General features: G+C 71.7%; 113 protein-coding genes and 1 pseudogene (1 of these 114 only partly in view). 73 read left to right on the top strand and 41 right to left on the bottom strand.

Annotation, left to right across the window (positions count from 1 at the left end):
- Window positions 1–410 carry the 3' portion of a DNA-directed RNA polymerase subunit beta gene (gene rpoB / locus ACWDR0_RS08870; RefSeq protein WP_456350944.1) on the top strand. 3,073 nt of this gene lie to the left of the window's left edge, so the window shows 410 of its 3,483 coding nt (coding positions 3,074–3,483); the start codon falls outside the window, past its left edge; it ends in the stop codon at window positions 408–410.
- A 96-nt stretch (window positions 411–506) separates the two neighbouring features.
- Window positions 507–4,415, top strand: coding sequence for a DNA-directed RNA polymerase subunit beta' (locus tag ACWDR0_RS08865; RefSeq protein WP_456350943.1), 3,909 nt, complete (start codon window positions 507–509; stop codon window positions 4,413–4,415).
- 142 nt (window positions 4,416–4,557) lie between these two features.
- Here the strand turns inward: ACWDR0_RS08865 and ACWDR0_RS08860 are convergent, their stop codons facing one another.
- From ACWDR0_RS08860 to ACWDR0_RS08780, 17 genes are all read right to left on the bottom strand, one after another.
- Window positions 4,558–4,833 carry a hypothetical protein gene (locus tag ACWDR0_RS08860; protein ID WP_456350942.1) on the bottom strand — a complete coding sequence of 92 codons (276 nt, stop codon included), beginning with the start codon at window positions 4,831–4,833 and terminating at the stop codon, window positions 4,558–4,560.
- Window positions 4,820–5,071 (bottom strand): hypothetical protein, encoded by a 252-nt coding sequence (locus tag ACWDR0_RS08855; protein ID WP_456350941.1) that lies wholly within the window; start codon window positions 5,069–5,071, stop codon window positions 4,820–4,822. The genes ACWDR0_RS08860 and ACWDR0_RS08855 overlap by 14 nt, the downstream gene beginning before the upstream one ends.
- A 143-nt stretch (window positions 5,072–5,214) precedes the next feature.
- On the bottom strand, window positions 5,215–6,141 hold the full coding sequence (locus tag ACWDR0_RS08850; protein WP_456350940.1) for a peptidoglycan-binding protein: 927 nt from the start codon (window positions 6,139–6,141) through the stop codon (window positions 5,215–5,217).
- A 70-nt stretch (window positions 6,142–6,211) separates the two neighbouring features.
- Window positions 6,212–6,724, bottom strand: a complete 513-nt coding sequence (locus tag ACWDR0_RS08845; RefSeq protein WP_456350939.1) for a hypothetical protein — start codon at window positions 6,722–6,724, stop codon at window positions 6,212–6,214.
- Complete coding sequence (locus ACWDR0_RS08840) at window positions 6,724–7,833, bottom strand: hypothetical protein (protein ID WP_456350938.1); 1,110 nt, start codon at window positions 7,831–7,833, stop codon at window positions 6,724–6,726. The genes ACWDR0_RS08845 and ACWDR0_RS08840 overlap by 1 nt, the downstream gene beginning before the upstream one ends.
- Entirely contained in the window at window positions 7,830–8,903 is a 1,074-nt protein-coding gene (locus tag ACWDR0_RS08835) for a hypothetical protein (RefSeq protein WP_456350937.1), read from the bottom strand. Before ACWDR0_RS08835 ends, ACWDR0_RS08840 begins: the two co-directional genes overlap by 4 nt.
- Before the next feature lie 49 nt (window positions 8,904–8,952).
- Complete coding sequence (locus ACWDR0_RS08830; RefSeq protein ID WP_456350936.1) at window positions 8,953–9,876, bottom strand: phage distal tail protein; 924 nt, start codon at window positions 9,874–9,876, stop codon at window positions 8,953–8,955.
- A 186-nt stretch (window positions 9,877–10,062) separates the two neighbouring features.
- Complete coding sequence (locus tag ACWDR0_RS08825; RefSeq protein WP_456350935.1) at window positions 10,063–11,325, bottom strand: hypothetical protein; 1,263 nt, start codon at window positions 11,323–11,325, stop codon at window positions 10,063–10,065.
- Entirely contained in the window at window positions 11,322–12,500 is a 1,179-nt protein-coding gene (locus tag ACWDR0_RS08820) for a phage tail protein (RefSeq protein WP_456350934.1), read from the bottom strand. Before ACWDR0_RS08820 ends, ACWDR0_RS08825 begins: the two co-directional genes overlap by 4 nt.
- A 40-nt stretch (window positions 12,501–12,540) precedes the next feature.
- Window positions 12,541–13,233 (bottom strand): hypothetical protein, encoded by a 693-nt coding sequence (locus ACWDR0_RS08815; protein WP_456350933.1) that lies wholly within the window; start codon window positions 13,231–13,233, stop codon window positions 12,541–12,543.
- A 15-nt stretch (window positions 13,234–13,248) separates the two neighbouring features.
- Window positions 13,249–13,605, bottom strand: coding sequence for a hypothetical protein (locus ACWDR0_RS08810; protein WP_456350956.1), 357 nt, complete (start codon window positions 13,603–13,605; stop codon window positions 13,249–13,251).
- A gap of 65 nt (window positions 13,606–13,670) precedes the next feature.
- Window positions 13,671–13,961 (bottom strand): hypothetical protein, encoded by a 291-nt coding sequence (locus tag ACWDR0_RS08805; RefSeq protein ID WP_456350932.1) that lies wholly within the window; start codon window positions 13,959–13,961, stop codon window positions 13,671–13,673.
- 87 nt (window positions 13,962–14,048) lie between these two features.
- A complete protein-coding gene (locus ACWDR0_RS08800) occupies window positions 14,049–14,654 on the bottom strand; it encodes a phage tail tube protein (protein ID WP_456350931.1) in 606 nt (201 codons plus the stop codon).
- Window positions 14,655–14,777: 123 nt separating this feature from the next.
- Window positions 14,778–15,188: a hypothetical protein gene (locus ACWDR0_RS08795; protein ID WP_456350930.1), complete on the bottom strand. Its 411-nt coding sequence runs from the start codon at window positions 15,186–15,188 to the stop codon at window positions 14,778–14,780.
- A gap of 379 nt (window positions 15,189–15,567) precedes the next feature.
- Window positions 15,568–15,783: a hypothetical protein gene (locus tag ACWDR0_RS08790; RefSeq protein WP_456350929.1), complete on the bottom strand. Its 216-nt coding sequence runs from the start codon at window positions 15,781–15,783 to the stop codon at window positions 15,568–15,570.
- Window positions 15,780–16,424, bottom strand: coding sequence for a hypothetical protein (locus tag ACWDR0_RS08785; protein WP_456350928.1), 645 nt, complete (start codon window positions 16,422–16,424; stop codon window positions 15,780–15,782). The genes ACWDR0_RS08790 and ACWDR0_RS08785 overlap by 4 nt, the downstream gene beginning before the upstream one ends.
- 133 nt (window positions 16,425–16,557) lie before the next feature.
- Complete coding sequence (locus tag ACWDR0_RS08780) at window positions 16,558–16,866, bottom strand: WhiB family transcriptional regulator (RefSeq protein WP_456350927.1); 309 nt, start codon at window positions 16,864–16,866, stop codon at window positions 16,558–16,560.
- 194 nt (window positions 16,867–17,060) lie between these two features.
- Between ACWDR0_RS08780 and ACWDR0_RS08775 the strand changes: the two genes are divergently transcribed.
- The 6 genes from ACWDR0_RS08775 (at window position 17,061) to tuf (ending at window position 23,840) form a co-directional block, all read left to right on the top strand.
- Entirely contained in the window at window positions 17,061–17,504 is a 444-nt protein-coding gene (locus ACWDR0_RS08775) for a helix-turn-helix domain-containing protein (RefSeq protein WP_456350926.1), read from the top strand.
- Between the two features lie 821 nt (window positions 17,505–18,325).
- Entirely contained in the window at window positions 18,326–19,009 is a 684-nt protein-coding gene (locus tag ACWDR0_RS08770) for a hypothetical protein (RefSeq protein ID WP_456350925.1), read from the top strand.
- A gap of 475 nt (window positions 19,010–19,484) precedes the next feature.
- Window positions 19,485–19,856 carry a 30S ribosomal protein S12 gene (gene rpsL / locus ACWDR0_RS08765; protein ID WP_003948652.1) on the top strand — a complete coding sequence of 124 codons (372 nt, stop codon included), beginning with the start codon at window positions 19,485–19,487 and terminating at the stop codon, window positions 19,854–19,856.
- 2 nt (window positions 19,857–19,858) lie between these two features.
- Window positions 19,859–20,329, top strand: coding sequence for a 30S ribosomal protein S7 (gene rpsG, locus ACWDR0_RS08760; RefSeq protein WP_006347241.1), 471 nt, complete (start codon window positions 19,859–19,861; stop codon window positions 20,327–20,329).
- Window positions 20,330–20,367: 38 nt separating this feature from the next.
- A complete protein-coding gene (gene fusA / locus ACWDR0_RS08755; protein WP_456350924.1) occupies window positions 20,368–22,494 on the top strand; it encodes an elongation factor G in 2,127 nt (708 codons plus the stop codon).
- A 152-nt stretch (window positions 22,495–22,646) separates the two neighbouring features.
- Window positions 22,647–23,840, top strand: coding sequence for an elongation factor Tu (tuf, locus tag ACWDR0_RS08750; RefSeq protein WP_456350923.1), 1,194 nt, complete (start codon window positions 22,647–22,649; stop codon window positions 23,838–23,840).
- Window positions 23,841–23,976: 136 nt separating this feature from the next.
- Here tuf and ACWDR0_RS08745 read toward each other — a convergent pair whose 3' ends face one another.
- The 5 genes from ACWDR0_RS08745 to ACWDR0_RS08725 form a co-directional block, all read right to left on the bottom strand.
- Entirely contained in the window at window positions 23,977–26,196 is a 2,220-nt protein-coding gene (locus tag ACWDR0_RS08745) for a PIG-L family deacetylase (protein WP_456350922.1), read from the bottom strand.
- Window positions 26,197–26,481: 285 nt separating this feature from the next.
- Window positions 26,482–26,745, bottom strand: a complete 264-nt coding sequence (locus ACWDR0_RS08740) for a hypothetical protein (RefSeq protein WP_456350921.1) — start codon at window positions 26,743–26,745, stop codon at window positions 26,482–26,484.
- 9 nt (window positions 26,746–26,754) lie between these two features.
- A complete protein-coding gene (locus ACWDR0_RS08735) occupies window positions 26,755–27,390 on the bottom strand; it encodes a hypothetical protein (RefSeq protein WP_456350920.1) in 636 nt (211 codons plus the stop codon).
- 53 nt (window positions 27,391–27,443) lie between these two features.
- Window positions 27,444–28,583: an RNA repair domain-containing protein gene (locus tag ACWDR0_RS08730; RefSeq protein ID WP_456350919.1), complete on the bottom strand. Its 1,140-nt coding sequence runs from the start codon at window positions 28,581–28,583 to the stop codon at window positions 27,444–27,446.
- Entirely contained in the window at window positions 28,570–30,342 is a 1,773-nt protein-coding gene (locus tag ACWDR0_RS08725; RefSeq protein WP_456350918.1) for an RNA ligase family protein, read from the bottom strand. The genes ACWDR0_RS08730 and ACWDR0_RS08725 overlap by 14 nt, the downstream gene beginning before the upstream one ends.
- 583 nt (window positions 30,343–30,925) lie before the next feature.
- On the opposite strand from ACWDR0_RS08725, the gene rpsJ reads away from it, so the two are divergent.
- The 31 genes from rpsJ (at window position 30,926) to truA (ending at window position 48,467) form a co-directional block, all read left to right on the top strand.
- Window positions 30,926–31,234, top strand: coding sequence for a 30S ribosomal protein S10 (rpsJ, locus tag ACWDR0_RS08720; RefSeq protein ID WP_003948644.1), 309 nt, complete (start codon window positions 30,926–30,928; stop codon window positions 31,232–31,234).
- A 14-nt stretch (window positions 31,235–31,248) separates the two neighbouring features.
- Window positions 31,249–31,893, top strand: a complete 645-nt coding sequence (rplC, locus tag ACWDR0_RS08715; protein ID WP_006347233.1) for a 50S ribosomal protein L3 — start codon at window positions 31,249–31,251, stop codon at window positions 31,891–31,893.
- A 6-nt stretch (window positions 31,894–31,899) separates the two neighbouring features.
- On the top strand, window positions 31,900–32,553 hold the full coding sequence (rplD, locus tag ACWDR0_RS08710; RefSeq protein WP_146481837.1) for a 50S ribosomal protein L4: 654 nt from the start codon (window positions 31,900–31,902) through the stop codon (window positions 32,551–32,553).
- The gene (gene rplW, locus ACWDR0_RS08705) at window positions 32,553–32,885 is read left to right on the top strand and encodes a 50S ribosomal protein L23 (RefSeq protein WP_006347231.1); all 333 of its coding nucleotides are present in this window, start codon (window positions 32,553–32,555) and stop codon (window positions 32,883–32,885) included. The genes rplD and rplW overlap by 1 nt, the downstream gene beginning before the upstream one ends.
- 51 nt (window positions 32,886–32,936) lie before the next feature.
- Window positions 32,937–33,773, top strand: a complete 837-nt coding sequence (rplB, locus tag ACWDR0_RS08700; RefSeq protein WP_456350917.1) for a 50S ribosomal protein L2 — start codon at window positions 32,937–32,939, stop codon at window positions 33,771–33,773.
- A gap of 12 nt (window positions 33,774–33,785) precedes the next feature.
- Window positions 33,786–34,067: a 30S ribosomal protein S19 gene (gene rpsS, locus ACWDR0_RS08695; protein ID WP_003948639.1), complete on the top strand. Its 282-nt coding sequence runs from the start codon at window positions 33,786–33,788 to the stop codon at window positions 34,065–34,067.
- Between the two features lie 52 nt (window positions 34,068–34,119).
- On the top strand, window positions 34,120–34,467 hold the full coding sequence (gene rplV / locus ACWDR0_RS08690; RefSeq protein ID WP_006347229.1) for a 50S ribosomal protein L22: 348 nt from the start codon (window positions 34,120–34,122) through the stop codon (window positions 34,465–34,467).
- Window positions 34,467–35,297: a 30S ribosomal protein S3 gene (rpsC, locus tag ACWDR0_RS08685; RefSeq protein ID WP_402584503.1), complete on the top strand. Its 831-nt coding sequence runs from the start codon at window positions 34,467–34,469 to the stop codon at window positions 35,295–35,297. Before rplV ends, rpsC begins: the two co-directional genes overlap by 1 nt.
- 5 nt (window positions 35,298–35,302) lie before the next feature.
- On the top strand, window positions 35,303–35,722 hold the full coding sequence (gene rplP, locus ACWDR0_RS08680) for a 50S ribosomal protein L16 (protein WP_146481841.1): 420 nt from the start codon (window positions 35,303–35,305) through the stop codon (window positions 35,720–35,722).
- On the top strand, window positions 35,722–35,946 hold the full coding sequence (gene rpmC / locus ACWDR0_RS08675; RefSeq protein WP_351565954.1) for a 50S ribosomal protein L29: 225 nt from the start codon (window positions 35,722–35,724) through the stop codon (window positions 35,944–35,946). The genes rplP and rpmC overlap by 1 nt, the downstream gene beginning before the upstream one ends.
- Entirely contained in the window at window positions 35,946–36,224 is a 279-nt protein-coding gene (rpsQ, locus tag ACWDR0_RS08670) for a 30S ribosomal protein S17 (RefSeq protein WP_456350916.1), read from the top strand. The genes rpmC and rpsQ overlap by 1 nt, the downstream gene beginning before the upstream one ends.
- Before the next feature lie 98 nt (window positions 36,225–36,322).
- Window positions 36,323–36,691, top strand: coding sequence for a 50S ribosomal protein L14 (rplN, locus tag ACWDR0_RS08665; protein WP_003956455.1), 369 nt, complete (start codon window positions 36,323–36,325; stop codon window positions 36,689–36,691).
- Between the two features lie 2 nt (window positions 36,692–36,693).
- Entirely contained in the window at window positions 36,694–37,017 is a 324-nt protein-coding gene (gene rplX, locus ACWDR0_RS08660) for a 50S ribosomal protein L24 (protein ID WP_006347224.1), read from the top strand.
- A complete protein-coding gene (rplE, locus tag ACWDR0_RS08655) occupies window positions 37,017–37,574 on the top strand; it encodes a 50S ribosomal protein L5 (protein ID WP_456350915.1) in 558 nt (185 codons plus the stop codon). The genes rplX and rplE overlap by 1 nt, the downstream gene beginning before the upstream one ends.
- A gap of 5 nt (window positions 37,575–37,579) precedes the next feature.
- Window positions 37,580–37,765 carry a type Z 30S ribosomal protein S14 gene (locus ACWDR0_RS08650; protein WP_003956452.1) on the top strand — a complete coding sequence of 62 codons (186 nt, stop codon included), beginning with the start codon at window positions 37,580–37,582 and terminating at the stop codon, window positions 37,763–37,765.
- A gap of 211 nt (window positions 37,766–37,976) precedes the next feature.
- Complete coding sequence (rpsH, locus tag ACWDR0_RS08645; protein WP_456350914.1) at window positions 37,977–38,375, top strand: 30S ribosomal protein S8; 399 nt, start codon at window positions 37,977–37,979, stop codon at window positions 38,373–38,375.
- 21 nt (window positions 38,376–38,396) lie between these two features.
- Window positions 38,397–38,936, top strand: a complete 540-nt coding sequence (rplF, locus tag ACWDR0_RS08640) for a 50S ribosomal protein L6 (protein ID WP_366256966.1) — start codon at window positions 38,397–38,399, stop codon at window positions 38,934–38,936.
- 3 nt (window positions 38,937–38,939) lie between these two features.
- Window positions 38,940–39,323 carry a 50S ribosomal protein L18 gene (gene rplR, locus ACWDR0_RS08635; RefSeq protein ID WP_456350913.1) on the top strand — a complete coding sequence of 128 codons (384 nt, stop codon included), beginning with the start codon at window positions 38,940–38,942 and terminating at the stop codon, window positions 39,321–39,323.
- A 45-nt stretch (window positions 39,324–39,368) separates the two neighbouring features.
- Complete coding sequence (rpsE, locus tag ACWDR0_RS08630) at window positions 39,369–39,974, top strand: 30S ribosomal protein S5 (protein WP_030201551.1); 606 nt, start codon at window positions 39,369–39,371, stop codon at window positions 39,972–39,974.
- Entirely contained in the window at window positions 39,974–40,156 is a 183-nt protein-coding gene (rpmD, locus tag ACWDR0_RS08625) for a 50S ribosomal protein L30 (RefSeq protein WP_005313525.1), read from the top strand. The genes rpsE and rpmD overlap by 1 nt, the downstream gene beginning before the upstream one ends.
- A gap of 1 nt (window position 40,157) precedes the next feature.
- The gene (gene rplO, locus ACWDR0_RS08620; RefSeq protein ID WP_456350912.1) at window positions 40,158–40,613 is read left to right on the top strand and encodes a 50S ribosomal protein L15; all 456 of its coding nucleotides are present in this window, start codon (window positions 40,158–40,160) and stop codon (window positions 40,611–40,613) included.
- A gap of 256 nt (window positions 40,614–40,869) precedes the next feature.
- Window positions 40,870–42,189 (top strand): preprotein translocase subunit SecY, encoded by a 1,320-nt coding sequence (gene secY, locus ACWDR0_RS08615; RefSeq protein ID WP_456350911.1) that lies wholly within the window; start codon window positions 40,870–40,872, stop codon window positions 42,187–42,189.
- Window positions 42,189–42,842 carry an adenylate kinase gene (locus ACWDR0_RS08610; protein ID WP_456350910.1) on the top strand — a complete coding sequence of 218 codons (654 nt, stop codon included), beginning with the start codon at window positions 42,189–42,191 and terminating at the stop codon, window positions 42,840–42,842. The genes secY and ACWDR0_RS08610 overlap by 1 nt, the downstream gene beginning before the upstream one ends.
- Window positions 42,843–42,960: 118 nt before the next feature.
- A complete protein-coding gene (gene map / locus ACWDR0_RS08605) occupies window positions 42,961–43,800 on the top strand; it encodes a type I methionyl aminopeptidase (RefSeq protein WP_456350909.1) in 840 nt (279 codons plus the stop codon).
- Window positions 43,801–44,067: 267 nt separating this feature from the next.
- A complete protein-coding gene (gene infA / locus ACWDR0_RS08600; RefSeq protein WP_003956442.1) occupies window positions 44,068–44,289 on the top strand; it encodes a translation initiation factor IF-1 in 222 nt (73 codons plus the stop codon).
- Between the two features lie 62 nt (window positions 44,290–44,351).
- Window positions 44,352–44,465 carry a 50S ribosomal protein L36 gene (gene rpmJ / locus ACWDR0_RS08595; RefSeq protein WP_003956441.1) on the top strand — a complete coding sequence of 38 codons (114 nt, stop codon included), beginning with the start codon at window positions 44,352–44,354 and terminating at the stop codon, window positions 44,463–44,465.
- Between the two features lie 197 nt (window positions 44,466–44,662).
- Entirely contained in the window at window positions 44,663–45,043 is a 381-nt protein-coding gene (gene rpsM / locus ACWDR0_RS08590; protein ID WP_146481856.1) for a 30S ribosomal protein S13, read from the top strand.
- A 64-nt stretch (window positions 45,044–45,107) separates the two neighbouring features.
- A complete protein-coding gene (gene rpsK, locus ACWDR0_RS08585; RefSeq protein WP_003956432.1) occupies window positions 45,108–45,512 on the top strand; it encodes a 30S ribosomal protein S11 in 405 nt (134 codons plus the stop codon).
- A gap of 130 nt (window positions 45,513–45,642) precedes the next feature.
- Window positions 45,643–46,665 carry a DNA-directed RNA polymerase subunit alpha gene (locus ACWDR0_RS08580; RefSeq protein WP_003956430.1) on the top strand — a complete coding sequence of 341 codons (1,023 nt, stop codon included), beginning with the start codon at window positions 45,643–45,645 and terminating at the stop codon, window positions 46,663–46,665.
- 288 nt (window positions 46,666–46,953) lie between these two features.
- Window positions 46,954–47,469, top strand: a complete 516-nt coding sequence (gene rplQ / locus ACWDR0_RS08575; RefSeq protein ID WP_006347213.1) for a 50S ribosomal protein L17 — start codon at window positions 46,954–46,956, stop codon at window positions 47,467–47,469.
- A gap of 113 nt (window positions 47,470–47,582) precedes the next feature.
- Window positions 47,583–48,467, top strand: a complete 885-nt coding sequence (gene truA / locus ACWDR0_RS08570; RefSeq protein ID WP_456350908.1) for a tRNA pseudouridine(38-40) synthase TruA — start codon at window positions 47,583–47,585, stop codon at window positions 48,465–48,467.
- Here truA and ACWDR0_RS08565 read toward each other — a convergent pair.
- Entirely contained in the window at window positions 48,438–49,397 is a 960-nt protein-coding gene (locus ACWDR0_RS08565) for a hypothetical protein (protein ID WP_456350907.1), read from the bottom strand. The genes truA and ACWDR0_RS08565 overlap by 30 nt on opposite strands.
- A gap of 55 nt (window positions 49,398–49,452) precedes the next feature.
- Here ACWDR0_RS08565 and ACWDR0_RS08560 point away from each other — a divergent pair, with 55 nt between their 5' ends.
- From ACWDR0_RS08560 to glmM, 4 genes are all read left to right on the top strand, one after another.
- A complete protein-coding gene (locus ACWDR0_RS08560; RefSeq protein WP_456350906.1) occupies window positions 49,453–51,075 on the top strand; it encodes an ABC-F family ATP-binding cassette domain-containing protein in 1,623 nt (540 codons plus the stop codon).
- A gap of 387 nt (window positions 51,076–51,462) precedes the next feature.
- Entirely contained in the window at window positions 51,463–51,906 is a 444-nt protein-coding gene (rplM, locus tag ACWDR0_RS08555; RefSeq protein ID WP_456350905.1) for a 50S ribosomal protein L13, read from the top strand.
- A gap of 41 nt (window positions 51,907–51,947) precedes the next feature.
- Window positions 51,948–52,466, top strand: a complete 519-nt coding sequence (rpsI, locus tag ACWDR0_RS08550) for a 30S ribosomal protein S9 (protein WP_456350904.1) — start codon at window positions 51,948–51,950, stop codon at window positions 52,464–52,466.
- A 270-nt stretch (window positions 52,467–52,736) separates the two neighbouring features.
- On the top strand, window positions 52,737–54,095 hold the full coding sequence (gene glmM / locus ACWDR0_RS08545; protein ID WP_456350903.1) for a phosphoglucosamine mutase: 1,359 nt from the start codon (window positions 52,737–52,739) through the stop codon (window positions 54,093–54,095).
- A gap of 103 nt (window positions 54,096–54,198) precedes the next feature.
- On the opposite strand, the gene ACWDR0_RS08540 is transcribed toward glmM, so the two are convergent.
- Window positions 54,199–55,293: a protein kinase family protein gene (locus tag ACWDR0_RS08540; protein ID WP_456350902.1), complete on the bottom strand. Its 1,095-nt coding sequence runs from the start codon at window positions 55,291–55,293 to the stop codon at window positions 54,199–54,201.
- Between the two features lie 160 nt (window positions 55,294–55,453).
- Window positions 55,454–56,380: an alpha/beta fold hydrolase gene (locus ACWDR0_RS08535; RefSeq protein ID WP_456350901.1), complete on the bottom strand. Its 927-nt coding sequence runs from the start codon at window positions 56,378–56,380 to the stop codon at window positions 55,454–55,456.
- A 147-nt stretch (window positions 56,381–56,527) separates the two neighbouring features.
- Between ACWDR0_RS08535 and ACWDR0_RS08530 the strand changes: the two genes are divergently transcribed.
- On the top strand, window positions 56,528–56,845 hold the full coding sequence (locus tag ACWDR0_RS08530) for an ArsR/SmtB family transcription factor (protein WP_456350900.1): 318 nt from the start codon (window positions 56,528–56,530) through the stop codon (window positions 56,843–56,845).
- Between the two features lie 97 nt (window positions 56,846–56,942).
- Here the strand turns inward: ACWDR0_RS08530 and ACWDR0_RS08525 are convergent, their stop codons facing one another.
- The 5 genes from ACWDR0_RS08525 to ACWDR0_RS08505 all read right to left on the bottom strand — a co-directional run bounded on the left by ACWDR0_RS08525 (window position 56,943) and on the right by ACWDR0_RS08505 (window position 62,426).
- Window positions 56,943–60,230 carry a S8 family peptidase gene (locus ACWDR0_RS08525; protein ID WP_456350899.1) on the bottom strand — a complete coding sequence of 1,096 codons (3,288 nt, stop codon included), beginning with the start codon at window positions 60,228–60,230 and terminating at the stop codon, window positions 56,943–56,945.
- Window positions 60,231–60,438: 208 nt separating this feature from the next.
- Window positions 60,439–60,966: a DUF6584 family protein gene (locus ACWDR0_RS08520; protein WP_456350898.1), complete on the bottom strand. Its 528-nt coding sequence runs from the start codon at window positions 60,964–60,966 to the stop codon at window positions 60,439–60,441.
- Window positions 60,967–61,101: 135 nt separating this feature from the next.
- Window positions 61,102–61,314: a DUF397 domain-containing protein gene (locus ACWDR0_RS08515; protein WP_456350897.1), complete on the bottom strand. Its 213-nt coding sequence runs from the start codon at window positions 61,312–61,314 to the stop codon at window positions 61,102–61,104.
- Window positions 61,315–61,386: 72 nt separating this feature from the next.
- Window positions 61,387–61,602 carry a DUF397 domain-containing protein gene (locus ACWDR0_RS08510; protein WP_456350896.1) on the bottom strand — a complete coding sequence of 72 codons (216 nt, stop codon included), beginning with the start codon at window positions 61,600–61,602 and terminating at the stop codon, window positions 61,387–61,389.
- Window positions 61,599–62,426, bottom strand: a complete 828-nt coding sequence (locus tag ACWDR0_RS08505; RefSeq protein ID WP_456350895.1) for a helix-turn-helix domain-containing protein — start codon at window positions 62,424–62,426, stop codon at window positions 61,599–61,601. The genes ACWDR0_RS08510 and ACWDR0_RS08505 overlap by 4 nt, the downstream gene beginning before the upstream one ends.
- A gap of 122 nt (window positions 62,427–62,548) precedes the next feature.
- Between ACWDR0_RS08505 and ACWDR0_RS08500 the strand changes: the two genes are divergently transcribed.
- Genes ACWDR0_RS08500 through fxlM form a run of 3 tightly spaced genes read left to right on the top strand, consistent with a single transcriptional unit; the run spans window position 62,549 to window position 64,310 of the window.
- Entirely contained in the window at window positions 62,549–62,866 is a 318-nt protein-coding gene (locus tag ACWDR0_RS08500) for a hypothetical protein (protein WP_456350894.1), read from the top strand.
- Entirely contained in the window at window positions 62,863–63,066 is a 204-nt protein-coding gene (locus ACWDR0_RS08495) for a hypothetical protein (RefSeq protein WP_456350893.1), read from the top strand. Before ACWDR0_RS08500 ends, ACWDR0_RS08495 begins: the two co-directional genes overlap by 4 nt.
- 44 nt (window positions 63,067–63,110) lie before the next feature.
- Window positions 63,111–64,310, top strand: a complete 1,200-nt coding sequence (gene fxlM / locus ACWDR0_RS08490; protein WP_456350892.1) for a methyltransferase, FxLD system — start codon at window positions 63,111–63,113, stop codon at window positions 64,308–64,310.
- Window positions 64,311–64,352: 42 nt separating this feature from the next.
- On the opposite strand, the gene ACWDR0_RS08485 is transcribed toward fxlM, so the two are convergent.
- Together ACWDR0_RS08485 and coaA are read right to left on the bottom strand one after the other, a co-directional pair.
- Window positions 64,353–65,288: a DUF389 domain-containing protein gene (locus tag ACWDR0_RS08485; protein WP_456350891.1), complete on the bottom strand. Its 936-nt coding sequence runs from the start codon at window positions 65,286–65,288 to the stop codon at window positions 64,353–64,355.
- Window positions 65,289–65,343: 55 nt separating this feature from the next.
- On the bottom strand, window positions 65,344–66,351 hold the full coding sequence (coaA, locus tag ACWDR0_RS08480; RefSeq protein ID WP_456350890.1) for a type I pantothenate kinase: 1,008 nt from the start codon (window positions 66,349–66,351) through the stop codon (window positions 65,344–65,346).
- 229 nt (window positions 66,352–66,580) lie between these two features.
- On the opposite strand from coaA, the gene glmS reads away from it, so the two are divergent.
- Both glmS and ACWDR0_RS08470 read left to right on the top strand, forming a co-directional pair.
- Entirely contained in the window at window positions 66,581–68,428 is a 1,848-nt protein-coding gene (gene glmS, locus ACWDR0_RS08475; protein WP_456350889.1) for a glutamine--fructose-6-phosphate transaminase (isomerizing), read from the top strand.
- A 35-nt stretch (window positions 68,429–68,463) separates the two neighbouring features.
- Window positions 68,464–68,832, top strand: coding sequence for a holo-ACP synthase (locus ACWDR0_RS08470; protein WP_456350888.1), 369 nt, complete (start codon window positions 68,464–68,466; stop codon window positions 68,830–68,832).
- A 139-nt stretch (window positions 68,833–68,971) separates the two neighbouring features.
- Here the strand turns inward: ACWDR0_RS08470 and ACWDR0_RS08465 are convergent, their stop codons facing one another.
- A complete protein-coding gene (locus ACWDR0_RS08465; RefSeq protein WP_456350887.1) occupies window positions 68,972–71,152 on the bottom strand; it encodes an endoglucanase in 2,181 nt (726 codons plus the stop codon).
- Between the two features lie 3 nt (window positions 71,153–71,155).
- Complete coding sequence (locus tag ACWDR0_RS08460) at window positions 71,156–71,749, bottom strand: hypothetical protein (RefSeq protein WP_456350886.1); 594 nt, start codon at window positions 71,747–71,749, stop codon at window positions 71,156–71,158.
- A 420-nt stretch (window positions 71,750–72,169) separates the two neighbouring features.
- Here ACWDR0_RS08460 and ACWDR0_RS08455 point away from each other — a divergent pair, with 420 nt between their 5' ends.
- The 4 genes from ACWDR0_RS08455 (at window position 72,170) to tsaE (ending at window position 77,429) form a co-directional block, all read left to right on the top strand.
- Complete coding sequence (locus tag ACWDR0_RS08455; protein ID WP_456350885.1) at window positions 72,170–73,639, top strand: NAD(P)H-hydrate dehydratase; 1,470 nt, start codon at window positions 72,170–72,172, stop codon at window positions 73,637–73,639.
- Window positions 73,640–73,955: 316 nt separating this feature from the next.
- Window positions 73,956–75,221, top strand: a complete 1,266-nt coding sequence (gene alr / locus ACWDR0_RS08450) for an alanine racemase (protein ID WP_456350884.1) — start codon at window positions 73,956–73,958, stop codon at window positions 75,219–75,221.
- 362 nt (window positions 75,222–75,583) lie between these two features.
- Window positions 75,584–76,837 carry an alpha/beta fold hydrolase gene (locus ACWDR0_RS08445; protein WP_456350883.1) on the top strand — a complete coding sequence of 418 codons (1,254 nt, stop codon included), beginning with the start codon at window positions 75,584–75,586 and terminating at the stop codon, window positions 76,835–76,837.
- Window positions 76,812–77,429 carry a tRNA (adenosine(37)-N6)-threonylcarbamoyltransferase complex ATPase subunit type 1 TsaE gene (tsaE, locus tag ACWDR0_RS08440; protein ID WP_456350882.1) on the top strand — a complete coding sequence of 206 codons (618 nt, stop codon included), beginning with the start codon at window positions 76,812–76,814 and terminating at the stop codon, window positions 77,427–77,429. Before ACWDR0_RS08445 ends, tsaE begins: the two co-directional genes overlap by 26 nt.
- A gap of 567 nt (window positions 77,430–77,996) precedes the next feature.
- Here tsaE and ACWDR0_RS08435 read toward each other — a convergent pair.
- On the bottom strand, window positions 77,997–78,542 hold the full coding sequence (locus ACWDR0_RS08435; RefSeq protein WP_456350881.1) for a hypothetical protein: 546 nt from the start codon (window positions 78,540–78,542) through the stop codon (window positions 77,997–77,999).
- A gap of 155 nt (window positions 78,543–78,697) precedes the next feature.
- On the opposite strand from ACWDR0_RS08435, the gene tsaB reads away from it, so the two are divergent.
- The 7 genes from tsaB (at window position 78,698) to ACWDR0_RS08400 (ending at window position 84,563) form a co-directional block, all read left to right on the top strand.
- Window positions 78,698–79,471 (top strand): tRNA (adenosine(37)-N6)-threonylcarbamoyltransferase complex dimerization subunit type 1 TsaB, encoded by a 774-nt coding sequence (tsaB, locus tag ACWDR0_RS08430; RefSeq protein WP_456350880.1) that lies wholly within the window; start codon window positions 78,698–78,700, stop codon window positions 79,469–79,471.
- Window positions 79,472–79,527: 56 nt separating this feature from the next.
- Window positions 79,528–80,079: a GNAT family N-acetyltransferase gene (locus tag ACWDR0_RS08425; protein ID WP_456350955.1), complete on the top strand. Its 552-nt coding sequence runs from the start codon at window positions 79,528–79,530 to the stop codon at window positions 80,077–80,079.
- A 3-nt stretch (window positions 80,080–80,082) separates the two neighbouring features.
- Window positions 80,083–81,201, top strand: a complete 1,119-nt coding sequence (gene tsaD / locus ACWDR0_RS08420; protein ID WP_456350879.1) for a tRNA (adenosine(37)-N6)-threonylcarbamoyltransferase complex transferase subunit TsaD — start codon at window positions 80,083–80,085, stop codon at window positions 81,199–81,201.
- Window positions 81,202–81,281: 80 nt separating this feature from the next.
- The gene (locus ACWDR0_RS08415) at window positions 81,282–81,530 is read left to right on the top strand and encodes a hypothetical protein (protein WP_456350954.1); all 249 of its coding nucleotides are present in this window, start codon (window positions 81,282–81,284) and stop codon (window positions 81,528–81,530) included.
- Window positions 81,531–81,821: 291 nt separating this feature from the next.
- The gene (locus ACWDR0_RS08410; RefSeq protein ID WP_456350878.1) at window positions 81,822–82,178 is read left to right on the top strand and encodes a YciI family protein; all 357 of its coding nucleotides are present in this window, start codon (window positions 81,822–81,824) and stop codon (window positions 82,176–82,178) included.
- Between the two features lie 228 nt (window positions 82,179–82,406).
- Window positions 82,407–83,744, top strand: coding sequence for an RNA polymerase sigma factor (locus ACWDR0_RS08405; RefSeq protein WP_456350877.1), 1,338 nt, complete (start codon window positions 82,407–82,409; stop codon window positions 83,742–83,744).
- 159 nt (window positions 83,745–83,903) lie between these two features.
- Entirely contained in the window at window positions 83,904–84,563 is a 660-nt protein-coding gene (locus ACWDR0_RS08400; protein ID WP_456350876.1) for a hypothetical protein, read from the top strand.
- Between the two features lie 16 nt (window positions 84,564–84,579).
- Here ACWDR0_RS08400 and ACWDR0_RS08395 read toward each other — a convergent pair whose 3' ends face one another.
- The gene (locus tag ACWDR0_RS08395) at window positions 84,580–85,806 is read right to left on the bottom strand and encodes a THUMP-like domain-containing protein (protein WP_456350875.1); all 1,227 of its coding nucleotides are present in this window, start codon (window positions 85,804–85,806) and stop codon (window positions 84,580–84,582) included.
- Between the two features lie 104 nt (window positions 85,807–85,910).
- Here ACWDR0_RS08395 and ACWDR0_RS08390 point away from each other — a divergent pair, with 104 nt between their 5' ends.
- The 3 genes from ACWDR0_RS08390 to groL all read left to right on the top strand — a co-directional run bounded on the left by ACWDR0_RS08390 (window position 85,911) and on the right by groL (window position 89,828).
- On the top strand, window positions 85,911–86,945 hold the full coding sequence (locus ACWDR0_RS08390) for a polysaccharide deacetylase family protein (RefSeq protein WP_456350874.1): 1,035 nt from the start codon (window positions 85,911–85,913) through the stop codon (window positions 86,943–86,945).
- Window positions 86,946–87,777: 832 nt separating this feature from the next.
- Window positions 87,778–88,086 carry a co-chaperone GroES gene (gene groES / locus ACWDR0_RS08385; RefSeq protein ID WP_006347174.1) on the top strand — a complete coding sequence of 103 codons (309 nt, stop codon included), beginning with the start codon at window positions 87,778–87,780 and terminating at the stop codon, window positions 88,084–88,086.
- 119 nt (window positions 88,087–88,205) lie between these two features.
- Window positions 88,206–89,828 carry a chaperonin GroEL gene (gene groL / locus ACWDR0_RS08380; RefSeq protein WP_456350873.1) on the top strand — a complete coding sequence of 541 codons (1,623 nt, stop codon included), beginning with the start codon at window positions 88,206–88,208 and terminating at the stop codon, window positions 89,826–89,828.
- Between the two features lie 326 nt (window positions 89,829–90,154).
- Here groL and ACWDR0_RS08375 read toward each other — a convergent pair whose 3' ends face one another.
- The 3 genes from ACWDR0_RS08375 to ACWDR0_RS08365 form a co-directional block, all read right to left on the bottom strand.
- On the bottom strand, window positions 90,155–91,129 hold the full coding sequence (locus tag ACWDR0_RS08375) for a hydroxyacid dehydrogenase (protein WP_456350953.1): 975 nt from the start codon (window positions 91,127–91,129) through the stop codon (window positions 90,155–90,157).
- 65 nt (window positions 91,130–91,194) lie between these two features.
- Entirely contained in the window at window positions 91,195–91,968 is a 774-nt protein-coding gene (locus tag ACWDR0_RS08370; RefSeq protein ID WP_456350872.1) for an SDR family NAD(P)-dependent oxidoreductase, read from the bottom strand.
- A 95-nt stretch (window positions 91,969–92,063) separates the two neighbouring features.
- A complete protein-coding gene (locus tag ACWDR0_RS08365; protein WP_456350871.1) occupies window positions 92,064–92,765 on the bottom strand; it encodes an MOSC domain-containing protein in 702 nt (233 codons plus the stop codon).
- A gap of 80 nt (window positions 92,766–92,845) precedes the next feature.
- On the opposite strand from ACWDR0_RS08365, the gene ACWDR0_RS08360 reads away from it, so the two are divergent.
- A complete protein-coding gene (locus tag ACWDR0_RS08360; protein ID WP_456350870.1) occupies window positions 92,846–93,814 on the top strand; it encodes a LysR family transcriptional regulator in 969 nt (322 codons plus the stop codon).
- A 198-nt stretch (window positions 93,815–94,012) separates the two neighbouring features.
- Here ACWDR0_RS08360 and ACWDR0_RS08355 read toward each other — a convergent pair whose 3' ends face one another.
- Window positions 94,013–94,360: a WhiB family transcriptional regulator gene (locus tag ACWDR0_RS08355; RefSeq protein ID WP_456350869.1), complete on the bottom strand. Its 348-nt coding sequence runs from the start codon at window positions 94,358–94,360 to the stop codon at window positions 94,013–94,015.
- A 420-nt stretch (window positions 94,361–94,780) separates the two neighbouring features.
- Here ACWDR0_RS08355 and ACWDR0_RS08350 point away from each other — a divergent pair, with 420 nt between their 5' ends.
- The 4 genes from ACWDR0_RS08350 to ACWDR0_RS08335 all read left to right on the top strand — a co-directional run bounded on the left by ACWDR0_RS08350 (window position 94,781) and on the right by ACWDR0_RS08335 (window position 99,280).
- Complete coding sequence (locus tag ACWDR0_RS08350; RefSeq protein WP_003948568.1) at window positions 94,781–95,392, top strand: response regulator transcription factor; 612 nt, start codon at window positions 94,781–94,783, stop codon at window positions 95,390–95,392.
- 285 nt (window positions 95,393–95,677) lie between these two features.
- A complete protein-coding gene (locus tag ACWDR0_RS08345; protein WP_006347167.1) occupies window positions 95,678–96,253 on the top strand; it encodes a sigma-70 family RNA polymerase sigma factor in 576 nt (191 codons plus the stop codon).
- A gap of 235 nt (window positions 96,254–96,488) precedes the next feature.
- Complete coding sequence (guaB, locus tag ACWDR0_RS08340) at window positions 96,489–97,991, top strand: IMP dehydrogenase (protein WP_456350868.1); 1,503 nt, start codon at window positions 96,489–96,491, stop codon at window positions 97,989–97,991.
- Between the two features lie 164 nt (window positions 97,992–98,155).
- Window positions 98,156–99,280: a GuaB3 family IMP dehydrogenase-related protein gene (locus ACWDR0_RS08335; RefSeq protein WP_456350867.1), complete on the top strand. Its 1,125-nt coding sequence runs from the start codon at window positions 98,156–98,158 to the stop codon at window positions 99,278–99,280.
- A 90-nt stretch (window positions 99,281–99,370) separates the two neighbouring features.
- Here the strand turns inward: ACWDR0_RS08335 and ACWDR0_RS08330 are convergent, their stop codons facing one another.
- Window positions 99,371–100,618: a nucleotide sugar dehydrogenase gene (locus tag ACWDR0_RS08330; protein WP_456350866.1), complete on the bottom strand. Its 1,248-nt coding sequence runs from the start codon at window positions 100,616–100,618 to the stop codon at window positions 99,371–99,373.
- A gap of 451 nt (window positions 100,619–101,069) precedes the next feature.
- Between ACWDR0_RS08330 and ACWDR0_RS08325 the strand changes: the two genes are divergently transcribed.
- The 5 genes and pseudogenes from ACWDR0_RS08325 to ACWDR0_RS08305 form a co-directional block, all read left to right on the top strand.
- The gene (locus ACWDR0_RS08325) at window positions 101,070–102,776 is read left to right on the top strand and encodes a glycerol-3-phosphate dehydrogenase/oxidase (RefSeq protein WP_456350865.1); all 1,707 of its coding nucleotides are present in this window, start codon (window positions 101,070–101,072) and stop codon (window positions 102,774–102,776) included.
- A 430-nt stretch (window positions 102,777–103,206) separates the two neighbouring features.
- Window positions 103,207–105,696, top strand: a complete 2,490-nt coding sequence (locus tag ACWDR0_RS08320) for a protein kinase domain-containing protein (protein WP_456350864.1) — start codon at window positions 103,207–103,209, stop codon at window positions 105,694–105,696.
- Between the two features lie 105 nt (window positions 105,697–105,801).
- On the top strand, window positions 105,802–108,999 hold the full coding sequence (locus tag ACWDR0_RS08315; RefSeq protein ID WP_456350863.1) for a protein kinase: 3,198 nt from the start codon (window positions 105,802–105,804) through the stop codon (window positions 108,997–108,999).
- A gap of 275 nt (window positions 109,000–109,274) precedes the next feature.
- A complete protein-coding gene (locus ACWDR0_RS08310) occupies window positions 109,275–111,278 on the top strand; it encodes a serine/threonine-protein kinase (protein ID WP_456350862.1) in 2,004 nt (667 codons plus the stop codon).
- 118 nt (window positions 111,279–111,396) lie between these two features.
- Window positions 111,397–111,660, top strand: a pseudogene (locus ACWDR0_RS08305) (serine/threonine protein kinase); the annotation flags it as partial.

Genomic DNA, 111,660 nt, shown 5'->3' with positions numbered 1-111,660 from the left:
TGCACGCCCGGTCGACCGGCCCGTACTCGATGATCACCCAGCAGCCGCTGGGTGGTAAGGCCCAGTTCGGTGGCCAGCGCTTCGGTGAGATGGAGGTGTGGGCGCTGGAGGCTTACGGCGCCGCTTACGCCCTCCAGGAGCTGCTGACCATCAAGTCCGACGACGTCACCGGTCGCGTGAAGGTCTACGAGGCCATCGTCAAGGGCGAGAACATCCCCGAGCCCGGCATCCCCGAGTCCTTCAAGGTGCTCATCAAGGAGATGCAGTCCCTGTGCCTCAACGTGGAGGTGCTGTCCTCGGACGGTATGTCCATCGAGATGCGCGACACCGACGAGGACGTCTTCCGTGCCGCGGAAGAGCTCGGCATCGACCTGTCCCGGCGCGAGCCGAGCAGCGTCGAAGAGGTCTGACGGGTCCGGCCGGGGCCCCTCACGGGCCCCGGCCGCTGCCCCCAGGACTCCGTACAGACCACTGAGAGACACAACCCTGAGAGGGATTGACGCATAGTGCTCGACGTCAACTTCTTCGACGAGCTTCGGATCGGCCTGGCCACCGCTGACGACATCCGTCAGTGGTCGCACGGCGAGGTGAAGAAGCCCGAGACCATCAACTACCGCACCCTGAAGCCCGAAAAGGACGGACTCTTCTGCGAGAAGATCTTCGGTCCGACCCGGGACTGGGAGTGCTACTGCGGCAAGTACAAGCGCGTCCGCTTCAAGGGCATCATCTGTGAGCGCTGTGGCGTCGAGGTCACCCGCGCCAAGGTGCGCCGTGAGCGGATGGGCCACATCGAGCTGGCCGCCCCCGTCACCCACATCTGGTACTTCAAGGGCGTTCCCTCGCGCCTGGGCTACCTGCTGGACCTGGCGCCGAAGGACCTCGAGAAGGTCATCTACTTCGCCGCGTACATGATCACGTTCGTGGACGAGGAGCGCCGCACCCGCGACCTGCCCTCGCTGGAGGCGCATGTCTCCGTCGAGCGCCAGCAGATCGAGAACCGCCGCGACGCCGATGTCGAAGCCCGGGCCAAGAAGCTCGAGTCCGACCTGGCCGAGCTGGAGGCCGAGGGCGCCAAGGCCGATGTGCGCCGCAAGGTGCGCGAGGGCGCCGACCGCGAGATGAAGCAGCTCCGCGACCGCGCCCAGCGCGAGATCGACCGCCTCGACGAGGTGTGGAACCGCTTCAAGAACCTCAAGGTCCAGGACCTCGAGGGCGACGAGCTGCTCTACCGCGAGCTGCGCGACCGCTTCGGCACCTACTTCGACGGTTCGATGGGCGCCGCCGCCCTGCAGAAGCGTCTGGAGTCGTTCGACCTGGACGAGGAGGCCGAGCGCCTCCGCGAGATCATCCGGACCGGCAAGGGCCAGAAGAAGACCCGTGCGCTCAAGCGCCTCAAGGTCGTCTCCGCCTTCCTCCAGACCAGCAACAGCCCCAAGGGCATGGTCCTGGACTGCGTCCCGGTCATCCCGCCGGACCTCCGTCCGATGGTGCAGCTCGACGGTGGCCGTTTCGCCACCTCCGACCTGAACGACCTGTACCGCCGGGTCATCAACCGGAACAACCGTCTGAAGCGTCTGCTCGACCTCGGTGCCCCCGAGATCATCGTGAACAACGAGAAGCGGATGCTCCAGGAGGCCGTCGACGCGCTGTTCGACAACGGCCGCCGCGGCCGCCCGGTGACGGGCCCCGGCAACCGTCCGCTGAAGTCCCTGAGCGACATGCTCAAGGGCAAGCAGGGCCGTTTCCGTCAGAACCTCCTCGGCAAGCGCGTGGACTACTCCGCGCGTTCCGTGATCGTCGTCGGCCCCCAGCTCAAGCTGCACCAGTGCGGTCTGCCGAAGGCCATGGCGCTGGAGCTCTTCAAGCCGTTCGTGATGAAGCGCCTGGTCGACCTGAACCACGCGCAGAACATCAAGTCGGCCAAGCGCATGGTCGAGCGCGGCCGCACCGTCGTGTACGACGTCCTCGAAGAGGTCATCGCCGAGCACCCGGTGCTGCTGAACCGTGCGCCCACGCTGCACCGTCTGGGCATCCAGGCCTTCGAGCCGCAGCTGGTCGAGGGCAAGGCCATCCAGATCCACCCGCTCGTCTGCACCGCGTTCAACGCGGACTTCGACGGTGACCAGATGGCCGTCCACCTGCCGCTGTCGGCGGAGGCCCAGGCCGAGGCCCGCATCCTGATGCTGTCCTCGAACAACATCCTCAAGCCGGCCGACGGCCGTCCCGTCACCATGCCCACCCAGGACATGGTGCTCGGCCTCTTCTTCCTCACCACGGACGAGGAGGAGCGGGAGGTCCGCGGCGAGGGCCGTTCCTTCGGCTCGACCGCCGAGGCGATCATGGCGTTCGACGCCCGTGAGCTGTCCCTCCAGGCCAAGGTCGACATCCGCTTCCCGGTGGGCACCATCCCGCCGCGCGGCTGGACGCCTCCGGCCGACGACGACAGCGAGGGCTACGGCACCTCGTGGCAGCAGGGCGACAGCTTCCGGCTGAAGACGACCCTCGGCCGGGCGCTCTTCAACGAGCTGCTCCCCGAGGACTACCCCTTCGTCGACTACTCCGTCGGCAAGAAGCAGCTCTCCGAGATCGTCAACGACCTCGCCGAGCGCTACCCCAAGGTCATCGTGGCGGCGACGCTCGACAACCTGAAGGCGGCGGGCTTCTTCTGGGCCACCCGTTCCGGCGTCACCGTCGCCGTTTCGGACATCGTGGTCCCGGAGGCGAAGAAGGGCATCGTCGCCTCGTACGAGGCCAAGGACGAGCGGATCCAGAAGCAGTACGAGCGCGGCCTGATCACCAAGCAGGAGCGCACGAACGAGCTCATCGACAACTGGACCCGCGCGACCAACGAGGTCGCCGACGCGATGAACGCGAACTTCCCGAAGACCAACCCCATCTTCATGATGGTGGACTCGGGTGCTCGTGGAAACATGATGCAGATGCGTCAGATCGCCGGTATGCGTGGTCTGGTGTCCAACGCCAAGAACGAGACGATTCCGCGTCCCATCAAGGCGTCGTTCCGTGAGGGCCTGTCCGTGCTGGAGTACTTCATCTCCACGCACGGTGCCCGTAAGGGTCTCGCCGACACCGCCCTGCGTACCGCCGACTCGGGTTACCTGACCCGTCGTCTGGTGGACGTCTCGCAGGACGTGATCATCCGCGAGGAGGACTGTGGCACCGAGCGCGGTCTGAAGCTGCGGATCGCCGAGCGCGGCGCCGACGGTGTGCTGCGCAAGGCCGAGAACGTCGAGACGTCTGTCTACGCCCGGATGCTCGCCGAGGACGTCGTCGTCGACGGCCGGGTCATCGCGCCCGCCAATGTCGACCTGGGCGATGTGCTCATCGACGCGCTGGTCGGCGCGGGCGTCGAGGAGGTCAAGACCCGCTCGGTCCTGACCTGTGAGTCCGCGGTCGGCACCTGTGCCTTCTGCTACGGCCGTTCGCTGGCCACCGGCAAGCTGGTCGACATCGGTGAGGCGGTCGGCATCATCGCCGCCCAGTCCATCGGTGAGCCCGGTACCCAGCTCACGATGCGTACCTTCCACACCGGTGGTGTGGCCGGTGACGACATCACGCAGGGTCTGCCGCGAGTCGTCGAGCTCTTCGAGGCCCGTACGCCCAAGGGTGTCGCCCCGATCTCGGAGGCGGCCGGCCGCGTCCGGATCGAGGAGACCGAGAAGACCAAGAAGCTCGTCGTCACCCCGGACGACGGCAGCGACGAGACGGCCTTCCCGATCTCGAAGCGTGCCAAGGTCCTGGTGCACGAGGGCGACCACGTCGAGGTCGGCCAGCCGCTGACCTTCGGTGCGACCAACCCGCACGACGTGCTGCGGATCCTCGGCCAGCGGGCCGTCCAGGTCCACCTGGTCGGCGAGGTCCAGAAGGTCTACAACTCGCAGGGCGTGTCGATCCACGACAAGCACATCGAGATCATCATCCGGCAGATGCTGCGCCGGGTGACGATCATCGAGTCCGGCGACGCGGAGCTGCTGCCCGGCGAGCTGGTGGAGCGGTCGAAGTTCGAGACCGAGAACCGCCGTGTGGTCACCGAGGGCGGTCACCCCGCCTCCGGCCGTCCGCAGCTCATGGGTATCACCAAGGCCTCGCTCGCCACCGAGTCGTGGCTGTCGGCGGCGTCCTTCCAGGAGACGACCCGGGTGCTCACCGACGCGGCGATCAACGCCAAGTCGGACTCCCTGATCGGCCTCAAGGAGAACGTCATCATCGGTAAGCTCATCCCGGCCGGTACGGGCCTCGCCCGCTACCGCAACATCCGGGTCGAGCCGACCGAGGAGGCCAAGGCCGCGATGTACTCGGCCGTCGGCTACGACGACATCGACTACTCGCCGTTCGGCACCGGCTCCGGCCAGGCCGTTCCGCTGGAGGACTACGACTACGGTCCGTACAACCAGTGAGGCGTGGCGGCGGCCCGGGCCGGGCCGCCGCGCGATGAACGAGACGAAGGGCGGTCACCCCGTGCGGGGTGACCGCCCTTCGGGCTGTCCGGGGGGTATCCCTCTCACCAGGACCGCAGCGTCGTGGTGAGAACCGTGCCGGTCAGCGACCGGCGAGCTGCCAGAGGGTCAGGGCCAGACCGCCGGTCGCCGTGAGCGCGGCGAGACTGGCGAGGGGCCAGCGGGCGCGCTCCAGGGAGTCCAGCCGGGACTCCATGTCGGCCAGTTGTTTGTCGGTCTGGTCGCTGCGCTGGACCAGCAGGGCGAGGGAGCCGTCGACCCGGGCGAAACCGGCTTCCAGGGTGCCGCGGAGCCGTTCCAGCTCCACCGCGACGCCGAGCCCGGCGCCGGGCGGGATCCGGGGGTCAGTTCCGGCCATCGGCGGCGCCTTCCGGAGCGGTCCGGGAGCGGTGGCCGCGGAGCCCGGCCGGCAGCAGCCGTTCTACGGATTCGAGCGCCATGATCCTGGTCAGCGCGCCCGAGACGGCCAGGGCGGCCGCCACCCAGGGCAGGGTGGCGGGCAGCCCGGACGCATCGACGACCGCGGGCAGGGCCACGGCGATACCGGCCGCGGTCTGGAGGACCGTACGGACGGTCCGCCGGTTGGCTTCGGACATGCCGCCTCCTTGAGGTGCGGGGCCATGGAGTGGCCGGAGTGGCGGGCCGTACCGGCAGCGGAGGGCCGTCCGCCCGGCAGTTCGGCGGTCCGGTCGCCGGACCGGTCGCCGGTCCGGGCCGACGGCCCTCCGCGGGGTACGGCTCACGGGGTGCGGGGGACCTTCAGGGAGTTCCAGGAGGCGGGGCCGGGCCAGCCGTCGGCGTCGGCACCCCGGAATCCGAGCTTCCGTTGCCAGCGGGCGTACGAGCGGCGGTCCGCCTCGCTCCAGCGGGGTCCGGGCCCGACGGCGTACTCCCCGCAGCCCTCTGCCACCAGCCGCCGGCCCATGGCGGTGATCACGGGGGAGCTGGGGGCGGCCTTGAAGAAGGCCGTACCGGGGAACGGGTGGTGGCGGGGGCCGCCGGGTGCCGGAGGCTTCGCGGGACCGCCGGGTTTCGCGGGCCCGGTGGGCTTGGACGCCAGGCGGCGGGCGATCCGGGTGCGCAGTTCCGGCATGGTGAAGCCGCGGGGGTCGATCTTCCGGTCCGACCACTCCAGATGCCCGATCACGCTCTTCGCCGTCCAGCCGTGGGCCCGGCAGAGGGCGGCCGAGGCCCGTTCGACCGCGTCGAGCTGGGCGGCGGGCCAGGGGTCCTTGCCGTCGCCGCGGTTGACGCACTCGAAGCCGTAGAAGTGAACGTTGCCGTCCACGGCGCCCGCGCTGCCCTGGTGCTCGTTGGTGGCCGGCGGGCGGGTGCCGTAGCTCTCGTCCGCCACGGCTTTCCGTACGTCGGGGTCGCCGCCGCCGGCGTGGTTGGCGCGGCCGTTGCCGACCAGATGGACGCTGCCGTCCTTGGCGATCACGGCATGGCAGAGCGGGCCGGGCAGGGTGGAGTGCCCCCGGAAGCACAGGTCGACCGAGGCCTCGGTGCCGGAGGAGACGGTGTGGTGGACCATCACTCCGTACACCGGGCCCCAGGCACCCGCGTGGTTGCGGTGGTTGGTGCGCCAGCCCGGCCGCTCGACGACCGCGAGGCCCTCGGCGCGCAGGGCGGCGACCAGGCGGTCCGCGGTCAGCGGGGTGGCCATGGGGTCTCCTTGCGTACGGTGCGGGTGGGTGCGGGGTCGGGCGGGCCCGCCGGGTTCGCGGGGACGCCGGTCATGACGGGAGGCCCTCCGCGTAGAGCACGCCCACGGCCGCCCCCGCGCCGCCCGCGGTGACCCGCCCCTCGACGCACAGGGTGCTCCGGGCCTCCGTGGCCCCGCCGGGCACGAAGATCACCTCCTGGGTGACGGCGGCCCCGGCGGCGGTGACGACCGGACTCGACGAGACGGTCGTCCCGTCGGCCGCCAGGACCCGGACCAGGGCCTCCACGGTGGTGCCGGGACCGGCCTCCACCCGGAGCCCGACGGCGATCCGCGGGTACGGGAGGTGGACGCTGCTCTGGAGGACCCGGGTCCACCCGGCCGAGGTGACGGGGGCCGGGGCCGGGTGGAGCGGGATCGGGGTGTCCGGGAGGGCCGGGGCACCGCCGGAGGTGCCGGCGGCGGCCGCCGCCGGACCGGTGGCCGCGGTGAGCGCGGGCCGGGTCCCGGCGGCCAGCGACACCCGGTCCAGCCGGCGCCGCAGATCGTGGATCAGGTCGACGAGGTCTTCGGGGAGCATGGGCATCAGCGGCGCTCCAGAAAGAGTTCGGCGGTCTCCGGACGGCCGCGCTGGGGCGGGGTGATCTTGATTCCGACCACGCGGTAGCGGCCCTCGAATCCCTCCGGGTGCCATTCGTCGGTGATCCGCAGCCGGACGAACCGGCCGAGCAGCTGCGGCGGCAGGGGGATGCGCTCGTCGAGCCGGACGGTGACCTCGGGGACGACGACGGTGCCGGCGGCCCTCTGGAGCAGATACCGGGCGTGTCTCAACAGCCGGCCGGGCCAGATGACCTGCGGAAGATCGGCACTGAGGTCGATCTGCGGCCAGCCCTCGGCGATCAGGTCCCGGGCGACGAGAACCGGCGAGACGATCTGACGGGCCTCCACGTTCGGGTTCCGCTCGATGGTGCCGCCCCGCACCCGGGCATGGGTGCCGCCGCGGGTGGCGTCCCGGGGGAAGGAGTAGCCGAGGACCGATCCGGGACGGTCGAGAACGAGGTCCTCGCCGCCGTGCTCCAGCCGGGGGCTGCCCAGCCGGAGCCGCTTGGTCCGCATGCCGGTGACGGGGTCCCGGCTGACCTCGATGTAGTGCTCGAAGCCGTTCTCGGCGTCGGCGATCTCCCGCAGCGCGTCGTCGACGACGGTCTCGTCGGTGGAGCGCCAGGAGACCTCCAGCATCTCCCCGGACCTCTCCTCGCCCACGACGACGCCGATGTCACCGCCCTCGGACTCCTGCATGTAGTTCCACAGGTCCCGGGCGAAGGCGAGTTCGTCCTGCTCGCCGACGGAGACGAAGTCGCGCCGGATCCTCCGCCGGGCGGCGTACGAATCGAAGGTCGCGGCCTGGATGGTGAGGGACATCGACCCCTTGTCGTCCGAGGTGAGGGTCGTGGTCCAGAGGATCCCGCCCCACCACAGGTCCCCGCCGCGCTCCAGATAGACCGCGGTCCGGCCCTCCTGGAGGGCGCGGGCGCGGGCCGCTGTCGCGGCGTCGGGGACGGGGAGCGTGCCGGTGAGGGAGCCCGTACGGCCGATGTAGTCGTCGACCTGGACGTCCCGCAGCGGGAGGGAGTCGAGGACGCGGTCGGTCCGCAGATCGCAGAACAGCACCCGGTAGGGGCTGACGGCGGTCACGCGGGGGCCACCGCTTCGTAGGTGCCGCTGCCGACGATGTAGTCGTTGACCTTCCAGCTGAAGGGGTACGCGGCGTCGACGATGCCGACGGATCCGGTGTTGCCGCCGCGCAGCTTGCCCGAGCTCAGCTCGATCTCGAAGTAGCTGGTGCTGGTGAGCCGGATCCGCCCGACGGCACGGTCGGACACGGTCGGCAGCTGGTCCTCGGCCTGGTGCAGTTCGACGAAGCCGGCACTGTGGGTGGCCCTGGCCGCGGGAACCGGGAGGCTGAAGCGCCAGTTCGGGTTGCCGGTGCGGAAGTTGGTGGTGGTGCCGAAGACCACCCGGAAGTTGAAGTGGACGGTCGGGCCGTCCTGTACGTACCGGCAGTCCACGACGGCGTTGCCGTACGAGGGGTTGGTGCCGGTCGCCGCGGTCCATGCCGGGGTCCACGAGCGCCAGACCGGCGGCAGGGGGTAGGGCTGCCAGGTGCCGTTGGTGCCTCCGGTCCACCGTTCCAGCCGGTCGCCGTTGTCGCGGTACTGGCCCTTGTACAGCCCGTTGAAGCCGCCGGTGGGCACGATGCCGCCGAGCGCAGCGGTCGGGTAGCGGCGGTTCTCGACGGCCGTTCCCCAGTTGACCGACGCCGCGTTCCGGTCGACCGTGACGGTGAAGAGCGGCAGGGCGTTCGGCGGGGTCTCCGGCTCCTGCGGTCCGGTGACGGCCGTCGGGCCCTGCACCACCTTGATCACGCCACGGGTGGCACCCGAGGCGTCGTAGGGGGCGTCCTCGACGACCAGGACGATACGGTCCTTGCGCATACCGTCCGGGCTGCCCGGGGCCAGGGTGACGATCTCCGGTTCCACCACGGCGACCAGGTAGGAGCCCTGCCGGGCCGAGGTCTGGATGACGGCCCGGCCCGGCATGATCCGGCACTGGAGGGCATTGACCCCTTCGAGTTCGAGGCCGCCGGGGACGACTCCGCCACGGGAGGAGAGCTGTCCGGTGGGGGTCAGCAGGGCGGACGTGGCCAGCCGGGTGTCCTCCTGTGTCTGTCCGGTGGGGGCGTGCCATACGGTGCGGATGGTCATCGGGTACTCCTCTGGAGGTCGTGGTGGTCGGTGCGGCGTGCCGCGGGGGTCACCATTCGGCGCTGCGCCAGCGGACGGCGAGGGTGGCGGCGGGTGTCGACGAACGCGGCCGGTAGGTGACCTCGTTGACACCGGGCTCCAGCGTGAACAGCTCCTCGGGGCTGCTGTCGGGCGCGGCGGTGTGGCGCCGGGACGCGGTCTCGTTGAGCGTCACCGCGCCGCTGGAGGTGTCGACGGTGAGGACGTCGTCCTCGCCCAGGTCGACGAGGTAGCGCAGGGTGCGTCCGGTCAGCCGGTTGGTGATCACGGGGTTGGAGCAGGGGCCGCGGAGGGTGAGGACCGGGTGACTGGGCGCGCTGCCGTCGTTGACGACCGTGAGATCGCCGGTGACGGATGCGGCGCCCCAGTCGAGCGGCCAGCTCAGGGGCCAGTTCAGACCGGTGGCCGGCTGGGGTGCCCCGGTGGTCAGGGAACGGGCCTCGACGGTGTAGCGGCGGGGGTCGGTGGCCACCCACTGCACGGTGACCCGGCCGACGCCCTGGGCGAGCAGACCGCGGTCGGCGGGCAGGACGCGCTGGCTGATCCGGGCCCGCACGGCCAGGGTCTCGCCGTGGACCCGTACCGCCAGCCACTGCTCGGTGTGCCGGAGCCCGAAGGCGCGGCGCAGCGTGCGGAGGGTGTCGGCCGGGTCGCTGCCGGGCGCGGGCAGCAGCCAGATCTGGCCGCCGATCCGGCGGGGGCGGGCGTACTGGGTGCCGGGCCAGGAGCCGTGGGTGGTGGGGCGGTCGGCGTCGGTGGTGTCGGCCTCCGGTAGGTCCTCCCAGCCGGTCAGTCCCTGGCGGTCGATCTCGTACGGGGTGCCGGGGCCGAGCAGCAGTTCGCCCCACTGGACCTGCCCGTCGAGGCTGATCAGTGAGGCGGGTGCGGAGCCGGTGCCGGTGTCGGGGTTGAGGGGTGGGGCGGGTGTGGCCATGGGGCCGTCACCTCCGGTGCGGAGTCGGTGGGTGCGCGGCAGTGCGCGGCCGTGTGCGGGACGGCGGCCGGTGTGCGGGACGGCGGCCGGTGCCGCGCGGTACGGGCCGGGCCGGTGGTCGCGCGGTACGGGACGGGGCCTGGCGTCGCGCCGGCCCGGGGCGTATCCCCGGGCGGGATGCGGGGTCTACGCGGCGCGGGCGAGGAACAGCAGCTCGTCGGCGATCTCGTACGCACCGGCGCCGACAGGTTCGTGGAAGCTCTCCACCCGGCAGGGCCGCCGTACGCCCCGCGCATCCCGGCCGTCCGGTTCCGCGGCCCGCAGCCCGGCGACGTCGCCGAGCGGGGTGATGGAGCCCGGGAGGGCGCCGTGCGGCGGGCTGACCAGGCCGCCTTCGGCGAGAAAGCTGGTGATCTTCTTGCCGATGGCCTTGGGGTCGAAAAGCTTCTTGAAGTCGATGTTCTCCCAGGCGTCGATCAGCCATTCGGCGAACCTGGCCGGTGCCTGGAGGATTCCGCCGAAGAACCCCAGGCCCCTGCGGACCGAGTCGGCCATGCTCCGCAGGGTGTCGGCCGTGGCGTCCTTCACCTCGTCGAACACCGGCGGCAGCTTGTCGTCCAGCCATGCGCGGACCGGCTCGACAACGGCCTTGATGCCGTCCCAGGGGTCCTTGAAGAGCTTGCCGAGGCCGCTGGTCGCCTTCCGGATGCCCTCGCGGGCGTTGTTGAAGGCGTCCTTGACATCCCTCCCGATGGAGCCGATGGGGTCCACGATCCGCCTGCGGACGAAGTCGATTCCGTCGGCGACGGCGGCGCGGGCCTTCGAGACGAGCGGGAACACATTCTTCCTGACCCACTCGAAGCCCTCTTGGAGCTTGTCGAAGCCCTTCTTGACAAGGCGCTGTCCCTGCTCCGAGTTGAGGGCGAAGTCGATGATGATGTCGATGAGGACGACGGCGGCGACGGCGGCCGCGCCGAACGGATTGGACTGCATGCCGACGCTGATCGCGGCCATGGCGACGGCACCCGCGGTCAGCCCGATCCCGAGCCCGGTGAGCAGCGGGGACATGATGCCCATGACCGTGCCGAGCGGTCCGACGATCCTGCTGAAGCCGCCCCCGCCGTCGGCCAGGCTCTTCGCCGCCCGGCCGGACGACCGGGACCGTTCCCGGACGGCCCTGAGCTTCTCGGCGGCGATACCGGAGTTCCGGCCGACGGCCCTGACCGGTGCGGTGGACGGAGTTGCCCGGGACTTGAGGCCGGCCACCGCCGATCCGGTTTCCCGGGCCGCGTTCCGCACCTTGTCGGCCGCGCTGCCGATCCCGCCGATGCGCTGGACCGCGGTCCGGACGGCGCCGGTGGACTGGCTGTGCCAGTTCCGCAGGGTGTTCATCGGCGTGCTCACCCCGGCGAGGGGATGGCCGCCGCGGGAGGCGGCGATCGCGCTCATCCTCGGGCCTTCGCCAGGAACATCAGGGCCTTGGCCGTCGACCGGGGATCGCCGGCGGGCGCCGCGTGGTAGTGCTCGATATGGAACCCGGGCCCGGTGTCTCCCTGGGCGCGGGCGGTCAGCGCGGTGCGCCGCAGCAGCCGGTTCAGCTTGGACAGCGGCAGTACGGCCTCGGCCTCACCGGCCTCGGCGATGATCGCCGGTACGCCGCCGGCCCGGGGCGCCACGACTCCGCCCTCGGCGAGCCTGGGGATCCTGGGGATGTCCGGAATCGACTTCCCGCCGATGCCGGGGACCCAGTCGGGGACCTTGAAGTCGAACGAGTTGACCTTGTCGATGGCCCGGTTGATGATGCCGATGACATCGTTGATCGGGCCTTTGACAGCGTCTTTGATCTTGCCGAAGGTATCGCTCGCGGTCTTCTTCAGGCCGCCCCACTTCTTTCCCAGCTCGTCCTTGACATGCTGGAAGACCTTCGGGATCTTGTCGATAAAATCGGTCACGGGCTTGATATGGCCCCTGATCTTGCCCCAGATCTCCTTGACGTTGTCCCGGGCCTTCTTGAGGGGGTCCTCGATACGCTTCTTGACGCTCTCGAAGCCGTCCTTGACGAACTTCTTGATTTTTCCGACGATGTCCGAGACCTTGTCCCGGGCCTTGTCGAACGTGTCCTTGACGCGTTTGCCGAAGTCCTTGATGATCGGGCCGACTTTTTTCCAGACGTCCTCGACGACCTTCTTGACGGCGTCGAAGGCCTTCTTGAGGATTTTCCGCATGCCCTCCGACTCGGTCGCCATCTGGACGACCTTCTCGATGAGCGGCATGAAGAGGTCGAGAAGCCGGGTGAAGACATTGCCCTTCATGGACGTGTTGAGCCCGTCCATGCCCTTTTTGGCGTTGTCGGCCCCGCCCTTGAACTTGCCGATGTTGGTGCCGCCGGTCTGACCGGCCTTGCCGGCGTTGCCGACGGACTTCTCGGCGCTGTCGGCCCGGTCCTTGAGGGTCTTGAGCTGCGAAGCGGCCTGTCTGGCCGCGTCCCGGAGCTTCTTGACCCCGCCTTCGCTGTTCTGTGCGCCGTTCTTGAGGTTTCCGGCGGCGCGGTTGGCGTCGTCGGACTTCGTCTTGAAGTCCTTGAGCGAACTGTTGGCGCTGTTCAGCGCTTTGACCAGAGACATAGAGGTCTCCTCTGCGGTGATATGGGTCGCGCGACACGGCTCAAGGAGCCAGCGCCCGGGTCAGGGCGGTGACCTGCCGCTGGAGACTGTCGAGAGAAGGCGGGGCGACCGGCCCCTGTTGCCCGGCGGCGAGCTGGCCACCGGTTCGTCGCGCCGCCCCGGCACCACGGGCCAGTTTGTCCTCCAGCTTGTTCAGCCGCTTGTCGGTGTTCAGGCTCTCCAGCCGGTTGAGGCGCGTTCTGATGTTGACGAGCTCTCTTTCGGCCCGGTCCATGACGGTTCGATAGGTCTGGTTGGGGCCGAGCGCGAATCTGGCGTTCTGGACCGCCTCCCGGCCGGCCGGCCCGGGATTGCGGGCCCGGATTCTGGCACCCCGCCTGCGTGCGATAGGGGTGAGCACCCTTTCGTAGAGGGGGCGCTTGATGTGGTTGTTGACCTGGGCGGTGAGGTCGAGGAGCGCCAGGTCGATCTTGAGGAACATGGCGCCGAGCATGGGCCAGAAGAGGAATTCCCACTCCTTGAACCACATCGGCTTGGTCCCGAACTTGTCCGCGGTCGCATCGTCGACGTACTTCTTGGTGGCCAGCTCGTCCTTGTTCTTGAAGCCCAGGGCCTCCGGACGGACGTCGGAGATATGCAGAACCGAAATGAGGGACGCGGTGTCGGCCTTGCCCTCCAGCGCCTGCCGGATCTCCCGTATCTGTTGTGCCGCGGATGTGTTGTCGTTTGTCATGACGGCTCCCGTGGGTCAGCCGAAGAAGCGCGCCAGCTCGGCGGGGCCGGGTGGCGCCGCGGAGGCTGTCGGCTGTGAGGGCGCCCCCGGAGCCGGGGAGTCCAGGGAGTCCTCGGCGCTGTCCGGGGGGAGTTGCGGCCTGGGCACCGGTTCCGGCTGATCCGGCGGCTCGTCCGAGTTGACGCAGGTGTACATCCAGTTGGCGATCGCCAGATGGTCCACCGCCGCCGCCAGCAGGTAGTCGGTCATGGACCAGTCCGCCGACTCGCCGTTGACCTCCCGGCTGACCGCGCTGTCCCGCGGCAGATGCTTGACCAGTGCCAGCAGCCGGCGCGAGGAGAGGTCACCGCGGTGCCAGTCGAGCAGGTCCAGGTGGTAGTACCGCAGCAGGTCGGCTTCGAGTGCCTCGGCGTGTTCTTCGACGAACTCGACGAGGCTCAGTCTTCCCCCAGGCCGAGCCCGGTCTCCTTGCCGTAGGCGTTCAGGACCGCGGCGATGTCCTGGAGGGTGATCTCGTGCTTCGCGAACCGGGCGAACTGCTCCTTGCCCATCAGCAGCGCCAGCAGGCCGTCGACGTCGTTGTCGTCCAGCTTCTGCATCGCCTTGGCGGTGGCCCGGGTCAGCTCGGTGGGCAGGTCGAAGGTCTCGCCGTCGATCCCGAAGGACCAGGTGCGGCCGGCCGCCTCCTGGCGCTGGGCGCGGGCGGCGTTGACGTCGAAGTTGGCCATGGGTTCCTCCTGCGAAGGGTGGGTGTGGTGGTGAGGGAGCGGGCGGGGACGGCCCGCGGAAGGCCGTCCCCGCCCGGTGCCGGGGTGTTACGGGGTGACGGGCGGCGACGCGTACGCCGGGTCCTTCATGAAGAAGGTGGCCAGCGGGGCGGTCGCGCCCTGGGAGAGCGCGGTGAAGGTGACCCCGAGCGACGCGGCCGACTTGCGGGCCAGCTTCACGTCGTCGGCGGCCGTCACCTGGCCGCGGGGGATGACGAACCGGTAGGTGATGTCCTTGCCGTCGGTGAACTCCAGGCCGAGGGCCCGCTCGTCGAACGTCGGACCGTCCGGAATGTCCAGGCTGTAGACGCCGGAGTTGGGGGCGCCGACTGTCTTGACGTCGCCCTTCGAGCCGCCGATGAAGAACGGCAGGGTGTTCTCGTTGAACTGGAGCATCGCGAACTTCAGGGTGAGATCGCGGTCCGAGTAGACGAAGCGGGCCGGGCTGATGGCCTGCCAGGTCTCCACCGGGTCCAACTTGTCCTTCTTGGCGAAGGTGACGCCGTCGGTCGTGGTGTAACCGAGGTCCGTCCAGGCGGCGCTCCAGTCGGCCGCGGGGTTGGCGGAGAAGGTGGTGGGCGCCGTCGCGCCGACCGCGCCGACGAGGACGCGGCCGGTGCCCGCGACGCGGATCTCGGACGAGTTGCCTGCCATGAACACTCCTTGGGTGTGATGGGTGCCCGGACCGGGGACGGTCCGGGCGGGGTGCCGCGGATACGGCACAGGCCCCGCCCGGAGGGGGCGAGGCCTGGTCTGTGGGTGGGGGGGAGGGGCGGGTCAGTTGGTGCGTACGGTCATCCGGAGTACGCACTGGTAGCGGTTGGCTCCCGCGTACACGAAGTCCGGCTGCCACCGCGGACCGTCGGCTTCGGCGACATCGGTGATGAGCGAGGTGCCGACGGCGAGTCCGCGGGAGCGGAGCAGTACGGCGCGGGCCGCGTTGGTCAGGACATGCGCGGACGTCTTGTCCGGCCCGTAGACCTCCAGTTCGATCAGTGGCTGGTCGACATGGAGGTCCTCGACCCAGGCACCGCCCCGGCGGGAGACGATCACGGCTCGCTGGGTGCCGTTGAACCCGGCGGGCGGGGTCTCGTCGACCACCGCGCCGCCCAGTTCGGGCCGGTTGCGCAGCAGGTCCACGACGATGGCCTCGATATCGGGGAAGGTGCTCGGGACGGGTGTGCTCATGACGGATTCACTCCTCTTCGTACGAGCGGGTGCGCACGGTGCACGGACGGCGGCCGTGCCGCGGCGTCCGGTGTGTGCGTACGGCCGTCCCGGCGGCCTGCCCGGCGGGAACCGGCATGGAACAGCGGCGGAGCCGGGCCCGGGAGGGGCATCCGGAGGGAGGGATGCGGGCACAGCTCCGCCGCTGCACCTATTGTGATCGACTGCGCGCGAGCGCGCAACCAAAACGTGCGGGCGCGCACCAAAAAGGCGGCCACCCCGTGGTGCGGGGTGGCCGCCTCTGGTCTGCGGGCGGGGGTACGGCTCCGGGGTACGGCCGCCGGGACCGGAGCTCTCGGGGGTGCCGCCTGGTGGGGCCGGCCCCGCGCGGCTGCGGCGGTCAGCGGCGTCTGGTGGCGCGTTCCGCCGCGAAGACGTCCTCCAGCCGGTAGAGCCCGGCGCGGCCCCGGCGTCCGGCCGGGGCCAGATGGCCGAGCTGGACCCACTTGCGGATGGTCGCCGGAACGACCCCGGCCTCCGCGGCGGCCAGCGCGCCGGTGATCAGCGGCCCCGGGGCGCGGCGGGCCACCGGCCCCCCGGCCTGTATCGCGGTCATCGGCGGGCGCCTTCCGCCGCCGCGTCCATCGCCGCGGAGACCGCCCGCCAGTCCGTCCCGGGAGAGGCCCCGGGCGGGGTGCCGCCGGCCGCCTCGTGCCAGCTGTGGCGGTGCGCCGGATCCGTACCGCAGGGGCAGTCGCCCGACCCGCAGCGACAGCCCGGGTTCACACAGAGCACCGCGCGCCGGTCCGGGAAGGCCCGCAGCGACACCGAGTCGCACCAGGGGCAGTGTCCGCCGACCCGTACCACCGGCTCCGGATCGCCGAGTGCCCTGCCGCACCGGCCGGTCATCCGCCGCGCCTCGTCGCGGATGTGCTCCGCGAGATCGGGGTGCGCGTCGACCTCGCCCAGCAGTGAGGCGATCCTGGCCAGTCGCTGCGGGACCCGGGCGTGCCGGGGGCGGCCGAGCCGGAGCCGGTCGTGCACCGCCTCGTCCAGTTCGACGACGCCGTCGGTGATGTCACGGACGGCGTCCGAGACATGCAGGCGCAGGGGGACGGACGGCTGGCCGGGCGCCGGGCGTCCGGCGCCGATCGCGGCGGGGGGCCGCCGGCCGGGGGCCAACTCCGTCAGCAGCTCGGGGAACCGGCGGTGGAGCGTCTCGATCCAGACGGCTGCGTCCTGCGTGGCCGTGTTCAACAGTGCCTCCTGCTCGTGGGGGTCCGGTTCGAGCCCGGGGCCGTGCGATGGCGCCTACCGCTTCGGCGGGCGAGGGGTGCCGCGGATGCGTTGACTTCGAGTACGTCTGGGTAAGAAGAAGTGAATGGGCGCTTCATGCCGACCAGATGAGCCTCTCGGAGGGGTCGCTTCCCGCGTTAGCGTGCGATGGCGCAACATAATGGCCGCGCAGCCGGACCAGTCGTCCGTTACGCCACAGGCGCCCGCCGCTGACGCCGTCGAAGAAGCTCTCGGCCGGGGCTACCGACTCCTCGCACCGGCGGGCCACCGGGCAGCGCTGACAGGCTTGCAGCGCAGGTCGAGCCTCTGACTCCCGACGCGCGAAGATGATCTGCGGCGGCAGTCCGGCGCAGGCGGCCGCGGTGCGCCAGCGCGGCGAGGCGGATGATTCGGGCACGGGCATGCGGCGCCTCCTGGCGTGCGGCGGGAGTGTTGCGACCCCGCACGATGGCATGTTGCGAGTGCGCCCGCAACTAACTTCGGCGTCAGATGCCGGACGCGCCCGGCGACACGGGGCAGTGGGAGTGCGCAATCACGTAATTCCTTGCGCGCAAGCGCGATAGTCTGAGGGTCGCTTCGGAGGGAGGCGACCCGAATATGACAACCAGTGGCCTGGAACCGTTCGCCACCTGGATCGAAGACCTCATCCGCCGCCGTGGATACGACATCGACAGCCCGCGCGGCGGCGGGAAGTCGCGGCTGGCCGACGAGGCCGGGGTGCACCGCGCGGCCATCACCCGGCTGCTCCAGCGGCAGTCCATGCCGGACCTGGAGACCACCCGGCGGCTCGCGCACGTCCTCGACGTGCCGGTACGGGACATGCTGATCCGCTCCGGCCGGCTCACCGAGGACGAGCTGCCGCTTCCGCAGACCCCGGAGGCCGGTGCCGCACCGGTGCTGGGAGAGCGTCGGCTGACGCTGGAGGAGGCGGCCGCGGGGCTCGGTGTGCCCGCCGACCAGCGCGAGATGTTCATCCGGGTGGCGGGCCAGTTCCTGCCGCCGGAACCGGCCCGGCGCCGCGCCCCGATGGCCAAGGACTGAACACCGCGCCGCGCTCGCCTCAGGGCGCGGGGCTGCGAGCGGGGCCGGGGCGCACTCGCCGTGACGGCACCCGCCCGGGGCTGCCCGCCGCTGCGGACCGGTGTCCCGGGGCCCCACCGCCCGGCCGTACCGCCCGCCGTGACGGGTGCCGGTGATGAGCGCGGCGGCCCGCTGACGCGGCGGGCGCCTCCCGGGCCGACAGGCCGTGCGGCCTGTCACGGCCCGCCCCGGCCGCCGGTGCCGTGCTCCGGCCCGGCGGGCCCGTACCTGCTCGGGGCGTCCGGTGTCCGGCGCTGCAGCCGCCCGGCACGGGTCGGCGGGCCCGCCCGCACTCGAAGCATCCGTAGCGCACCCGGCGGTACGGGAACGCGTCATCCACCGGCCCCCGGCAGGCACCGTGCGGGCCGCCGCCCGCCCGGCCCGGCGGCGCCCGGCCCCGGGGGCCGATCAGCACCGCCTCCACCAGCACCGCCTTCTCCCGGCACCGGGCGGCCCCGCAGCAGCCCCCGGAGGCTCTCCGGAGCAGCCGGACAACCGGGACCCGGCGGGGCCGGAGAACCGGGCGGTGCTCCGAGGAGGCCCCGGGCCTTGCCGGATCCGGCGGTTCCCGCGCCGGGCGATCCGGCCGCGGACACGGGATTCAGGGGCTTCCCCGATCCCCGAAAACCGGCCGTCAGTAAACTGTCACCACCTGTTCCCCTGCATTTACGCAGGCCGGACGCTTGAGTGACGCGGGCCGGGCACAGGGGCGTCGCGCGGGGCGTTCTCGTCGTACGGGCACACGAGCGGGCGGTCAGTGAACGACGGGGGTGGGGGCAGGCATGTCCGAGCGCGAGCGGTCGGACCGGCGGGTGGCGGCGACCGCACCGTCGGCACCGCCCTCCTCCCGGCTCCCGGGCACCCCGTCCGGTGGTGACCTCCCCGAACTGCTCGCCTTAGTGGGACGCCTCCTGGAGGCCCACTCCCCGGACGACATCGCCGTACTGCTGCGCGAGGAACTCGACCGCCGGGAGATCGAGGCGTACGCGACGGGCTGGCGGGACGCCGCCGCCGAGTACGGCCCCGCGCTGGCGGAGGCGCTGGCCGCGGCCAGGCCGCTGAGGCTCGTCGACCGCACCCCGGGACAGGCCGCCGTCATCCCCTTCCCGCAGGACGCCCGGGACGCGCCGGGCCCGGGCCCCGGCAGCGGGGACGCGGCGGAGGTCGGTGGCGCGGAGCGGGAGTCGCCCCGGGGGAGGTCGCGCCGGGCCCGCCGGACCGGCGGCGGTACGGCGGACCGGGACGGCGGCGAGGCGGAAGCGCCCGCCACCGGCCGCGACGAGGGCACGGGGTATCCGGACGAACCGGGGGAGCCCCGGCCGAGGCCCGGCTTCATGACCAAGAGCCGGAAGTCGAAGGTGCCCACGATCCCCCGGCTCGGCGGGGGTGGCCGCAGGACGCCGCGGGGCGACACCCCGCCGCCCGGCGGCCCGCCCGCCGACGACCTGGGCCGCCCCGGGCCGTAGCCCGCCCCCGGCGGGGCTCCGCCCCGCGTAGCCGCCCGTCCTGCCGCGGCCCCGGTCCGCGGGAGCGCGAGCGGCCCGCTCTCCGGCCCCGGGGCGGCCCGGCCCGCCGGATTCCGGCGCTCCTGCCGCAGGGCGGGTAGTCGCGGGCCCGCCCCGCCTTCCACCGCACAGCCCCATGGCCGCCCCGCCCCGGGGGACCCGAACGGGGATGTGCGGGCGGTTCCGCGGGGGGTCCGGCCGCGTGGGCATTTGTTTTGACCCAGCTCCGTGCGATAGGTACGCTCAGACCTTGTGCCTGGGGTGTGCCTGGGCTCTTGTGCGTGTCCTCAACCGCATACGAGCCCTCCGTACGGCCACCGCAATCTGCGCCCTCTCCGCTCAGCGGAGGAGCCCCGCAGCTTCGACACACCCGACCGCGTGGGTCGGTGACGTTCCAGGTTAGTTTCACGAACGGCACACAGAAACCGGAGAAGTAGTGCCTACGATCCAGCAGTTGGTCCGCAAGGGCCGGCAGGACAAGGTCGAGAAGAACAAGACGCCCGCGCTCGAGGGTTCCCCCCAGCGCCGGGGCGTCTGCACGCGTGTGTTCACGACCACCCCGAAGAAGCCGAACTCGGCCCTCCGTAAGGTCGCGCGTGTGCGTCTGACCTCTGGTATCGAGGTCACGGCCTACATCCCGGGTGAGGGACACAACCTGCAGGAGCACTCCATCGTGCTCGTGCGTGGTGGCCGTGTGAAGGACCTGCCGGGTGTTCGCTACAAGATCATCCGCGGCTCCCTTGACACCCAGGGTGTCAAGAACCGCAAGCAGGCCCGCAGCCGCTACGGCGCCAAGAAGGAGAAGTAAGAATGCCTCGTAAGGGCCCCGCCCCGAAGCGCCCGGTCATCATCGACCCGGTCTACGGCTCTCCTCTGGTGACGTCGCTCATCAACAAGATCCTGCTGAACGGCAAGCGCTCCACCGCCGAGCGGATCGTCTACGGCGCCATGGAGGGTCTCCGTGAGAAGACCGGCGCCGACCCGGTCATCACGCTGAAGCGTGCTCTGGAGAACGTCAAGCCGTCCCTGGAGGTCAAGTCCCGCCGTGTCGGTGGTGCGACCTACCAGGTGCCGATCGAGGTCAAGCCCGGTCGCGCCTCCACCCTCGCGCTGCGCTGGGTCGTCGGCTACTCCCGCGCCCGTCGCGAGAAGACCATGACCGAGCGCCTCATGAACGAGCTGCTGGACGCCTCGAACGGCCTCGGCGCTTCGGTCAAGAAGCGTGAGGACACGCACAAGATGGCCGAGTCCAACAAGGCCTTCGCGCACTACCGCTGGTAGTCGCTACCCCCATCGAGACCGAGAGAAGACTGAGCCATATGGCCACCACTTCGCTTGACCTGGCCAAGGTCCGCAACATTGGGATCATGGCCCACATCGACGCGGGCAAGACGACGACCACCGAGCGCATCCTGTTTTACACCGGTGTGAGCTACAAGATCGGTGAGGTCCACGACGGCGCTGCCACGATGGACTGGATGGAGCAGGAGCAGGAGCGCGGCATCACGATTACGTCGGCCGCGACGACCTGCCACTGGCCGCTCGAGGACGTCGATCACACGATCAACATCATCGACACCCCGGGCCACGTCGACTTCACCGTCGAGGTGGAGCGTTCGCTCCGCGTCCTCGACGGCGCCGTGACCGTCTTCGACGGTGTCGCCGGTGTCGAGCCGCAGTCCGAGACCGTCTGGCGTCAGGCGGACCGCTACGGCGTGCCGCGTATCTGCTTCGTCAACAAGCTCGACCGCACCGGTGCCGAGTTCCACCGCTGCGTCGACATGATCAGCGACCGCCTGGGCGCGACGCCGATCGTGATGCAGCTCCCGATCGGCGCCGAGGCCGACTTCAAGGGCGTCGTCGACCTGGTCACCATGAAGGCGTTCGTCTGGTCCGCCGAGGCGACCAAGGGCGAGATGTACGACATCGTCGACATCCCGGCCACCCACACCGAGGCTGCCGAGGAGTACCGCGGCAAGCTTCTGGAGACCGTGGCCGAGAACGACGACGAGCTGATGGAGCTGTACCTGAACGGCGAAGAGCCGTCGGTGGAGCAGCTCTACGCGGCGATCCGTCGTATCACCATCGCCTCCGGCAAGTCCAAGGACATCACGGTCACCCCGGTGTTCTGTGGCACCGCGTTCAAGAACAAGGGCGTTCAGCCCCTGCTCGACGCGGTCGTGCGCTACCTGCCCTCCCCCCTGGACGTCGAGGCCATCGAGGGCCACGACGTGAAGGACGCGGAGCTGGTCGTCAAGCGCAAGCCGTCCGACGACGAGCCGCTGTCGGCGCTGGCGTTCAAGATCATGAGCGACCCGCACCTCGGCAAGCTCACGTTCGTGCGCGTCTACTCCGGCCGTCTGGAGTCCGGCACCGCCGTGCTGAACTCCGTGAAGGGCCGCAAGGAGCGCATCGGCAAGATCTACCGCATGCACGCCAACAAGCGTGAGGAGATCGAGTCGGTGGGCGCCGGCGACATCGTCGCCGTCATGGGCCTGAAGCAGACCACCACCGGTGAGACGCTCGCGGACGAGAAGAACCCGGTGATCCTGGAGTCCATGGACTTCCCGGCGCCGGTCATCGAGGTCGCGATCGAGCCCAAGTCCAAGGGCGACCAGGAGAAGCTGGGTGTCGCCATCCAGCGCCTGGCGGAGGAGGACCCCTCCTTCCAGGTCCACACCAACGAGGAGACCGGCCAGACCGTCATCGGCGGTATGGGCGAGCTTCACCTCGAGGTGCTGGTCGACCGGATGCGGCGCGAGTTCAAGGTCGAGGCCAACGTCGGCAAGCCGCAGGTCGCGTACCGCGAGACGATCCGCAAGGCCGTCGAGCGCGTGGACTACACCCACAAGAAGCAGACCGGTGGTACCGGTCAGTTCGCCAAGGTGCAGATCGCGATCGAGCCGATCGAGGGCGGCGACGCCTCGTACGAGTTCGTGAACAAGGTCACCGGTGGCCGCATCCCCAAGGAGTACATCCCCTCGGTGGACGCGGGTGCGCAGGAGGCCATGCAGTTCGGCATCCTGGCGGGCTACGAGATGACGGGTGTCCGTATCACCCTCATCGACGGTGCCTACCACGAGGTCGACTCCTCCGAGCTCGCCTTCAAGATCGCCGGTTCGCAGGCGTTCAAGGAGGCCGCGCGCAAGGCCAGCCCCGTGCTGCTCGAGCCGATGATGGCCGTCGAGGTCACCACGCCCGAGGACTACATGGGCGATGTCATCGGTGACATCAACTCCCGCCGTGGCCAGATTCAGGCCATGGAGGAGCGGGCCGGTGCCCGGGTCGTCAAGGGCCTGGTGCCGCTCTCGGAGATGTTCGGCTACGTCGGCGACCTCCGCAGCAAGACGTCGGGTCGCGCGAGCTACTCGATGCAGTTCGACTCCTACGCCGAGGTTCCCCGGAACGTCGCCGAGGAGATCATCGCGAAGGCCAAGGGCGAGTAACTCACCCGAGTCAACGCTTTAGGCTTGTTCCCGGAGCTCTCGGGGCATTTCCCGCCGAACCGGTGGGAAATACCCCGGGCCCCGGTATCCCAGCAAAGATCACCTGGCGCCGATGAGTAAGGCGTACAGAACCACTCCACAGGAGGACCCCAGTGGCGAAGGCGAAGTTCGAGCGGACTAAGCCGCACGTCAACATCGGCACCATCGGTCACATCGACCACGGTAAGACGACCCTCACGGCCGCCATTACCAAGGTGCTGCACGACAAGTACCCGGACCTGAACGAGGCCTCGGCCTTCGACCAGATCGACAAGGCGCCGGAAGAGCGCCAGCGCGGTATCACCATCTCCATCGCGCACGTCGAGTACCAGACGGAGTCGCGTCACTACGCGCACGTCGACTGCCCGGGTCACGCGGACTACATCAAGAACATGATCACCGGTGCGGCGCAGATGGACGGCGCCATCCTCGTGGTCGCCGCCACCGACGGCCCGATGCCGCAGACCAAGGAGCACGTGCTCCTGGCCCGCCAGGTCGGCGTTCCGTACATCGTCGTCGCCCTGAACAAGGCCGACATGGTGGACGACGAGGAGATCCTGGAGCTCGTCGAGCTCGAGGTCCGTGAGCTCCTCTCCGAGTACGAGTTCCCGGGCGACGACCTGCCGGTCGTCAAGGTCTCGGCGCTCAAGGCGCTCGAGGGCGACGCCGAGTGGGGCGAGTCCGTGCTCAAGCTGATGGAGGCCGTGGACGAGGCCATCCCGCAGCCCGAGCGTGACGTCGACAAGCCGTTCCTCATGCCGATCGAGGACGTCTTCACGATCACCGGTCGTGGCACCGTCGTCACCGGCCGTATCGAGCGTGGTGTCCTCAAGGTCAACGAGACCGTCGACATCGTCGGCATCAAGACCGAGAAGACCACCACCACGGTCACCGGCATCGAGATGTTCCGCAAGCTGCTCGACGAGGGCCAGGCCGGTGAGAACGTCGGTCTGCTCCTCCGTGGCATCAAGCGCGAGGACGTCGAGCGCGGCCAGGTCATCATCAAGCCCGGTTCGGTCACGCCGCACACCGAGTTCGAGGCCCAGGCCTACATCCTGTCGAAGGACGAGGGTGGCCGTCACACCCCGTTCTTCAACAACTACCGCCCGCAGTTCTACTTCCGTACCACGGACGTGACCGGCGTCGTGACCCTCCCCGAGGGCACCGAGATGGTCATGCCGGGCGACAACACCACCATGTCCGTCGAGCTGATCCAGCCCGTCGCCATGGAGGAGGGCCTCAAGTTCGCCATCCGTGAGGGTGGCCGGACCGTCGGCGCCGGCCAGGTTATCAAGATCACGAAGTAAGTGATCCGACCTGGTAGCTCCTGAACGAGCTGCACAGAAGAGGCCCCGCACCGGAAGGTGCGGGGCCTTTTCGCTGTGCGGCGGGCAGTAACGGGCGGGTGAGGGGTCCGGCCCGCGGGCCGGGGTACCCCCGGGATCAGCGCGCGTTCGCCGGGACGGCGCTCGTGGTGCCGACCGGGCGCATCACCCAGGGCTGGGCCGCCGCGTCGATACCGACCGCCGCCACCGACGAGCCCGCCACCACCAGGCACGGGGAGTCGAGGGAGCCGGGGCGCCGGATCCCCCCGGCGCGGCCGACGAGCTGTACCCGGCCCGTCCGGTCGCGGCCCACCAGCACCGGAGTGCCCGCCGGGGCCGCGGCGCCCACCGGGCCGTATCCGTCCATACCGGTTACCGCGCGTACCGGGACCGCCGGATGCTCCGGACCCCCGTACCCGGCGCCCGTGGTGCCCGTGGGCTCGGTGGTGCCGTCGGGGTGCGGGTCGCCGAGGGTGACGGAGACCAGCCGGGCGGAGGCGGGCCTGCGGTAGTAGAGCGCGATCCGCCCGGCCGGCAGGGGTACGGCGGTGACCTCGTCGCCCGGGGTCGGCAGCGCGCTGCCGTCGCCCGGCCGGAAGGTGACCGGGCCGCCCGGCTCGTCCTGGGTCCAGTGGTGCACCCCGCGCCGGGCCGCCGCGAAGACGTGCACCCGGCCCCGGGTGTCGGCGACGGCCGACAGACCGTCCTGGACGTCCGAGCCGCCGAGGTCGTGCCAGGGGCCCCAGGAACCGTCGGCCGCCCGGACCCGGCAGCTGATGCCCTTGTCCGCGTTGCGTACGAACAGATGCACCCGCCCGTCACCGCCGGTCACCGCGGTCGGCACGCCGATCCGGCGGCTGCGGTCGTCGGTGTGCTCCGGGCTGCCGAGCCCGTGCCAGGCGCGGAAGGCGCCGCCGGGGGCGCGCTGCTCCAGCAGGACGATCTCGCGCCGGTTCTCCGCGCCGCGCCCCCCGATCGCGGCGAACCGCAGCCCGAACAGCAGCAGCCTTCCGTCGGGGAGAACCGTCTGCCCCAGTACGGGGGCGAGCGGGCCGCCGCCGAGATCGGCGGGCTCCGTCCAGCGGCGGCTGCCCGGCGCGGTCTCGCGCCAGCGCACCGCGCGCAGCCCCAGAACGCCGTAGGCCGCGAGCCGGCCGTCCTTCTCGGCGACCGCGGCCGGCCGCGGCCCCGGGTAGCGGTGGTGGGTGGAGCGGACCCAGCCCTTCTTGTTCCGCAGCGGCCGGACACCGCCGACCGCGTAGTCGCCGCAGCCGGACGGATTCCCGCAGGCCCAGTCCGGGTCGCCGCCGTAGGGCACGAGATGGGCCGCCTTCTCCCGCAGCACCTGCGGCGGCAGGTTCTTGGGCCAGTGCCGGTTGTAGTAGCCGCGGAAGGACGTGGCCACGAAGCCCGGCACCCGGCCGCCGCCGTCGGTGGCGTCCCGCACCCAGCGGACCATCGCGGCCCAGCTGAAGCAGGCGGCGGCGGTGTGGTCACCGTGGTCGGAGTAGCCGGGCTGCTCCGAGTCCTTCCGCCGGGTCTTCTCGTCGCTGTGCTGGATGTCGGGGTCCGGGTCCAGGGTCTGCACGACCGTCGGCCGGTACTGCTCCATCAGCCCCACGAGGACGTCGATCAGCCCGTCGTAGGTGTACGGGGAGCTGCGGCGCAGCGGCGAGTCCGCGGGCACCACGCTCTGTACGCCGATACCCCCGCGGTCCTTCCAGAGCCCGGGCAGCGCATTGCGCCGGCGCCGGGTGTGCATCGGCAGGTTGAGGAAGACCAGCTCGACCCGGCGGTCGCCGTTGGTGAGGGTGTTGATCTCGGCCTGCCGGTCGCCGCGCAGCGCGGCCACCCCCTTGGTCCAGGGGGTGAACTTGTCGAGGCCGAGCAGGGTGGCGTACGCCTGCCGCAGCCCCTGGTGGCGGGCGGAGGCATAGGCGGGCCGGTCGGCGACGGCCGGGGCGTCGGAGCCCGGTATCACGTTCCGGCCGTTGTGCTCGCCCGCGGTGACGTACACGCAGACCAGGGGGACACCGGCGGCGAGCATCTGCTGGGTGTCAGGGTTCATGAAGTACAGGTCGTCGTCCGGGTGGGCGAGGATCTGCATCAGCTGGGCCCGGCGGGTGCCCGCTATCGGCATCCCGGGCGCCGGGTCGGCGGTCGGTACGGAGCCCGGGCCGGGCGGCATCGAGCAGCCCGCGGCCGCCGCGCCCACCCCGGCGAGCACCGACAGCGCGGCGACCACCGTACGCCGCCGGGGCCGGCGCTCCCGGCCGGTTGCGCCCGGATCCGGGGCGTCACCGGGACGCACCGGGGCAGGGGTGGGTGCTGCATGCATGTTGTTCCGCTCCGTCCGCTCCCCGGCAGCGGGCAGGCTGCCCCCGTGGGCGTGCTGAATACCGTTCCGGCGATGTGTTCGATCAGGCGAAAGGGCTGGTCGGACCGCTCCCGCGATCATCTAGACGGATAATCGTGAGTCGAGGTTGCCCGGGGCAGGCGTATTCCGCGACTTTTGTTGCGCCGGGGGTGTTCTATGCGCTACGGGCAGAGCCCGGCGGGCCCGCACGCAACAGCGCCGCACCGGCTCCGGCCGGTGCGGCGCTGCGGGGTTGCGAAGGCGGGGTCAGTCCCCGGGCTCGTACTCCTCGATGAACAGTTCCTCGGCGCTGGTCACCGTGAGCACCCGGTCCCACCAGACATCGAGCACATCGAGGTCGGAGCAGTCGGCGATCCGCTCCCGGTGGTCGTCGGCGACGGGGAGTCCGCGCTTCTCCAGCACACTGAGGATCAGCCGGGAGCGCTCCTCCGCCTGCCCCGCGGCGACGCCCTTCAGGAACGACTTCTCCAGCATGGTTCCCCGGCCGGGGAAGTACGTGCCTACGGCCATCAGATTCCTCTAGTGAGCCCCGGCCGGGGTGTCCCCCAGGCCGATTTCCAGCAGTTCGGTGAAGTAGTCACCGGATTCGCCGTCGGCTGCGGCGGATCCGAGCGCGGAGGCCAGCGCCTCCAGTATGGCGTTGGTGTCCGGGTGGGCGGTATGGGTCAACGCGGAGAGGGTGGCGAGCGCGAGATGCTTCCGCGCCTCCTGCGGGCTGGTGATCACCGGCAGGTTCTCCGGCCCCAGGACCATGGGCCGGGTACTGAGCGCGGTCCAGCCCTCCACTCCGGTGGTGAAGGGTCCCGCCGCCCAGCGCGCGGTGGCCCGGTCCCGGCAGACGACCAGCAGCAGTGCCGGTATCCGGTGCTTCGCCGCCAGATAGGCGAGGTAGTACGTCCAGCTCGCGGCCTTGTCCGGATCGCGCCGGCTCTGCGCCTCGACGGCCAGCAGAAACCGCTCGCCGTCGGACGACTCGACCCTCAGCAGGCTGTCGACCCGGCGCTCCAGCGGCCGGATCTCGGTGACATCGCCCGTAAGAACCTCGACGGAGGTTTTCTCGGGCAAGGGGACGCTCAGCGCCCGGAAAACCGGGGCGAGCAGTTCGGGTCGCTCCTGGAAGATCCGGTGTGCGGCCTCATGGGAGGAAGTGACCATGACGGGGACGCTAGGGCCATCCGGGTCGTATATTCATGCCGCATGGTGCATCTTCATGCGAACGGGTGATCGTCGGCCGGACTGTTGACGGAGGCGGAGGTGGAGGCGGAGGTGGAGTCGGGGTTGCCGGTCGCGGGGCCCGCCAGGTCCAGTGCCGCCAGAACCCCGTAGTGGTCGGAGAGATGGAGACCGTCCGGAGCCGGGACGGTGCCGGTGAGCGCGGCCCGGGCCGCCGTCGGGCGGCCGCGGAGCAGGACCCGGTCCAGCCGGCCCGGGAGCCCGGTCAGGGAGCCGACGGCGGCCAGCGGATTGGTCCGCGGGTCGAAGGTCGGGGCACCGGGATCCCCCGGGGTACGGGTACGGGCCTCCGGCCAGGCGTCGCGCAGGCCCAGGGCATCGGCGGGCAGCGCGGTGGGGTCGTTGAAGTCGCCGGTCAGGACCACATCGCCCGGGACGGCCGCCAGGGCGGCGCCGACCGCATCCAGCTCGGTACGCCGCCGGGCCGCGGCGCCGGGGGAGTGGTCGCTGGTCAGATGGGTGGTGGCGACGGTCAGCGGGCCGTCGGCGGTCTCCACGACCACGGCCAGCAGCGCCTTGTGCGCGCCCAGGACCTGCCGGGCCGCCTCGCGCACCGGCAGCCTGCTCAGCACCAGCAGGCCGTACGCGGCGGACTCGCGGCGCCCCGGAGCCATCGTCCAGCCCTCGTCCCGCAGCAGGTCGTACAGCGGCCCCTCGACCTCCTGGAGGGTGATCACATCGGCGTCGGCGGCCCGCAGCGCGGCCGCCAGCAGTGGGCGGCGGCGGGCGGTCGCGATGTGTTCGGCGTCGTACCGGTCCCAGAGGGTGTTCCAGGTCAGTACCCGCAGGCCGGGCCGGGCCGGGGCCTCTGCGGCGGGCCCTTCCCGGAAGGTCACCGGCTCGAACAGCGGCGGCAGCAGCCGCCGCGGCGCGCGGGCCCGGCCGGCGTCCGTACGGTCCAGACGATCGGTGCCGGTGGCCCGGTCCCAGACCCGTTCCCCGTCGGCCTCGAAGAACAGGATCCGGTGCCAGGGGATGTCCCCGTCCGGTACGAAGGAGGTCAGCGGGGTGCGCCCGGGTTCGCCGCCACGCCGGGCGATCCCGACGGTGAAGCGGGCCGGGTCGAACCGGGTGTCCCACCGGAGCCGGTGGTAGATCTGCTCACTCGTCCGCATCCGGACCTCCATGGATGTAGCCGTCGGTGTCCCCGACCGTCCCGTCCGCGCCGATCCACCGGGTCCGGTGCGCCTCCCCGGGGTACGGGGGCGTGAACCGGCGCAGCTGGCGTTCGAGGACCGCGGGCGGTACCGGATGCTCCCGCGTCCCGTTCCGCCGGACCAGTTCGGCCGGGTCGGCCAGCATCACGGCATGGGTGACCAGCGCGGAGTGCCGGGCCGCGACGGCCCGGACCGGCGCCCGCTGCCGCCGGTCCAGCGAGGTGGCGTCCCAGACGACGGTGCCGCCCTCCGCGAGGGCCGCGTCCAGTCGGTCCAGGGCGCGCCGCAGGATCTCGCCGTTGGACCGCTGGTCGGTACGGGAGCCGTTCTCCTCGCGCAGCGCGTCGAGGGAGATCCGCCGGTCGGCCCGGACCGTACGGGCGTAGGTGCTCTTGCCGCTGCCCGCCGGGCCGCAGAGCTGGACCAGCTCGGGGAAACGGCCGTCGCGCCAGCGCCAGGTCGCCGCCGTCGCCCCCTCGGGTCCCGCGATCCCGCCCCGGGCGTACGCCTCCCGGGCCTCCGCCCGGCAGCGGTCCGCCGCCCGCGGCGGGAGGCCGTCGAAACGCCACGACTCCCAGGGCGCGGGCGTCTCGAACAGCCCGGCGTCCTCGGCGTGCAGCGCCGACCACTCGGTCTGCTCCCGGGCCTCCGCGGTCGGCGCGAGGGCGGCGGCGACCGTGTGCAGGACCCGCGGGTCGGCCGCGTACGCCAGCCGGACCAGGCCGCCGCGGCGCTCCCCGTCTGGGAACGGCCGGTGCAGCCTCGGATACAGCCCCACCAGGTCGGCGGTGCGGCGGGCGGTGCGCATCCCGGTGGCCGGGGCGATCAGCCCGGCGAGCCGGCCGCGCGGGACGGCGTGCAGCAGCAGCCCGAGGGCGGCGGTCAGCCGCTCGTCCCCGAGCAGCCCGAGCCCTTCGGCGGGGGCGGGATCGCCGAGCGGGTACGGGGTGACAGGCGTGACCGGGCCGCCGCCGGGGACGGCCGCCCGGGAAGGGGTGCCGCCGGCGCCCGCCGGATCCGCCGGGCCGAGCCCCGCGGCCGCCGCCAGCTCCGCCGCGGACACCGGGGCACCGGACCGTACGTCCCACAGGGCCGCTCCCGGCGCCCGCACGTTCGGGACCACGGCGGAGTACATCCAGTGGCGGTCGGTGCGGACATGCCGGGGCCGTACCCACTTGGCGACCCGCCACCCGAAGTCCGCGGCGTCGAAGCCGTCGGCGGTCCGGACCACATAGCCCTCCTGCCGGGCGGTGTCGATCCGCAGCCCGCGCAGCGCCCGCTCGTCGTACACACCGCGCCAGAGCACCCGCGGCACGGGGATGCCGAGGCCGCGCAGAAAGGCGGCCGTACGGTCCCAGGGCAGGCAGCGGCCGCGGTCGTCCCAGACGGAGAAGCCGTAGAAGAAGGCGTCGAGGCCGGAGTAGGCGAGGGAGTGCCGGGCGTACAGGTTCTCGCCGCAGATCCGCCAGCCCGCCGGGACCGCCGGGCCGATCCGCCCCTGGAGGGCCTTCACCCAGGTCCGGGAGGGGTGGTGGCCGGAGTCGGGGGAGCGGGCGTGCAGCCCGTCCCGGTACAGCGTGGTGTTCTCGCCGTCCAGCTTCTCGGTGACGACGATCTCGCGCCCGGTGAGGGCCGCCGGTCCCGTGTTCCGTACGTCGTCCGGGGTCGCGCCCGGTGACCAGGGCAGATGCGGGGTGCGTGGATAGTGCGTACGCATGAGGAGCCCCCCGGCCGGTGATGTGGCCGCCCACTGTAGGAACCGGAAGGGGTGGGGTTCGAACGAATTACCCCCCGGGCCCTTTCGCGGGCCGCCCCGGGCGGAGGTGAGGCCTCCGGATGCCTCCGGTAGCCGCGGCGGCTCGCCGGGGTCCGCCGAGGTTTGACATGGGAAGCTCGCGGGGTACGCTCTTCGGCTCGATTGGCCAGGGCCCTGCCCCGTATGGCAGACTATCCGGGTTGCTCGGTTGAGTGCCGATGCTGCGCGCCTCCCGCCGGGAGGACCGGAAGCGAGTCCCACAGTACTCGTCGTCCCAACTGCCCCAAGGCCCGTCAGGGCCGTACGGCAGCGCTGGGACGGACGTACGGGAATCTTCCGGGAAGTGTCAGCGGGGTACCGGCCAGGCACCCGGTGGGTGGTTCTCCCCCGGCACGCGGGCCGAGCCCGCACCCCCTTGGTTGGGATGTCCCCTGGGACATCTGCGTAGAGGGAGTGCGACACGCCCGACCGCGGGGGTCGGAGAGAGCCTTAACAGCCCATCGGGTTCCAGAGCGTTACAAAGAGACAGGACTACTGAGTAGCCATGGCGGGACAGAAGATCCGCATCCGGCTCAAGGCCTACGACCACGAGGTCATCGACTCTTCGGCGAAGAAGATCGTCGAGACGGTGACCCGTACTGGTGCGTCGGTCGCGGGCCCGGTGCCGCTGCCCACTGAGAAGAACGTGTACTGCGTCATCAAGTCGCCGCACAAGTACAAGGACTCGCGCGAGCACTTCGAGATGCGTACGCACAAGCGCCTGATCGACATCCTCGACCCGACGCCCAAGACCGTTGACTCGCTGATGCGCCTGGACCTTCCGGCCGGCGTTGACATCGAGATCAAGCTCTGAGAGGCGCGGAAGAGATGGCAAAGCAGATCAAGGGCGTCCTGGGCGAGAAGCTCGGCATGACCCAGGTCTGGGACGACAACAACCGTGTCGTCCCGGTGACCGTCGTCAAGGCCGGGCCCTGTGTCGTTACCCAGGTCCGTACGAATGACCGTGACGGCTACGAGTCGGTCCAGATCGCCTTCGGCGAGATCGACCCGCGCAAGGTGAACAAGCCCCTCAAGGGCCACTTCGCCAAGGCCGACGTGACCCCCCGCCGCCACCTGGTGGAGCTCCGTACCTCCGACGCCGCCGAGTACACGCTCGGCCAGGAGATCACGGCCGAGGTGTTCGAGTCCGGCGTCAAGGTCGACGTCACGGGCAAGAGCAAGGGCAAGGGCTTCGCCGGTGTCATGAAGCGTCACAACTTCAAGGGCCTCGGCGCCGGTCACGGCACCCAGCGCAAGCACCGCTCGCCCGGTTCCATCGGTGGCTGCGCCACCCCGGGCCGTGTGTTCAAGGGCCTCCGCATGGCGGGCCGCATGGGCAACGAGCGCGTCACCACCCAGAACCTGACCGTTCACGCCGTTGACGCGGAGAAGGGCCTGCTCCTCATCAAGGGCGCGGTTCCTGGTCCGAACGGCGGCCTCGTCCTGGTCCGCACCGCGGCCAAGGGGGCCTAAGGGACTATGAGCACCATTGACATTCTGTCGCCCGCCGGCGACAAGACCGGGACCGTCGAGCTCCCGGCCGAGATCTTCGACGCCAAGGTCAGCATCCCGCTGATCCACCAGGTCGTCGTCGCGCAGCTCGCCGCTGCCCGCCAGGGCACGCACAAGGTGAAGACGCGTGGCGAGGTCCGTGGTGGTGGCAAGAAGCCCTACCGCCAGAAGGGCACCGGCCGCGCCCGTCAGGGTTCGACCCGCGCCCCGCAGTTCGCCGGCGGTGGCGTCGTCCACGGCCCCGTGCCGCGTGACTACTCGCAGCGGACCCCGAAGAAGATGAAGGCCGCCGCCCTCCGCGGTGCCCTCACCGACCGGGCCCGCCACTCCCGCATTCACGTCGTCTCCGGCGTGATCGAGGGTGCGACCTCCACCAAGGCCGCCAAGACGCTGTTCGGCAAGATCTCGGAGCGGAAGAACCTGCTCCTGGTCGTCGAGCGCTCCGACGAGGCCGCGTGGCTGTCCGCCCGCAACCTGCCCCAGGTGCACATCCTGGAGCCGGGCCAGCTGAACACGTACGACGTGCTCGTCTCCGACGACGTGGTCTTCACCCAGGCCGCTTTCGAGTCCTTCGTGTCCGGGCCCGCCAAGGCCGTCGAGACCGAAGGGAGCGACGCCTGATGTCCGAGAACACCACGGCTGTCGTCACCAGCAAGACCTTCACGGACCCGCGCGACCTCCTGGTCAAGCCGGTTGTCTCCGAGAAGAGCTACGCGCTGCTGGACGAGAACAAGTACACGTTCGTCGTCGACCCGCGCGCCAACAAGACCCAGATCAAGCAGGCCGTCGAGGCGGTCTTCTCGGTCAAGGTCACCGGGGTCAACACGATCAACCGCCAGGGCAAGCGCAAGCGCACCCGCACCGGTTTCGGCAAGCGCGCCAACACCAAGCGCGCCATCGTGACCCTCGCCGAGGGCGACCGCATCGACATCTTCGGCGGCCCCACCTCCTGACGGAGGTAGGGACGTCCAGATAGTCCGGATTCTTCCGAGGACTGAGAGACAATGGGTATCCGCAAGTACAAGCCGACGACCCCGGGCCGTCGTGGCTCCAGCGTCGCCGACTTCGTCGAGATCACGCGGTCCACGCCGGAGAAGTCGCTGGTCCGCCCCCTGCACAGCAAGGGCGGCCGTAACAACACCGGTCGTGTGACCGTCCGCCACCAGGGCGGTGGCCACAAGCGCGCCTACCGAGTGATCGACTTCCGTCGTCACGACAAGGACGGCGTGCCGGCGAAGGTCGCGCACATCGAGTACGACCCGAACCGCACCGCGCGCATCGCGCTGCTCCACTACGCGGACGGCGAGAAGCGCTACATCATCGCCCCCCGTGGCCTGAACCAGGGCGACCGGATCGAGAACGGTCCGGGCGCCGACATCAAGCCCGGCAACAACCTGGCGCTGCGCAACATCCCGGTCGGTACGACCATCCACGCCATCGAGCTGCGGCCCGGCGGCGGCGCGAAGTTCGCCCGCTCCGCGGGTGCCTCCGTGCAGCTGCTGGCGAAGGAGGGGGCCATGGCCCACCTCCGGATGCCGTCCGGTGAGATCCGCCTGGTCGACGTCCGCTGCCGCGCCACCATCGGCGAGGTCGGCAACGCCGAGCAGTCGAACATCAACTGGGGCAAGGCCGGCCGTATGCGCTGGAAGGGCGTTCGCCCGACCGTCCGCGGTGTCGCGATGAACCCGGTTGACCACCCGCACGGTGGTGGTGAGGGCAAGACCTCCGGTGGTCGCCACCCGGTCAGCCCGTGGGGTCAGAAGGAGGGTCGTACTCGTTCTCCCAAGAAGGCGAGCAACAAGTACATCGTCCGCCGCCGCAAGACGAACAAGAAGCGCTAGGAGCGGGTTTAGATGCCGCGCAGTCTCAAGAAGGGGCCCTTCGTCGACGACCACCTGATCAAGAAGGTGGATGTCCAGAACGAAGCAGGCACCAAGAACGTCATCAAGACCTGGTCCCGTCGCTCGATGATCGTCCCGGCCATGCTCGGCCACACGATCGCGGTGCACAACGGCAAGACCCACATCCCGGTGTTCGTCACCGAGTCGATGGTCGGCCACAAGCTCGGCGAGTTCTCGCCGACGCGCACCTTCCGCGGCCACGTCAAGGACGACCGGAAGTCGAAGCGCCGCTAACAGCGGGGTGTGAACGACTATGACGAACGTGTCAGACACTGAAGGGACAACCATGGAAGCCAGGGCCCAGGCGCGGTACATCCGCGTCACGCCCATGAAGGCCCGCCGCGTGGTGGACCTCATCCGTGGCATGGACGCCACGGAGGCTCAGGCGGTCCTGCGTTTCGCCCCGCAGGCCGCGAGTGAGCCCGTCGGCAAGGTGCTGGACAGCGCCATCGCCAACGCCGCGCACAACTACGACCACCCGGACGCCTCTTCGCTGTTCATCAGCGAGGCGTATGTGGACGAGGGCCCGACCCTGAAGCGGTTCCGTCCGCGTGCCCAGGGCCGTGCCTACCGGATCCGTAAGCGGACCAGCCACATCACCGTGGTCGTCAGCAGCAAGGAAGGAACCCGGTAATGGGCCAGAAGGTTAACCCGCATGGGTTCCGGCTCGGTATCACCACGGACTTCAAGTCCCGCTGGTACGCCGACAAGCTGTACAAGGACTACGTCAAGGAAGACGTCGCCATCCGCCGGATGATGACGTCCGGCATGGAGCGCGCCGGCATCTCCAAGGTCGAGATCGAGCGCACCCGGGACCGCGTGCGGGTGGACATCCACACCGCGCGTCCGGGCATCGTCATCGGCCGCCGTGGCGCCGAGGCCGACCGCATCCGCGGCGACCTCGAGAAGCTCACCGGCAAGCAGGTGCAGCTCAACATCCTCGAGGTCAAGAACCCCGAGGTGGACGCCCAGCTCGTGGCCCAGGCCGTGGCCGAGCAGCTGTCCTCCCGTGTGTCCTTCCGCCGCGCCATGCGGAAGAGCATGCAGTCCGCCATGAAGGCGGGCGCCAAGGGCATCAAGATCCAGTGCGGTGGCCGTCTCGGCGGCGCCGAGATGTCCCGCTCGGAGTTCTACCGCGAGGGCCGTGTGCCGCTGCACACGCTCCGCGCGAACGTCGAGTACGGCTTCTTCGAGGCCAAGACCACCTTCGGCCGCATCGGCGTGAAGGTCTGGATCTACAAGGGCGACGTCAAGAACATCGCCGAGGTCCGCGCCGAGAACGCCGCCGCCCGTGCCGGCAACCGCCCGGCCCGTGGCGGTGCCGACCGCCCGGCCGGCCGTGGTGGCCGTGGTGGCGAGCGTGGCGGCCGCGGCCGCAAGCCGCAGCAGAACGCCGCTGCCGAGGCCCCCAAGGCCGAGGCTGCTGCCGCTGCTCCGGCTGAGAGCACCGGAACGGAGGCCTGACCGAAATGCTGATCCCCCGTAGGGTCAAGCACCGCAAGCAGCACCACCCCAAGCGCAGTGGTATGGCCAAGGGTGGTACGACGGTTGCGTTCGGCGAGTACGGCATCCAGGCCCTCACGCCGGCGTACGTGACCAACCGCCAGATCGAGGCGGCTCGTATCGCGATGACCCGCCACATCAAGCGTGGCGGCAAGGTCTGGATCAACATCTACCCGGACCGTCCGCTGACGAAGAAGCCCGCCGAGACCCGCATGGGTTCCGGTAAGGGTTCCCCCGAGTGGTGGATCGCGAACGTCAAGCCCGGTCGGGTGATGTTCGAGCTGTCCTACCCGAACGAGAAGACTGCTCGTGAGGCGCTCACCCGCGCTGCTCACAAGCTTCCGATGAAGTGCCGCATCGTTCGGCGCGAGGCAGGTGAGGCGTGATGTCGGCCGGAACCAAGGCGTCCGAGCTGCGCGAGCTGGGCAACGAGGAGCTGGTGAACAAGCTCCGCGAGGCCAAGGAAGAGCTGTTCAACCTCCGCTTCCAGGCGGCGACCGGACAGCTCGAGAACCACGGCCGGCTGAAGGCCGTCCGCAAGGACATCGCGCGGATCTACACCCTGATGCGCGAGCGCGAGCTGGGCATCGAAACGGTGGAGAACGCCTGATGAGCGAGAACAACGTGACTGAGAACGAGCGCAACGCACGCAAGACCCGTGAGGGCCTGGTCGTCAGCGACAAGATGGACAAGACCGTCGTCGTCGCTGTCGAGGACCGCGTCAAGCACGCTCTGTACGGCAAGGTCATCCGCCGTACGAACAAGCTCAAGGCCCACGACGAGCAGAACGCCGCCGGCGTCGGCGACCGTGTCCTCCTGATGGAGACCCGGAAGCTGTCCGCCAGCAAGCACTGGCGCGTCGTCGAGATCCTCGAGAAGGCCAAGTAATCGCCCGAGGGCTTTCCCTCGGGTCAGTTCCGCCAGGCTCCGGGGGCCGCTCTGAACAGCGGCCCCCGGGGAACCGGCAGACAAACAGGAGATAAGACGTGATCCAGCAGGAGTCGCGGCTGCGTGTCGCCGACAACACTGGTGCCAAGGAGATCCTTTGCATCCGTGTTCTCGGTGGTTCGGGCCGCCGCTACGCGGGCATCGGTGACGTCATCGTCGCCACCGTCAAGGACGCGATCCCCGGTGGCAACGTGAAGAAGGGTGACGTCGTCAAGGCGGTCATCGTTCGCACCGTCAAGGAGCGCCGCCGCCAGGACGGCTCGTACATCCGCTTCGACGAGAACGCCGCCGTCATTCTGAAGAACGACGGCGACCCTCGCGGCACCCGTATCTTCGGCCCGGTGGGCCGTGAGCTGCGCGAGAAGAAGTTCATGAAGATCATCTCGCTCGCGCCGGAGGTGCTGTAAGCATGAAGATCAAGAAGGGCGACCTGGTCCAGGTCATCACCGGTAAGGACAAGGGCAAGCAGGGCAAGGTCATCGCGGCCTTCCCCCGCGAGGACCGTGTTCTGGTCGAGGGTGTCAACCGGGTCAAGAAGCACACCAAGGCGAACCAGCCCGGCCGCGCCTCGCAGGCCGGCGGGATCGTCACGACCGAGGCCCCCGTCCACGTGAGCAACGTTCAGCTCGTCGTGGAGAAGGACGGCAAGAAGGTCGTGACCCGCGTCGGTTACCGCTTCGACGACGAGGGCAACAAGATCCGCGTTGCCAAGCGGACGGGTGAGGACATCTGATGGCTACCACCACCACTCCGCGTCTCAAGACGAAGTACCGCGAGGAAATCAAGGGCAAGCTGCTTGAGGAGTTCTCGTACGAGAACGTCATGCAGGTTCCCGGCCTCGTCAAGATCGTGGTCAACATGGGTGTGGGCGACGCCGCCCGCGACTCCAAGCTGATCGACGGTGCCATCAAGGACCTCACCACGATCACGGGCCAGAAGCCGGCCGTGACCAAGGCCCGGAAGTCCATCGCGCAGTTCAAGCTGCGTGAGGGTCAGCCGATCGGTGCCCACGTCACGCTCCGCGGCGACCGCATGTGGGAGTTCCTGGACCGCACCCTGTCGCTGGCGCTGCCGCGCATCCGCGACTTCCGCGGCCTGTCGCCGAAGCAGTTCGACGGCCGTGGCAACTACACCTTCGGTCTCACGGAGCAGGTCATGTTCCACGAGATCGACCAGGACAAGATCGACCGCGTCCGGGGTATGGACATCACCGTGGTGACCACGGCGACCAACGACGACGAGGGCCGCGCCCTCCTTCGTCACCTCGGCTTCCCCTTCAAGGAGGCGTGAGCGAGATGGCGAAGAAGGCTCTTATTGCCAAGGCCGCCCGCAAGCCCAAGTTCGGTGTGCGCGCGTACACCCGCTGCCAGCGCTGTGGACGTCCGCACTCCGTGTACCGCAAGTTCGGCCTCTGCCGCGTGTGCCTTCGTGAGATGGCTCACCGTGGCGAGCTGCCGGGCGTGACCAAGAGCTCCTGGTAGTTCCCGCTTTTCGGGAATGACCGGAGTCTCTCGGTAAGCAAAGGGTTGGCGGGAGCCCGTCCCTCCATGGCTTAGGCTGGGAGGGTTGGGCGCCCGCCGCCCGTACGACTTACTACGCCGTAGGTCCCCGCGCCGCACCCGTCCCGCCCCTGTGTGGGGAGAGGGATGGCGCATACAGGAAACCCCGGCGAGAGAGGCCGAAGGCCAATTCATGACCATGACTGATCCCATCGCAGACATGCTGACGCGTCTGCGGAATGCGAACTCGGCGTACCACGACGCCGTGACGATGCCGCACAGCAAGATCAAGTCGCACATCGCGGAGATCCTCCAGCAGGAGGGCTTCATCACGGGCTGGAAGGTCGAGGACGCCGAGGTCGGCAAGAACCTCGTCCTGGAGCTCAAGTTCGGCCCGAACCGTGAGCGCTCCATCGCGGGCATCAAGCGGATCTCGAAGCCGGGTCTCCGGGTTTACGCGAAGTCCACCAACCTGCCGAAGGTTCTCGGCGGCCTGGGCGTGGCGATCATCTCCACGTCCCACGGCCTCCTGACCGGCCAGCAGGCGCAGAAGAAGGGCGTGGGTGGGGAAGTCCTCGCCTACGTCTGGTAGTTCGGGAACGGAGGAAAAGCAATGTCGCGTATCGGCAAGCTCCCCATCCAGGTTCCCGCCGGTGTGGACGTCACCATCGAGGGCCGCACGGTCGCGGTGAAGGGGCCCAAGGGCACCCTCACGCACACCGTCGCGGCTCCCATCGAGATCGCTAAGGGCGAGGACGGCGTTCTGGCCGTCACCCGTCCCAACGACGAGCGTCAGAACAAGGCCCTGCACGGCCTGTCCCGCACGCTGGTGGCGAACATGATCACCGGTGTGACCCAGGGATACACCAAGGCGCTCGAGATCAGCGGTGTCGGTTACCGCGTGGCCGCGAAGGGCTCCAACCTGGAGTTCCAGCTCGGCTACAGCCACCCGATCCTGGTGGAGGCCCCCGAGGGGATCTCCTTCAAGGTCGAGTCGCCGACCAAGTTCTCGGTCGAGGGCATCGACAAGCAGAAGGTCGGCGAGGTCGCCGCGAACATCCGCAAGCTGCGGAAGCCCGACCCGTACAAGGCCAAGGGCGTCAAGTACGCGGGCGAGGTCATCCGCCGCAAGGTCGGAAAGGCGGGTAAGTAAGCCATGGCATACGGTGTCAAGATTGCTAAGGGCGACGCGTACAAGCGCGCCGCCATCAAGCGACGCCACATCCGTGTTCGCAAGCACGTCTCCGGTACGCCGGAGCGTCCGCGCCTGGTCGTGACGCGTTCCAACCGCAACATCGTGGCGCAGGTCATCGACGACATCGCGGGCCACACGCTCGCGTCGGCGTCGACCCTGGACGTCTCGATCCGCGGTGGCGAGGGCGACAAGAGCGCCCAGGCCAAGCAGGTCGGCTCCCTGGTCGCCGAGCGCGCCAAGGCCGCCGGCGTCGAGGCTGTCGTGTTCGACCGTGGTGGCAACAGGTACGCCGGGCGCATTGCCGCTCTGGCTGACGCCGCCCGCGAAGCCGGGCTGAAGTTCTAAGCCCCGGTTCCGGGACTAACGGACGTAACAGAGAGAGGTAATCCAATGGCTGGACCCCAGCGCCGCGGAAGCGGTGCCGGTGGCGGCGAGCGGCGGGACCGGAAGGGCCGTGACGGCGGCGCCGCCGCCGCCGAGAAGACCGCGTACGTTGAGCGCGTCGTCGCGATCAACCGCGTCGCCAAGGTTGTCAAGGGTGGTCGCCGCTTCAGCTTCACCGCGCTGGTCGTGGTGGGCGACGGTGACGGCACCGTGGGTGTCGGCTACGGCAAGGCCAAGGAGGTGCCGGCCGCCATCGCCAAGGGTGTTGAGGAGGCCAAGAAGCACTTCTTCAAGGTCCCCCGTATCCAGGGCACCATCCCGCACCCCATCCAGGGCGAGAAGGCCGCGGGCGTCGTCCTGCTGAAGCCTGCTTCCCCCGGTACGGGTGTTATCGCCGGTGGCCCGGTGCGCGCCGTCCTGGAGTGCGCCGGAGTGCACGACATCCTGTCGAAGTCGCTCGGCTCCGACAACGCGATCAACATCGTGCACGCGACCGTGGAGGCCCTCAAGGGCCTGCAGCGTCCCGAGGAGATCGCGGCCCGCCGCGGTCTGCCGCTCGAGGACGTCGCCCCCGCGGCTCTGCTTCGTGCGCGTGCGGGAGCGGGTGCGTAATGGCCCGCCTCAAGATCACGCAGACGAAGTCGTACATCGGCAGCAAGCAGAACCACCGCGACACCCTGCGTTCGCTCGGGCTCAAGCGCCTGAACGACGTGGTTGTCAAGGAGGACCGCCCCGAGTTCCGCGGCATGGTGCACACCGTCCGCCACCTCGTGACGGTCGAGGAGGTCGACTGACATGGCGGAGCAGAACCCGCTGAAGGTCCACAACCTCCGTCCCGCCCCCGGCGCCAAGACCGCCAAGACCCGTGTCGGTCGTGGTGAGGCGTCGAAGGGTAAGACGGCCGGTCGTGGTACCAAGGGCACCAAGGCCCGTTACCAGGTTCCGGAGCGCTTCGAGGGTGGGCAGATGCCCCTCCACATGCGCCTCCCGAAGCTCAAGGGCTTCAAGAACCCGTTCCGCACCGAGTACCAGGTCGTGAACCTCGACAAGCTGGCCGCGCTCTACCCCGAGGGTGGCGAGGTCACGGTTGCCGATCTGGTCGCCAAGGGCGCCGTTCGCAAGAACCAGCTCGTCAAGGTGCTCGGACAGGGCGAGATCTCCGTGGCGCTGCAGGTGACGGTCGACGCCGTCTCCGGCTCCGCCAAGGAGAAGATCACCGCGGCCGGCGGTTCCGTCACCGAGCTGGTCTGAGACCTGTTCCGTGGCCGCTGAAGGCTGAATCACCGACCGGGGATGCCTCCCAAAAGGGGCATCCCCGGTTGGTCGTTCCTAGGGTGGCGCCCTCGCCGGTAAGGTGGCGGCGTCACACTGCTGTGAAGAAATCCGTACGGCCTGTTCTCCACCGGGAACCTGGCCGGGCGGTTCGCTGTTAGTCAACTGACAAGTATCCGTCGATCCTCAAGACCGTCACCTCTGACGCAGTAGCGCGGGGGTCGCAGGAGGCACCGTGCTCACCGCGTTCGCCCGAGCGTTCAAGACGCCCGACCTGCGCAAGAAGCTGCTCTTCACGCTCGGCATCATCGTGCTGTTCCGGCTGGGGTCGCACGTCCCGGTTCCGGGAGTGGACTACAAGAACGTCCAGATCTGTGTGGATCAGGCGGCCGAGAGCAACAACAGCCTGTTCGGCCTGGTGAACATGCTCAGCGGTGGCGCGCTGCTGCAGATCACCGTCTTCGCCCTCGGCATCATGCCGTACATCACGGCGAGCATCATTCTGCAGCTGCTCACCGTGGTGATCCCCCGGCTGGAGTCCCTCAAGAAGGAGGGCCAGGCCGGCACCGCGAAGATCACCCAGTACACCCGTTATCTGACCGTCGCGCTCGCCGTACTCCAGGGCACCGGCCTGGTGGCGACCGCCCGCAGCGGCATGCTGTTCCAGGGCTGTTCCGTCGGCAACCAGATCGTTCCGGACCAGTCGATCTTCACCACTGTAGTGATGGTCGTGACCATGACCGCGGGTACCGCCGCCGTCATGTGGCTCGGCGAGCTGATCACCGACCGCGGTATCGGCAACGGCATGTCCATCCTGATGTTCATCTCGATCGCCGCCGGCTTCCTCGGCTCCCTCTGGGCCATCAAGGAGAGCGGCAAGCTCGCCGACGGCTGGATCGAGTTCAGCACGGTCATCCTGATCGGCTTCGTGATGGTGGCCCTCGTGGTCTTCGTCGAGCAGGCCCAGCGCCGGATCCCGGTGCAGTACGCCAAGCGGATGATCGGCCGCCGTTCGTACGGCGGTACCTCGACGTACATCCCCCTCAAGGTGAACCAGGCCGGTGTGATCCCGGTCATCTTCGCCTCGTCGCTGCTCTACATCCCGGCGCTGATCGCCCAGTTCTCCAGCGGAACCTCGTCCTGGAAGACCTGGATCGAAGCGCACCTGGTCAAGGGCGACCACCCGTACTACATCGTCACCTACTTCCTTCTGATCGTCTTCTTTGCGTTCTTCTACGTCGCCATCTCGTTCAACCCCGAGGACGTAGCGGACAACATGAAGAAGTATGGTGGTTTCATCCCGGGCATCCGGGCTGGCCGACCGACTGCCGAGTATCTGAGCTACGTGCTCAACAGGATCACTTGGCCGGGCTCGCTGTACCTGGGTCTGATTGCTCTTGTTCCGACGATGGCGTTGGCGGGCTTCGGAGGCGCGAACCAGAACTTCCCGTTCGGCGGGACGAGCATCCTCATCATCGTGGGTGTGGGTCTGGAGACCGTGAAGCAGATCGAGAGCCAGCTCCAGCAGCGCAATTACGAAGGGTTCCTCCGCTGATGCGAATCGTCCTCGTCGGACCTCCCGGGGCCGGCAAGGGAACGCAGGCTGCGTACCTTGCCGAGAACCTGTCGATCCCGCACATCTCCACGGGCGACCTCTTCCGCGCCAACATCAGCCAGGGCACCGAACTCGGACGCCGGGCGAAGTCCTACATGGACGCGGGAGAGCTGGTCCCCGACGAGGTGACCATCGGCATGGCCAAGGAACGCATGGGCCGGCCGGACGCCGCCAAGGGCTTTCTGCTCGACGGCTTTCCGCGCAACCTCTCCCAGGCCGAGTCGCTGGACGCGATGCTGAAGTCCGAGGGCATGACCCTGGACGCGGTGCTCGACCTGGAGGTCCCCGAGGACGAGGTGGTCAAGCGGATCGCCGGCCGCCGGATCTGCCGCAACGACTCCAGCCATGTCTTCCACGTGACCTACAAGGCACCGAAGGAAGAGGGTGTCTGCGATGTCTGCGGCGGCGACCTCTACCAGCGCGACGACGACTCCGAGGAGACCGTCCGCAAGCGCCTGGAGGTCTACCACGGCCAGACCGAGCCGATCATCGACTACTACCGGGGTCAGGGCCTCGTGGTGACGATCTCGGCGCTCGGACCGGTCACCGAGGTGACCGGGCGGGCCATGGAGGCCCTGGGCAAGCAGGGCTGACCGCCTCCCGGCGGGGACGGTACGGAGCAGTACGCTGAACGGCCGCGGTGTCCGATGGACGCCGCGGCCGTACTGTTGAGCGAGAGCCACGAGATCGGTGAGAGGCAAGGACACGGGCATGGTGCAGATCAAGACCCCGGAGCAGATCGCGAAGATGCGGGCGGCGGGGCTGGTCGTCGCGGCCATCCACGCGGCCACCCGGGAGGCCGCGGTGCCCGGCGCCACCACGCGGGACCTCGACGAGGTCGCCCGGAAGGTGATCGCCGAGCACGGTGCCAAGTCGAACTTCCTGGGCTACGGCGGGTTCCCCGCGACCATCTGCACCTCGGTGAACGAGGTCGTCGTCCACGGCATCCCGGACGACAGGACGGCCCTCAAGGACGGCGACATCATCTCCGTCGACGCGGGCGCCATCGTCGACGGCTGGCACGGTGACGCCGCGTACACGGCCTTCGTCGGCACCGGTCACGATCCGGCACTGGTCGAGCTGTCCCGGGTGACCGAGGAGTCGATGTGGGCCGGGATCGCCGCCATGAAGAGCGGTAACCGGCTGGTGGACATCTCCCGGGCGATCGAGACGTACATCCGCCGCCAGCCCAAGCCCGGCGGCGGCCGGTACGGGATCATCGAGGACTACGGCGGGCACGGCATCGGCACCGAGATGCACATGGACCCCCATCTGCTGAACTACGTCTCGCGCAAGCGGGGCAAGGGGCCGAAGCTGGGCCCCGGCTTCTGTCTGGCGATCGAACCGATGGTCTCCCTCGGTACGCCGAAGACGGAGGTCCTCGCCGACGACTGGACCGTGATCACCACGGACGGCACCTGGTCCTCGCACTGGGAGCACTCGGTCGCGGTCACCGAGGCGGGCCCGCTGGTCCTGACCTCCCCGGACTGCGGCCGGGCGAAGCTCGCCGAGCTGGGCATCACGGCGGCGCCGGACCCGCTGGGCGGCTGACGCCGCAGCCCGCGGCCCGTGGGCTTGCGGTCTGCGGGGTACGGGTCCGCACGGTCGGCCCGGGCGGACCGTGCCCGGTGGTCCGCCGCGGCGGTTCCGGACGGCGGGCGCATAAGGATCATGCCGACTGGGCAAACTCCCTGGATTCGTCTTTTCGGATGGCCTGACGTAGACTGATGCGTCGGCTCTCGTGTACCCGTGTGTCTGCGTGCGCGCAACTCAGGGGCAGCGTGAGTCGATCAAGGTAGCCGATTCGAAGGGCGAAGCGTGGCCAAGAAGCAAGGTGCCATCGAAATCGAGGGCACCGTGATCGAGTCCCTCCCGAACGCCATGTTCAAGGTGGAGCTTCAGAACGGTCACAAGGTCCTCGCGCACATCTCCGGCAAGATGCGGATGCACTACATCCGAATCCTTCCGGACGACCGGGTCGTCGTGGAGCTGTCTCCGTACGACCTGACGCGTGGCCGGATCGTCTACCGCTACAAGTAGATCTTGTCCTGTCCCCAGCTCTGCTGCGGGGCGGTGGCACTGACCCGGAGAACCTCACACCCATGAAGGTCAAGCCGAGCGTCAAGAAGATCTGCGACAAGTGCAAGGTGATCCGCCGTCACGGCCGGGTCATGGTCATCTGCGACAACCTGCGCCACAAGCAGCGCCAGGGCTGACGCACGCCGACCCGCACTTCGCAGTTCTTCGCGCGACGCGAGCAATACATCGTTCATACGCAGAGTCCGCCCAGCCCGTCAGGGCCGGCGACACCTCCGGCGGGGGCCGGGGACCCGGACGTACCACCACTCCTCAGGAGTGGTCGGCGGTCGGGAGAGGCTCTGTGGAAGACCCCCGAGTACACAGGAGCCATTGAATGGCACGCGTTTCCGGTGTCGACATCCCGCGTGAAAAGCGTGTGGAGATCGCACTCACCTACGTTTTCGGTATCGGGCGCACCCGGTCGAAGGAGATCCTCGCCTCGACCGGTGTGAACCCGAACACCCGCGTTCGTGACCTGGCCGAAGAGGACCTGGTCAAGATCCGCGAGTACGTGGACGCCAATCTCCGCACCGAGGGTGACCTCCGCCGTGAGATCCAGGCCGACATCCGCCGCAAGGTCGAGATCGGCTGCTACCAGGGTCTGCGTCACCGCCGCGGCCTGCCGGTCCACGGCCAGCGCACCAGCACGAACGCTCGTACCCGCAAGGGCCCGCGTCGCGCCATCGCCGGTAAGAAGAAGCCGGGCAAGAAGTAGTCCACAGCGGACGCTCATCAGCGGTCTTCGCTGTAGGACCGACCACCTCCCGTAGGAGTAAGAGATGCCCCCCAAGGGACGTCAGGGCGCTGCCAAGAAGGTGCGCCGCAAGGAAAAGAAGAACGTCGCTCACGGCCACGCGCACATCAAGAGCACGTTCAACAACACGATCGTGTCGATCACGGACCCGTCGGGCAACGTGATCTCCTGGGCCTCCGCCGGCCACGTCGGCTTCAAGGGCTCGCGCAAGTCCACCCCCTTCGCCGCGCAGATGGCCGCCGAGTCGGCCGCCCGCCGCGCGCAGGAGCACGGCATGCGCAAGGTCGACGTCTTCGTCAAGGGTCCCGGCTCCGGCCGTGAGACCGCGATCCGCTCCCTCCAGGCCACCGGCCTCGAGGTCGGGTCCATCCAGGACGTCACCCCGACCCCGCACAACGGCTGCCGTCCGCCGAAGCGTCGTCGCGTTTGATCCACAGCTCGCTTGAGCTGGGCTTTTGGGCGGTGCGCCCCCTTTGGGGGCGTGCCGCCCGTACCCTGTTTTACGCACCACCCTGTCGGGCGTCATATAGCGGACGCCCCCGACTGAAGGAACGATCCGCATGCTGATCGCTCAGCGTCCTTCGCTGACCGAAGAGGTCGTCGACGAGTACCGCTCCCGGTTCGTGATCGAGCCCCTGGAGCCGGGCTTCGGCTACACCCTCGGCAACTCCCTCCGCCGTACCCTCCTCTCCTCGATCCCGGGTGCGGCCGTCACGTCCATCCGTATCGACGGTGTCCTGCACGAGTTCACCACCGTGCCGGGCGTCAAGGAGGACGTCACCGACCTGATCCTCAACATCAAGCAGCTCGTGGTCTCCTCGGAGCACGACGAGCCGGTCGTGATGTACCTGCGCAAGCAGGGCCCGGGTCTGGTCACCGCCGCCGACATCGCGCCCCCGGCCGGTGTCGAGGTCCACAACCCCGACCTCGTCCTCGCCACGCTGAACGGCAAGGGCAAGCTGGAGATGGAGCTGACGGTCGAGCGCGGCCGCGGCTATGTCTCCGCCGTGCAGAACAAGCAGGTCGGCCAGGAGATCGGCCGGATCCCGGTCGACTCCATCTACTCGCCGGTCCTCAAGGTCACCTACAAGGTCGAGGCGACCCGAGTCGAGCAGCGCACCGACTTCGACAAGCTGATCGTCGACGTCGAGACCAAGCAGGCGATGCGTCCCCGTGACGCCATGGCCTCCGCGGGCAAGACCCTGGTCGAGCTCTTCGGTCTCGCCCGTGAGCTGAACATCGACGCCGAGGGCATCGACATGGGCCCGTCGCCGACGGACGCCGCGCTCGCCGCGGACCTGGCCCTGCCGATCGAGGAGCTGGAGCTGACCGTCCGCTCCTACAACTGCCTCAAGCGCGAGGGCATCCACTCGGTGGGCGAGCTGGTGGCCCGCTCCGAGGCGGACCTGCTCGACATCCGCAACTTCGGCGCCAAGTCGATCGACGAGGTCAAGGCGAAGCTGGCCGGTATGGGCCTGGCGCTCAAGGACAGCCCGCCCGGATTCGACCCGACCGCCGCCGCGGACGCCTTCGGGGCGGACGACGACGCGGACGCGGGCTTCGTGGAGACCGAGCAGTACTAGTCGGCTCCGCCGGGGTGGGCGTGATCAGCTCGGTCACGCCCCGCCCGGGTCCGGGAGACCGTGATCCGGATGCCCGGTGGTCCACTGCGCGCGCGTTGTGGCCGTTCGCGCAGTTCCTCGCGCCCCTTACGGGACGCATCCTCCTGTGCCCGCGTGACGGGTGAAGGAGGATGCGCGCCCGACGCCCCCCTCAAAAAGACGGGGCACACACACTGCCCGCAGGCGGCCGCCTGTGGGGTCCTGACATCGGTACCTGATACGGCCGGTGCAGATTGAAGGAGAAACACCATGCCGAAGCCCGCCAAGGGCGCCCGTCTGGGCGGCAGCGCTGCGCACGAGCGGCTCCTCCTCGCGAACCTCGCGAAGTCGCTGTTCGAGCACGGCCGGATCACCACGACCGAGGCCAAGGCGCGCCGCCTGCGTCCGGTCGCCGAGCGGCTGATCACCAAGGCGAAGAAGGGCGACATCCACAACCGTCGTCTCGTTCTTCAGACGATCACGGACAAGGGCATCGTGCACGCGCTCTTCACCGAGATCGCCCCGCGCTACGCCGAGCGCCCGGGTGGCTACACCCGGATCACCAAGATCGGCAACCGCCGTGGTGACAACGCGAAGATGGCCGTGATCGAGCTCGTCGAGGGCGAGATCGCGAAGAAGGCCACGGTCGACGAGGCCGAGGCCGCCACCAAGCGTGCGGTCAAGGAGGACGCCCTGAAGAAGGAGTCCGCCGAGGCCGAGGACGCCGCTCCGGTCGAGGACGCCAAGCCGGCCGCCGAGGCCGCCGAGGAGTCCAAGGACGCCTGATCGGTTCCCGATCGCGTTCCCATGGCTGGTGGACGGGCCCGTTCCCCCCTCGGGGGAGCGGGCCCGTTCCGTCTGCCAGGGCTGTTCCGAGCTGTTGAGACGAGGATCTTCACGTGGTTGATGACGGCTACGGCGTTCCGGCCGGGCTGGTGCGGGTGCGGTTCGACCTGTCGTACGACGGCACCGCCTTCTCCGGCTGGGCCAAGCAGGCCGGCGGCCGCCGGACCGTGCAGGGCGAGATCGAGGACGCGCTGCGGACCGTGACCAGGTCCGCGGAGACGTACGAGCTGACCGTGGCGGGCCGTACGGACGCCGGGGTGCACGCCCGCGGCCAGGTCGCCCATGTGGACCTGCCCGCCGGGGTCTGGGCCGAGCACCGGGAGAAGCTGCTGAAGCGGCTGGCCGGGCGGCTGTCGCGGGATGTCCGGATCTGGCGGGCCGAGGAGGCCGCCCCGGGCTTCGACGCCCGGTTCTCGGCGGTCTGGCGGCGGTACGCGTACCGGGTCTCCGACCATCCCGGCGGGGTGGACCCGCTGCTCCGCGGGCATGTGCTCTGGCACGACTGGCCGCTGGACGTGGCGGCCATGAACGAGGCTTCCCGGGGGCTGCTCGGGGAGCACGACTTCGCCGCCTACTGCAAGCGCCGCGAGGGCGCGACGACCATCCGTACGCTCCAGCGGCTGGAGTGGGAGCGGGACGCCGCGGGGATCATCACGGCGACCGTCCGGGCGGACGCGTTCTGCCACAACATGGTCCGCTCCCTGGTGGGGGCGCTGCTTTTCGTCGGCGACGGGCACCGGCCGGTGGAGTGGCCCGCGCGGGTGCTGGCCGCGGGCGTCCGGGACTCCGCGGTGCATGTCGTACGGCCGCACGGGCTGACCCTGGAGGAGGTCGGCTACCCCGCCGACGAGCTGCTGGCCGCCCGGAGCCGGGAGGCCCGCAACAAGCGGTCGCTGCCGGTCGCCGGGTCAGCCGCCGGGGGCGCCGGCTGCTGCTGACGCCTGGGCCGTGCCGCGGGCGGCGATCTGCCGGAAGACGAAGTCGGCGATGTCGTTGTTCAGCCGGTACGCCTTGGTGTCGCCCTCGGTGACGGACTTGCCGCTGGGGTAGCCGGTGGAGGTGTAGTACGCGTACCGGCCGACCTGGTTGGACGTGACCAGGCAGACCGGGCCGCCCTGGCAGAAGGTGCCCACGCCCCCGCCGGCCAGCGGCCGGACGTTCCGGCTGGTCTGCTTGGCGCGCTGGGCCTCGGCCTTGGTGCCGAAGACGGCGATGCCGACGGTCACCGCCAGCCCGTCCTTGCGGTAGGTGGCGCGGAACATCCGGTCGCAGCCGTTGGCCTGGAGGGCGCCCGCGAGGGCCCGCTGGGCGGCGGACGGGCAGGCGGTCGTGGCATGGACGGCGGTCTCGTCGTAGCTCCGGCCGTTCACGGTGATCCGGGAGCCGGGGAAGAAGCCGTCGAGGCTGAGAGGCGCCCGGTCCTTCTTCTCGTCGGCGATGAAATCGTTGGGGTTCGGCGGCGGCAGCGGGGCGACCGAGGAGAACGAGGGCGCGGGCCCGGTGGAGGCCGGTGCCGGGGAGCCGGACGGCGCGCCGTCGGCCCGGTCGGTGTCCCGGGAGTCGTTGGACATCACGATCCCGGCCGCCACGGCCCCGGCGATCGCGACCGTCGCCAGCGCCCCGCCGCCGATCATCAGCAGCCTGCGGCGCCTGGCCCGGGCCGCGGAGGCGTCCGCGAGGGCCGCCCAGTCCGGGGTGGCGCCGGAGAGCGCGGGACCGCCGCCGAAAGCGGTCGGACCGCCGTACGGATCGTGTCCCTGACTGCCCTGTCCCTGCGTGCCCTGTCCGTGCGGGTCCCCGCCCTGCCACGGGCCCTGGTTCCGTCCCTCGCCGGCCCCCCACGGAGGCCCCCCCTGACCGAAGCTCATGCCGCGCATCCTAATCCGGTTGGGTTCGAGGGGTGCCGGGCCGCATCATCGTGGGATGGGACATCTCGAAGCAGCGCACCTCCAGTACTTTCTGCCCGACGGGAGGCCGCTGCTCGGCGATGTGTCGTTCCGGGTCGGCGAGGGCGCCGTGGTCGCCCTGGCCGGGGCGAACGGCGCGGGCAAGACGACGCTGCTGCGACTGCTGTCGGGCGAGCTGAAGCCGCACGGCGGCACGGTCTCGGCGACCGGCGGGCTGGGGGTGATGCGCCAGTTCATCGGTTCCGTACGGGACGACCGTACGGTCCGTGACCTGCTGGTCTCCCTGGCGCCCGCGCGGCTCCGGGAGGCGGCGCTGGCGGTCGACCGGGCCGAGCACCTGATCATGACCGTCGACGACGAGGCCGCCCAGATGGGGTACGCCCAGGCCCTCAGCGACTGGGCGGAGGCCCGCGGCTACGAGGCCGAGACGCTCTGGGACATGTGCACCACGGCCGCGCTGGGCGTGCCGTACGAGCGGGCCCAGTTCCGTGATCTGAAGACCCTCAGCGGCGGTGAGCAGAAGCGGCTGGCGCTGGAGGCGCTGCTCCGCGGCCCGGACGAGGTGCTGCTCCTCGACGAGCCGGACAACTATCTGGACGTGCCGGGGAAGCGGTGGCTGGAGGAGCGGCTGGCGGAGACCCGTAAGACGGTGCTCTTCGTCTCCCACGACCGCGAGCTGCTGTCCCGTTCCGCGGAGAAGATCGTCAGTGTGGAGCCCGGTCCCGCGGGCTCCGACGTCTGGGTGCACGGCGGCGGTTTCGCCACCTACCACCAGGCGCGGGCGGAGCGCTTCGAGCGGTTCGAGGAGCTGCGGCGGCGCTGGGACGAGGAGCGGGCCCGGCTGAAGAAGCTGGTGCTCGACCTCCAGCAGTACGCGGCCCGCAGCGACGATATGGCCTCCCGCTACCAGGCGGCGAGGACCCGGCTGCGGAAGTTCGAGGAGGCGGGACCGCCGCCGGAGCCGCCGCGGCCCCAGGACATCCGGATGCGGCTGGTCGGCGGCCGTACCGGCGTCCGCTCGCTGACCTGCGAGAACCTGGAGCTGTCCGGGCTGATGAAGCCCTTCGACCTGGAGATCTTCTACGGGGAGCGGGTGGCCGTCCTGGGGTCGAACGGCTCCGGGAAGTCGCACTTCCTGCGGCTGCTGGCCGGGGATGCCTCGGTGGCCCACACCGGGCGGTGGAAGCTGGGCGCCCGGGTGGTCCCCGGACACTTCGCGCAGACCCACGCCCACCCGGAGCTGCTGGGCCGCACCCTGGTGGACATCCTGTGGACGGAGCACGCCAAGGACCGCGGCGGCGCCATGTCGGTGCTGCGGCGGTACGAGCTGGAGCGGCAGGGCGACCAGACCTTCGACCGGCTCTCCGGCGGTCAGCAGGCCCGGTTCCAGATCCTGCTGCTGGAGCTGGCGGGGACCACGGCGCTGCTGCTCGACGAGCCGACGGACAACCTGGACCTGGAGTCGGCACAGGCCCTCCAGGACGGTCTGGAGGCGTACGAGGGGACGGTCCTGGCGGTGACCCACGACCGCTGGTTCGCCCGCTCCTTCGACCGCTATCTGGTCTTCGGCTCGGACGGGCGGGTCCGGGAGACCGACGGGCCGGTCTGGGACGAGCGGCGGGTCCAGCGCGCCCGGTAGCCGGACGAGGGTTCAGTACGCCCGGTAGCCGGGGCGAGGGTCCAGCGCGTCCGGTAACCAGACCGGGACCCCCGGTGACCGGTCCGGCCGGCCCCGGCGGGCCGGGGTGGCTCAGGGTCACCGGAGGATGGCCGGGGGCGACTTTGACCCGTCCGGAGGGGGCCGGGTAAGCTTCTGCTTCGTTATGCGTATTGGCTTGCTCTATCTCACGTGAGAGGCCCTTACGCCGGTCCACCGGGCCGATGACCAGCGGCAGGCACACGGGTTGCGTCCCCGGCGTGCCGCCATGGCTGTCGTGATCGTTCGGGTGGCCTTGTCAGGACCTTCTCCCCGTGTCCTTCGCGGACGGGGGGAGACCCACTCACTGAAGAAGCGAAGGCTACGACCGTGCGTACGTACAGCCCCAAGCCCGGCGATGTGACGCGCCAGTGGCACATCATCGACGCGCAGGACGTCGTCCTGGGCCGTCTGGCCACCACCGCCGCCACTCTGCTGCGCGGCAAGCACAAGCCGATCTACGCCCCCCACGTCGACGCCGGTGACTTCGTCATCATCGTCAACGCGGACAAGGTGCACCTGTCCGGCAACAAGCGGACGCAGAAGATGGCGTACCGCCACTCCGGTTACCCGGGCGGCCTGCGCTCCATCCGCTACGACGAGCTGATGGAGAAGAGCCCGGAGAAGGCGGTCGAGAAGGCCGTCAAGGGCATGCTCCCCAAGAACACCCTGGGCCGTCAGATGCTCTCGAAGCTGAAGGTCTACGCGGGCGAGAACCACCCGCACGCTGCGCAGCAGCCGGTTCCGTTTGAGATCACCCAGGTCGCGCAGTAGTTCCGGCCACCCCCTAAGACGAAAAGAATCTGAGGAGCATCGTGGCCGAGACCACCCCTGAAATCCCCGTCGAGGGCGAAGAGACCTACGCTGAGGTCACCACCTTCGAGTCGGAGGTGCCCGTCGAGGGCGAGTACACCTCCGAGTCCCTCGCGTCCCGCTTCGGCGACCCGCAGCCGGCCGCCGGCCTGGGCCGTCGCAAGAACGCCATTGCCCGTGTCCGGATCGTTCCGGGCTCCGGCAAGTGGAAGATCAACGGTCGCACCCTTGAGGACTACTTCCCCAACAAGGTGCACCAGCAGGAAGTCAACGAGCCCTTCAAGGTGCTCGAGCTCGACGACCGCTACGACGTCATCGCCCGTATCGCGGGTGGCGGTGTCTCCGGCCAGGCCGGCGCCCTGCGCCTGGGTGTGGCCCGTGCGCTGAACGAGGCCGACGTGGACAACAACCGCGGCGCGCTGAAGAAGGCCGGCTTCCTGAGCCGCGACGACCGTGCGGTCGAGCGCAAGAAGGCCGGTCTGAAGAAGGCCCGTAAGGCCCCGCAGTACAGCAAGCGCTAAACACGCCTGCTCGGTCTGTTTTACACGTACGCCCCGGCGGCACAGTCCCGTGCCACCGGGGCGTACGTTTTGCACAGGCGTTCCCCCGGGGACGTCTGTACGGACGTGTCCGCGGGGGCGTCGCGCAGGCACGTTCTGCGGGACGCTCCGCGCGGACGGCCAGAAGGACGTTCGAAAGGGCTCCGTCTGTCCCGGGCGGACCCGCGGGCTCACCGATCCCGCGCCGGGGACAGCGGAACCAGGCTCACGAGGCACTATCGGAGGACTGTTGTGGGACGACTCTTCGGCACGGACGGCGTGCGCGGTGTCGCCAACGCGGATCTGACGGCCGAGCTGGCGCTCGGTCTCTCGGTGGCGGCGGCGCATGTGCTCGCCGAGGCGGGCACCTTCGAGGGCCACCGGCCGACCGCCGTGGTCGGGCGAGATCCCCGCGCTTCGGGCGAGTTCCTGGAGGCGGCCGTGGTCGCCGGGCTGGCCAGCGCCGGTGTCGACGTCCTTCGGGTCGGTGTGCTGCCCACCCCGGCGGTCGCCCATCTGACCGGCGCGCTCGGCGCCGACCTCGGTGTGATGCTCTCCGCCAGCCACAACGCCATGCCGGACAACGGCATCAAGTTCTTCGCGCGCGGCGGCCACAAGCTCGCCGACGAGCTGGAGGACCGGATCGAGAAGATCTACGAGGAGCACCGCACCGGTGCCCCGTGGGACCGGCCGACCGGCGCCGGTGTCGGCCGGGTCACCGACTACGACGAGGGCTTCGACCGGTATGTCGCCCATCTCGTCGCGGTCCTGCCGAACCGGCTCGACGGGCTGAAGGTCGTCCTCGACGAGGCGCACGGCGCGGCCGCGCGGGTCTCCCCGGAGGCGTTCGCCCGGGCGGGTGCCGAGGTTGTCACGATCGGCGCGGAGCCGGACGGACTGAACATCAACGACGGCTGCGGCTCGACCCATCTGGGCCTGCTGCGGGCGGCCGTCGTGGAGCACGGCGCCGACTTCGGTATCGCCCACGACGGTGACGCGGACCGCTGCCTGGCCGTGGACGCCGCGGGCGAGGAGATCGACGGCGACCAGATCCTCGCGGTGCTGGCGCTGGCCATGCGCGAGGCGGGCACGCTGCGCGGGAACACGGTCGTCGCGACCGTGATGTCCAATCTGGGCTTCAAGCTGGCGATGGAGCGCGAGGGCCTGGAGCTGGTCCAGACGGCGGTCGGCGACCGGTATGTCCTGGAGTCCATGAAGGAGCACGGCTACGCGCTCGGCGGCGAGCAGTCCGGGCATGTCATCGTGCTGGACCACGCCACGACCGGCGACGGCACGCTGACCGGTCTGATGCTCGCGGCCCGGGTGGTGGCCACCGGCCGTTCGCTGGCGGAGCTGGCGGCGGTGATGGACCGGCTGCCGCAGGTGCTGATCAATGTTCCGGACGTCGACAAGTCGCGGGTCCGCACCTCGGGCGAGCTGGCGGCGGCCGTCGCCGAGGCGGAGCGGGAGCTGGGCTCCACCGGCCGGGTCCTGCTGCGGCCTTCGGGCACCGAACCGCTGGTACGGGTGATGGTCGAGGCGTCGGACATCGAGCAGGCGCGGGCGGTCGCGGAGCGGCTGGCGGACGCGGTGAAGTCGGCGCTGGGTTAAGGCGCATCCGACTGCTTTGCGGGGCCCGTACGACCGGTGGTCGTACGGGCCCCGGCGTATGTGCGGACCCTCGGCCGGGGCCTGGGCCTGTGAGCCCGGGGTGTCAGCTCCGGGCGGGGCCGGGCTCTTCGAGGGTGCGGGCGATTTCGGCGGCCGGCCAGGGGGTGTCCAGGGCGCCGTCCATCAGCCGTCCGTAGAACTCGGTGACGACGGCCGCGGTCCCGGCCCGCCGCCGGATCACGTCCCGTACGGCCGCCGGTCCCTCCGGCGGCTCCCCGCCCGCGGCGCAGGTCCGGATCAGCTCCTCGCGCTCCGCCCTCGGCAGTCCGTGGACCGCGCTGATCAGCCAGTTCACCAGATAGCTCAGGGCGTAGGCGAGATCGTGGTCCCGGTGGTGCGCCGCGAAGGCCCGCTCCTCCGCGGAGAGGTCGAAGCGGGTGGAGAGCGAGAGCCCGAAGTCCGTGAAGAAGAGCCGGCGCCCGTCGGTGAGGATGTTCCGGAAGTGGCCGTCGAAGTGCAGCAGTCCGTTCCGGGCCATGAACCGGGCGCCGTCGGCGAGTTGTTCCTCGGTGCGCCGTAGGGCCTCGTCCGCGGCCGCGCCGCCGCGTTGGATCGCCCCGCCCAGCCGGTCGTGCAGGGTCGGCGGCAGATGCTCCAGAAAGAGGACGAGGCTCGCGGAGGCGTCCCGCAGCTCCTCGATCCGGCGCCGGACGGCGGGGGAGCCGCCCCAGTGGGCCACCGCCCCTTCGATATCGGCGAGTTCACCGGTGAGCGCCGGGGCGCCGGGGAGTATCCGCCAGTGGTGGAGCAGGGGGAAGCCGTCGTGGGCGCCGGTGAGCACCCAGTCGGTGGTCATGGTGTGGACGGCCAGCTCCCGCCGGGCCCCGAAGCCGGGGCTGCCGACGGCTCCCATGCCGTACTGGCAGTACCGGGGGAGGCCGTACGGATCGGCGGTGGAGTGCCGTCGGCCGGCGGCCCGTTCGATGTCCGTCAGCGGCAGGCGTTTGACGAATACGGGTACCCCCTCGACGTCCAGGACGGCGGAGCTCCCCCCGATGCCCTGCCCCTGGGATCTCGCTTCCGCCAGCAGGGCGGACAGCTCCCCGTCCCCGTACCGGGCCAGTGCGGTGGCGGCGGTGCGGTGGGCGTTCAGCCGGGTCGTGTACGGGGTGCCGGGGTCGTCCATGGCGGGGTGCATCCGGGTGCCGACCTCTTCTCTGCCGGGGGTACGGGTCCCTCCGCACCGTATGCGGCCCCGGTCATCACCGCCTCTGTTCTCGTGGTGCGGCTCCGCCGGGCCCGCCTCGGGGGAGGCCGGTCCGCCGGGCCCGCCCCCCGGCCCGGGCCCGGCGGACGCGTCAGCCCAGGAACGCGGTCAGGGCGTCGATCACGGCCTGCGGCTGCTCCTCGGGGAGGTAGTGCCCGGATCCGGCGATCTCGGTGACCGTCACATCGGTGCCCTTGGTGGGCACCAGCTCCCGCAGATAGTCGGCGTGGCCCTGGTGGAGGGTGCTCGCGAGGGCGAGGATCGGCGCTTCCACCGGCGGGTACTTCGCCTCGTCCTCGATATCGCGGTTGAAGGTCTGGTACCAGCCGTTGCCCGCCCGGATGGCGTCCGGGGTGTCGTAGGCGCGGGCGTAGACCCGGCGGGAGAAGTCGTCGATGGCGCCGGAGTCCACCGTCATATAGTCGGCGAGCCAGTCGACGAGGAACCGGGCCCGGCCCGCGATCAGTTGCTCGGGCAGACCGCGCACCTGGTTGAGGGCGAACCACCAGAGGTAGATCCGGGCGCCGTCCTCGACGACGGAATCGTCGTGCTGGCCGGGGCCAGGGAGCAGGGTGAGCGCCGAGAGGCTCGGGTCCGGGTGCGGGACGTCGAGCAGGACGATGCGCCGGGTGGCCTCCGGGTAGTTGGCGGCATGGGCGTACGCGACCATCGCGCCGATGTCGTGCCCGGCGATATGGGCGGACGTCAGGCCCAGTTGGTGGATGAGGGCGTTGATATCGGCGGCGAGGGTCTTCTTGTCGTAGCCGTCGGCGGGCCGGTCCGAACCGCCCTGGCCGCGCAGGTCGACGGCGATCACCCGGTAGTGACGGGCTAGGGCGGGCAGCACCTTGTTCCACTGCCACCAGGTCTGCGGCCAGCCGCCGAGCAGGATCAGCGGCTCGCCCGTACCGCCTTCGACATAGTGCAGCCCGACCCCGTTGACCTCGGCGCGGGAACTGCTGAAGCCGGGGCCGAGACGGCGGACGAGGGCCTCGTCGGTGAGTTCGGCTGCGGACATGGGTTTCCTCCGGAGGGTGTTGAGACGGAGCACGGCGAACCGTACGAAGAGTTCGTACGATCTGATGTACGAGATGTTCGTACGATCCTGCTCCGGATGTCAACGATCACGGCCTGCTTCATACGAAGTTCACGTACAGTTGCGGCCATGGAAGAGCTGCACCACCCCGAGGCCGAGGACATCCGGCTGGTCGACGTCCTGGCGGCGCTGGGCCATCCCCTGCGGCTGAAGGTCGCGCGAGCACTGGCCAGCGGTGAGGAGCGGTACTGCGGGGAGATCATCTCCGGGGTGCCGAAGTCGAGCATGACGCACCACTGGCGCTCCCTCCGGGAGAGCGGCGTCATCCGCCAGCGCCCCGACGGCCGCAAGCTCTATCTCACCCTGCGCCGCGCGGAGCTGGACGCCCGCTTCCCGGGGCTGCTGGACCTGGTCTTCTCGGAGGTCGAGCGCGAGGAGCGGGGGTAGTACAGCGCCCGATCGGAGCACTGGCGCACAGCGCCGAGCGTCCCGTGCCCACCTGCCCCTGGGAGCCGGTGGGCACGGGCACGTCACACCGTCACCGTCACTTCCCCCGGTACGCGTTGTGGATCGTCATCGACCCCTTGTTGCCCTGCTTGTCGGCGACCGTCGCCCTCAGCGCGATCCCCTTCCCCTTCGCCGGGGTCTTCACCGTCACGCGGCCGTCCTTCACCGCGGCCTTGCGCCAGCTCTTCCCACCGTCGTACGACACCGACACGTTCAGCGACTTGAGGTTCTTCCCCGCCGCCGGGCCCTGCACCGTGACCGGGTACGTCTGGACGCGGCCCGCCGGGGCCGTGGAGTCCAGGCCGACCGCCGGGGCGAACCGGACGACCGACAGCGGCAGCCGGGACTCCTTGGACGTGCGCTGCGAGCGGAACGTCCATGACGCGTCCACCCTCGTCGCCACCCGGCTGACGCTCGCGTCCCGGGTGACCGATGTCGCCAGGGTGTAGGCCGCCCTCTGCTGCGGCAGTGCGGTGAACAGCTCGCCCGCGTCCGTCGGCCGGTCGGCCCGGCCGACCAGGCTCGTACCCCGGTGGAGCGTGGTCCGTGCCGTGGCATACGACGAGTCGGCGGTGTTTCCCCGGCCGTCGGCGAACAGCGGCAGCCGCGCCTGGAGTGCGTCGCCCTCGCGGAACACGCCCCACTCCTTGCCGACCATCGGGCCGTGGACGGCGGTGTTGAGGTCGACGCGGTACTTCTTCCCGGCGCGGAACTTCTCCGGCGTGGCCGACCAGTGCATCGACTCGGGGCTGTCCCCGTCGTCGGGTGTCTTGAGCTGGTGGTTCTCCAGGGTCCACCGGACGCCCTGCGCGGTGGTCAGGTAGCTGGTGCGGCGGGTCTGCGCGGGCTGGGTTACCACCGTGCCGCCGCCCAGGCCGGGGGAGAACTCGCCGTAGGCGTAGTACTGGCTGAACTTGCCGGGGACGGAGGCGCCGAGGCCGACGTCCACGCGGGCGAAGTCGGAGTTCCGGTAGTGCTTGGTGAGGCCGGCCGGGAAGCGGGTGCCGCTGCCCTGGAGGGCGGTGTTGTAGTCGGTGCCGGGCTTCTCCCAGACGCCGATGACGTGGTGGGTCACGGTGCCGCCGCTCAGGGCCGGGCCGGCGTGTGCGGTCCGTACCTTGTTGAGGGGGAAGAAGATGGACTGCCACGCGTACGCCGTCCCGCCCTGGCGCACCGTGTAGCCCATGGTCGAGACTGCCTCACCGGCCTTGCGGTCGGGCACGGTGACCCGGACCGGTTTGGTGGTGCGGGCGTCGAGGACGACGGTGGTGTCGCCCGTCAGCTCCAGCAGGGGCCGGACGATCAGATCGGTGCCGTCGGTCGCGGGGTCGTGCGACTGGCCGGTGACGGCGTAGTGCCCCTTGGGGAGCCGTACGGTCCGCTCCCCGGTGGTGGGGTCGACCGTCAGAACCCTGTCGGGTGATTCCCCGCCGGGGAATCCGATCGCGGCGGCGGCGTTCGGGTCGGGCTTGCCGTCGCGGCCGATGGCCCGGATGGTCAGCTCGTACGACTCGGGTTCGCGGTTCACGGTGGTGGCGGTGCGCACCACCGTCCGGCCGTCGTCGCCCTGGGCCACGACAATGGCCTGATATCGGCCGTCCGTGCTCCCGGCCCGGACGTCCGCCGTCACGTCGAGGGACGCGGTCCCGCCTGCCGGGACGGTCAGCCGGGATGCTCCGAGGCTGAAGAGACCGGTGGGGGCGGGCTTGCCGTCCGGGCCGGTCGCGGAGGCGAGTGCCAGGTCAAGGGTGAGGTCCACCGTACCCGTGTTGCGGTACGTGATCCGCTCGGTGACGAGGTCGGCGTCGTTGTGGGGCCACCGGGGGCTGCCCAGGGAGACCGAGGCGGGCTCGGCGACGACGTTCTGGGCGGTGGCCCGGTCGATGTCGATGCGGCCGGTGCCCTGGTCGAAGACGCTGTACGGGCCGGGTGCTGCGGACCCGGTGAGGGCCGCTTTGATCCGGGCCCCGGTCCAGTCGGGGTGGCGCTGCTTGAGGATCGCCGCCGCGCCCGCCGCGTGCGGGGTGGCCATGGAGGTGCCGCTCATGTCCGTGTAGCCGCCGGTACCGGCGGCGGCCGCGGTGACGGCCACTCCGGGGGCGGTGACGTCCGGCTTGATGTTGCCGCCTTCGCCGCGGGGGCCGCGGCTGGAGAAGCCGGCGATGACGTTGTCGTTGTCCACCGCTCCGACGGTGAGTGCCTCGGCGGCCGTTCCGGGGGATCCGATGGTGGACGGGCCCGGTCCGTTGTTGCCGGCGGCGATCGCGAAGAGGACGCCCTTCTCTGTCGTGTACTTGTTGACCAGGGCCTCCATGGGGTCGATGCCCGGGGAGTCCGCACTGCCGAAGCTCAGGCTCACGACATCGGCGCCCTGGGCGACGGCCCAGTCGATGGCTTCCATGATCTTGGAGAAGCTGCTGGAGCCCTGGGCGTCGAGGACCTTGCCGTTGAGGAGCGTCGCGCCGGGTGCGACTCCCTTGTGGGTGCCGCCGGACGCGGCGCCCGTGCCGGCGGCCGTCGACGCGATATGGGTGCCGTGGCCGTTGCGGTCACCGGCGTCGGCGTCGCCGGTGAAGTTCCGCTCGGCGACGACCCGGCCCGCGAGGTCGGGATGGCGCTTGTCGATGCCGGTGTCGATGACCGCGATCTTCACCCCGGTACCGTCGTACGAACGCGACCAGGCCTTCGGGGCCCCGATCTGGCGGGTGGTGCGGTCCAGGGTGGCCTTCACGACGGCGTCGAGCCAGACCTTCTCGATCCCGGCGGTGGTGGTGAGCGCGCCGCCGCGGGTGGTCCGGGTGAGCGCGTCCCACAACTCCGCCGCCCCGGTGGGGGTTGCGGCGGCGACGGCCTCGGCGCCGACGGCGGGCAGGGCCCGGTGGGACGCCGACGCCCGTACCGTCTTCTTCGCGGCGCCCGCCGACGGGCCCTTGTAGGTGACGATGGCCTTCACCCCGTCGCCGTGGAGCCGACGCCCCTCGGGGCTCGCCAGCTCGGTGACGTCGAACAGCCGCCGGTCGAGCTTCCCGGCCGCGATCAGCCGCTGCGCGTCGTACGGGACGACGTAGGTGCGTCCCTGGGCGCGTTCGGTCCGCACGGGTATCCCCTCGCGGCCCTCGCCGGGCCGGACCTGCATGATCCGGCCCCCGGCGCCGACGACCACCCGGTCCCCGGTGATCAGCGTCACCGTCGTTCCGGCCTGGGTGCCCTGACGGGCCTTTTCGCCGCCCGGCTGTGCCGACGCCGCGCCCGCTCCGGCGGTCAGCGCCGTCCCCAGCGTGACGGCGAGGGCCACCCTCAGCAATCTCTTCGTACGTCCGCGCACACGTCCTCCTGCGTCATCCCCCGGGCCCGGATGGGTTCCGCGCCTTCCGGTTCCGGTGAGCGGCGGCGGAGGCGGTGGGTTCACCGAGCGCGATCGGGTTGGCCGTGATTCGGACGATCTCCATCACCGCCCGACGCAGCCACTACCGAAGAAGAACCAGCCCGGGCAGCGATCTCCCACGGGAGTACCAACGGGGCTTCGGCGCCCGTCAGTCGAAGAGCGCGACGATGCCGATCACCCAGACCGCGAGAAACGCCAGGACCCCCACCAGGCAGCCGGCCCCCATCAGGATCGAGACGATCGTGCTGCCCAGGCTCTCGGTCGTGACCTCCTCGACCTCCTCGGGGTCGTACTCCGGTACCCAGTCCCAGTGGACGGTCCGCCCCAGGGCTTCGGAAGTCGCCGCCCGGACCGCCGCCAACTGCTCCCGGGCGAACTCCGATGCGGCCGCCGACTCCTCGCCCCGCCAGCCGAGCGCACGCATGCGCCGCAGCGGGGTGTCGTACCGCTCCTCGAAGGCGGCGGTCTCGTCGGCGTCCCGGTCCTCCGCGAGATACGTCCAGCGGCCCGCCTCGGCGGGCTCCCCGTACAGCCGGTAGACCTCCGCCAGCCGGCTGCGGAGCGTCAGGTCGGCCGGGAAGGACGACACCAGTCCGCGCAGCCGCTGGCGCGCGACGGGGATCCGGCCCGCGGCCAGGTCGGCGTCGACACGGGCAAGGGTGGCTTCGAGGGGCATGGACGAATGATCGGGCAGCGGGGCGGCCGCCGTCGAATCGTTTCCGCGGGGCGGGGAGTGCCGTGCGGCCGGTACGCCGCCGGGCCCCGCGCGACAGATGTCGTACGGGGCCCGGCGGGACTTTCCGGATACGGCCTAGAGGTCGGCGCCCCGGGCGAGAGCCACCAGGCCGGACCAGGCGGCCGTGGAGACTATGAGGGCGGGGCCGCCGGGGTTCTTGCTGTCCCGGACGGGGATCCTGCCGGAGGGGGCGAAGGCGGGGGCCCACTCGACGCAGTTGGCGCCGCCGTTGCCGCTGTAGCTGGATTTGACCCATTGACCGGTCCGGTTGGTGATGCTGCTGTTCACGCGGCCCTCCGGGCTCTGATCGGTTCGGGCGGACTGGCGGTTACTCCGGGCAGTGCCTGAAATGAGGCAGGGTCACCGAGGTCCGGTGCTTCGGGCGAGAGCCACCAGGCCGGACCAGGCGTCGGGGGACAGCAGGAGGACCGGCCCGTCGCTCAGCTTGCTGTCGCGGACGGGAACCACTCCGTGAACCGACGCGTACTCCGGGACCCACTGGACACATTCGCCACCGTTGCTCTGGCTGTAGCTCGAACTCGTCCAATTCTGGCTGGCTATGTCGCCAAGGTTCATGAGTAACAGTCCTTTGAAATGGAGTCGATCAGCTCTGCCGACTCGTCAAGCGGTGCAGCCATGGCCTTGAGCAGATCATAGGCATCCTGCGCAGCCGTGACGTCTTCCTGTTCCGCAAGCAGATAGCCGCGGGGAAAGCCGTCGACATGGACGACGTCCGCTCCCTCCCGGAAGGACAGCAAGCCGAACGGGCTTGCCGCCAGATTGTTCCCACGGCGGGTGGGGACGATCTGGACCCGGTGGACGGGCGTCTCCGCGAGTCGCCGCAGATGTGCCAGCTGGGACCGCATCACGGAGGCTTCGCCCACCGGGTTCCTGAGCGCGGCCTCGTTGAGCACGATCCACAGCCGGGTCGGCCGGTCCCTGGTCAGAATGCGCTGGCGTTCGATGCGGGCAGTCACCAGATCGTCCAGATTGTCCGGACGGGCGGCCCGAAAGATCTCGCGCGCGTACTCCGGAGTCTGTACCAGCCCCGGCACCAGGAGTGGGTGGAACATGCGTACGGCCGTGGCCGTCCATTCCAGCTCGACGTACTTTCGGAACCAGGGAGGAAAGGCGTACCGGAGCGCGAGCGGCCAGAGACGTACGAACCGGCCACGCGCATGGGGAAAGATCTGATCGCACGTTTCCGCGAAGGACAGTTGAGGAACCCGGTCTCCGGTCTCAATCTTGGCCACGAGTGAGGGGCTGCACGCTGCCTCTTTGCCCAGCCGGGCCCGTGACATGCCCAGCAGTTCCCGCTCGATTCTGACCTCGCTGCCGAAGTGTTCGAGTGGCGAGGCGCTGGAATCGGCCCGGTCTCCACTCTCGGACTCGACAGTCATATAAACCTCCCCCTTCCCCTTGGACAGTTGCGGCTGTCCAACGTTCCGGCCTGTTGAGCGTACGCCGGTGGCACCACTCTGGGTTCTGTTCCCGTTGCATTCGCATCAGAAGGATGACCGGCATGACACAGGCGTCGGCCTCTCGACAGCACAACGAAACAGACCCGCCCACGGGCACGACCGGGGATGACAAGGGCGAGGGGCTCAGTGAGTGGGAGCCGCGGATCGGAGTGGCGGTACGCGACACCGCGACCCGGCGGATCGGGCGGGTGATGGACCGCGTCGGTGGGCTCTACCAGTTGCGTCCCCTCAAAGGCGGTCTCGAATGGGATGCCCACCGGGACACACTCCATCCCGTGACCGCATCCGACCTCCTGGGTGCGGAGGTTGCCGTGGTCAATGCCCGCAGTAGCGGCGCGCCCTGGGGAACACTCCAATGACCCGCGAAGGCCTCACCCACGCCGCGCCGCCCCCGTCCGGCGGCCCCTGCGTCGTCTGCGGCCGGATCTCCGCCGCCGCCGTGGAGGTCGGCTATCTGGAGCGCGGCAGCGGGCCCGGGCTGGTGCAGTACGCATGTCCCGAGCATGCGATGGCTTTTTCTCCCGGGCCGGTGCCGGGTGAACTGGGGTCCGACGAATGAATGATGGCGCGCGGAAAACCGATCGGGAGGGTGGGGCTCGACTCGTGGAATCGACTGCCACCGCGTTGAACGCGGACCTGGTCGAAGAACTGGAGCGCAGCGGCAGGATCGTCAGCCCGCAGGTGGCCGCCGCATTCAGGGCCGTACGGCGAGATCTCTTCGTCCCGGGGATACCACTCGACGACGCCTATCGCGACGACACGGTGTTCACCAAGCGTGATGCGGACGGGAGTCCGCTCAGCTCGGTGTCCGCCCCCTGGCTGGTGGCCACCATGCTGGAACGGCTCGGCGTCCGGCAGGGGGACCGTGTCCTGGAGATCGGCTCAGGTGGTTACAACGCGGCTTTGCTGCATCATCTCGTTGGCCCGCACGGATCGGTGACCAGCCAGGACATCGACTCCGAGGTTATCGAGCGGGCCGCCCGCTGCCTCGCGAAAGCAGGAGTCGAAGGCGTCCGGCTGGTCACGGGTGACGGCACCCTGGGGGTACCCGGCGGCGGACCGTACGACCGGCTCGTCGTGACCGTTCAGGCCACGTCGATCGCCCCGGCCTGGCTGGACCAGCTCACGGACGACGGGCGCCTGGTGGTGCCCCTCCGGATCCGGGGACTCGGCCGGCTGCTGACCTTCGTCCGCGAGGAGGACCACTGGTCCGGCGACGGCTGGGACCTGTGCGGTTTCGTCCGGATGCGAGGGCCTGCCGCGCGGAATCCCCTGATGACGACGCGGCTGGGCGACGGCATCAGGCTTCGCTGGGACGGCGGCCCCGAACCGGACGCCGATGCCCTGTCCACTGCTCTGGCGGGGAAGCGCCGCGAGGTGTGGACCGGGGTGACCGTGGGCGTTGCCGAAGGAACCCGGCCGGTCGTCGACCTGTGGCTGGCCACCGTGCTCGACGTGTTCGGCCGGTTGCACACGGGCGGCACGCCTCCGGCAGGAGAAGCGGCGGTCCAGGCGCTCCCGGGCGGCAGCCCGGCGACCTGGACCCGCGACGGGCTCGCCTATCTGGTGATGCGCCCCGCCGACACCGGAGGCTCCCGGTTCGAGTACGGAGTCGCCTGGCACGGCCACGACGGCGCCTTCGCCGAGGACTTCGCGCACCGGCTGGGCATCTGGGACCGGGACCATCGCGACGGCCCCGGGCCGGTGCTGCGGGTCCAGCCGAAGGGGTCCGGGGAGCTGCGGGCCGGGGTTGAACGCGTACTGGACCGTCAGGAGCCCACTTCGGTCATCACATGGCCGTGAACGTCGGCTCGCGGACCGGCCTCCCGGTACCCCTTGGAGGCGCTACGCCTTTGCCTTCGCCTTCTGCCGGGACCAGAACAGCTTCTGCGCCAGCAGCGTCAGGGTGCCCGCCACCGCGATGCCCAGGAGGTTGAGCAGCAACTGCTCGGTGGAGCCCCATGCCTGGCGGTATTCGCTGTACGAGAAGGCGACCGCGGCGTTCGCCGCCGCCGGGATCGTGGTGACCGAGATCGCGACGCCGATCAGGGCGCCCGATTTGGCGGAGGTGAGGGAGAGGGTGCCCGCGACGCCCGCGAGGATGGCGACGACGAAGGAGAAGGCGTCGGGCTGGTAGATGAAATTGGTGTTGGGGCGGGGCGCTTCGAGGGCGGCGGCGGAGAAGAGGTCGAGTCCGGTCATCAGCTGGCTGAAGCCGACCGTCACCGACATCGCGGTGGCGAAGCCGATGAGCAGGGCCAGCGCGGAGCGGGCCGCCAGTTTGGGGGCGCGCTGGACCAGGGCGGTGGAGATGCCCGCCAGCGGGCCGAACTCCGGTCCGACGGCCATCGCGCCCACGATCAGGATCGCGTTGTCGAGGACCACGCCGCAGGCCGCGATCATCGTGGCGACCGACATGAAGGCGAGATACGTGGCGGAGAGCGTCGACTCCTCGTGGGTCGCGTCCGTCAGGTGCTCCCACAGCACCGCGTCCGCACCTTCGCCCGGTGCCTCCTTCTCCGCCCGGTCGGCGCGGCGGGAGAGGGAGAGGTGGATGTCCTCGACCGCGATCGACCCGACCTCGTCGATGCCGAGCACCCGCAGCTCCGCGATCAGTTCGTCGCACGACTCGCGGGCCACGTCGCAGAGGACCAGATCGCCCTCGGGGTCGCGGGCGGCGCCGGGCAGTACGGCCAGGTGGGCCGTACCGACGGTGTTCTCGACCAGGCGGACCACCGCCGTCGTACGGTCGGCGGGGACGATCAGACGCAGGTGCAGCACGCCGGCGTACTCCTAGGGTGTCGCGGGGTGGTGTGACGGCCGGGGCCGGGTGCCGTCAGAGCTTGCGCAGGGAGAGCCGCTGGACCTTGTGGTCGGGGCCCTTGCGCAGGATCAGGGTGGCACGGCCGCGGGTCGGGGCCACGTTCTCCAGCAGGTTGGGCTTGTTGATGGTGCGCCAGGTGGTGCGGCCGTACTCCATCGCCTCCTCCTCCGACACCTGCGTGTACTTGCGGAAGTACGAGGAGGGGTCCCGGAAGGCGGTCTCCCGCAGCCTGCGGAAGCGGTGGAGGTACCACTTCTCGATGTCCTCGGGGCGGGCGTCGACATAGACCGAGAAGTCGAAGTAGTCCGCGAGGCCGACCCGGGTCCGGCCGTCCTTGCCGGGCAGCGCGGGCTGGAGGACGTTCAGGCCCTCCACGATCAGGATGTCGGGGCGCCGGACCACCAGCCGCTCGCCGGGCACGATGTCGTAGATGAGATGCGAGTAGACCGGGGCGGTGACCTCCTCCTTCCCCGCTTTGATATCGGCGACGAACCGGGTCAGCGCCCGCCGGTCGTACGACTCGGGGAAGCCCTTGCGCGCGGCCAGGCCCCGGGCCTCCAGCTCCTTCATGGGCAGCAGGAAGCCGTCCGTGGTCACCAGCTCCACCCGCGGATGCTCCGGCCAGCGCGCCAGCAGTGCCTGGAGCAGCCGGGAGACCGTCGACTTGCCGACCGCGACGGAGCCCGCGATCCCTATCACGAACGGCGTACCGCGCTGGGCGGCCTGTCCGCCCGCCGCGTCGCCGAGGAAGGTGTTCAGCGCGCCGCGCAGCTCCCCGGTGGCCTTCACATAGAGGTTCAGCAGCCGGGAGAGCGGCAGATAGACGTCCCGCACCTCGTCGAGGTCGATCACGTCCCCGAGGCCGCGCAGCTTCTCGACCTCCTCGGCGCTGAGCGGCAGCGGGGTCTTGTCCCGCAGCGCGCTCCATTCGGCCCGGGTCAGGTCGACGTACGGGGTCGAGGCGTCGGGGGCGGCCTTGCGGTGGGTGTTCCGTGGCGGCGTCGTGATCACAGGCCCCATTGTCGGTGCCGGGGCCCGGAAGCGGGCCGTGGGGTGGGTCACGCGCGTGGCGCCCCCGGGAGGAGGGCGGGGCGCCCGCCGGGAGGGGCCGGGGCCGGGGCCGGGGCGCCCACCGGGAGGGAGCCCGGCTCCCGCGGGAGGCGCCCGCGCGGGGCCGCCCGGGTGGACCGGTGACGGGGCGGCGGGTGGTGCCCCGGGCCGGGCGGGGAAAAGTCGTATGGTGCGGCTTATGTGTGGAATCGTGGGGTACGTCGGGGGGCAGTCGGCGCTGGAAGTGATCGTCGCCGGGCTCCGGCGACTGGAGTACCGGGGATACGACTCCGCCGGGGTCGCCGTCCTCGCCGACGGCGGGCTCGCCGCGGCCAGAAGGGCCGGGAAGCTGGTCAATCTGGAGAAGGAGCTGGCGGACCGGCCGCTGCCCGCCGGATCCACCGGTATCGGGCACACCCGCTGGGCCACCCACGGCGGCCCCACCGACGCCAACGCCCATCCGCATCTGGACAACGGGGGCCGGGTCGCCGTCGTCCACAACGGCATCATCGAGAACTTCGCGGCGCTCCGGGCCGAGCTGGCCGGCCGCGGCCACCATCTCGGCTCCGAGACGGACACCGAGGTCGTCGCCCATCTGCTCGCCGAGTCCTACTCGTCCTGCGGCGACCTCGCCGAAGCCATGCGGCTGGTCTGCCGCCGCCTCGAAGGCGCCTTCACCCTGGTCGCGGTGCACGCCGACGCCCCGGGCACGGTCGTCGGCGCCCGCCGGAACTCGCCCCTGGTGGTCGGGGTCGGCGCGGGCGAGACCTTCCTCGCCTCCGATGTCTCCGCTTTTATCGAGCACACCCGCTCCGCCGTCGAACTGGGCCAGGACCAGGTCGTCGAGGTCCGCCGGGACGGCATCACCGTCACCGACTTCCACGGGGTCCCCGCCGAGGTCCGCCCGTACCACGTCGGCTGGGACGCCTCGGCGGCCGAGAAGGGCGGGCACGCCTCCTTCATGCTCAAGGAGATCGCGGAACAGCCGCGCGCCGTCGCCGACACCCTGCTGGGGCGGATCGGCGAGGACGGCACGCTGACCCTGGACGAGGTCCGGATCCCGGTGCCCGAGCTGCGGGCGGTGGAGAAGGTCGTGGTGGTGGCCTGCGGTACGGCCTTCCATGCCGGTCTGATCGCGAAGTACGCCATCGAACACTGGACCAGGGTGCCCTGCGAGGTGGAGCTGGCCAGCGAGTTCCGCTACCGGGACCCCATCCTCGACCGGCGGTCGCTGGTCGTCGCGATCTCCCAGTCCGGCGAGACGATGGACACCCTGATGGCGGTCCGGCACGCCCGCGAGCAGGGCGCGAAGGTCCTCGCGATCTGCAACACGAACGGATCCACCATTCCCCGCGAGTCGGACGCCGTGCTCTACACCCACGCGGGCCCCGAGGTCGCCGTCGCCTCCACCAAGGCGTTCCTCACCCAGCTCGTCGCCTGCTATCTGGTGGCCCTGTACCTGGGGCAGGCCCGCGGCACCACCTGGGGCGACGAGGTCCGGGCGGTCATCCGCGACCTCGCCCGGATCCCGGCCGACCTCGAACGCCTGCTGGCCACCGTGGAACCGGTGCGCGCCCTGGCCCGCTCCCTGGCCGGCCAGGACACGGTCCTCTTCCTGGGGCGGCACGTCGGCTACCCGGTGGCGCTGGAGGGCGCGCTGAAGCTGAAGGAACTGGCCTATATGCATGCGGAGGGGTTCGCGGCCGGGGAGCTGAAGCACGGGCCGATCGCCTTGGTGGAGGCCGGTCTTCCGGTGGTTGTGGTGGTGCCGTCGCCCCGGGGGAGGTCCGTCCTCCATGGCAAGATCGTCTCGAATATCCAGGAGATCCGGGCGCGGGGGGCGCGGACCGTGGTGATCGCCGAGGAGGGCGACGAGACGGTGGTCCCGTACGCCGACCATCTGATCCGGATCCCGGCCGTGCCGACGCTGCTCCAGCCGCTGGTCGCTACCGTGCCGCTCCAGGTGTTCGCCTGCGAGCTGGCCACCGCCCGGGGCAACGAGGTGGACCAGCCGCGCAATCTGGCGAAGTCCGTGACGGTGGAGTAGCCGGCAGGCAGTGGAGTGGAGCGGAGGGTGATCGCATGATCATCGGGGTGGGGATCGACGTCGCCGAGATCGACCGGTTCGCGGCGTCGCTGCGGCGTACGCCCGCGATGGCGGGGCGGCTGTTCCTGGAGCGGGAGCTGCTGCTGCCCAGCGGCGAGCGGCGGGGGTACGCCTCCCTTGCGGCCAGGTTCGCCGCCAAGGAGGCCGTGGCGAAGGCGCTCGGCGCGCCGCCGGGCCTGCTCTGGACGGACGCCGAGGTGTGCGTGGAGGACTCGGGCCGCCCCCGGCTGGAGGTCTACGGCACGGTGGCGGCCCGGGCCGAGGCGCTGGGCGTGCGGTCCTGGCATATCTCGCTGAGCCATGACGCGGGGGTCGCGTCGGCGGTGGTGATCGCGGAGGGGTAGGCGGAGGCGGAGGCGGGCCCGTGCCGTGGTGCCGGGTACGGGTGAGCCCCGACCCGTGCGGGCCCGGGGCGGCCGTGCCTGTGTACGCGCCGGGGCGGGGTGCCTCCGGTGAGGAGAGGCGCCCCGCCCCGCCGCGGGATCAGGGAGTCGGCCGCCGTCGCCGGAAGGCGTACAGCGTGGTGACCGTCCCCGCCGCCGCGAGCGCGCCCGCCACCGCGGTGAGGCCGAGGGCGCTGCTGCCGGTGGAGGCGAGGGAACCGCCACCGCCACTCGTGGCGGATCCGCCCGTGGCGTATCCGCCGGTGGAGGATCCGCCCGTGGTCCCGCCGCCCACGGTCCCGCCGCCCACGGTGCCACCGCCCGCGGTGCCGCCGGTACCCGTATCGCCGCTGGTACCGCCCGTACTCGTACCGCCGACCGACTGGGGCGCCGGGCCGCCGGCCGTCGAGCCGGAGGAGCCGGCGGAGCCCGACGATCCGGATGATCCGCCCGGCGGCGGTTTCGGCGGCGCGGTCACCTTCAGCGCCGCCGGAGCCGAACGCAGCGAGCCGACGGGGTTGGAGAAGACCGCCCGGTAGCGGTTGCCGTGGTGCGCCTTCGTCGCCGTGAAGGCGAGCCGGGGGCCCGAGGCGCCCGCGACCGGCAGCCAGGCCGTGCCGTCCGCGCTGACCTCCCACCCGGTGGTGGGGGCCGGGGTACCGGTGGCCGCGGCCGTGAACACGGCCTGCTTGCCCGCCGCGACCGTGACCGCCTTGGGCACGCCGGTCACCGCCGGGGAGACCCGGCGCTGCGTCTGGGTCACCTTGCCCTCGGCGACCGCGAACACGCTCTGCGTCTTCGGGTCGAGGGCCAGCCCGGACGGCCGGTCGCCGACCGTGAAGTCCTCCTTCTCGCGCTTCCCCTTCACATCGACCGCGGCGACGGTCGGCGCGGTGGTCGAGGCCGCGTAGAGGGTGCCCGAACCGGCGTCGTACGCCAGTGCCTTGGGGTTGGCGCCCACCTGGAGCGTGCCGGTGACCCGGTTCGCCCGCAGGTCCACCGAGAAGACCGTGCCCGCCGCGATATTGGCGACATAGCCCGTACGGGTGGTGGGGTCGACGGTCAGGCCCATGCTGCCCAGGGCCGTGGTGCCCAGGCTCAGCGGTGTGCCCACCGCCCTGCCCCTCGTACCGTCGATCGCGCTCAGCACATTGTGGAAGGACATCGGCGAGGTGGACGTGTTGGGGCCGACATAGGTGGTGTAGGCCCCGCGGACCGACGAGTCCACGGCGAGACCGGCGACGGGGAAGGGGTGGGCGATCGGTTTGCCGACCTGCCGCCAGACGTTGGACGACTTCCTTCCGGTGGCGAACACCGTCACCGAGCGCGTGGGCTGCACCGCCGCGTACACCCGGCCCCGGCCGGGGTCGGCGGCCAGCAGGTTGATGTTTCCGGGGAGCTTCGCCTTGTTGTCGGCGAGGGCGCCGGTACGGGTGTCGTAGGTGGCGATCCGGTCGCCGAGGGCGAGGTGCAGGGAGTTCGCCGGGGCGTCCAGCGCCAGTGCCGAAACGGGGTCCGGCAGTTCGACGGGGGTGCCGACGGTGCGGCCGGTGGCCGTCTCGTACGTGATCAGCTGCCGACGGCTGCCGCTGTCGGTCGCCACATAGAGCCGCCCCGCCGCGGGATCGGCGGCCGCGTGGTGCGCGGCGCCCAGGGGTGGGGTCAGGGTGCGTACGGTCTGGTGGCGCACGGTCCCGGCGGGCACCTCGGGCGTCGGCTCGCCGCCGTTGCCCGAGGAGAAGGTGACCGGGACGATCACATCCTGTTCGCGGTCGGAGATATGCGTGTGGTCGGCCCGGGTGACGACGGCACAGCGGACCTGGGAGCAGTCGGCGCTGCTGTCCTTGGCCTTGACCGTCACCTCCAGGGTGAAGCTGCCCTTGCCGTCGGCGCCGACGGTGAACTTCTTGACCAGGCCCTGCCCGTAGGCGGGCGGGTTGTTGGAGATCCAGTGGGTGGATCCGGAGCCGCCGGTGAAGTCGCTGCCGCCGAGACAGGGGCTGGGCTGGTCGGCGGGGGTGGCGGGCACCCGGCAGACGGCCAGGTAGATGCCCTTGGTGACGTCGTATCCGGTGCCGGTGACCGTGACCTTCTGGCCGGCCGGGTTGATGTTCTTCGTCTCGGAAACGGTCAGTTTCTGTCCGGTGGGGCCGGTGGCCTCGCCGGGCGCGGCCGCCGCACGGGCCGTTCCCGGCGCCGCCGCGGCCAGGGCCGCGGCGGCGAGCAGGAGCGGTACGGCGGCGGCCACGGACCGCCTGACGCTCGGTGCGCTGATGGGCATCGCTTAGGAGAACGTCACCGGGACGTAGACGTCGTACTTGCGGTCGTTGCTGTCGAAGTGGTCCGCGCGGGTGACGATCGCGCAGGTGACGCCACCCTGACCGCAGGTCACGGAGGACGAGATCTGGGCCTTGACATGGATGTTCACGGAGAAGCTGCCGCGGTTGTTGACGACGTTGTAGGCGGAGGAGTTGTTCGGGGACATCCACCACCAGTCGGAGTTCACCCAGTGCGAGGCGCCCGTGGTGCCGGCCTGGTCCTGCCCGCCGAGACACGGCGTCGGCTTGGCGCTCCAGGTCGACTGGTCGTTCACATTGACGCCCGCGGGCACGGCGCAGAGGCCGACGTACACGCCCTGCGAGGTGTTGTAGCCGCTGCCGCTGACGGTGACGTTCTGCCCGGCCGCCGCGGCGGTGCTCGGGGCGGTGAGGGAGAGGGTGTACGGGGTGTTGTTGTCGGTGATGGACCTGTTCACGGTCGCCGCGGACGCGGAGGAGGCCAGGCCGAGGGTCAGCGCGGTGGCACCGAGCATCGCGACGGCGGCGCGGGCGGCCGTACGGGGGGAGAGGAGCGCGGCCTTGCGGGCGGCAGAGGGCATGGCTGGGGGACACCTTTCGCGGAATGGGGCGAGGAGTGGATGCAGGGAGCAACAGCCACTTAGGTAAGGCAAACCTAAGTTGAGCCTGAGATGGCGTCAACCCTCTGACGTGCGGGGGAGTGCTGCGACAAGTGGGCCGGGGCGGAGTGGTGTTGGCTCGGCGGGCGGTTCGGCGGTGGGACTGCGCACGGCGGGGGTGGGGAGGGGCGGGGCGTACGGCGGGGGTCCGGGGAGGGGGTCCGGGGAGGGTGGCGGACGACCGTCGGGGAGGCGTTGCCCCGGGGACGCGTTGCCCTGGGGGCGCGCCGCCTCGGGGCGCCGGGTGCCCGCTCGCCCGGCCCACCCCGCTCGCCCGGCCCACCCGGCCCACCCGGCCCGTTCGGCCCGGCGGCCCCGGCCTCCGTGCGGCAGACTCGGAATATGCGTACCGCCCACACCGTGGACACCGTCCGCCGCGCCGAGGCTGAGCTGATGGCCCGGCTGCCCGAGGGCACGCTGATGCAGCGTGCCGCCGCCGGACTCGCCGCCGCCTGCGCCGGACTGCTGCGCGGCGGCGACGGCGGCCGGGTGTACGGGTCACGGATCGTCGTCCTCGCGGGCGGCGGCGACAACGGCGGCGACGCGCTGTACGCCGGGGCCCGGCTGGCCCGCCGGGGCGCGGGCGTCACCGCCGTACTCCTCGCCCCCGGCCGTGCCCATCCGGGCGGGCTCGCCGCTCTGCTGGCCGCGGGCGGCCGGGTCGCCGACGACCCCTTCGAGGCCCTCGACGCCGCCGACCTCGTCCTCGACGGCATCACCGGTATCGGCGGCCGCGGCGGACTGCGCCCCGACGCCGTGCCGATCGCCCGCGCCGCCCGCGGATCCCGCGCCGCCGTCGTCGCGGTCGACCTGCCCAGCGGTATCGAGGCCGACAGCGGCGAGGTGCACGGCGAGGCGCTGCGCGCGGACCTCACCGTCGTCTTCGGGGCCGAGAAGCCGGGGCTGATGGTGGGTCCGGGGCGCGAATTCGCGGGCACGGTACGGCTCGTGGACATCGGCCTCGGCGGCATCCTGCCGTCCGTGCCCGCGCTGGAGGCGCTCCAGCACCCGGATGTGGCCCATCTGCTGCCGGAACCCGGCGCCGCCGACGACAAGTACCGCCGCGGGGTGGTGGGGATCGCCGCGGGCTCCGCCCGCTACCCCGGCGCGGCCGTCCTCGCCGTCGCGGGAGCGCTGCGCGGCGGCGCCGGAGCCGTACGGTACGTGGGACACGCGGCCGACGCCGTCATCGCCCGCTTCCCGGAGGCCCTGGTCCACGCGGGCCCGCCGGGGAAGGCCGGACGCGTCCAGGCGTGGATCGTCGGCCCCGGCCTCGGCGACGACCTCGACGCGGTCGCGGAAGTACTCGCGCAGCCCGTTCCGGTCCTGGTCGACGCGGACGCCCTGCGCCGGCTGGCCGCCGAACCCGCCCTGCTGACCGGCCGTACCGCCGCCACCCTGCTCACCCCGCACGCGGGCGAGGCGGCCGCGCTGCTGGACACCACCCGCGAGGAGGTCGAGGCCGCCCGGCTGGCCGCCGTCCGCGAACTCGCCGCCCGCTACGGTGCCACCGCGCTGCTGAAGGGGGCCACGACCCTGGTCGCCGACCCGCGTCCCGGCACCCCCGTCCGGGTCAACACCATGGGCACCCCCTGGCTGGCGACCGCGGGCAGCGGCGATGTGCTGGCCGGGCTCGCGGGATCCCTGCTCGCGAGCGGCCTGTCCGCCCTCGACGCGGGCTCCGCCGCCGCCTATCTGCACGGCCTCGCGGCCCGCTCGGCGGCGGCCGAGGGCACCCCCGTGACCTCGTACGGGGTCGCGGAGGCCCTGGGCCGCGCCTGGCTGGACGTCCGGGAGGCGGCGGAGGGGTAGCCGCGGGCCGCGGAACCGGGGCGCCCGGTTCACCGGCCCCGTACCCCCGCCACCTTGGCGGACCCGGCCGCTCGGCCCGGCTCCGTACCCCCGCGGCCTTGGCGGACCCGGGCGCTCGGCCCGGCTCCGTACCACCGCGGCCCCGGCGGACCCGGCTGCCCCGCCCGGCTCCGTACCCCTGCCGCCCCGGCGGACCCGGCCGCTCCGCTCCCGCCCCGGTTCCCGGTTCCGGCGTGAGGAAGTGCACAGGTTCCGGTGCCGGAGGCGGGAGTCGCCGAAGGGGCCCCGACGGGGGGCTCTGAGAGACTGGGCCACGATGAACACCACGCCGACCACCACAGACACCCGTCGCGGCCCCGCCTCCCGGGCCCGGGCCGAGATCGACCTCGACGCGCTCCGTGCCAATGTGGCGAGCCTGCGCGCCCGGACCGGCGGCGCGGCGCTGATGGCCGTGGTGAAGTCGGACGGGTACGGGCACGGCGCCCTGCCCTGCGCCCGGGCGGCGCTGGAAGCGGGCGCGACCTGGGTCGCCACGGCCACGCCCGAGGAGGCGCTCGCCCTGCGCGCCCAGGGCGTCGAAGCACCGCTGATGTGCTGGCTCTGGACGCCCGGCGGCCCCTGGCGCGAGGGCATCGAAGCCGGTCTCGACATGTCCGTCAGCGGGATGTGGGCGCTGGCCGAGGTGACCGCCGCCGCCCGGGAGGCCGGCCGGCCCGCCAGGATCCAGCTCAAGGCCGATACGGGCCTGGGCCGCAACGGCTGCCAGCCCGCCGACTGGACCGAACTGGTCGCCGCCGCACGGGCCGCCGAGGCCGAGGGGACGGTCCGGGTCACCGGCGTCTGGTCGCACTTCGCCTGCGCCGACGAGCCCGGGCATCCGTCCATCAGGCGGCAGCTCGACACCTTCGGGGACCTGCTGGCCCATGCGGAGCGCGAGGGCATCGACCCCGAGATCCGTCATATCGCCAACTCCCCGGCCACCCTCACCCTGCCCGAGTCGCACTTCGATCTGGTCCGTACCGGTATCGCGATGTACGGCATCTCACCCGCCCCCGAGATCGGCACCCACCGCGAGCTGGGACTGCGGCCCGTGATGACCCTCTCCGCGAACGTCGCCCTGGTGAAGGGCGTGCCCGCCGGACACGGCATCAGCTACGGCCACACCTATGTCACCGCGGAGGAGACCACCCTCGGCCTGATCCCCGTCGGATACGCCGACGGCATCCCGCGCCATGCCTCCGGCCGCGGCCCCGTCCTGGTCGGCGGCGAACTGCACACGGTCGCGGGCCGGGTCGCCATGGACCAGTTCGTGGTCGACCTCGGCGGCCGCAAGATCCAGGAGGGTGCGGAGGCCGTGCTCTTCGGGCCGGGCGACCACGGCGAGCCCACCGCCGAGGACTGGGCGCGGGCCGCGGACACCATCGCGTACGAGATCGTCACCCGGATCGGGAAGCGGGTGCCCCGCGTCTACCTCGGTGCCGGTGCCGGTGCCGGTGCCGGTGCCGGTGCTGCTGCTGGTGTTGCTGCTGGTGCGGATGAGGGCTCCGGTCCGGGCACGGGCGTCGCGGGCCGGACGGACTGACCCCGGCGGGCCGGTTCCGTCCGCACGGGCGTGCGGATATCCGGCCGGATCCGGGTAGAGGTACGACGGCCTGCGGATTCGGCGGCCGTCCGGCGCGGGAGCGCGGGGCGGGGCCGGACCGGGGGCGGCCGGTCCCGGACGGCCGGCCGCGGAAAACGGCCGGCCACCGGCCCGGCGGACCACGGACACAACGGCCACGGACACAACGGCCACGGACACAACGGCCACGGACACAACGGCCACGGATACAACGGCCAGGGGCACAACGGCCACGGATACAACGGGCCACGGGCAAGACCAACCACGCACAAGACGAGCTACGGGTACGACGAGCTACCGGTACGACGACGAGGAGCGGCACGGTGACCGAGACCAGCACGGGGGACGCCCTGGCCGGAGCGGCGGCCGCGGTCTCCGCCGCCGCGGACGCCGCGACCGGCCCCGGCACGGCCACCTGGCGCCGCGCCGGGATCGCGGGCATCGCGATAGGCGTGATCGCCGCGGGCGCGGCGGCGGGCGTCGCCGTCGAGCGGCTCACCGTCGGCCGCGGCGTACGGAAGAAGGCCCGGCTCGCCCTCGACGCCACCGGCCCGTACGGTGCCGTCCGCGGCACCCCGGGCAAGGCGTTCGCCGACGACGGGACGCTGCTCTACTACGAGGTGGACGAGGTCGACCCGGGAGCCGCCGCGCCCCGCCGCCGCAGGCTCTTCGGCCGCCGCGCCCCCGCCCCCGTCACCGTCGTCTTCAGCCACGGCTACTGCCTCAGCCAGGACTCCTGGCACTTCCAGCGCGCCGCGCTGCGCGGACTGGTCCGTACCGTCCACTGGGACCAGCGCAGCCACGGCCGCTCCGGGCGGGGTGTCGCCCAGCAGGGCCCCGAGCGGGTGCCGGTCTCCATCGACACCCTGGGCCGCGATCTGAAGGCCGTCCTCGACGCCGCCGCCCCGGAGGGGCCCGTGGTGCTGGTGGGGCACTCCATGGGCGGGATGACGGTGATGGCGCTGGGCGCGCAGTATCCGGAGTACGTCCGCGAGCGGGTCGCGGCCGTGGCCTTCGTCGGCACCTCCAGCGGCCGGCTGGGGGAGGTCCACTACGGGCTGCCGGTCGCCGGGGTCGCCGCCGTACGGCGGATCCTGCCCGGGGTGCTGCGGGCCCTCGGCTCCCAGGCCGAGCTTGTGGAGCGGGGCCGCCGGGCGACCGCGGACCTCTTCGCCGGGCTGATCAAGCGGTACTCGTTCTCGTCGCGCGATGTCGACGCCGCGGTCGTGCGCTTCGCCGAGCGGATGATCGAGTCGACTCCGATCGATGTGGTCGCCGAGTTCTACCCGGCCTTCGACGAACACGACAAGGCCGAGGGGCTCCCGGTCTTCGCCGGGCTGCCGGTGCTGGTGCTGGCCGGGGACAAGGACCTGGTCACGCCCAGCGGGCACAGCGAGGTCATCGCCGACCGGCTCCCGGACGCCGAACTGGTCATCGTGCCGGACGCCGGTCATCTGGTGATGCTGGAGCATCCGGAGGCGGTCACGGACCGGCTGGCGGATCTGCTCGCCCGGGCCGGGGCGGTACCGGCAGCGGCTAACGTTGGCCCGTATGGAAGCACCGCACAACCCGGCTGACGCCGCCGGGGCCGCCGGGGCCGCGCCCGGGTCCCGCTCCACCGCCGCCGTCCGGCCGCCCGCCCCGGAGGCCGCCGCCCCCGCAGCCGCTCCGCGGGCCGCTCCCGGCCCGGCCCCGGAGGCCCGGATCGCCGTCGACTCGGCGGCGCGGATGACGGACCTCGGCCGCAGGCTCGCCGCCCGGCTCCGCCCCGGCGACCTGGTGATGCTCACGGGTGAACTCGGCGCCGGGAAGACGACGCTCACCCGCGGCCTCGGCGAGGGCCTCGGGGTGCGCGGCGCCGTCACCTCCCCGACGTTCGTCATCGCCCGGGTCCATCCGCCGCTGGGCGGCGGTCCGGCGCTGGTCCATGTCGACGCGTACCGCCTGGGCGGCGGGCTCGACGAGATGGAGGACCTCGACCTGGACGTCTCCCTGCCGGACTCCGTGGTCGTGGTCGAGTGGGGCGACGGCAAGGTCGAGGACCTGTCGGACGACCGGCTGCACGTGGTCATCCACCGGGTGGTGGGCGATACGGACGACGACCGGCGGACGGTGACGCTGACCGGCTACGGCACCCGCTGGACGGAGGCCGACCTCCGGCTGGAGTGACGGCCCGGCGCTCCCGGTACGCCCCGCCCGGCCCTCGCATTCCGCGGATTTTCCGACAAGCCGTCGGGAAGATGTTGCGCCGGGCGTGCGGTGCGTGGTGACATGGTACGGACGCTTGGTTAGGTCTACCTAACCATCCGACCGCCGACCGTTCAGGTCCCCGTGACCCAGGAGGCAGCCATGCCGGCATCCGAGCGCGCGTCCGTGCCGCGGCGGCCCCAGTCGCCGTCCATGCGGGATCTGCTGGCGTCCTGTGCCGCCGCGGCCGCGGTCTCCACACCGCCGGACCGCCGTGACGGGGCCGCGGCCCCCGCGAGTGCGCCGGATCCGGCCGCCGCCCGTGACACGGGCCCGGCCCCGGACGCAGGCCCGGGCTCCGGATGCCGCGTACATCCGCAGGACCGGCCGGTGCGGCGCACCGCGGCCTGACGGCGGCTCACCCGCGCACGGCCCCGTCCGGGGCGACCGGTGTCCGGTGTCCGTCGCGAGTCCTCCGTACGGGGGGTCTTCGGCGCCCGCGGGCGCCGACTCCAGGCCCGGCGCGGCGAGCAGGTGGCAGCGGCGGCGTCAGGGGACGACGACGACCTTGACGCCCACCGTCGCGAAGCCCCACATCGCATTGCCGTCCTCGCGGGTCATCCGCACCCCGCCGGTCTTCTTCTTCGGGTCCGGCGCCGACATGGAGCCGTTGACCGCCGCGCTGAAGCCGACCGTCACCCCGTTCACCTTGGCGAACCGCACCACATGCTCGATGGCCAGCCCGTCGGAGCCGGGGATCTTCCCCGCCCGCGAGGTCACCGCATATGTCCCCGGCGCCGGATTCACCGTCGACGGCATCACGGTGAAGGTCCGGCGGACCTTGTTCCCCTTGGCCTCGACCAGCCAGGCCCGCTTGGCCTGGAGCCCGTACACGACCCGCTCGCCGGTGCCCGAGTTCAGCGGCAGGGCCAGGGGGTTCACCGGTGCCTTGGGGGCCGTCTTGCCGGGGGCCGCGCTCGCGCCCGGCTTCGCCTTCAGATCGGAGACACTGGCCTCCGCCTTGTACGCGAGGAAGCCCACACCCGCCAGCGCGGCCACCGTGAACACGGCCACGAGTCCGGAGCTGCGTGCCACCTGAGCCACCTTTCGGATGTACCGGTTCCACCGGCCGCTCAGTCCGTCGGACTGAACGACTGTCGCATGGGATGTTTCCGTGGCGACGGTAGCAGCAGCCTCCCCCGTTCGAGGGTGAGCCGTGCCCGGGCGCCCGGGAGCCGTAGGCTGTTCGCGTGCTCTTGCTCGCCGTAGATACCGCCACGCCCGCCGTCACCGCCGCTCTGCACGACGGTACGAAAGTCCTCGCCGAGTCCAGCCGGGTGGATGCCAGGCGCCACGGCGAACTGCTGCTGCCCGCCGTCGACCGGGTACTGGCCGAGGCCGGGACGAGCCTGGACGCCGTCACCGCCGTGGTGACCGGTACCGGTCCCGGCCCGTACACCGGGCTGCGGGTCGGTCTGGTGACCGCGGCCACCTTCGGGTCGGCGCTGGGCGTTCCGGTGTACGGCCTCTGCACGCTGGACGGCCTCGCCTGGGCCGCCGCGCGGGACGCCGGGGTGACGGGCCCCTTCGTGGTGGCGACGGACGCCCGCCGCAAGGAGGTCTACTGGGCCGTCTACGACTCGCCGCGCGAGCGGGTCACGGGACCCTACGTGGACCGGCCCGCAGATATCGCCGACCGGGTCGCGGGCCTGCCCGCCGTCGGCGCGGGTGCCCTGCTCTACCCCGACACCTTCACCACCGTGGTCCCCGGCGGACCGGAGCACGCCTCGGCCGCCGCGCTGGCCTCCCTCGCCGCCGAGCTGCTCGCGGAAGGCGCGGGACTGCCGGAGCCCGTCGGGGCCGTCGGGGCCGCGGAGTCCGCGGCGGCCGGGGAAGCTGCGGCTGGTGTCGCCGTCGGTACCGCGGGCCCGGCCGGAGTGGGTTTCCTGCCGCCGCAGCCGCTCTATCTGCGCCGCCCCGACGCTCAGGTCCCGAAGAACTACAAGGTGGTCACCCCGCAGTGACCACCCCGCCCGGCCCGGCCGGACACCGGCCCCCGGCCCCGCCCGTACTGCGCGAGATGCGCTGGTGGGACCTGGAACAGGTGCTGGCCCTGGAGAACGAACTCTTCCCGGAGGACCCCTGGTCCGCCGGGATGTTCTGGGGCGACCTGGCCCATGCCCGCGGGCCCCGGGCCACCCGCCGCTTCGTCGTCGCCGAGGAGCCCGGCCCCCCGCAGGGCGCGGACGGCTCCCCGGCCGCGGACGACTCCTCGGACACCGGCGGCCGTCCGGACACCGGCGGCCGTCCGGGGCGGGGCGGCCGGATCACCGGCTATGCCGGTCTCGGCGCGGCCGGCGGGCTCGCCGACGTACTGACGATCGCGGTCGCCCGGGAGCGCTGGGGCAGCGGTCTCGGCGCCGCGCTGCTCACCGATCTGCTCCAGCACGCCACCGCCTTCGAATGCGACGAAGTCCTCCTCGAAGTACGGGTGGACAACATCAGGGCCCAGAAGCTGTACGAGCGCTTCGGCTTCGAGCCCATCGGAATCCGCCGCGGCTACTACCAGCCCGGCAATATCGACGCGCTCGTCATGCGCCACCAGGTGCACGGCACTGCAAGGGAATGTTGAGCCATGGCTGACGAACCGCTCGTACTCGGTATCGAAACGTCCTGCGACGAGACCGGTGTCGGCATCGTGCGCGGGACCACGCTGCTCGCCGACGCCGTGGCGTCGAGCGTCGACACGCACGCCCGGTTCGGCGGGGTCGTGCCCGAGATCGCGTCCCGCGCGCATCTGGAGGCGATGGTCCCCACCATCGAGCGCGCCCTCAAGGAGGCCGGCGTCTCGGCCCGCGACCTCGACGGGATCGCGGTCACCGCGGGGCCCGGCCTCGCGGGTGCGCTGCTGGTGGGCGTGGCGGCGGCCAAGGCGTACGCGTACGCCCTGAACAAGCCGCTGTACGGGGTGAACCACCTCGCCTCCCATATCTGCGTCGACCAGCTGGAGCACGGCAAGCTGCCGGAGCCGACGATGGCGCTGCTGGTCTCCGGCGGTCACTCGTCGCTGCTGCTGGCGCCGGACATCACCAGCGATGTCCGGCCGCTGGGCGCGACCATCGACGACGCGGCCGGTGAGGCGTTCGACAAGATCGCCCGGGTGCTCGACCTGGGCTTCCCCGGCGGGCCGGTGATCGACCGGCTGGCGAAGGAGGGCGACCCGCAGGCGATCGCGTTCCCGCGCGGGCTGACCGGTTCGCGGGACCCCGCGTACGACTTCTCCTTCTCGGGGCTGAAGACGGCGGTGGCCCGCTGGATCGAGGCGAAGCGCGCGGCGGGCGAGGAGGTGCCGGTACGGGATGTGGCGGCGTCCTTCCAGGAGGCGGTCGTCGACGTGCTGACCCGCAAGGCGGTCCGGGCCTGCCGGGACGAGGGCGTCGACCATCTGATGATCGGCGGCGGTGTCGCGGCCAACTCGCGGCTGCGCGCGCTGGCCGCGGAGCGGTGCGAGCGGGCGGGGATCAGGCTCCGGGTGCCGCGGCCGAAGCTGTGCACGGACAACGGCGCGATGGTGGCGGCGCTGGGGGCCGAGATGGTGGCCCGCAACCGGCCCGCCTCGGATCTGGAGCTGTCGGCGGACTCGTCCCTGCCGGTCACGGACCCGCATGTGCCCGGCGCCCACGGTCACTCGCATTCGCATTCGCACTCGCACGACCATGTGCACGAGGTCAGCAGGAAGAACCTCTACTCGTGACGGGGACGGGGACGGGGACGGGCGGGGAAAAGGGCGGGGAAAAGGGCGGGGCGGCGGCGGGCCCGGTGACCGTCGCGCTGATGTGGGAGGCGAAGGCGGCCCCCGGCCGGGGCGCCGGACTGCTGGAGTGGGCCAGGGCGCAGGCCCTGCCCCGGGAGCCGCTGCGGCGGGAGACCTTCGGCGCCGGGGGCGACCGGGTGCTGGTGATCACCTGGTGGGAGACGGACGGCGGGCCCGGGGCGGAGCTGCCCGGGCTGCCCGACCCGGCGCCGGAGCTGATCGACAGGCCCGTGCACCGCTGGCGGTTCACCTCGCTGGGGCTGGACTGAGCGCGCCCGGTCCGGGCTGAACGGGCGGGACCGGGCGGAACGGGCGCGGGTCCGTACGGTCCCGGGGACCCGGAAGGAAGCCCCGGCGGCGGCTCCGGGAGGCGGTCCCGGAAAAACCCGGAAAGAATCTTCGGCGGAGTGTCGGATCGGCTGTCGTCCGATCGACGGAAGGGTGAGAGCAGGGGGAAAGCCCCACGGGAAGCACCAGCGCCCCGTGGACCTCCGGACTCTCACCGGACCTATCCGGCCCGTCCGGGCCACCGGTAGCAGCGACCAGCACGAGGAGCCGACATGCCCCGCTTTCTGACGATCGTCCGCGTGGACGAGAACAATGTGCCCGAAGAGGGTTTCTCCCCCGAGATGGGGGAGCGGATGGGGGCCCTTCTCAAGGAGATCACCGAGGCCGGCGTGATGCTGGACACCGGCGGTCTCGCGCCCACTTCCCAGGGCCGCCGGGTGACCTTCTCCGGCGGGAAGCTGTCCGCCACGGACGGCCCCTTCACCGAGACCAAGGAGGTCGTCGGCGGCTACTCCATCGTCCAGGCCAAGGACATGGCCGAGGCCGAGGAGTGGGCCAACCGCTTCCTCAAGGTCCACGACGACACCTGGACGGTGACCTGCGAGATCCGGCAGATCGCCGAGGACTGAGCCGAGCCGAGGACCGAGCCGAGGACTCGGCCCGCGGGCTGAGCCGGGCCGGGGGCGGTGGCCGAACCGCTGCCCGGCCCGGGCCCGGGCCCGGTTCCGCCGCGGCTCGCCCCGGCGGGAACCCACAAGCCGCACCTCGGCCCCGGCCGCTCCGGCGGCCCGCCCCGGAGGCGCCGCCTCCGGGCCCCGGCTTGCCCCCGCCGCCGTCAGTTGCTCTGATGGGTGGCCGTGACGACGGCAAGCGCGGTGGAAGCGGTGTTCCGGATCGAGCAGGCGCGGGTCATCGCCGCCGCCGCCCGGATCGTCCGGGACGTGGGGATCGCGGAGGAGATCGCGCAGGACGCGCTGGTCTCCGCGCTCGAAAAGTGGCCGGAAACGGGTGTTCCGGAGAAGCCGGGCGCATGGCTCACGGCGGTCGCCAAGCGCCGTGCGGTCGATCTCGTACGCCGCCGGGAGAACTACGCCCGCAAACTCGCCGAGGTCGGCCGCTCCCTGGAGCACGCGGCCGAGCCGCCGCCCGCCGAGCCGGTGCCCGGCAGCGGGCCCGACGCCGATATCGACGACGATCTGCTGAGACTGATCTTCACCGCCTGCCATCCGGTGCTGCCCACCCAGGCCCGGCTGGCCCTGACGCTGCGGCTGCTGGGCGGACTGACGGCCGAGGAGATCGCCCGCGCCCTGCTGTCCTCGGAACCGGCGATCGCACAGCGGATCACCCGCGCGAAGCGTTCCCTCGCCGCGGCGGACGTGCCCTTCGAGGTGCCGTACGGCCCCGACCGCGCGGCCCGGCTCGACTCCGTACTGGAAGTCGTCTATCTGATCTTCAACGAGGGGTACTCGGCGACCAAGGGCGACGACTGGGTGCGGCCCGCGCTCTGCGAGGACGCCCTGCGGCTGGCCCGGGTGCTCGCGGCGCTGCTGCCCGGCGAGTCCGAGGTCCACGGCCTGGCGGCCCTGCTGGAGATCCAGGCGTCCCGGATCGCGGCGCGCACCGGACCCGGCGGCAGCCCGGTCCTCCTCGCCGACCAGGACCGGTCCCGCTGGGACCGGCTGCTGATCCGGCGGGGCTTCGCCGCGCTCGACCGGGCCGCCGTGCCGGGTGCCGCGCCGGGCCCGTACGTCCTCCAGGCCGCGATCGCCGCGTGCCATGCCCGGGCCGCGCGGTACGAGGACACCGACTGGGCGCTGATCGTCACCCTGTACGGGCAGCTGGCCGCCGTCCGGCCGTCGCCGGTGGTGGAGCTGAACCGGGCGGTGGCCGTCGCCATGGCGGAGGGGCCGGAGGCCGGTCTCGCGCTGGTGGACGCCCTCGCGGAGGAGCCGGGGCTGCGGGAGTACCACCTGCTGCCGAGCGTGCGCGGCGATCTGCTGGCCCGGCTGGGGCGCCCGGAAGAGGCCCGGGCGGAATTCGCCCGGGCCGCCGGTCTGGCCCGCAACGACCGGGAACGCGATCTACTGCTGACCCGCGCGGAGACCGCGGCCCGCGCGGCCGCGGACCCGACGCCGGATCCGATGGCGGACCCGACGCCGGACCCGGCGGTGGACCCGGCTCCGGACGACCGGTAGCCCGGGGCCGGGCAGGGCCCTGCGGCGGTGGGCCGTACGCCGCGGGACCCGGCCCCACGTCCGGCGGCGGGGCCCGCGCTGGAAGGCGCCACGGCGGGTCCCGCCGTGGAACGGCACCCGGACCCGGCCCGGAGGGCCCGCGGCGGATAGTCTCCGCGCATGTCTGAGCTGCCTCCGCCGCCACCGGATCCCGACGGCCCGCACGGCATATCCCCCTGGCCGGACCGGGGTTCCCTGCTCGACGAGCGGCGCCGGGTGCTGGACCGGCTGGTCAGTAAGTCGGTCGGACCGTTCCGGCTGCTCGGGCTGGTGCTGGTGGTCCTCGCCTTCGAACTGGGCTGGGGACTGGTGGGCGTCGGGCTGATGTCCCTCGACGACACCCTCGACGGGTTCAATCTGGTCTTCGCCGGATTCGTGGGCCTGGTCGGGGCGGCGATCCTGGTCCCCACCCTCACCGTGACGGTCGCCGACGCCCGCGAGGACCGGGCCGTACGGGCGCTGCTGCGGGCCTGGACCACCCTGGACCGCGACCCGCGCGGAGACGCGGGCTACGGCCGGGGCTGGCTGAACGCGAGCTGGCTGATGGTGTCGTTCGGCTGTGTCGTGGCGGGCCTCGCGGTCTGCGCCGGACTGCCGGAATCCCTGGACGACGGCTCGGGCCGTACCCCCCACAGCACTCTGGTGTACGTGATCGGCGCGGGCGCCGCCCCGGTGCTGGCGGGGCTCGCCGGCCTGGTGAACACGGTCGCCCATCTCCGCTGGCTGGCCCGCCTGGAGAACCCGGTCGCGTCCCGCCGCCCCGGCGGTGCCCACCGCTGAGGCCGGGGCAGCGGGGTTACGCTGGGTGCCCGATCAGCATCGACGGCGCGCCGTCGACCCTGGTCAGAAAGACCGTCGCCGCGTTCGGGCCCTGCGGCTTCACCTTCCGCCGCACCTCCTCCGGCTCCACCGCCGAACCCCGCTTCTTCACCGTCAGCGCGCCCACCCCGCGCTCCCGCAGCAGCGCCTTGAGCTTCTTCAGGCCGAACGGCAGCACATCGGTGATCTCGTACGCCGTGGCCGACGGCAGCGGACGCAGCTCGTCCGCCGTCACATAGGCGATCGTCGCGTCGATCAGCCCGCCGCCCGCCAGCCCGGCGGCGACCTCGGCGACCAGATGCGCGCGGATCACCGCGCCGTCCGGTTCGTAGAGATAGCGGCCGACGGGCCGGACCGGCGGATCCGGCAGCCCCCGTCCGAGCAGGGTGTACGAGCCGGACGGTCCGGAGCCGGCACCGGACAGCAGGGTCGCGGCCACCTGTCCCGGCGCCGGATCGGCCGTGCCGCGCCACAGCACGGCCTCCTTCACCTCGCCCTCGTACGAGATCCACTCCGCGGCGAAATCGGCCGGGATCAGCTCGTGGGGGATCCCCGGTGCGATCTTGAGCGCGGCGACCGGCCGCCCGCGGGCCGCCTCGACCGCCCAGGACAGCGGCGGCGAGTACGCCTCCGGGTCGAAGATCCGGCCGCGGCCGCCGCGCCGGGCGGGATCGGTGAAGACGGCGTCGTACGCCGAGACATCGGTCTCCGTGACGTCCTCGCAGCGCACCTCGATCAGCTCGCCCAGCCCGAGCGCCTCCGCGTTGGCACGGACCGTGGCCGCGGTCAGCGGATCGCGGTCGACGGCCAGTACCCGGATCCCGGCCCGGGCGAGGGCGATCGCGTCCCCGCCGATACCGCTGCACAGGTCCGCCGCGCTGCGGACGCCCAGCGCGGCCAGCCGCGCGGCGCGATGGGCCGCGACGGGCGCCCGGGTGGCCTGCTCCACGCCGTTCGGGGTGAAGAACATGCGGTACGCGTCCGCCGCGCCGAACTTGGCCACCGCCCGCTGCCGCAGCCTGGCCTGGCCCAGCGCGGCCGAGACCCGCCCGGCCGGGTGATCGCGGCGCAGCCTGGTCGCCAGGGCCAGCTCGTCGGCGGGGGCGTAGTCGCGCAGCTCGTCCAGCAGGGCCCGGCCCTCGGGGGTCAGCAGGGTCGCGAGCGGCTCGGGGAGCGGGGAGGCGGCGTCGTTCACCCGGCCCATTGTGGTTCAGGTCCGGGGCCGGGATGGGCCAGGAGGGTCACGGACCGGCGGTGACGGCGGTGTCGTACGGATCAGGCGGGGGCGTGCTGCCAGGATTCAGCGCCATGCGGCTAGTACGACAAAACGGAAAGATGGCTGAAATGGGTGCATGCGGGCGGGAGTCCGGCGGGCATCCCCGGGGGGCGCGGCGAGCGCCCGGAGCGGCGCGCGGAGCACGGAAGGGGCGTACGGCCGCCGCCGTGCTGCTGGCAGGCCTGCTCGGCTCCGCCTGTACCGTCCCCGGCCCGGGGGAGCACGGTGGCGCCCCGCCCCACCCCGGTGCCCAGGCGGAGGCGTCCCAGCTCGAACGGGCGGACAAGGACGCCCAGCGGGCCGGCCCCGCCGGATCCCGTGCCGCCTATGTGGACCAGGTCGAACGGATCCAGAAGGCACGGGCGGCCGCGATCGGCGCCTGGGGCCTGGACAAGGTCCCGCTGCCCGCGCCGCAGCCCCCCGCGACGAAACCGTTCCTCAATACCCGCAAGGGCTTCGAGGTCGAAGGCGGCGCGGCCCTGCCGCCGGTCTTCACCACCGTGCCGGTGAAGGAGAAGATCGTCTTCCTGACGGTCGACGACGGCGCCGAGAAGGACCCCGACTTCATCCGGATGATGAGCGAGCTGAAGATCCCGTACAGCGCCTTCCTCAGCGACTACGTCATCAGCGACAACTACGGCTACTTCCGGCGGATGCAGCAGGAGGGCGCCGCCCTCCACAACCACACCCTCAACCACCGCTATATGCCCGGACTCTCCTACGAGGCGCAGAAGAAGGAGATCTGCGGGCAGCAGGACAACCTCCAGCGGCTCTACGGGAAGCGCCCGCCGCTCTTCCGCCCGCCGTACGGCAACTACAACGGGGACACCCTGCGGGCCGCCCAGGAGTGCGGCGTCAAGGCCGTGCCGCTGTGGGCCGCCGAGGCGTTCCCGGACCATATGGAGTGGCGCGAGTGGGACCGCGACCTCCACCCGGGCGACATCATCCTCACCCACTTCCGGGGCCCCGGGGACTGGAAGGGCACGATGCCCGACATGGTCCGCCAGGTGATGAAGACGATCACGGACAAGGGGTACGCCGTGGCCCGTCTGGAGGACTACGTGTGAGGCCGGGCGCGGCCGCGAGGGTCGTGGCCGCGCTGGCCGCGGGGGCGCTGCTGGGCTGTTCCGGCTGCGCCTCCCCGGCCGTCGGCCCCCTTGAGCGGCTCGGCCGCCGGGCGGTCCACACCGGGGAGCCCGGGGGTGGGGAGCCGGCCGCTCCGCCGCGTACGCCTGCGCCCGTGTCTGCGCCCGTGTCTGAGGCCGCGTCCGAGGCCGTACCGCTGCCCGGTCCCGGTCCCGGTCCCGGTCCCGGTTCTGGCGCCGGCTCCGGTTCTGGCGCCGGCTCCGGCGCGGCCCGCACTCCGGCCGCTCCCGCCGTTCTCTTCCCCGCCCCCGCCCCGGTGCTCGCCGAACCCGCCGCCCGTCTGTTCGGGCGGCTTCATGAACCGCCCGGCACCGGGGGCCGGGGCGACGCGCTCCGGCCGCCCCGGCCCTGAGACCGGCCCTGAGACCGGCCCGTCCCGGCGCCGGGACCGGCCTTCGCGGCACCGCCCAGCCCCGCGGCCCTCGCCTTTCGCGACACCGCCCGGCCGGTGCGGGAGTGCTTGCGGCACCGCCCGTTCCCTGGGGCCGAAGACGCCCCCGGGCGGTGGTGTTCCACCGCCGGAGCGCCCTCCGGCACGGCCGCACTCCGGCGCGCGCCCGTTCCGCCGACGGCGGACGCATTGGCACTCCGCTTGACCGAGTGCTAATCGCAGTCATAGTCTCGGCTCTGGCACTCCCCAATGGAGAGTGCCAACACAGCGACGGGCAGGTCCGGCACCCGCGACGACGGATCCACCTGGTCGCCACCTCAGACAGTTAACCCCGTGAGATCTCCGAAGGGGGAGGTCGGATCGTGACGACCGCCAGCTCCAAGGTTGCCATCAAGCCGCTCGAGGACCGCATTGTGGTCCAGCCGCTCGACGCCGAGCAGACCACGGCCTCCGGCCTGGTCATCCCGGACACCGCGAAGGAGAAGCCCCAGGAGGGCGCCGTCCTCGCCGTCGGTCCGGGCCGCTTCGAGAACGGCGAGCGCCTGCCGCTCGACGTCAAGGTCGGCGACGTCGTGCTCTACAGCAAGTACGGCGGCACCGAGGTGAAGTACAACGGCGACGAGTACCTCGTCCTCTCGGCCCGCGACGTGCTCGCGATCGTCGAGAAGTAAGCCGAGCACTCTCCGCTTGTTCTTGAACTGCGCCCCTGGCCCCCGCTGACACACTCTGCACCGGGCGCTGGGGGCGCAGTATTTCGCAGCACGTCTCAGAAGAGGACAGAAACGCTCCCATGGCGAAGATCCTGAAGTTCGACGAAGACGCCCGTCGCGCCCTTGAGCGCGGCGTCAACAAGCTTGCCGACACGGTCAAGGTGACGATCGGCCCCCGCGGCCGCAACGTCGTCATCGACAAGAAGTTCGGCGCCCCCACCATCACCAACGACGGTGTCACGATCGCCCGCGAGGTCGAGCTCGACGACCCGTACGAGAACCTCGGCGCCCAGCTCGTGAAGGAGGTGGCGACCAAGACCAACGACATCGCGGGTGACGGCACCACCACCGCCACCGTGCTGGCCCAGGCGCTCGTCCGCGAAGGCCTGCGCAACGTCGCCGCCGGCGCCTCCCCCGCCGCCCTCAAGAAGGGCATCGACGCCGCGGTCAAGGCCGTCTCCGACGACCTGCTCGCCACCGCCCGTCCCATCGAGGACAAGACCGACATCGCCGCCGTCGCCGCGCTCTCCGCGCAGGACCCGCAGGTCGGCGAGCTCATCGGCGAGGCGATGGACAAGGTCGGCAAGGACGGTGTCATCACCGTCGAGGAGTCCAACACCTTCGGCCTGGAGCTCGACTTCACCGAGGGCATGGCCTTCGACAAGGGCTACCTCTCCCCCTACATGGTCTCCGACCAGGAGCGTATGGAGGCCGTCCTCGACGACCCGTACATCCTGATCAACCAGGGCAAGATCGGCTCCATCCAGGACCTGCTGCCGCTGCTGGAGAAGGTCATCCAGGCCGGTGGCTCCAAGCCGCTGCTGATCATCGCCGAGGATGTCGAGGGCGAAGCGCTCTCCACCCTCGTCGTCAACAAGATCCGCGGCACGTTCAACGCCGTCGCCGTGAAGGCCCCCGGCTTCGGCGACCGCCGCAAGGCGATGCTCCAGGACATGGCCACCCTCACCGGTGCCACCGTCGTCTCCGAAGAGGTCGGCCTCAAGCTCGACCAGGTCGGCCTGGACGTCCTCGGCACCGCCCGCCGCGTCACCGTCACCAAGGACGAGACGACCATCGTCGACGGCGGCGGCAGCAGCGACGAGGTCGCCGGCCGCGTCAACCAGATCAAGGCCGAGATCGACGCCACCGACTCCGACTGGGACCGCGAGAAGCTCCAGGAGCGCCTCGCGAAGCTGGCCGGCGGTGTCTGCGTGATCCGCGTCGGCGCCGCCACCGAGGTGGAGCTGAAGGAGAAGAAGCACCGTCTGGAGGACGCCATCTCCGCGACCCGCGCCGCGGTCGAGGAAGGCATCGTCTCCGGCGGTGGCTCCGCGCTCGTCCACGCCGCCAAGGTGCTGGAAGGCGACCTCGGCAAGCAGGGCGACGAGGCCACCGGTGTCGCCGTGGTCCGCCGCGCCGCCGTCGAGCCGCTGCGCTGGATCGCCGAGAACGCCGGCCTCGAGGGCTACGTCATCACCTCCAAGGTCGCCGAGCTCGACAAGGGCCAGGGCTTCAACGCCGCCACCGGCGAATACGGCGACCTGGTCAAGGCCGGCGTCATCGACCCGGTCAAGGTCACCCGCTCCGCCCTGGAGAACGCCGCCTCCATCGCCTCCCTGCTCCTCACGACCGAGACCCTGGTCGTCGAGAAGAAGGAAGAGGAGCCGGCCGACGCGGGCCACGGCCACGGCCACTCGCACTGATTTTTTTAAGGGCTCGGTTCGCCTCCGGGGCGCTGAAGACGAGTTCTTCAGTCGATCGTGCTCGGTCGCTCGTTCCTCGCGACCTGTGCGCGTTCTCCTTCCAGAACTCGCCGCGCCCCTTCGGCTCACTCGCCGTCAGGTCCTTGGGGGCGAGCGGGGGCGGCTCCTTGGGCGGGCCCGATCCGGTATCACCCGGGCGGGCCGTCCGCCTGGCCCTTCGGGGCGGGCGGGGTCCTGAGGAGTGAACCTTTTTAGTCCCTGGGCGGGCCCGGGAACCGGCGTGATGCCGGTTCCCGGGCCCGTTTCCGTTCCCCCCGAAGGATTGGTTACGCCGAGCGGTCCAGGGATTCCCTGGTCACCGGCTCCGCGAACGGCAGCCCGGTCGCGTACCGCTCCAGCTCGTCCAGGGCCAGATCCGCCATCCGGTACAGCTCGGTACCGAGCGAACCCGCGAGATGCGGCGTCAGCAGGACATTCGGCAGGGAGTACAGCGGCGAGTCCGGCACCGGCACCTCCGGCTCCGTGACGTCCAGCACCGCGTACAGCCGCCCCGACACCAGCTCCCGCAGCAGCGCGGACTCCTCCACCAGGGAACCCCGGGAGGTGTTGATCAGCGTGGCGCCGTCCGGGAGCAGCGCGAGCCTGCGGGCGTCCAGCAGATGCCGGGTCGCGGGCAGCTGCGGCGCATGCACCGAGACGACATCGCTCCGGGCGCACAGCTCGTCCAGGTCCACCGCCGCCGCGCCCGGCGGCGCGGGCGTATACGGGTCGTACAGCAGGACGTCCAGATCGAAGGGCCGCAGCAGTTCGACCACCCGCCGGCCGGTCCGGGACGCGCCGACGATCCCGACCGTACGGCGGTGATTGCCCGCCCCGGCCAGTTCGGCGCCCCAGTCGTGGGCCGCCCGCAGCTCCGCGTACCGCCGGGCCGACGGCAGGACCCGCTTCCCCGCGAACAGAATCGCGGCCAGCGTGAACTCCGCGACCGGCAGCGCATTGGCCGAAGCCGCCGAGGAGACCGCGATCCCGCGCTCCCAGCAGGCATCGGTGATATGCCCCTTCACCGAACCGGCGGCATGCACCACGGCCCGCAGCCGGGGTGCTGATGCCAGCGCGCCGGAGTCCAGCTCCGGCGCTCCCCAGCAGGTCAGCAGCACCTCGGCGGTCGCCAAGGCGTCCCGTACCGCGGGCGACGGGGTCCGCAGATCATGGGCGACCAGATCCGGGTCGGTCCGGGCCAGGGCGCCGAGCCGGACCCGGTGGTGCCCGGAGAGCAGCCGCCCGGCGACCCCCGGGCCCATGGCGAGCAGCACCCGGGGCCGCGCTCCGGCGGCCGGCCCCGGCCCGCGGGCCCCTGCCCCCGCGGTCACTGCGGCCCGTACTTCCGTCCCGTCCGGGACGTGAACCCGCCCACCAGCCCGCGCGGCGCCAGCTTCACCACACCCATCAGCGCCTTGTACCGCGGGTCCGGGATCGACACCGGCTTTCCACGGCCCAGATCGGTGAGGGCCGCCGCCACCAGCTTGTCCGCGTCGAGCCACATCCACCCCGGGATGTTGTCCGTCCCCATGCCCGCCCGCTCATGGAACTCGGTGCGCACGAAACCGGGGCAGAGCGCCATCAGCCGTACGCCCGTACCCGCCAGGTCCCGGCCCACGCCCTGGGTGAACTGGACCACCCACGCCTTGGAGGCCCCATAGGTGCCCCGGGGTACGAAGGCCGCCACCGACGCCACATTGACCACACCGCCCCGGCCGCGCTCCCGCATCGGCTCCACCGCCGCCGCGGTCAGCCGCAGCACCGCCTCGCAGTGCACCTTGAGCATGGTCAGCTCGTCGGCCATGGAGACTTCGAGGAACCGGCCCTTGTTCCCGAAGCCCGCATTGTTGATCAGCAGGTCCACCGGGTTTCTGCGGTCGCCGAGGCGCCGTTCGACGGCCGCGATGCCGTCCTCCGCCGACAGGTCGGCGGTCAGCACCTCCGCCTCGATGCCGTGCCGGTCGTGCAGTTCGGTGGCCTGCGCCCGGAGCCGTTCGGTGGAGCGGGCCACCAGGACCAGATCGCGCCCGTCGGCGGCGAGCCGGCGGGCGAACGCAGCGCCGATTCCCGCGGTGGCGCCCGTAATCAGTGCGGTCGTCATAACCGGCACGTTAGTGCCCCCGGCCGGATCCGGACGCACACGGTCCGGCGTACGGCCCGGAGCCGGAACGCCCCCGGACGGTCCCGCCCGGTCCTTTACCCGGCGCCCTGCCCCGCGTGCTGCCTGCGCAGATATGCCTCGGCCTTCTCCACCAGCACCGGGTTGAGCGCATCCCCGGCCGCCAGCAGCGACGGCAGCAGGTCCCGCTCGGTGCTCGCCGCCCGGAACGCCATGGCCACCGTCACCCCGTGGTCGGGACGGTGCACTATCTCGACCGGATCGCCCGCCCGGATCTCCCCGGCCTCGACGACCTTCAGATAGGCCCCCGGCTCCGCCTGCTGCGTAAACCGCTTCACCCAGCCCTTGCCGGTCAGCCCCAGCTCGTCCAGCCAGCCCGCGAAGGTACGGCAGGGGATCCGGCCGCTGGTCACCTCCAGCACCACCCGCTCGCCGATCCGCCAGCGCTCGCCGATCCGGGCGCCGCTGACATCCAGGCCGAGGGTGGTGAGGTTCTCGCCGAACGAGCCGTTGGCGATCGGCCGTCCCAGCTCCCGCTCCCAGAAGTCGAGATCCTCCCGGGCGAAGGCGTACACCGCCTGATGGGTGCCGCCGTGGTGCACCGTGTCGCGGACCAGATCCCCGGCCACCCCGCTGCCGTTCTCCCCGGCAGGCGCGCCGGGGTCGGCGACCCGGACCGGCCCCTCGGCCGGCCGCTTGTCGATCCCGGTGACCCCGCCGGGGGTGCTGGTGTACCCGACGGTCTTGGCGCGGCCCACATTCACGGTCAGTAGCTTCATGGACCAACGCTAAACCCCCGGGCCCCAAAGGATCCAGAGAGTAAGTCGCCCCGGACCCAAGAATCTCTTATATTCGAGGGATGATCGAGGCCCGTCATCTCCGAGTCCTGCGCGCGGTGGCCACCACCGGCTCCTTCTCCGCGGCGGCCCGCGCCCTGGGCTGCACCCAGCCCGCGGTGAGCCAGCAGATGAAGGCGCTGGAGGGCTCGGCGGGCACCCCGCTGCTGATCCGCACCGGCCGGGAGATGCGGCTGACCCAGGCCGGTGAGGCCCTGGTCCGCCATGCCACCGGCATCCTCGCCGGGCTCACCGCCGCCGAGGAGGAGGTCGCCGCGATCGCGGGACTGCGGGCCGGGCGGGTACGGCTGGTCTCGTTCCCGAGCGGCAGCTCCACCCTGGTGCCCACCGCGCTCGCCGCACTCCGGGCCGCCCACCCCGGCACCCGGGTCTCCCTGGTGGACGCGGAACCGCCGCGCTCGGTGGAGATGCTGCGCGAGGGCGACTGCGATGTGGCCCTGGCCTTCCGCTACGGCGACCGGACCGGGGCGGGCGGCTCCGGCGACCCCGCCGGGCCGGACACGGGCGCCCCGGGCCGCGGCGGCGACCCCGCCGGAACGGACACGGAATGGGACGACCTGGTGGTCCGGCCGCTGCTCTCGGACCGGCTGGTCGGCCTGGTGCCCGAGGGGCACCGGCTGGCCGGGGCCGGGACCGTCGCCATCGGGGACCTCGCCGGAGATCCGTGGATCGCGGGCTGCCCCCGCTGCCGCCGCCAGCTGGTCGACGTCTGCGAGAGCGCGGGCTTCACCCCCCGGATCGACTTCGCGACCGACGACTATCCGGCGGTCGCCGGGCTGGTGGGCGCCGGTCTCGGCGTCGCCGTCCTGCCCGAACTGGCGCTGGAGTCGGTCCGTGCCAGGGGCGCCGTCACGGTCGCGCTCGCGCCGCGGGTGGAGCGGGAGATCGTCGCCCTCACCCTGCCCGACCTCTCCCAGGTGCCCGCCGTGGCGGCCACCCTGGACCAGCTGACCCTGGCCGCCGCCCGCTGAACGGCACTCTGACGCCCTGACGCCCTGACGCATGAAGCCCTGAGGCCCGATGCCCGGACGGCCGGGCTGCCGCCCTGGTGCCCGGCTCCGCGACCGGCCGGGCGGCGGTGCGGACGAACAGCGGACGAGCGGCAGGCGTACAGCAGTGGGCGAAAGTCTGTGCGGAAACGTTTCTTCGCTTCCTGGGCGCGGTACGGGTCAATGTCGCGCCGGCGCCCCGTGGCTCCCGCCCGCGGCACCCGCGCCGCTCGTCGCCGGGACCAGCCGGTGCCGGGCCCGCCCCATCAGCTCCTCGCGCTCGTCCTCGGTCAGCCCGCCCCAGACGCCGTACGGCTCCCGCACCGCCAGGGCGTGGGCCGCGCACTGGGCCCGGACCGGGCACCGCATGCACACCTCCTTCGCCGAGTTCTCCCGCGCGCTCCGGGCGGCACCGCGTTCGCCCTCGGGGTGGAAGAAGAGGGAACTGTCCACCCCGCGGCAGGCGGCGAGGAGCTGCCAGTCCCACAAGTCGGCGTTGGGTCCGGGAAGGCGGGAGAAATCTGCCATGGCTTGCCCCTTGAATCCGTGCTCGGTGGGTCCGGTCGGGTCGGGCGGGCGCACCGCTCCGCATGCGCCGCTTCGAGATCCGCACCATGTCTCACGACCGTACATCTACTATCTAAGTAGATGTAAATATGATTCATTGGGAATCTAGCCCCAGACACTATCCAAAGTGAAGAAAAAGCATCTAAATGGGGCATAGCTTTCAGGTAAACCCTGCCGCCCGGACGGTTCCGCGAGGGGTGCGGAAGAGGTCCCGGGAACCCGTAACTCTTTCGAGTGACCGTCGTTGGTAGGTCGGAGGCGGTTGAAGGAACGACCGCTCGGGCACATGTCCGAGAGCGTTCAACCGCACAGGTGACGATACGTACCAGCCTGGAGGCTCAAGGTGACGCGCTTTAGCTGCGAGCGCCACGGAGGTCGGTCATGACTTCCGTCCTCGTCTGCGACGACTCCCCGCTCGCCCGAGAGGCGCTCCGCCGCGCGGTGGCAACCGTGCCCGGCGTCGAGCGCGTGACGACCGCGGCCAACGGCGAGGAAGTCCTCCGCCGCTGGGGCGCGGACCGCTCGGATCTCATCCTGATGGATGTCCGGATGCCCGGCCTCGGCGGGGTCGAAACCGTCCGGCGGCTGCTTTCGGCCGATCCGGGCGCCCGGATCATCATGCTCACGGTCGCCGAGGACCTCGACGGAGTGGCCCTCGCGGTCGCCGCCGGCGCCCGCGGCTATCTGCACAAGGACGCCTCCCGCGCCGAGCTGCGCGCGACCGTCACCCAGGCGCTGGCCGACCCGACCTGGCGGCTCGCCCCCCGGCGGCTGCGCTCGGCCGAGATGGGGGCCGCCCCCACCCTCACCGCGCGCGAGATCCAGGTGCTGGAAGGCATGAGCCACGGCCGCTCCAACGCCGAGATCGGCCGGGAACTGTTCCTCTCCGAGGACACCGTCAAGACCCACGCCCGCCGGCTCTTCAAGAAGCTGGGCGCCTCGGACCGGGCGCACGCCGTCGCGCTCGGTTTCCGCTGGGGCCTGGTCCGCTGAGGCCGTGCCCCCGGGCCGTGCCCGCGCACTGCCGCGCGGGGCACGGGTCCCCGGCGGCAATGCGTACCCCGCTCGCCGTACGGTGGTGGGCGGGGAGACGGAACGCACCGGGCGCCCGTTTCCCGCGCGATGCCGCATCCTTGAGATGTGGAGTTCCTCGGGGAGTCGGTCGAGCGGAAGGGGAGGGCGACGGCGATGAGTTCCGGCGCGCCTGCTCATAACGCTTCGGTGCACAACATGGGGCGCGGTGCCACGGACGAGCGGCCGCCGAGGCACCATGGACCGATGCGTGACGACAGAAGCACGGTGATCGGTGCACTCGTCCATCGCGCCGTCGACGGCGACGAGCGGGCCACGCACGATCTGCTCGCGCATGTTCACCCCCTTGCCCTGCGCTATTGCCGTACCCGGCTCAGCCGGCTGCCCGGTGATGCCCGTCACTTTGTGGAGGACCTCGCGCAGGAGGTCTGTGTCGCCGTGCTGATGGCGCTGCCGAAGTACCGGGACACCGGCCGCCCCTTCGAGGCCTTCGTCTTCGCCATCGCGTCCCACAAGGTCGCCGACCTCCAGCGGGCCGCCATGCGGCACCCCGGATCGACGGCCGTGCCCTCCGACGAGATGCCGGAGCGCCCCGACGACTCCCTCGGCCCCGAGGAGCGGGCGCTGCTCAGCAGCGATGCCGAGTGGGCCAAGAAACTGCTGGCCAATCTGCCCGAGACCCAGCGCGAGCTGCTGGTGCTGCGGGTCGCCGTGGGGCTCACCGCGGAGGAGACCGGCCAGATGCTGGGGATGTCGCCCGGTGCCGTCCGGGTCGCCCAGCATCGCGCGCTGAGCAGGCTGCGGGCCCTCGCCGAGCAGTAGCCGGCGGCCGGGCCAGGCCCGGAACCCCGTCCGGGCCCCGGACGGGTGTGCGTACGGCATTCGTACGAGGCCGGGAGCCCGCCCCTACGCCGTCCGCGGGGCCCTGTCCACCCGTGGGTACGACATGTGGACCATCGCACAAAGCAGCCAGGTGATCTTGGTCGTGGAATGAGACGGCGTCCCGGGCCGTTAGCATGGACATCCGCACCGATCAAGGCCATTTGGGGAAGGTGTCATGACCAACGTCGACGGAGTGCCCGAGAAATTCGCGACACTCGGGCTGACCTACGACGATGTGCTGCTGCTGCCGGGCGCCTCCGACATGGCTCCCGACCAGATCGACACCTCCTCGTACATCTCCAGGAACGTCCGGGTGAACATCCCGCTGCTCTCCGCGGCGATGGACAAGGTCACCGAGTCCCGGATGGCGATCGCGATGGCCCGCCAGGGCGGTGTCGGCGTACTGCACCGCAATCTCTCCATCGCCGACCAGGCCAACCAGGTCGACCTGGTGAAGCGCTCCGAGTCCGGCATGGTCACCGACCCGATCACGGTGCACCCCGACGCCACGCTCGCCGAGGCCGACGAGCTGTGCGCCAAGTTCCGGATCAGCGGTGTCCCGGTCACCGACCGGGGCGGCAAGCTGCTCGGCATCGTCACCAACCGCGATATGGCCTTCGAGTCGGACCGCAGCCGCCAGGTGCGCGAGGTCATGACCCCGATGCCGCTGGTCACCGGCAAGGTCGGGATCTCCGGTGTGGACGCCATGGAGCTGCTGCGCCGCCACAAGATCGAGAAGCTGCCGCTGGTCGACGACGCGGGTGTGCTCAAGGGCCTGATCACGGTCAAGGACTTCGTCAAGGCCGAGCAGTACCCGAATGCCGCCAAGGACGCGAACGGCCGGCTGCTCGTCGGCGCGGCCGTCGGTGTCGCCGGCGATGCCTTCGAGCGGGCCCAGGCGCTGATCGCCGCCGGTGTCGACTTCATCGTCGTGGACACCGCGCACGGCCACTCCCGGCTGGTCGGCGACATGATCGCCAAGATCAAGTCGAACTCCTCCGGTGTCGATGTCATCGGCGGCAACGTGGCCACCCGTGACGGCGCGAAGTCGCTGATCGACGCGGGCGCCGACGGCGTCAAGGTCGGTGTCGGCCCGGGCTCCATCTGTACCACCCGGGTGGTCGCCGGAATCGGCGTCCCCCAGGTCACCGCGATCTACGAGGCCTCGCTGGCCGCCAAGGAGGCCGGGATCCCGGTCATCGGCGACGGCGGCCTCCAGTACTCGGGCGATATCGCCAAGGCCCTGGTCGCGGGCGCCGACACGGTGATGCTCGGCTCCCTGCTGGCCGGCTGCGAGGAGTCTCCGGGCGAGCTGCTGTTCATCAACGGCAAGCAGTTCAAGTCGTACCGCGGAATGGGGTCCCTGGGCGCCATGCAGTCCCGCGGCGAGCAGCGCTCCTTCTCCAAGGACCGCTACTTCCAGGAAGGTGTCGCCTCCGACGAGAAGCTGGTGCCCGAGGGCATCGAGGGCCAGGTTCCGTACCGGGGTCCGCTCTCCGCCGTCGTCCACCAGCTGGTCGGCGGACTGCGCCAGTCGATGTTCTACGTCGGCGGGCAGACGGTCCCCGAGCTCCAGTCCCGGGGCCGCTTCGTCCGGATCACCTCGGCGGGGCTCAAGGAGAGCCACCCGCACGACATCCAGATGACGGTCGAGGCGCCGAACTACAGCCGCAAGTAACCACCGCACACCGGCACCCGGTCTCCGTTGCCCCGTGACGGCGTGCGGGCCGTCACGCCCGGGGAGGGGCGGTACGGGGCGTTCCGACGGAACGCCCGGCCGCCCCTCCGTCATGCGTCGGGGATACTGGTGGGTGCTGACACAGAGGGAAAGGCCCAGACAAGGTGACTGAGATCGAGATCGGGCGCGGCAAGCGCGGACGGCGGGCATACGCGTTCGATGACATCGCCGTCGTACCGAGCCGGCGTACGCGGGACCCGAAGGAGGTCTCGATCGCCTGGCAGATCGACGCCTACCGCTTCGAGCTGCCCTTCCTCGCCGCCCCCATGGACTCCGTGGTCTCCCCGCAGACCGCCATCCGCATCGGCGAGCTGGGCGGCCTCGGTGTGCTGAACCTCGAAGGCCTCTGGACGCGCTACGAGGACCCGCAGCCGCTGCTCGACGAGATCGCCGAGCTGCCCGAGGAGACGGCGACCCGCCGCCTCCAGGAGATCTACGGCGCCCCCATCAAGGAGGAGCTGATCGGCCAGCGGATCAAGGAGGTGCGCGACTCGGGCGTGGTCACGGCCGCCGCGCTCTCCCCGCAGCGGACCGCGCAGTTCTCCAAGGCCGTCGTCGACGCGGGTGTCGACCTGTTCGTGATCCGCGGCACCACGGTCTCCGCCGAGCACGTCTCCGGCGCCGCCGAGCCGCTGAACCTGAAGCAGTTCATCTACGAGCTGGACGTCCCGGTCATCGTCGGCGGCTGCGCCACCTACACGGCGGCCCTGCACCTGATGCGGACCGGCGCGGCCGGTGTCCTCGTCGGCTTCGGCGGCGGCGCCGCGCACACCACGCGCAATGTCCTGGGCATCCAGGTGCCCATGGCGACGGCGGTGGCGGATGTCGCCGCGGCCCGCCGCGACTACATGGACGAGTCCGGCGGCCGTTATGTCCACGTCATCGCCGACGGCGGTGTCGGCTGGTCCGGCGACCTGCCGAAGGCGATCGCCTGCGGCGCGGACTCCGTGATGATCGGCTCCCCGCTGGCCCGTGCCACGGACGCGCCGGGCCGCGGCCGCCACTGGGGCATGGAGGCGGCGCACGAGGACGTGCCCCGCGGCAAGCTCGTGGACCTCGGCATCGTCGGCACCACCGAGGAGGTCCTCACCGGCCCCTCGCACACGCCGGACGGTTCGATGAACTTCTTCGGCGCGCTGCGCCGGGCGATGGCCACGACGGGCTACAGCGAGCTCAAGGAGTTCCAGCGCGTCGAGGTCACCATCGCGGACTCGCAGCACAAGCGCTGACCCGCACCGCCGGGCAGCCCAAGCGCTGACCACCGCTGTTCCAGGGCCCGGTCCCTTCGGGGGCCGGGCCTTCGGCGTACCCCCTGAAAATCACAACCGGTTCGCGGCGCCTGCTGGAGTGGCGCCGCGGGTGTCGAGGAGGAGCTGGGCCTTGGCGGCCAGGCCCTGGAGGTCGTAGGTGTGGTGGTGCTGGAGGAGGACGGTGAGGTCGGCGTCGGCGGCGGCTTCGTAGAGGGCGTCGGCCCGGGGGACGGGCACACCGCCGACCTGCCATTCGGGGATGTACGGGTCGTGGTAGCCGACCGTCGCGCCCAGTTCGGTCAGCCGGTGGGCGATTTCGGTCGCGGGGCTGCCCTGGACCTCGGCGATATCCGGTTTGTAGGTGATGCCGAGCAGCAGCACCCGGGCGCCGCGGGCCGATTTGCCGTACTCGTTGAGGAGGGCGGCACAGCGCCGGGTCACATAGCCGGGCATCCGGTCGTTGATTTCGCGGGCGAGGCCGGTCAGCCGCAGGCCGGTGCCGGTGGTGGGGGAGCCACCGGAGCGCAGCAGGGTGCCGGGGTCCGGCGGGGCGCCGTGGCCGCCGACGCCGGGGCCCGGGCGGAAGGCCAGAAAGCCGTACGGTTTGGTCTCGGCGCAGCGGATCGCGTCCCACAGGTCGACGCCGAGGTCGTGGCAGAGCACCGCCATCTCGTTGACCAGCGCGGTGTTGACCTGGCGGAACGCGCTCTCCAGTAGTTTCACGGTCTCGGCCTCGCGGGGGCCGCGGGCCCGGACGACCTTCTCGGTGAGGCGGCCGTAGAAGGCGGCGGCGGCCTCGGTGCAGGCGGGGGTGAGGCCGCCGATGACCTTGGGGGTGTTGGCGTAGTCGTGGGTGCGGCTGCCCGGATCCACCCGACCGGGTGAGTAGGCGAGATGGAAATCGCGGCCGGCCCGGAGGCCGGAGCCCGTTTCGAGGAGGGGGCGGAGGAGGGTCTCGGTGGTGCCGGGCTGGACGGGGGATTCCAGCAGGACCGTGGTGTGGGGGCGGAGCCGGGCGGCGAGGGTGCGGGCGGCTTCGGCGAGTGCGGTGAGGTCGGGCTCGCCGCCGGGGCCGAGGGGGGTGGGGACGCAGAGGGCCGCGGTGCGCACCCGGCCGAGTTCGGCGGGGTCGGTGGTGGTCCGGAAGCCGCCGGTGACCATGCGGCGGACATCGGCGGGGGTGCGGCCGGCCGCGGGTTCGGCGAGCCGGCGGGGGTCGGGGTCGTAGCCGACGGTCGCCAGACCCGCGGAGACGGCGGCCTGGGCCAGGGGGAGGCCGTCGTGGCCGAGTCCGATGACGGCGAGATCTGCGGGCATGGTGTGGCCGTCCTTCCCGTAACCGGTGGGGGGAGTTCGCGCAAGCCGGGTGGGCGGAATGAGCGAGTGCAATGTCAGACTAGGCGTAAATATGACCGTTATGTCGGATTGTGCGGGTGTGGGACACGGAGTGTTATCCACAGGCGGTGGCTGAAGTCGCGGAGTGCGGACAGAATCGATGGTGTGAGTCCGGCCGGATCATGAAGTGACGCAGGCCGGGGCCCGGGCCGGAGTCCGGCCGCCGCCCTGCGTGCGACCGGCCGGGACGGGCGAACCGGCCGGAGTGCGGTCCGGCCGGGTTGCCGGGCACGGCGCATGGGCGCGGTGGGCGCGGGCACGCGCACACGAGGGCCCCGCGCCGGTCCCGCGGCGGCGTTCCGGCGCCGCGGGGCGGTACCCCGGGCGGGGACAGGACCCCGGCGGGGCGGACGGGGGCGACGGGAGGCACGCAGTGAAGACAGCGGCACTTGGACCCGAGGAGCGCGCCGCGGCGCTGGCCGCCATGGCGGAGCGGGAGCTGGACGTTCTGGTCGTCGGTGCGGGTGTGGTCGGCGCCGGGACCGCGCTGGACGCGGTGACCAGAGGGCTCTCCACCGGTCTGGTGGAGGCCCGGGACTGGGCCTCCGGCACATCGAGCCGGTCCAGCAAGCTCATCCACGGCGGGCTGCGCTATCTGGAGATGCTGGACTTCGCGCTGGTCCGCGAGGCGCTCAAGGAGCGCGGACTGCTGCTGGAGCGGCTGGCCCCGCATCTGGTGAAGCCGGTTCCGTTCCTCTATCCCCTTCAGCACAAGGCGTGGGAGCGGTTCTACGCGGGCGCGGGCGTCGCCCTGTACGACGCGATGTCGGTCTCCTCCGGCCACGGCCGGGGCCTGCCCGTCCACCGGCATCTCTCCCGGCGGCACGCGCTGCGGGTGGCGCCCTGTCTCCGGAAGGAGGCCCTCGTCGGTGCCCTCCAGTACTACGACGCCCAGATGGACGACGCCCGGTTCGTCGCCACTCTGGTGCGGACCGCCGCGACCTACGGCGCCAAGGTCGCCAGCCGGGCCCGGGTCATCGGCTTTCTGCGCGAGGGCGAACGGGTCGTCGGCGCCCGTGTCCAGGACGTGGAAGGCGGCGGGGAGTACGAGATCAGGGCCCGTCAGATCGTCAATGCCACCGGGGTGTGGACGGACGACACCCAGGCACTGATCGGCGAGCGCGGCCAGTTCCATGTCCGCGCCTCCAAGGGCATCCACCTCGTCGTCCCCAAGGACCGCATCCACTCGACGACCGGGCTGATCCTGCGCACCGAGAAGTCGGTGCTGTTCGTGATCCCCTGGGGCCGTCATTGGATCGTCGGCACCACGGACACCGGCTGGGACCTCGACAAGGCCCACCCCGCCGCCTCCAGCGCCGATATCGACTATCTGCTGGAGCATGTGAACTCGGTGCTGGCCGTCCCCCTCACCCGGGACGACGTCCAGGGCGTCTACGCGGGCCTGCGGCCGCTGCTGGCCGGGGAGTCGGACGCCACCAGCAAGCTCTCCCGGGAGCACACGGTCGCCCACCCGGTGCCCGGTCTGGTCGTGGTGGCCGGCGGCAAATACACGACGTACCGCGTGATGGCGAAGGACGCGGTCGACGAGGCGGTGCACGGCCTCGACCAGCGGGTCGCCGCCTGTGTCACGGAGGAGACACCGCTGGTCGGCGCCGAGGGCTATCCCGCCCTGTGGAACAAGCGCGCCGGGATCGCCGCCCGGACGGGCCTTCATGTCGTCAGGGTCGAGCACCTGCTCAACCGTTACGGCTCGCTGGCCGAGGAGGTGCTCGCGCTGATCGCCGCGGACCCCGCCCTCGGCGAGCCGCTGACCGGCGCGGACGACTACCTGCGCGCCGAGATCGTCTATGCCGCCTCGCACGAGGGCGCCCGCCATCTCGACGACGTCCTCACCCGCCGGACCAGGATCTCCATCGAGACCTTCGACCGCGGCACCCGCAGCGCCCGTGAGTGCGCGGAGTTGATGGCGCCGGTGCTCGGCTGGGACTCCAAGCAGATCGAGAAGGAGGTCGAGCACTACGAGAAGCGGGTCGAGGCGGAGCGGGAGTCGCAGCGGCAGCCGGACGACCTGACGGCGGACGCGGCCCGGCTGGGCGCCCCGGACATCGTTCCGCTCTGAGGTCTCGCCCACCGGGACCGGGCGGTGCCGCGGCCTCCGCCGCCGTTTGCGCGCGCCGCCCGTCCCGCCGTTCCCACCGGTGTTGTTGCCGGCTGCGCGCGGTTCCGTTTCCGCTCCCGGCCGGTTTCCCTCCGGGGGTGTTGCGGCCCGCCGCCGCCCCCGGCCCTGCCGGGCCGTTTCCGGAGGTCCGGGAGGCCGTTGCCGTTCCGGATGCCGGACCGTTGCCCCGTACGGGGTGGGGGCACGGCGGGTTCCGTACTACCCTCGCCACCACCCTCGGGGAGCGGGGCGCGGCGAACGGGATCACGAAGAGACCCTGAAGAGACGCCCTTCCCGGAGTGAGGGACAATGAATGCTCTGCCAGGGCGTGTTACCGCATCGCGCGGGAGCGACAGGCGCGGGCGAAGACCAGGGATCGCAGAGGGGACGCATGTCGGAGGCAGAGCAGTCGCGGAAGCCCCAGCGGGACGGCTCCGAGGAGCGTGCGTCTGCGGCAGTGCAGAACGGCGGCGGATCCGGCGCCCGGTCCGGTGCGGACGGGGGCACCGGCGCGGACCGTGCGGCGGCCGGGGCCGGAGCGGCGGGCGCCGTGGCCACGGACACCGCGGCCGGCGGCACCGCGGCCGGTGAGCCTGCCGGTGCGGAGGGCGGCGGCAGTGCGGCGAAGACCGGATCCCGGTCCGGCGCCGACCCCGTGATCGGTACTCAGGCCGACCGGCGGGCCAAGGAGAAGCCGTCCGCCGAAGAGTCCGCTGCGGATTCCGGCGCGGATTCCGGCGCGGAGGACGAAGCGAACACGGCCGACGCGACGGACCCGGCGGACCCCGCGGACACGGACGGCGGTCCGGAGCGGGCCGGGCAGACGTCCGGGCAGCCTTCCGCGGCCGGATCCGGCGCCGTGAAGTCTTCCGGAGCGGACGGCGGGACCGGGACGGCGGACGAATCCCCGCGCCGGGCCGGAGCGGACGACCGGGAGAAGGCGCCCGGCGGCCCCGCCGGACGCGGTGGCGCGGCGGACGGCGGCAGGCAGGGCGGGACCGCACGGAGCGGTGCCGCCGCCCGTGGCTCCCGGCCGGGCTCCGGTTCGGGTTCCGGTTCCGGGTCCGGCGACTCGGAGGGGCGGCTGCTCGCCGGGCGGTACCGGCTGGGCGGAGTGCTCGGCCGGGGCGGTATGGGCACCGTATGGCGCGCCGAGGACGAGACCCTCAGCCGGACCGTTGCGGTCAAGGAGCTCCGCTTCCCCAACCAGATCGACGAGGACGAGAAGCGACGGCTCATCACCCGGACCCTGCGCGAGGCCAAGGCCATCGCCCGGATCCGTAACACCAGCGCCGTCACCGTCTACGACGTGGTCGACGAGGACGACCGCCCGTGGATCGTGATGGAGCTGGTCGAGGGCAAATCGCTGGCCGAAGTGATCCGCGAGGACGGCACCCTGACGCCCCGCCGGGCCGCCGAGGTCGGTCTGGCGATACTGGACGTGCTCCGCTCCGCGCACCGCGAGGGCATCCTCCACCGCGATGTGAAGCCGTCGAACGTGCTGATCGCGGACGACGGCCGGGTCGTGCTCACCGACTTCGGTATCGCGCTCGTCGAGGGCGACCCCTCGATCACCTCGACCGGCATGCTCGTCGGCGCCCCCTCCTATATCTCGCCCGAGCGGGCCCGCGGCCAGCGGCCCGGCCCCGCCGCCGACCTCTGGTCGCTGGGCGGGCTGATCTACGCGAGCGTCGAGGGAGCCCCGCCGTACGACAAGGGCTCGGCGATCGCCACCCTGACCGCCGTCATGACCGAACCGCTGGACCCGCCGAAGAACGCGGGCCCGCTGGAGGAGGTCATCTACGGGCTGCTCGCCAAGGACCCGGAGCAGCGGCTCGACGACGCCGGGGCCCGGGCGCTGCTGGTCCGTGCCCTGAGCGCCCCGGACGTGCCCGCGGAGGCCCCGCTCGCGCCCGACGCCACCCGGGCCATGACCCTGCCGACGATCCCGCCGCCCGAGCCGCGGACGCCGCCGCGCCCCGGCGGTGACCGTACGGGCGGTCCCGGGCGGCCCGTCCGCGCCGCCGCCCCCGCGGCGGCGGCGAGCGCGGCACACCCGCCCCGGCAGCCTGCGGCGCCCCTGACGGACGTGGTGCCCCGCCGCACGCTGGTCCTGCTGGCGGTCGGCATCGTGCTGGCCGTCCTCGGCACCGTCCTCTATCTGACCATCGGCAACGACGGCAACGGAGACGCGGCCAAGGACGGCGGTACCGGTGGGACCACCACCTCCGCCGGCGCCCCCACCGGCAAGGACGCCAAGGAGACCGGGGGCGGCGCCGGGCAGGAGAAGACCGGCGGGACCGAGCCGGACGGAAAGACCGACGGCAAGGGCACGGCCGAGGGCGCCACGGGCAAGGACGGCGCCACACCCGGGGCGTCCGCGCCCCCGGCGGGCAAGGACACCGGCAAGGACGCCGCCCTGCCCACCGGTTACGCGGTGAAGAGCGACGACCAGTTCCGGTTCACCATGGCCATGCCCGGGAACTTCAGCCGGACCAACATAGCCGGGACCAACTCGGGCGGTATCTACAACACCGCCCGGGGCTCCTTCCCCCGGGTCCAGGTCGACTTCAACGGCAAGCCGGGCAAGGACGCCGTCGCCGCCTGGGAGAACGCGGTCGGCCCGACCCGCTCCGCCAGCACCAACTACCAGCACATCGGTATCAAGGCGGTCCAGTTCAACGGCTACCGGACCGTCGCCGACTGGGAGTTCGAGCGCGACCACGACGGCAAGCGGATGCGGGTCCTCAACCGCGGCTTCGTCGTCGACGACAAGCGCGGCTACTCGATCATGGTGTCCTGTCCGGTCGCCGAGTGGAACGCGACGGCCTGCAAGACCCTGCGGGAGACCGCGTTCGCGACATTCAAGCCCAAGGACTGAGCGGGTACACGTATCGTGAGAAGGCGCGGACGGCAGGCACCGCAAGGCACCTGAGGGCGCCGCGGACCGGCCGGCCGACCGGCCGGTGGCAGGAGGGGAGGCGATATGGACGACTACGCGGGCAGGGTGCTCTCCGACCGCTACCGTCTGCCGCTGCTCCCGTCCGACGAGTACGAACCCGCCGAACTCCGCGCCTTCGACACCTACAGCGGCCAGGAAGTGCTGCTCCGTCAGGTGCCGCTGCCGGAGACGGTGGACGCGGAGTTCGTCGGCCCGGACGAATTCCCCGGCCCCGCGGGCGGCACCGGGGCGCCGCGCGCCGGGCGCGCCCCGGGACGTACCGCCGCCGGGCCCACCGACCCCGCGGTGCTGCGGGCCGTCGAGGCCGCCAGGGCCGCCGCGCAGGTGCCCGACCATCCCCGTCTGGACCAGGTCTTCGACGTTTTCGCCGAGGACGGTTCGCTCTGGATCGTCAGCGAGTGGGTCGAGGCCCGTCCGCTGGCCGCGTTCCTCGCCGAACAGCCGCTGACACCGTACCGGGCCGCCGAAGTCGCCTCCGATGTGCTGACCGCGCTGGGCGCGGTCCACGCGTACGGCTGGATCCACCGCAACGTCACCGCACGCACGGTCCTGGTCTGCGAGGACGGGCGTGTCGTGCTCACCGGCCTGGCCGCCGGAGCGGCCGAGGAGGCCCTCTGCGGCTATGCGCCGGTGCCGGCCGCCCCGCCCCCGGCGCCCTACGGGGACTGGGAGTACGGGGCGGGGGAGCCCGGCCACTTCCCTGACCACGAGGGCGAGGCCGGGGACGAGGGCGAGTACGAGGCCGCGCCGGACGAGGACGACGGGGAGTACGAGGGCGACGAGTCGTACGAGGGCGAGTTCGCCGACGACCCCGACACGGACACCGACACCGACACCGGCCCCGGCGGGGACGGCGGCCGCGGTGGCCCGTGGCCGCCCGCGCCGGACGTGCGGGCCGCCCGGGCGGGTGCCATAGCGGCCTACCGCGCGGGCGCGGCCGCGGCGGGCCGGGGCGGCGACGAACGCTCCCCGGTCCGGTCCGGCGACGACCCCGACTGGTGGGCCCGTAAGCCAGCCCCGCCGGGCGCCTCCGGCGCAGGGTCCCAGGGGCCGGCCGACCCCGGGCCGCCCGGAGCCTCCGGTGTTGAGGCCGCGGGCGGGCGTCCCGCGCTGCCGGGTCTCCCCGGCCCGTCCGGCGCGGGCTCCTCGCCGTCCGGGTTCGCCGTGCCGCCGGGCTCCGGTACCCCCGGTGCCGGTTACCCGGGCACGGATCGGCCCTCCCTTCCCGGCGGGGCAGGGGCGCACCCGGGGACGTACGGCCCCGGACCGGCCGCCCCCGCCCGTACCGAGCACGAAGGCCCCCGCTACCACGACCATGTGACCCCCGGCGACGCCCCCGCGGAGACGCCCGGCGGGCACGCTCCGCACCACCACGACCCGTACGGGCACGTGGCGTACGGACGCGATCCCTACGGCCCCGAAACCGGCACCGGCTCCGACGGCTCCGAAACCGGCACGGGCACCGCGCCCGGAACCGCGCCCGGAACGGGCACCGCCGGGCCGGACGCCGCCGGGCCCGCGCATCTCACCGGGGTCTGGCAGGACGGACTGCTGCCCTCGCCGGACGGACCGCGTCCGCTCCCCGCGGGCGGCACCCCCGCGCCGCCCCCGCTGCCCGTCGTCCCCGACCGCAACCCCCACCGGTACAGCGACCCTTACGGAGTCCGCGTCCTGCCCCCGGCGGGCGGCCCCGCGGCCCCGGCCCCCGGCGGGCTGCCCGCCCTCCCCGTCGCCCGCGCCGGACGGCCCGGCGGCGCCCCGGCACCCGGCGACGACCACTCCGCCCCGCCCCCGGCCGCGGCGGCGCCCCCTGCCGGGTGGGACCGCGGCGGCGCGGGTCCCGAGGCGCTGCGCGCCGACGCCCGGCGCGAGCCCGCCGCCGGTCCGGTCCCGGCCCTCCCCGCCCCCGGCCGCTGGGACGCGGAGCAGGCCCCCGCGGCGCCCGCCCACCGCGGCCCGGCGACCCCGCTCGCCGCGGAGCGCGCCCGGCAGGCCAGGATCACCGTCGTCGGCGCTGTCACCGAACGCTGGGCGCCCGAGCAGGCCGGACCCGTCCACGAGAACTGGCAGCTCGCCGCCCCCGTCGGCCCCGCCACCGACCTCTGGGCCCTCGGCGCCCTGCTCTACCGCTCCGTACAGGGCCATGCCCCCTATCCCGAGGACAGCGCCGCCGAGCTGGTGCAGCTGGTCTGCGCCGAGCCGCCCGCCTTCGCCGAGGAGTGCGGTCCGCTCCGCCCGGTCGTCGAATCCCTGCTCCGCCAGGACCCCACCGAACGCCCCGACACCGAGGAACTCCGCGGCTGGCTGCGGTCCCTGGTCCGCTCCGCCCCCGAGCCCGACGCGGGCGCCGATGTGGTGGCGCTCCCCGCCGCCCCGCCCGGCGGCGGCACCCGGCTGCCCATCGTCCGCCGCCGGGGCGAGCTGGTCCGCAGACGCCGCGGCGGATCCGCGGAGGTCGTCCAGGGCCGGCACCGCCACAAGAAGCCCCGCGCCCGGCGCGAGCAGGCCCCCGGATCACTGGGCCGGAAACTGCTGCTCGGCGTGCTTCTGCTGCTCACCGGCGCGGTGCTGTACGCGGTGCTGTTCCTGCCCGAGGCCGGCGAGACCGACGGCGGCACCCTCCCGCAGGGCAACCCCCGGCCCACCCCGAGCGGCGGCGAGAGCCCCGGCGCCGAGCAGCCCCAGACCTCGACCCCCTCCGGCGGCAACACCGCGTCCGGGAAGCCCGGTACGGCGGCCCCGGACAACCCGGCGCCCGGCTCCGGCCCCCTCCCGAAGGGCTATGAACTCCGCACCGACCCCGAGGGCTTCGCCGTCGCCGTCCCGCAGGGCTGGCAGCGCCGCCCGATGAACGACGCGGGCCAGATCCGCTACGGCGACGGCGACTACACCCTGCTCGTGGTCCCCGGCCGGGACCGCGTCCAGGACGGCGAGGACCCTCTCGTCTACCAGCGCGACCGGCTGCGCGAACTGGAGCCGTTCCGGAGCTCGTCGTGGTCGACGTCGAGCGGGCTGCGCCGGATCGAGGTCGGCCGGCGGGTGATGGCCGAGGGCCAGTACACCTGGCAGGACAGCAGCGGACGCGAGGTGTACGTCCGCAATCGCGTCGTCGTCATCGACGGCCGCTACCACGTGCTCCAGGTCCTCGGCCCCGCGGACCGCCGTGAGAAGGTGTCGGAGGTGTACGACCAGGCCGTCGCCGTCTACCGGACGAAGAGTTGACGGACCGTCGGCCGCCGGCGACGGAGCCGGCACGGTCGTCCGCCCGCTCCTCCGCAAGCTGTGGAGGTCCGCGCACGAGGAACCGTTTACTTTCCTTTTGCCGTCCCTCCCCATGGCCCGGGTGACGTTCCGTCATTCGCGCGGAACGCCGCAACGGCGCGGTGAGTTGCCGAACGGGCGCCGCCGCGGCACAAGCGGACGGGCCGGGCCGGCGGGGACAGCGGGGCAGCGGGGGTTGCCAGTGCAGGGATGACGGGCGGGGAGACGGCGGGGACGTGGAGAACACGCAGAACGCGGGCGGGGCGCCGGTGCTCGCCGGCCGCTATCGGCTGGGCGATTGCATCGGCAAGGGCGGCATGGGCCGGGTCTGGCGCGCGCGGGACGAGGTGCTGCACCGGGTTGTCGCCATCAAGGAGCTGACCGCCGGTATCTACGCGGCCGAGGCGGACCGGGCCCTGCTGCACCTGCGGACGCAGACGGAGGCCCGGGCCGCGGCCCGGATCACCCACCCGTGCGTCGTCACCGTCCACGACGTCCTGGAGCACGACGACCGCCCGTGGATCGTGATGCAGTACGTCGAGGGCCGTTCGCTCGCCGACGAGATCAAGAAGTCCGGCGGGATACCCCCGCTGGAGGTGGCCCGGATAGGGCTGCGGGTGCTCGGCGCCCTGGGCGCGGCCCATGCCGCGGGTGTCCTCCACCGGGATGTGAAACCGGCCAATGTGCTGCTGGCGCGGGACGGCAGCGTCCTGCTCACCGACTTCGGCATCGCGGCCATCGACGGCGATACGACCATCACCAGGACCGGCGAGATCGTCGGGTCCATCGACTATGTGGCACCGGAGCGGGTCCGGGGCGCCGACCCCGGCCCCGCCTGCGATCTCTGGTCCCTCGGCGTGACGCTGTACGCGGCGCTGACCGGGGTGTCGCCGTACCGCCGTACCTCGCCGCTGGACACCATGCGGGCCGTGGTGAGCGAGGAGCCGCAGTGCCCGGCGGAGGCCGGTCCGCTCGGCCCGGTGGTGATGGCGCTGCTGGGCAAGGAGCCGGAGGCCCGGCCGACCGCGGCGGAGGCCGAACGGCTGCTCGCGGCGGCCGTCGGCGAGTTGGAGGGTACGGGAGGGGTACCGGGCCCGGACCGCCCGGTCACCGGGGCCACCGCCGTCCTCCCGGGCGGCTCCGCACCGGGCGGCCCGGGCCCGGGGGGCTCGGGGACCGGCGGCTTCGGTACGGGTGGCACCGGCACCGGCGGTTTCGGTACGGGGAGTTCCGGCACCGGCTTCGGTGGTTCCGGTACCGGCGGCTTCGGCACCGGTGGGTCCGGTCCGGTTGCGGCCGGCTTCGGCAACGCCGCCGGTGATGCCGCGGGCCGTACCGGTGGTGGTACGGGAGCGACCGACGTCCTTGCGCCGGAGCCCGGGCGGGGCACCGGCCGCGACACCCGGCCGGACGGCGGCGGAGTTCCGCACCCCGTGCCCGCCCCCACGACCACCACGGCCGCGGCCCCGCCGGTCCCCCCGGCCGGGCCGCCGAACGGCCGCCGCGGCCGCCGGGCGGCGAACCGGTCCGGCGGGTCCGGCAGGTCCGGGGGGTCCGGCGGGCGCCGCACCCGGCTGATCGCCCTCGCCGTCGCGCTCGCCGCCTTCGGCGGAGCGGTCGCCGGAATACTGGCCATGCGGTACGCCGACGCCGACGGCGGCGACGACCCCGCCACCGGGACCGGCAAGGACTCCGCCGCCACCGCGGGGGTCTCGCCCGGCCCCGGCACCCCCGGCAAGGCCGCCCCCTCCACCGGCTCCTCGGCCGCCCCGGGGGAGCAGGTACCGGACGGCTGGAAGCGGGTGAAGGACCCGCTCGGCTTCTCCCTCCTCCTGCCGGACAAATGGCAGCGCATCGCCGAGAAGGACAACCAGGTCGACTACTCGCCCGACGGCGGCCTCCACCGGCTGCGGATCGGTATCACCGAGACCCCGCCCTACCCGGACCCGTACGACCACGCCGTCGAACTGGAGCGGTCCCTCGGGAAGCTGCCGGAGTACGAGCGGAAGGCCCTGGAGCGGAACACCTTCCAGGGCCGGAAGGACGCCGCCCTGCTGGAGTTCACCTGGACGGAGAAGGGCAAGTTCGCCGGGCCGCGGCGCGCGGTCGACCAGCTGTACATCGACTCCGGCGGGACGGAGTACGCGCTGTTCCTCGCCGGACCCGCGGGGAGCTGGGAGTCCGTCAAGGAGGACTTCGACCGGATCCTGGAGGGCTGGCGGGGTCGCGGCGGCCTGTGACCGCCGGCGGGCCCGGCCCGGCCGGTCCCGGATTCCTCCGCGGGTGCTCTGTCACGGCTCTGCATCCGCTGCCGGTGACCGGTGGCATCCGCGCGTACCGGCCGCACAGGATGTGGGCATGACGAACGACGGAGGACGGGCGAGCGAGCCCACCAGCTTCGAACTCAGGCCGCCGGACGCCGCCGTGACCCCGGCTCCGGTGCCGGTGCGCGAGCCCGCCGCCGCTCCGGCCGTCCCTCCGTCCCCGGCCGCGTCTCCGTTCCCCGCGGCGGTCCGGACCCCGGTCCCGGCGGCGCCCGGCCCGGAGTCCGCTCCCGGGTCCGTACCCGCGACCGCGCCCGGCCCGGAGTCCGCTCCCGGGTCCGTACCCGCGACCGCGCCC

Source organism: Streptomyces sp. NPDC003691 (assembly GCF_053981115.1).
The sequence above is the reverse complement of the archived record's forward strand: the minus strand, read 5'-3'. Positions and strand labels throughout refer to the sequence as shown.

Coding starts and splice junctions, on each gene's coding strand:
- ACWDR0_RS08390 (WP_456350874.1), top strand. CDS start 85,911: ATGCGGCTAGTACGACAAAACGGAAAGATGGCTGAAATGGGTGCATGC.
- ACWDR0_RS08800 (WP_456350931.1), bottom strand. CDS start 14,654: ATGGCAGGCAACTCGTCCGAGATCCGCGTCGCGGGCACCGGCCGCGTC.
- map (WP_456350909.1), top strand. CDS start 42,961: ATGGTGCAGATCAAGACCCCGGAGCAGATCGCGAAGATGCGGGCGGCG.
- rpmC (WP_351565954.1), top strand. CDS start 35,722: ATGTCGGCCGGAACCAAGGCGTCCGAGCTGCGCGAGCTGGGCAACGAG.
- ACWDR0_RS08505 (WP_456350895.1), bottom strand. CDS start 62,426: ATGACTGTCGAGTCCGAGAGTGGAGACCGGGCCGATTCCAGCGCCTCG.
- rpsH (WP_456350914.1), top strand. CDS start 37,977: ATGACCATGACTGATCCCATCGCAGACATGCTGACGCGTCTGCGGAAT.
- ACWDR0_RS08500 (WP_456350894.1), top strand. CDS start 62,549: ATGACACAGGCGTCGGCCTCTCGACAGCACAACGAAACAGACCCGCCC.
- ACWDR0_RS08375 (WP_456350953.1), bottom strand. CDS start 91,129: ATGGGCCCGGGGGTCGCCGGGCGGCTGCTCTCCGGGCACCACCGGGTC.
- ACWDR0_RS08455 (WP_456350885.1), top strand. CDS start 72,170: ATGCGTACCGCCCACACCGTGGACACCGTCCGCCGCGCCGAGGCTGAG.
- rplC (WP_006347233.1), top strand. CDS start 31,249: ATGGCAAAGCAGATCAAGGGCGTCCTGGGCGAGAAGCTCGGCATGACC.
- ACWDR0_RS08850 (WP_456350940.1), bottom strand. CDS start 6,141: ATGGCCACCCCGCTGACCGCGGACCGCCTGGTCGCCGCCCTGCGCGCC.
- ACWDR0_RS08360 (WP_456350870.1), top strand. CDS start 92,846: ATGATCGAGGCCCGTCATCTCCGAGTCCTGCGCGCGGTGGCCACCACC.
- ACWDR0_RS08365 (WP_456350871.1), bottom strand. CDS start 92,765: ATGAAGCTACTGACCGTGAATGTGGGCCGCGCCAAGACCGTCGGGTAC.
- rpsE (WP_030201551.1), top strand. CDS start 39,369: ATGGCTGGACCCCAGCGCCGCGGAAGCGGTGCCGGTGGCGGCGAGCGG.
- ACWDR0_RS08350 (WP_003948568.1), top strand. CDS start 94,781: ATGACTTCCGTCCTCGTCTGCGACGACTCCCCGCTCGCCCGAGAGGCG.
- rplP (WP_146481841.1), top strand. CDS start 35,303: ATGCTGATCCCCCGTAGGGTCAAGCACCGCAAGCAGCACCACCCCAAG.
- tsaD (WP_456350879.1), top strand. CDS start 80,083: ATGGCTGACGAACCGCTCGTACTCGGTATCGAAACGTCCTGCGACGAG.
- rplD (WP_146481837.1), top strand. CDS start 31,900: ATGAGCACCATTGACATTCTGTCGCCCGCCGGCGACAAGACCGGGACC.
- rpsC (WP_402584503.1), top strand. CDS start 34,467: ATGGGCCAGAAGGTTAACCCGCATGGGTTCCGGCTCGGTATCACCACG.
- ACWDR0_RS08565 (WP_456350907.1), bottom strand. CDS start 49,397: ATGAGCTTCGGTCAGGGGGGGCCTCCGTGGGGGGCCGGCGAGGGACGG.
- ACWDR0_RS08855 (WP_456350941.1), bottom strand. CDS start 5,071: ATGTCCGAAGCCAACCGGCGGACCGTCCGTACGGTCCTCCAGACCGCG.
- ACWDR0_RS08725 (WP_456350918.1), bottom strand. CDS start 30,342: ATGCGTACGCACTATCCACGCACCCCGCATCTGCCCTGGTCACCGGGC.
- ACWDR0_RS08345 (WP_006347167.1), top strand. CDS start 95,678: ATGCGTGACGACAGAAGCACGGTGATCGGTGCACTCGTCCATCGCGCC.
- ACWDR0_RS08820 (WP_456350934.1), bottom strand. CDS start 12,500: ATGTCTCTGGTCAAAGCGCTGAACAGCGCCAACAGTTCGCTCAAGGAC.
- glmS (WP_456350889.1), top strand. CDS start 66,581: ATGTGTGGAATCGTGGGGTACGTCGGGGGGCAGTCGGCGCTGGAAGTG.
- rpsS (WP_003948639.1), top strand. CDS start 33,786: ATGCCGCGCAGTCTCAAGAAGGGGCCCTTCGTCGACGACCACCTGATC.
- ACWDR0_RS08745 (WP_456350922.1), bottom strand. CDS start 26,196: ATGCATGCAGCACCCACCCCTGCCCCGGTGCGTCCCGGTGACGCCCCG.
- rplF (WP_366256966.1), top strand. CDS start 38,397: ATGTCGCGTATCGGCAAGCTCCCCATCCAGGTTCCCGCCGGTGTGGAC.
- rpsK (WP_003956432.1), top strand. CDS start 45,108: ATGCCCCCCAAGGGACGTCAGGGCGCTGCCAAGAAGGTGCGCCGCAAG.
- ACWDR0_RS08465 (WP_456350887.1), bottom strand. CDS start 71,152: ATGCCCATCAGCGCACCGAGCGTCAGGCGGTCCGTGGCCGCCGCCGTA.
- ACWDR0_RS08520 (WP_456350898.1), bottom strand. CDS start 60,966: ATGCCCCTCGAAGCCACCCTTGCCCGTGTCGACGCCGACCTGGCCGCG.
- ACWDR0_RS08400 (WP_456350876.1), top strand. CDS start 83,904: ATGTCTGAGCTGCCTCCGCCGCCACCGGATCCCGACGGCCCGCACGGC.
- ACWDR0_RS08860 (WP_456350942.1), bottom strand. CDS start 4,833: ATGGCCGGAACTGACCCCCGGATCCCGCCCGGCGCCGGGCTCGGCGTC.
- ACWDR0_RS08580 (WP_003956430.1), top strand. CDS start 45,643: ATGCTGATCGCTCAGCGTCCTTCGCTGACCGAAGAGGTCGTCGACGAG.
- ACWDR0_RS08320 (WP_456350864.1), top strand. CDS start 103,207: ATGTCGGAGGCAGAGCAGTCGCGGAAGCCCCAGCGGGACGGCTCCGAG.
- fusA (WP_456350924.1), top strand. CDS start 20,368: ATGGCCACCACTTCGCTTGACCTGGCCAAGGTCCGCAACATTGGGATC.
- ACWDR0_RS08790 (WP_456350929.1), bottom strand. CDS start 15,783: ATGACCGCGATACAGGCCGGGGGGCCGGTGGCCCGCCGCGCCCCGGGG.
- ACWDR0_RS08735 (WP_456350920.1), bottom strand. CDS start 27,390: ATGGTCACTTCCTCCCATGAGGCCGCACACCGGATCTTCCAGGAGCGA.
- ACWDR0_RS08330 (WP_456350866.1), bottom strand. CDS start 100,618: ATGCCCGCAGATCTCGCCGTCATCGGACTCGGCCACGACGGCCTCCCC.
- rplR (WP_456350913.1), top strand. CDS start 38,940: ATGGCATACGGTGTCAAGATTGCTAAGGGCGACGCGTACAAGCGCGCC.
- ACWDR0_RS08410 (WP_456350878.1), top strand. CDS start 81,822: ATGCCCCGCTTTCTGACGATCGTCCGCGTGGACGAGAACAATGTGCCC.
- groL (WP_456350873.1), top strand. CDS start 88,206: ATGGCGAAGATCCTGAAGTTCGACGAAGACGCCCGTCGCGCCCTTGAG.
- rplO (WP_456350912.1), top strand. CDS start 40,158: ATGGCGGAGCAGAACCCGCTGAAGGTCCACAACCTCCGTCCCGCCCCC.
- ACWDR0_RS08740 (WP_456350921.1), bottom strand. CDS start 26,745: ATGGCCGTAGGCACGTACTTCCCCGGCCGGGGAACCATGCTGGAGAAG.
- ACWDR0_RS08805 (WP_456350932.1), bottom strand. CDS start 13,961: ATGGCCAACTTCGACGTCAACGCCGCCCGCGCCCAGCGCCAGGAGGCG.
- alr (WP_456350884.1), top strand. CDS start 73,956: ATGAACACCACGCCGACCACCACAGACACCCGTCGCGGCCCCGCCTCC.
- ACWDR0_RS08535 (WP_456350901.1), bottom strand. CDS start 56,380: ATGTCCGCAGCCGAACTCACCGACGAGGCCCTCGTCCGCCGTCTCGGC.
- ACWDR0_RS08770 (WP_456350925.1), top strand. CDS start 18,326: ATGTCCGAGCGCGAGCGGTCGGACCGGCGGGTGGCGGCGACCGCACCG.
- rpmD (WP_005313525.1), top strand. CDS start 39,974: ATGGCCCGCCTCAAGATCACGCAGACGAAGTCGTACATCGGCAGCAAG.
- ACWDR0_RS08845 (WP_456350939.1), bottom strand. CDS start 6,724: ATGCCCATGCTCCCCGAAGACCTCGTCGACCTGATCCACGATCTGCGG.
- rpsM (WP_146481856.1), top strand. CDS start 44,663: ATGGCACGCGTTTCCGGTGTCGACATCCCGCGTGAAAAGCGTGTGGAG.
- rpsQ (WP_456350916.1), top strand. CDS start 35,946: ATGAGCGAGAACAACGTGACTGAGAACGAGCGCAACGCACGCAAGACC.
- ACWDR0_RS08415 (WP_456350954.1), top strand. CDS start 81,282: ATGTGGGAGGCGAAGGCGGCCCCCGGCCGGGGCGCCGGACTGCTGGAG.
- ACWDR0_RS08470 (WP_456350888.1), top strand. CDS start 68,464: ATGATCATCGGGGTGGGGATCGACGTCGCCGAGATCGACCGGTTCGCG.
- ACWDR0_RS08610 (WP_456350910.1), top strand. CDS start 42,189: ATGCGAATCGTCCTCGTCGGACCTCCCGGGGCCGGCAAGGGAACGCAG.
- ACWDR0_RS08510 (WP_456350896.1), bottom strand. CDS start 61,602: ATGAACCTTGGCGACATAGCCAGCCAGAATTGGACGAGTTCGAGCTAC.
- ACWDR0_RS08650 (WP_003956452.1), top strand. CDS start 37,580: ATGGCGAAGAAGGCTCTTATTGCCAAGGCCGCCCGCAAGCCCAAGTTC.
- ACWDR0_RS08530 (WP_456350900.1), top strand. CDS start 56,528: ATGGAAGAGCTGCACCACCCCGAGGCCGAGGACATCCGGCTGGTCGAC.
- rpsG (WP_006347241.1), top strand. CDS start 19,859: ATGCCTCGTAAGGGCCCCGCCCCGAAGCGCCCGGTCATCATCGACCCG.
- ACWDR0_RS08560 (WP_456350906.1), top strand. CDS start 49,453: ATGGGACATCTCGAAGCAGCGCACCTCCAGTACTTTCTGCCCGACGGG.
- ACWDR0_RS08355 (WP_456350869.1), bottom strand. CDS start 94,360: ATGGCAGATTTCTCCCGCCTTCCCGGACCCAACGCCGACTTGTGGGAC.
- ACWDR0_RS08425 (WP_456350955.1), top strand. CDS start 79,528: ATGCGCTGGTGGGACCTGGAACAGGTGCTGGCCCTGGAGAACGAACTC.
- ACWDR0_RS08780 (WP_456350927.1), bottom strand. CDS start 16,866: ATGCCCGTGCCCGAATCATCCGCCTCGCCGCGCTGGCGCACCGCGGCC.
- ACWDR0_RS08730 (WP_456350919.1), bottom strand. CDS start 28,583: ATGCGGACGAGTGAGCAGATCTACCACCGGCTCCGGTGGGACACCCGG.
- rplV (WP_006347229.1), top strand. CDS start 34,120: ATGGAAGCCAGGGCCCAGGCGCGGTACATCCGCGTCACGCCCATGAAG.
- ACWDR0_RS08830 (WP_456350936.1), bottom strand. CDS start 9,876: ATGGCCACACCCGCCCCACCCCTCAACCCCGACACCGGCACCGGCTCC.
- rplQ (WP_006347213.1), top strand. CDS start 46,954: ATGCCGAAGCCCGCCAAGGGCGCCCGTCTGGGCGGCAGCGCTGCGCAC.
- rpmJ (WP_003956441.1), top strand. CDS start 44,352: ATGAAGGTCAAGCCGAGCGTCAAGAAGATCTGCGACAAGTGCAAGGTG.
- ACWDR0_RS08315 (WP_456350863.1), top strand. CDS start 105,802: ATGGACGACTACGCGGGCAGGGTGCTCTCCGACCGCTACCGTCTGCCG.
- ACWDR0_RS08370 (WP_456350872.1), bottom strand. CDS start 91,968: ATGACGACCGCACTGATTACGGGCGCCACCGCGGGAATCGGCGCTGCG.
- ACWDR0_RS08460 (WP_456350886.1), bottom strand. CDS start 71,749: ATGCCCTCTGCCGCCCGCAAGGCCGCGCTCCTCTCCCCCCGTACGGCC.
- ACWDR0_RS08825 (WP_456350935.1), bottom strand. CDS start 11,325: ATGAGCGCGATCGCCGCCTCCCGCGGCGGCCATCCCCTCGCCGGGGTG.
- rplX (WP_006347224.1), top strand. CDS start 36,694: ATGAAGATCAAGAAGGGCGACCTGGTCCAGGTCATCACCGGTAAGGAC.
- rplB (WP_456350917.1), top strand. CDS start 32,937: ATGGGTATCCGCAAGTACAAGCCGACGACCCCGGGCCGTCGTGGCTCC.
- guaB (WP_456350868.1), top strand. CDS start 96,489: ATGACCAACGTCGACGGAGTGCCCGAGAAATTCGCGACACTCGGGCTG.
- ACWDR0_RS08815 (WP_456350933.1), bottom strand. CDS start 13,233: ATGACAAACGACAACACATCCGCGGCACAACAGATACGGGAGATCCGG.
- ACWDR0_RS08835 (WP_456350937.1), bottom strand. CDS start 8,903: ATGACCATCCGCACCGTATGGCACGCCCCCACCGGACAGACACAGGAG.
- ACWDR0_RS08795 (WP_456350930.1), bottom strand. CDS start 15,188: ATGAGCACACCCGTCCCGAGCACCTTCCCCGATATCGAGGCCATCGTC.
- ACWDR0_RS08775 (WP_456350926.1), top strand. CDS start 17,061: ATGACAACCAGTGGCCTGGAACCGTTCGCCACCTGGATCGAAGACCTC.
- rpsJ (WP_003948644.1), top strand. CDS start 30,926: ATGGCGGGACAGAAGATCCGCATCCGGCTCAAGGCCTACGACCACGAG.
- ACWDR0_RS08540 (WP_456350902.1), bottom strand. CDS start 55,293: ATGCACCCCGCCATGGACGACCCCGGCACCCCGTACACGACCCGGCTG.
- rplE (WP_456350915.1), top strand. CDS start 37,017: ATGGCTACCACCACCACTCCGCGTCTCAAGACGAAGTACCGCGAGGAA.
- ACWDR0_RS08495 (WP_456350893.1), top strand. CDS start 62,863: ATGACCCGCGAAGGCCTCACCCACGCCGCGCCGCCCCCGTCCGGCGGC.
- ACWDR0_RS08395 (WP_456350875.1), bottom strand. CDS start 85,806: ATGGGCCGGGTGAACGACGCCGCCTCCCCGCTCCCCGAGCCGCTCGCG.
- coaA (WP_456350890.1), bottom strand. CDS start 66,351: ATGGGGCCTGTGATCACGACGCCGCCACGGAACACCCACCGCAAGGCC.
- tsaE (WP_456350882.1), top strand. CDS start 76,812: ATGGAAGCACCGCACAACCCGGCTGACGCCGCCGGGGCCGCCGGGGCC.
- rplW (WP_006347231.1), top strand. CDS start 32,553: ATGTCCGAGAACACCACGGCTGTCGTCACCAGCAAGACCTTCACGGAC.